96 protein-coding genes, 1 tRNA gene and 2 pseudogenes (1 of these 99 running past the window's edge) are annotated in these 115,343 nt (G+C 62.8%); 31 read left to right on the top strand and 68 right to left on the bottom strand.

Annotated features, from left to right (window positions below; genetic code table 11):
- Positions 1–10: 10 nt before the first annotated feature.
- On the bottom strand, positions 11–238 hold the full coding sequence (locus tag PspTeo4_RS16405; RefSeq protein ID WP_322364888.1) for a hypothetical protein: 228 nt from the start codon (positions 236–238) through the stop codon (positions 11–13).
- 376 nt (positions 239–614) lie between these two features.
- Here PspTeo4_RS16405 and PspTeo4_RS16410 point away from each other — a divergent pair, with 376 nt between their 5' ends.
- The 4 genes from PspTeo4_RS16410 to PspTeo4_RS16425 are packed head-to-tail and all read left to right on the top strand — an operon-like array spanning position 615 to position 4,057.
- Complete coding sequence (locus tag PspTeo4_RS16410) at positions 615–1,328, top strand: ABC transporter permease (protein WP_322364889.1); 714 nt, start codon at positions 615–617, stop codon at positions 1,326–1,328.
- Positions 1,329–1,341: 13 nt separating this feature from the next.
- Complete coding sequence (locus PspTeo4_RS16415) at positions 1,342–2,253, top strand: glycine betaine ABC transporter substrate-binding protein (RefSeq protein ID WP_322364890.1); 912 nt, start codon at positions 1,342–1,344, stop codon at positions 2,251–2,253.
- Entirely contained in the window at positions 2,250–2,903 is a 654-nt protein-coding gene (locus tag PspTeo4_RS16420) for an ABC transporter permease (RefSeq protein ID WP_322364891.1), read from the top strand. Before PspTeo4_RS16415 ends, PspTeo4_RS16420 begins: the two co-directional genes overlap by 4 nt.
- On the top strand, positions 2,900–4,057 hold the full coding sequence (locus tag PspTeo4_RS16425) for an ABC transporter ATP-binding protein (RefSeq protein WP_322364893.1): 1,158 nt from the start codon (positions 2,900–2,902) through the stop codon (positions 4,055–4,057). Before PspTeo4_RS16420 ends, PspTeo4_RS16425 begins: the two co-directional genes overlap by 4 nt.
- Before the next feature lie 122 nt (positions 4,058–4,179).
- Here PspTeo4_RS16425 and PspTeo4_RS16430 read toward each other — a convergent pair whose 3' ends face one another.
- The 3 genes from PspTeo4_RS16430 to PspTeo4_RS16440 all read right to left on the bottom strand — a co-directional run bounded on the left by PspTeo4_RS16430 (position 4,180) and on the right by PspTeo4_RS16440 (position 8,186).
- Positions 4,180–6,609 carry a TonB-dependent siderophore receptor gene (locus tag PspTeo4_RS16430; RefSeq protein WP_322364894.1) on the bottom strand — a complete coding sequence of 810 codons (2,430 nt, stop codon included), beginning with the start codon at positions 6,607–6,609 and terminating at the stop codon, positions 4,180–4,182.
- Positions 6,610–6,717: 108 nt separating this feature from the next.
- Positions 6,718–7,680, bottom strand: coding sequence for a FecR family protein (locus tag PspTeo4_RS16435; protein ID WP_322364895.1), 963 nt, complete (start codon positions 7,678–7,680; stop codon positions 6,718–6,720).
- A 17-nt stretch (positions 7,681–7,697) separates the two neighbouring features.
- Positions 7,698–8,186: an RNA polymerase sigma factor gene (locus tag PspTeo4_RS16440; protein WP_322364897.1), complete on the bottom strand. Its 489-nt coding sequence runs from the start codon at positions 8,184–8,186 to the stop codon at positions 7,698–7,700.
- Between the two features lie 586 nt (positions 8,187–8,772).
- Here PspTeo4_RS16440 and PspTeo4_RS16445 point away from each other — a divergent pair.
- Positions 8,773–9,936 carry a type III PLP-dependent enzyme gene (locus PspTeo4_RS16445; protein WP_322364898.1) on the top strand — a complete coding sequence of 388 codons (1,164 nt, stop codon included), beginning with the start codon at positions 8,773–8,775 and terminating at the stop codon, positions 9,934–9,936.
- 150 nt (positions 9,937–10,086) lie between these two features.
- Here PspTeo4_RS16445 and PspTeo4_RS16450 read toward each other — a convergent pair whose 3' ends face one another.
- Together PspTeo4_RS16450 and PspTeo4_RS16455 are read right to left on the bottom strand one after the other, a co-directional pair.
- Complete coding sequence (locus PspTeo4_RS16450) at positions 10,087–10,836, bottom strand: tetratricopeptide repeat protein (protein ID WP_322364899.1); 750 nt, start codon at positions 10,834–10,836, stop codon at positions 10,087–10,089.
- A gap of 3 nt (positions 10,837–10,839) precedes the next feature.
- On the bottom strand, positions 10,840–11,520 hold the full coding sequence (locus PspTeo4_RS16455) for a Fe2+-dependent dioxygenase (protein WP_322364901.1): 681 nt from the start codon (positions 11,518–11,520) through the stop codon (positions 10,840–10,842).
- A 220-nt stretch (positions 11,521–11,740) separates the two neighbouring features.
- Here PspTeo4_RS16455 and PspTeo4_RS16460 point away from each other — a divergent pair, with 220 nt between their 5' ends.
- Both PspTeo4_RS16460 and PspTeo4_RS16465 read left to right on the top strand, forming a co-directional pair.
- A complete protein-coding gene (locus PspTeo4_RS16460; protein WP_322364902.1) occupies positions 11,741–14,011 on the top strand; it encodes a TonB-dependent siderophore receptor in 2,271 nt (756 codons plus the stop codon).
- Positions 14,012–14,113: 102 nt separating this feature from the next.
- Positions 14,114–16,672, top strand: coding sequence for a sulfite reductase flavoprotein subunit alpha (locus tag PspTeo4_RS16465; protein WP_322366876.1), 2,559 nt, complete (start codon positions 14,114–14,116; stop codon positions 16,670–16,672).
- A gap of 244 nt (positions 16,673–16,916) precedes the next feature.
- Here PspTeo4_RS16465 and PspTeo4_RS16470 read toward each other — a convergent pair whose 3' ends face one another.
- From PspTeo4_RS16470 to trmJ, 21 genes are all read right to left on the bottom strand, one after another.
- Positions 16,917–17,708, bottom strand: coding sequence for an amidohydrolase (locus PspTeo4_RS16470; RefSeq protein WP_322364903.1), 792 nt, complete (start codon positions 17,706–17,708; stop codon positions 16,917–16,919).
- A complete protein-coding gene (locus tag PspTeo4_RS16475; protein ID WP_322364904.1) occupies positions 17,696–18,844 on the bottom strand; it encodes a pyridoxal phosphate-dependent aminotransferase in 1,149 nt (382 codons plus the stop codon). The genes PspTeo4_RS16470 and PspTeo4_RS16475 overlap by 13 nt, the downstream gene beginning before the upstream one ends.
- A 211-nt stretch (positions 18,845–19,055) precedes the next feature.
- Entirely contained in the window at positions 19,056–20,519 is a 1,464-nt protein-coding gene (gene der, locus PspTeo4_RS16480; RefSeq protein WP_322364905.1) for a ribosome biogenesis GTPase Der, read from the bottom strand.
- Positions 20,520–20,636: 117 nt separating this feature from the next.
- On the bottom strand, positions 20,637–21,779 hold the full coding sequence (bamB, locus tag PspTeo4_RS16485) for an outer membrane protein assembly factor BamB (protein ID WP_322364906.1): 1,143 nt from the start codon (positions 21,777–21,779) through the stop codon (positions 20,637–20,639).
- 1 nt (position 21,780) lies between these two features.
- Complete coding sequence (locus PspTeo4_RS16490) at positions 21,781–22,422, bottom strand: tetratricopeptide repeat protein (protein WP_322364907.1); 642 nt, start codon at positions 22,420–22,422, stop codon at positions 21,781–21,783.
- A gap of 39 nt (positions 22,423–22,461) precedes the next feature.
- Positions 22,462–23,751, bottom strand: coding sequence for a histidine--tRNA ligase (gene hisS, locus PspTeo4_RS16495; protein WP_322364908.1), 1,290 nt, complete (start codon positions 23,749–23,751; stop codon positions 22,462–22,464).
- 24 nt (positions 23,752–23,775) lie between these two features.
- On the bottom strand, positions 23,776–24,885 hold the full coding sequence (gene ispG, locus PspTeo4_RS16500; protein ID WP_322364909.1) for a flavodoxin-dependent (E)-4-hydroxy-3-methylbut-2-enyl-diphosphate synthase: 1,110 nt from the start codon (positions 24,883–24,885) through the stop codon (positions 23,776–23,778).
- A gap of 3 nt (positions 24,886–24,888) precedes the next feature.
- Positions 24,889–25,932, bottom strand: a complete 1,044-nt coding sequence (locus PspTeo4_RS16505) for a RodZ family helix-turn-helix domain-containing protein (protein ID WP_322364910.1) — start codon at positions 25,930–25,932, stop codon at positions 24,889–24,891.
- Complete coding sequence (pilW, locus tag PspTeo4_RS16510; protein WP_322364911.1) at positions 25,929–26,690, bottom strand: type IV pilus biogenesis/stability protein PilW; 762 nt, start codon at positions 26,688–26,690, stop codon at positions 25,929–25,931. The genes PspTeo4_RS16505 and pilW overlap by 4 nt, the downstream gene beginning before the upstream one ends.
- A 14-nt stretch (positions 26,691–26,704) precedes the next feature.
- Positions 26,705–27,850 (bottom strand): 23S rRNA (adenine(2503)-C(2))-methyltransferase RlmN, encoded by a 1,146-nt coding sequence (gene rlmN / locus PspTeo4_RS16515; RefSeq protein ID WP_322364912.1) that lies wholly within the window; start codon positions 27,848–27,850, stop codon positions 26,705–26,707.
- Positions 27,851–27,878: 28 nt separating this feature from the next.
- Positions 27,879–28,304 (bottom strand): nucleoside-diphosphate kinase, encoded by a 426-nt coding sequence (gene ndk / locus PspTeo4_RS16520; protein ID WP_011532343.1) that lies wholly within the window; start codon positions 28,302–28,304, stop codon positions 27,879–27,881.
- A gap of 90 nt (positions 28,305–28,394) precedes the next feature.
- On the bottom strand, positions 28,395–28,595 hold the full coding sequence (gene iscX, locus PspTeo4_RS16525; protein ID WP_023382209.1) for a Fe-S cluster assembly protein IscX: 201 nt from the start codon (positions 28,593–28,595) through the stop codon (positions 28,395–28,397).
- A 10-nt stretch (positions 28,596–28,605) separates the two neighbouring features.
- The gene (gene fdx / locus PspTeo4_RS16530) at positions 28,606–28,947 is read right to left on the bottom strand and encodes an ISC system 2Fe-2S type ferredoxin (protein ID WP_043208095.1); all 342 of its coding nucleotides are present in this window, start codon (positions 28,945–28,947) and stop codon (positions 28,606–28,608) included.
- A 3-nt stretch (positions 28,948–28,950) separates the two neighbouring features.
- A complete protein-coding gene (gene hscA, locus PspTeo4_RS16535; RefSeq protein WP_322364914.1) occupies positions 28,951–30,813 on the bottom strand; it encodes a Fe-S protein assembly chaperone HscA in 1,863 nt (620 codons plus the stop codon).
- 42 nt (positions 30,814–30,855) lie between these two features.
- Positions 30,856–31,377, bottom strand: coding sequence for a co-chaperone HscB (gene hscB / locus PspTeo4_RS16540; RefSeq protein WP_322364915.1), 522 nt, complete (start codon positions 31,375–31,377; stop codon positions 30,856–30,858).
- Between the two features lie 8 nt (positions 31,378–31,385).
- Complete coding sequence (gene iscA / locus PspTeo4_RS16545) at positions 31,386–31,709, bottom strand: iron-sulfur cluster assembly protein IscA (RefSeq protein WP_003257854.1); 324 nt, start codon at positions 31,707–31,709, stop codon at positions 31,386–31,388.
- A gap of 32 nt (positions 31,710–31,741) precedes the next feature.
- Complete coding sequence (iscU, locus tag PspTeo4_RS16550; protein WP_007929523.1) at positions 31,742–32,128, bottom strand: Fe-S cluster assembly scaffold IscU; 387 nt, start codon at positions 32,126–32,128, stop codon at positions 31,742–31,744.
- A 46-nt stretch (positions 32,129–32,174) separates the two neighbouring features.
- Complete coding sequence (locus tag PspTeo4_RS16555) at positions 32,175–33,389, bottom strand: IscS subfamily cysteine desulfurase (RefSeq protein WP_322364916.1); 1,215 nt, start codon at positions 33,387–33,389, stop codon at positions 32,175–32,177.
- Positions 33,390–33,442: 53 nt separating this feature from the next.
- Entirely contained in the window at positions 33,443–33,934 is a 492-nt protein-coding gene (iscR, locus tag PspTeo4_RS16560) for a Fe-S cluster assembly transcriptional regulator IscR (RefSeq protein WP_042111731.1), read from the bottom strand.
- 180 nt (positions 33,935–34,114) lie between these two features.
- Complete coding sequence (gene cysE / locus PspTeo4_RS16565; RefSeq protein ID WP_322364917.1) at positions 34,115–34,900, bottom strand: serine O-acetyltransferase; 786 nt, start codon at positions 34,898–34,900, stop codon at positions 34,115–34,117.
- Between the two features lie 3 nt (positions 34,901–34,903).
- A complete protein-coding gene (trmJ, locus tag PspTeo4_RS16570) occupies positions 34,904–35,674 on the bottom strand; it encodes a tRNA (cytosine(32)/uridine(32)-2'-O)-methyltransferase TrmJ (RefSeq protein ID WP_322364918.1) in 771 nt (256 codons plus the stop codon).
- Positions 35,675–35,825: 151 nt separating this feature from the next.
- Between trmJ and suhB the strand changes: the two genes are divergently transcribed.
- Positions 35,826–36,644 carry an inositol-phosphate phosphatase gene (suhB, locus tag PspTeo4_RS16575; RefSeq protein ID WP_023382218.1) on the top strand — a complete coding sequence of 273 codons (819 nt, stop codon included), beginning with the start codon at positions 35,826–35,828 and terminating at the stop codon, positions 36,642–36,644.
- A gap of 72 nt (positions 36,645–36,716) precedes the next feature.
- Here the strand turns inward: suhB and PspTeo4_RS16580 are convergent, their stop codons facing one another.
- From PspTeo4_RS16580 to queA, 6 genes are all read right to left on the bottom strand, one after another.
- A complete protein-coding gene (locus PspTeo4_RS16580) occupies positions 36,717–37,259 on the bottom strand; it encodes a glycine zipper 2TM domain-containing protein (protein ID WP_322364919.1) in 543 nt (180 codons plus the stop codon).
- 120 nt (positions 37,260–37,379) lie between these two features.
- A complete protein-coding gene (gene secF, locus PspTeo4_RS16585; RefSeq protein ID WP_322364920.1) occupies positions 37,380–38,288 on the bottom strand; it encodes a protein translocase subunit SecF in 909 nt (302 codons plus the stop codon).
- Between the two features lie 9 nt (positions 38,289–38,297).
- On the bottom strand, positions 38,298–40,160 hold the full coding sequence (secD, locus tag PspTeo4_RS16590) for a protein translocase subunit SecD (RefSeq protein WP_322364921.1): 1,863 nt from the start codon (positions 40,158–40,160) through the stop codon (positions 38,298–38,300).
- Between the two features lie 63 nt (positions 40,161–40,223).
- The gene (yajC, locus tag PspTeo4_RS16595) at positions 40,224–40,559 is read right to left on the bottom strand and encodes a preprotein translocase subunit YajC (RefSeq protein ID WP_008092587.1); all 336 of its coding nucleotides are present in this window, start codon (positions 40,557–40,559) and stop codon (positions 40,224–40,226) included.
- A 42-nt stretch (positions 40,560–40,601) separates the two neighbouring features.
- Positions 40,602–41,717 (bottom strand): tRNA guanosine(34) transglycosylase Tgt, encoded by a 1,116-nt coding sequence (gene tgt / locus PspTeo4_RS16600; protein ID WP_162144435.1) that lies wholly within the window; start codon positions 41,715–41,717, stop codon positions 40,602–40,604.
- 14 nt (positions 41,718–41,731) lie between these two features.
- A complete protein-coding gene (gene queA / locus PspTeo4_RS16605) occupies positions 41,732–42,781 on the bottom strand; it encodes a tRNA preQ1(34) S-adenosylmethionine ribosyltransferase-isomerase QueA (RefSeq protein WP_322364922.1) in 1,050 nt (349 codons plus the stop codon).
- A gap of 107 nt (positions 42,782–42,888) precedes the next feature.
- Here queA and PspTeo4_RS16610 point away from each other — a divergent pair.
- A tRNA-Leu gene (locus PspTeo4_RS16610) sits at positions 42,889–42,973 on the top strand.
- 93 nt (positions 42,974–43,066) lie between these two features.
- Here the strand turns inward: PspTeo4_RS16610 and PspTeo4_RS16615 are convergent.
- The gene (locus PspTeo4_RS16615; protein WP_322364924.1) at positions 43,067–43,393 is read right to left on the bottom strand and encodes a helix-turn-helix transcriptional regulator; all 327 of its coding nucleotides are present in this window, start codon (positions 43,391–43,393) and stop codon (positions 43,067–43,069) included.
- Positions 43,377–43,625, bottom strand: coding sequence for a type II toxin-antitoxin system RelE/ParE family toxin (locus tag PspTeo4_RS16620; RefSeq protein ID WP_322364926.1), 249 nt, complete (start codon positions 43,623–43,625; stop codon positions 43,377–43,379). Before PspTeo4_RS16620 ends, PspTeo4_RS16615 begins: the two co-directional genes overlap by 17 nt.
- Before the next feature lie 339 nt (positions 43,626–43,964).
- Here PspTeo4_RS16620 and PspTeo4_RS16625 point away from each other — a divergent pair, with 339 nt between their 5' ends.
- Positions 43,965–44,444 carry a GNAT family N-acetyltransferase gene (locus tag PspTeo4_RS16625; protein ID WP_322364929.1) on the top strand — a complete coding sequence of 160 codons (480 nt, stop codon included), beginning with the start codon at positions 43,965–43,967 and terminating at the stop codon, positions 44,442–44,444.
- A 10-nt stretch (positions 44,445–44,454) separates the two neighbouring features.
- On the opposite strand, the gene PspTeo4_RS16630 is transcribed toward PspTeo4_RS16625, so the two are convergent.
- Positions 44,455–44,751 carry an addiction module antidote protein gene (locus PspTeo4_RS16630; RefSeq protein ID WP_322364930.1) on the bottom strand — a complete coding sequence of 99 codons (297 nt, stop codon included), beginning with the start codon at positions 44,749–44,751 and terminating at the stop codon, positions 44,455–44,457.
- Positions 44,748–45,044 carry a type II toxin-antitoxin system RelE/ParE family toxin gene (locus tag PspTeo4_RS16635; protein WP_322364932.1) on the bottom strand — a complete coding sequence of 99 codons (297 nt, stop codon included), beginning with the start codon at positions 45,042–45,044 and terminating at the stop codon, positions 44,748–44,750. Before PspTeo4_RS16635 ends, PspTeo4_RS16630 begins: the two co-directional genes overlap by 4 nt.
- A gap of 217 nt (positions 45,045–45,261) precedes the next feature.
- Here PspTeo4_RS16635 and PspTeo4_RS16640 point away from each other — a divergent pair, with 217 nt between their 5' ends.
- A complete protein-coding gene (locus PspTeo4_RS16640) occupies positions 45,262–46,173 on the top strand; it encodes a bestrophin family protein (protein WP_322364933.1) in 912 nt (303 codons plus the stop codon).
- Between the two features lie 164 nt (positions 46,174–46,337).
- Here PspTeo4_RS16640 and phnE read toward each other — a convergent pair whose 3' ends face one another.
- Genes phnE through PspTeo4_RS16660 form a run of 4 tightly spaced genes read right to left on the bottom strand, consistent with a single transcriptional unit; the run spans position 46,338 to position 49,568 of the window.
- Complete coding sequence (gene phnE / locus PspTeo4_RS16645) at positions 46,338–47,105, bottom strand: phosphonate ABC transporter, permease protein PhnE (RefSeq protein WP_322364934.1); 768 nt, start codon at positions 47,103–47,105, stop codon at positions 46,338–46,340.
- Entirely contained in the window at positions 47,102–47,929 is an 828-nt protein-coding gene (locus PspTeo4_RS16650; RefSeq protein WP_322364936.1) for an ABC transporter permease, read from the bottom strand. Before PspTeo4_RS16650 ends, phnE begins: the two co-directional genes overlap by 4 nt.
- Positions 47,923–48,717 (bottom strand): phosphonate ABC transporter ATP-binding protein, encoded by a 795-nt coding sequence (locus PspTeo4_RS16655; protein WP_322364937.1) that lies wholly within the window; start codon positions 48,715–48,717, stop codon positions 47,923–47,925. The genes PspTeo4_RS16650 and PspTeo4_RS16655 overlap by 7 nt, the downstream gene beginning before the upstream one ends.
- Complete coding sequence (locus PspTeo4_RS16660) at positions 48,714–49,568, bottom strand: putative selenate ABC transporter substrate-binding protein (protein WP_322364939.1); 855 nt, start codon at positions 49,566–49,568, stop codon at positions 48,714–48,716. The genes PspTeo4_RS16655 and PspTeo4_RS16660 overlap by 4 nt, the downstream gene beginning before the upstream one ends.
- Positions 49,569–49,695: 127 nt before the next feature.
- Between PspTeo4_RS16660 and selD the strand changes: the two genes are divergently transcribed.
- Positions 49,696–50,730, top strand: a complete 1,035-nt coding sequence (gene selD, locus PspTeo4_RS16665; protein ID WP_322364940.1) for a selenide, water dikinase SelD — start codon at positions 49,696–49,698, stop codon at positions 50,728–50,730.
- Positions 50,730–51,827, top strand: a complete 1,098-nt coding sequence (mnmH, locus tag PspTeo4_RS16670; protein ID WP_322364941.1) for a tRNA 2-selenouridine(34) synthase MnmH — start codon at positions 50,730–50,732, stop codon at positions 51,825–51,827. Before selD ends, mnmH begins: the two co-directional genes overlap by 1 nt.
- Before the next feature lie 119 nt (positions 51,828–51,946).
- Here the strand turns inward: mnmH and PspTeo4_RS16675 are convergent, their stop codons facing one another.
- The 13 genes from PspTeo4_RS16675 to hmpA form a co-directional block, all read right to left on the bottom strand.
- Positions 51,947–52,333, bottom strand: a complete 387-nt coding sequence (locus PspTeo4_RS16675; RefSeq protein WP_322366878.1) for a lysozyme inhibitor LprI family protein — start codon at positions 52,331–52,333, stop codon at positions 51,947–51,949.
- A 21-nt stretch (positions 52,334–52,354) separates the two neighbouring features.
- Positions 52,355–52,894, bottom strand: a complete 540-nt coding sequence (locus PspTeo4_RS16680) for a hypothetical protein (protein ID WP_322364943.1) — start codon at positions 52,892–52,894, stop codon at positions 52,355–52,357.
- Positions 52,895–52,946: 52 nt separating this feature from the next.
- Positions 52,947–53,510, bottom strand: a complete 564-nt coding sequence (locus PspTeo4_RS16685; protein ID WP_322364945.1) for a GNAT family N-acetyltransferase — start codon at positions 53,508–53,510, stop codon at positions 52,947–52,949.
- A gap of 356 nt (positions 53,511–53,866) precedes the next feature.
- Complete coding sequence (locus PspTeo4_RS16690) at positions 53,867–67,879, bottom strand: autotransporter-associated beta strand repeat-containing protein (protein WP_322364947.1); 14,013 nt, start codon at positions 67,877–67,879, stop codon at positions 53,867–53,869.
- Positions 67,880–68,271: 392 nt separating this feature from the next.
- Positions 68,272–68,655: a YkgJ family cysteine cluster protein gene (locus PspTeo4_RS16695; protein ID WP_322364949.1), complete on the bottom strand. Its 384-nt coding sequence runs from the start codon at positions 68,653–68,655 to the stop codon at positions 68,272–68,274.
- Between the two features lie 151 nt (positions 68,656–68,806).
- Positions 68,807–70,018: an alanine transaminase gene (gene alaC / locus PspTeo4_RS16700; RefSeq protein ID WP_322364951.1), complete on the bottom strand. Its 1,212-nt coding sequence runs from the start codon at positions 70,016–70,018 to the stop codon at positions 68,807–68,809.
- A gap of 430 nt (positions 70,019–70,448) precedes the next feature.
- Positions 70,449–71,336, bottom strand: a complete 888-nt coding sequence (gene cyoE / locus PspTeo4_RS16705) for a heme o synthase (protein WP_322364953.1) — start codon at positions 71,334–71,336, stop codon at positions 70,449–70,451.
- Positions 71,337–71,347: 11 nt separating this feature from the next.
- The gene (gene cyoD, locus PspTeo4_RS16710) at positions 71,348–71,680 is read right to left on the bottom strand and encodes a cytochrome o ubiquinol oxidase subunit IV (protein ID WP_322364955.1); all 333 of its coding nucleotides are present in this window, start codon (positions 71,678–71,680) and stop codon (positions 71,348–71,350) included.
- Positions 71,680–72,303 (bottom strand): cytochrome o ubiquinol oxidase subunit III, encoded by a 624-nt coding sequence (gene cyoC / locus PspTeo4_RS16715; protein WP_322364956.1) that lies wholly within the window; start codon positions 72,301–72,303, stop codon positions 71,680–71,682. The genes cyoD and cyoC overlap by 1 nt, the downstream gene beginning before the upstream one ends.
- A 3-nt stretch (positions 72,304–72,306) precedes the next feature.
- The gene (gene cyoB, locus PspTeo4_RS16720) at positions 72,307–74,325 is read right to left on the bottom strand and encodes a cytochrome o ubiquinol oxidase subunit I (RefSeq protein WP_322364958.1); all 2,019 of its coding nucleotides are present in this window, start codon (positions 74,323–74,325) and stop codon (positions 72,307–72,309) included.
- A 3-nt stretch (positions 74,326–74,328) separates the two neighbouring features.
- Entirely contained in the window at positions 74,329–75,273 is a 945-nt protein-coding gene (cyoA, locus tag PspTeo4_RS16725) for a ubiquinol oxidase subunit II (RefSeq protein ID WP_322364960.1), read from the bottom strand.
- 561 nt (positions 75,274–75,834) lie between these two features.
- On the bottom strand, positions 75,835–76,341 hold the full coding sequence (locus PspTeo4_RS16730) for a disulfide bond formation protein B (protein ID WP_322364962.1): 507 nt from the start codon (positions 76,339–76,341) through the stop codon (positions 75,835–75,837).
- A gap of 385 nt (positions 76,342–76,726) precedes the next feature.
- Positions 76,727–77,905, bottom strand: a complete 1,179-nt coding sequence (gene hmpA / locus PspTeo4_RS16735) for an NO-inducible flavohemoprotein (RefSeq protein ID WP_322364964.1) — start codon at positions 77,903–77,905, stop codon at positions 76,727–76,729.
- A 154-nt stretch (positions 77,906–78,059) separates the two neighbouring features.
- Here hmpA and norR point away from each other — a divergent pair, with 154 nt between their 5' ends.
- From norR to PspTeo4_RS16755, 4 genes are all read left to right on the top strand, one after another.
- A complete protein-coding gene (gene norR, locus PspTeo4_RS16740) occupies positions 78,060–79,610 on the top strand; it encodes a nitric oxide reductase transcriptional regulator NorR (RefSeq protein WP_322364966.1) in 1,551 nt (516 codons plus the stop codon).
- Positions 79,611–79,702: 92 nt separating this feature from the next.
- Entirely contained in the window at positions 79,703–80,602 is a 900-nt protein-coding gene (locus PspTeo4_RS16745; RefSeq protein ID WP_322364968.1) for a chemotaxis protein, read from the top strand.
- A gap of 87 nt (positions 80,603–80,689) precedes the next feature.
- The gene (locus PspTeo4_RS16750; protein WP_322364970.1) at positions 80,690–81,001 is read left to right on the top strand and encodes a hypothetical protein; all 312 of its coding nucleotides are present in this window, start codon (positions 80,690–80,692) and stop codon (positions 80,999–81,001) included.
- Complete coding sequence (locus PspTeo4_RS16755; RefSeq protein WP_322364972.1) at positions 80,998–81,732, top strand: YkgJ family cysteine cluster protein; 735 nt, start codon at positions 80,998–81,000, stop codon at positions 81,730–81,732. The genes PspTeo4_RS16750 and PspTeo4_RS16755 overlap by 4 nt, the downstream gene beginning before the upstream one ends.
- 194 nt (positions 81,733–81,926) lie before the next feature.
- Here PspTeo4_RS16755 and PspTeo4_RS16760 read toward each other — a convergent pair whose 3' ends face one another.
- Together PspTeo4_RS16760 and PspTeo4_RS29980 are read right to left on the bottom strand one after the other, a co-directional pair.
- A complete protein-coding gene (locus PspTeo4_RS16760; RefSeq protein ID WP_416196980.1) occupies positions 81,927–83,024 on the bottom strand; it encodes a methyl-accepting chemotaxis protein in 1,098 nt (365 codons plus the stop codon).
- Between the two features lie 204 nt (positions 83,025–83,228).
- A pseudogene (locus tag PspTeo4_RS29980) lies at positions 83,229–83,552 on the bottom strand (PAS domain-containing protein); the annotation flags it as partial.
- 182 nt (positions 83,553–83,734) lie between these two features.
- Between PspTeo4_RS29980 and PspTeo4_RS16765 the strand changes: the two are divergent.
- The 7 genes from PspTeo4_RS16765 to PspTeo4_RS16795 all read left to right on the top strand — a co-directional run bounded on the left by PspTeo4_RS16765 (position 83,735) and on the right by PspTeo4_RS16795 (position 93,642).
- Entirely contained in the window at positions 83,735–84,898 is a 1,164-nt protein-coding gene (locus PspTeo4_RS16765; protein ID WP_322364976.1) for an efflux RND transporter periplasmic adaptor subunit, read from the top strand.
- On the top strand, positions 84,895–87,987 hold the full coding sequence (locus PspTeo4_RS16770) for a multidrug efflux RND transporter permease subunit (protein WP_322364978.1): 3,093 nt from the start codon (positions 84,895–84,897) through the stop codon (positions 87,985–87,987). Before PspTeo4_RS16765 ends, PspTeo4_RS16770 begins: the two co-directional genes overlap by 4 nt.
- Positions 87,988–87,996: 9 nt before the next feature.
- Complete coding sequence (locus PspTeo4_RS16775; RefSeq protein WP_322364980.1) at positions 87,997–88,671, top strand: heavy metal response regulator transcription factor; 675 nt, start codon at positions 87,997–87,999, stop codon at positions 88,669–88,671.
- Positions 88,646–90,058 (top strand): heavy metal sensor histidine kinase, encoded by a 1,413-nt coding sequence (locus PspTeo4_RS16780; protein ID WP_322364982.1) that lies wholly within the window; start codon positions 88,646–88,648, stop codon positions 90,056–90,058. Before PspTeo4_RS16775 ends, PspTeo4_RS16780 begins: the two co-directional genes overlap by 26 nt.
- Positions 90,059–90,190: 132 nt before the next feature.
- Positions 90,191–90,412, top strand: coding sequence for a hypothetical protein (locus tag PspTeo4_RS16785; RefSeq protein WP_322366879.1), 222 nt, complete (start codon positions 90,191–90,193; stop codon positions 90,410–90,412).
- A gap of 205 nt (positions 90,413–90,617) precedes the next feature.
- Positions 90,618–91,949: an OprD family porin gene (locus PspTeo4_RS16790; protein ID WP_322364985.1), complete on the top strand. Its 1,332-nt coding sequence runs from the start codon at positions 90,618–90,620 to the stop codon at positions 91,947–91,949.
- 196 nt (positions 91,950–92,145) lie between these two features.
- On the top strand, positions 92,146–93,642 hold the full coding sequence (locus tag PspTeo4_RS16795) for a GGDEF domain-containing protein (RefSeq protein ID WP_322364986.1): 1,497 nt from the start codon (positions 92,146–92,148) through the stop codon (positions 93,640–93,642).
- Here PspTeo4_RS16795 and PspTeo4_RS16800 read toward each other — a convergent pair.
- Positions 93,639–94,115: a PA2169 family four-helix-bundle protein gene (locus tag PspTeo4_RS16800; RefSeq protein WP_322364988.1), complete on the bottom strand. Its 477-nt coding sequence runs from the start codon at positions 94,113–94,115 to the stop codon at positions 93,639–93,641. The genes PspTeo4_RS16795 and PspTeo4_RS16800 overlap by 4 nt on opposite strands.
- Before the next feature lie 200 nt (positions 94,116–94,315).
- Here PspTeo4_RS16800 and PspTeo4_RS16805 point away from each other — a divergent pair, with 200 nt between their 5' ends.
- A complete protein-coding gene (locus PspTeo4_RS16805) occupies positions 94,316–94,537 on the top strand; it encodes a DUF3820 family protein (RefSeq protein ID WP_322364990.1) in 222 nt (73 codons plus the stop codon).
- A gap of 134 nt (positions 94,538–94,671) precedes the next feature.
- On the opposite strand, the gene PspTeo4_RS16810 is transcribed toward PspTeo4_RS16805, so the two are convergent.
- From PspTeo4_RS16810 to ptsP, 3 genes are read right to left on the bottom strand one after another with little or no spacing between them, the layout of a single operon-like run.
- Positions 94,672–96,411, bottom strand: a complete 1,740-nt coding sequence (locus PspTeo4_RS16810; RefSeq protein WP_322364992.1) for a PTS fructose-like transporter subunit IIB — start codon at positions 96,409–96,411, stop codon at positions 94,672–94,674.
- Positions 96,408–97,355, bottom strand: coding sequence for a 1-phosphofructokinase (pfkB, locus tag PspTeo4_RS16815; RefSeq protein ID WP_322364994.1), 948 nt, complete (start codon positions 97,353–97,355; stop codon positions 96,408–96,410). The genes PspTeo4_RS16810 and pfkB overlap by 4 nt, the downstream gene beginning before the upstream one ends.
- Positions 97,356–100,208, bottom strand: coding sequence for a phosphoenolpyruvate--protein phosphotransferase (ptsP, locus tag PspTeo4_RS16820; RefSeq protein ID WP_322364996.1), 2,853 nt, complete (start codon positions 100,206–100,208; stop codon positions 97,356–97,358).
- Between the two features lie 284 nt (positions 100,209–100,492).
- Between ptsP and cra the strand changes: the two genes are divergently transcribed.
- Together cra and PspTeo4_RS16830 are read left to right on the top strand one after the other, a co-directional pair.
- Positions 100,493–101,488 carry a catabolite repressor/activator gene (cra, locus tag PspTeo4_RS16825; protein ID WP_322364998.1) on the top strand — a complete coding sequence of 332 codons (996 nt, stop codon included), beginning with the start codon at positions 100,493–100,495 and terminating at the stop codon, positions 101,486–101,488.
- A 2-nt stretch (positions 101,489–101,490) separates the two neighbouring features.
- A complete protein-coding gene (locus PspTeo4_RS16830; RefSeq protein ID WP_322365000.1) occupies positions 101,491–102,267 on the top strand; it encodes a TatD family hydrolase in 777 nt (258 codons plus the stop codon).
- Between the two features lie 117 nt (positions 102,268–102,384).
- Here PspTeo4_RS16830 and PspTeo4_RS29985 read toward each other — a convergent pair whose 3' ends face one another.
- The 5 genes and pseudogenes from PspTeo4_RS29985 to PspTeo4_RS16850 all read right to left on the bottom strand — a co-directional run bounded on the left by PspTeo4_RS29985 (position 102,385) and on the right by PspTeo4_RS16850 (position 108,262).
- On the bottom strand, positions 102,385–103,098 hold the full coding sequence (locus PspTeo4_RS29985) for a methyl-accepting chemotaxis protein (RefSeq protein WP_416196981.1): 714 nt from the start codon (positions 103,096–103,098) through the stop codon (positions 102,385–102,387).
- A 144-nt stretch (positions 103,099–103,242) separates the two neighbouring features.
- Positions 103,243–104,364: pseudogene (locus PspTeo4_RS29990) on the bottom strand (HAMP domain-containing protein); the annotation flags it as partial.
- A 241-nt stretch (positions 104,365–104,605) separates the two neighbouring features.
- A complete protein-coding gene (gene ampE / locus PspTeo4_RS16840) occupies positions 104,606–105,436 on the bottom strand; it encodes a regulatory signaling modulator protein AmpE (RefSeq protein WP_322365003.1) in 831 nt (276 codons plus the stop codon).
- A complete protein-coding gene (gene ampD, locus PspTeo4_RS16845; RefSeq protein WP_322365005.1) occupies positions 105,433–105,999 on the bottom strand; it encodes a 1,6-anhydro-N-acetylmuramyl-L-alanine amidase AmpD in 567 nt (188 codons plus the stop codon). The genes ampE and ampD overlap by 4 nt, the downstream gene beginning before the upstream one ends.
- A 97-nt stretch (positions 106,000–106,096) precedes the next feature.
- Positions 106,097–108,262, bottom strand: a complete 2,166-nt coding sequence (locus tag PspTeo4_RS16850; protein ID WP_322365006.1) for a DUF1631 domain-containing protein — start codon at positions 108,260–108,262, stop codon at positions 106,097–106,099.
- Positions 108,263–108,506: 244 nt separating this feature from the next.
- Between PspTeo4_RS16850 and nadC the strand changes: the two genes are divergently transcribed.
- Complete coding sequence (nadC, locus tag PspTeo4_RS16855; protein ID WP_322365008.1) at positions 108,507–109,355, top strand: carboxylating nicotinate-nucleotide diphosphorylase; 849 nt, start codon at positions 108,507–108,509, stop codon at positions 109,353–109,355.
- Positions 109,356–109,467: 112 nt separating this feature from the next.
- Here nadC and trxB read toward each other — a convergent pair whose 3' ends face one another.
- The gene (gene trxB, locus PspTeo4_RS16860; RefSeq protein WP_322365009.1) at positions 109,468–110,430 is read right to left on the bottom strand and encodes a thioredoxin-disulfide reductase; all 963 of its coding nucleotides are present in this window, start codon (positions 110,428–110,430) and stop codon (positions 109,468–109,470) included.
- Positions 110,431–110,760: 330 nt separating this feature from the next.
- Between trxB and cysZ the strand changes: the two genes are divergently transcribed.
- Positions 110,761–111,492, top strand: coding sequence for a sulfate transporter CysZ (cysZ, locus tag PspTeo4_RS16865; protein WP_322365011.1), 732 nt, complete (start codon positions 110,761–110,763; stop codon positions 111,490–111,492).
- Between the two features lie 83 nt (positions 111,493–111,575).
- Complete coding sequence (locus tag PspTeo4_RS16870; RefSeq protein ID WP_322365013.1) at positions 111,576–111,950, top strand: hypothetical protein; 375 nt, start codon at positions 111,576–111,578, stop codon at positions 111,948–111,950.
- Between the two features lie 62 nt (positions 111,951–112,012).
- On the opposite strand, the gene PspTeo4_RS16875 is transcribed toward PspTeo4_RS16870, so the two are convergent.
- Entirely contained in the window at positions 112,013–113,329 is a 1,317-nt protein-coding gene (locus PspTeo4_RS16875) for a PAS domain-containing methyl-accepting chemotaxis protein (RefSeq protein ID WP_322365015.1), read from the bottom strand.
- 178 nt (positions 113,330–113,507) lie between these two features.
- On the opposite strand from PspTeo4_RS16875, the gene PspTeo4_RS16880 reads away from it, so the two are divergent.
- Positions 113,508–114,710: a glycosyltransferase family 1 protein gene (locus PspTeo4_RS16880; RefSeq protein ID WP_322365017.1), complete on the top strand. Its 1,203-nt coding sequence runs from the start codon at positions 113,508–113,510 to the stop codon at positions 114,708–114,710.
- Here PspTeo4_RS16880 and PspTeo4_RS16885 read toward each other — a convergent pair.
- A protein-coding gene (locus PspTeo4_RS16885; protein ID WP_322365019.1) for an NADH:flavin oxidoreductase crosses the window boundary here: on the bottom strand, positions 114,679–115,343 show its 3' portion. The gene runs 439 nt beyond the window's last position; 665 of the gene's 1,104 nt are visible here — the last part of the coding sequence; its start codon lies off the right edge, out of view; the stop codon is at positions 114,679–114,681. The two genes, PspTeo4_RS16880 and PspTeo4_RS16885, sit on opposite strands and share 32 nt — an antisense overlap.

Raw genomic sequence — 115,343 nt, forward strand, 5'->3', positions numbered from 1 at the left:
CGCCCTGCACTTAGATGCCATCACAAGACTCATCCAAGTCCCGCAATGTGATCTTCATTTCCCCAGGGAAACGCACTACCAGTTCAAGACTGGCGCCCAGTATCTCAAGGTGCCTGCGCAACATCGATATAGGCATGTCTTCGATTCTGCCCTCACCAAATGAATCGCCATCAATGCCCAGTTGCCTTCGAAGCGCACCGAGAGTCGCTTCGTCCATTGGATTCTCTTCATAACCCATGCCTGTCTCCGTCATGTGAAAAATTTCCGTCCGAATCCTGGCCTTACGACCAACGTTGCGATAGCAGGTAGTTCAACGCCTGGAAGTAAGAATCGCACTACTTTTTCGTGCGAAATTTCCATGCTGGTAGTGATTAACACTGGCCAAATGCCGCCTCAGATGGGAACCTTTACACCCACGGAGACGTCCACTCCCCTGCCACCCGCTTCGGCCGGGACTGGTTTCATCAGCATTTTCGGGCCCGACGGGGTTCGGCTCATGGCGTGACTGCTGCCTTCGGCAAGCACCACGCTGCTACTCGCGACCACACTGCCTGCCGCCAGGAATGGCCGGCCGCCACGGGAGTGTGTTCGCCGACTACACAAGGAGTCCGCCTGTGGCTGCACGCTACGGAAAAGGGCTGTTGGGATGGGCCGCCGTGCTCGTCATCCTGGCCCTGCTGGTCCACTGGATCGGCATCGACACGATCGCGCGATATCGCGACGATCTTGGGTTTTATCTGCAAGCGCACCTGGTACTGGTGCTGGCTTCGATGGCGGCGGCGTTGGCCGTGGGCATCCCCGCTGGCATTGCCCTGAGTCGACCGCACCGGGTCGACAAAGCCGAGCGCTTCATGCAGTTCTTCAACGTTGGCAACACCATTCCCCCTCTGGCCGTTCTGGCCATCGCGCTCAGTATCCTGGGCATCGGCGCTGGTCCCGCGATCTTCGCGCTGTTTCTCGCCTCCCTCCTGCCTATCGTGCGCAACACCTACGAAGGCCTGAAGAACGTCCCCGCCTCACTCAAGGAAGCCGCCACCGGCATTGGAATGACCCCGCGCCAGCAGCTCTGGCAGGTGGAGCTGCCCAATGCCATGCCGATCATCGTCGGTGGTGTGCGCGTGGCCCTGGCACTGAACGTGGGCACCGCGCCGCTGGCATTCCTGATCGGCGCCAACAGCCTGGGCAGCCTGATCTTCCCTGGCATCGCCCTGAACAACCAGCCTCAGCTGCTACTGGGCGCCGCCTGCACGGCGCTTCTGGCGTTGGCACTGGATACCGCGGTGAGTTTCTCCAGCAAGCGCTGGCTGGAACGTGGCCTGGCCCGATAACGAGAGGGACCCCATGAAGAAGACAATCGCCTTGCTGCTGGGCGCGGCCTTGCTGTTCGCAGGATTTGCCCAGGCAGCGGACAAACCGCTGATCCGCATCGGTGCGCGCGTGTTCACCGAACAGACCGTGCTGGCCGAGATCACCGCCCAGTATCTGCGCGCCAACGGCTTCGATGTACGCGTGACCACCGGCCTTGGCAGCAGCATTGCGCGCCAGGCCCAGGAAACCGGCCAGCTCGACCTGATGTGGGAGTACACCGGGGTCTCGCTGGTGTCCTACAACCACATCGACCAACGCATGCCCAGCGCCGAGGCCACCTACGCCAAGGTCAAAGAGCTGGACGCGAAGAAGGGCCTGGTCTGGTTGACGCCATCGAAGTTCAGCAACACCTACGCATTGGCCTTGCCACGCAAGGTGGCGCAAGCGTACCCGCAGGTCACCAATATCTCCGACCTCAACAAGGTTCTGCGCGCTGAAAGCGAACGCAGCCACCTGGTGGCCCTGGATACCGAGTTCGCCAACCGTCCAGACGGCCTGGTCGGCCTCAAGCAGATGTACGACCTGCAAGTCGGCCGCTCGAACATTCGCCAGATGGACGCAGGGCTGGTCTACACCGCCTTGCGCAACAACCAGGTGTTCACAGGCCTGGTCTACACCACCGACGGCCGCCTGAGCGCCTTCGACCTGAAGCTGCTGGAAGACGACAAGCACTACTTCCCCGACTACACCGCCGCCCCCGTGGTGCGCAAGGCCGTGCTCGACGCCAACCCAAGGTTGGCCACGCTGCTCAAACCTCTGGCCGAGCAACTGGATGATGAAACCATGCGCCAGCTCAACGCCAAGGTGGATGTGGAACACCAGAACCCCAACTCCGTGGCCGCTGCGTTCCTGCGCGAACACCCACTCAAGGAGGTGCAGCCATGAACCTGCTCGATACCTTCGCCCACCTCGACTGGGCCCAGGTGCTGCAACTGACCTGGCAGCACATCATGCTGGTCGGCGTCGCGGTGGGGTTGGCGATCATCGTCGGCGTGCCGCTGGGCATCCTGATGACCCGCTTCCCCGCCGTTGCCGGCCCTTTGCAAGCCAGCGCCACGGTGCTGCTGACCATTCCATCGATCGCCCTGTTCGGCCTGTTGCTGCCGTTCTATTCCAAGTTCGGCCAGGGGCTCGGCCCTTTGCCGGCGATCACGGCCGTGTTCCTTTATTCGCTGCTGCCGATTCTGCGCAACACCTACCTGGCCCTGACCAACGTCGAGCCGGGCATCCGTGAAGCCGCCAGAGGCATCGGCATGACCTTCGGCCAGCGCCTGCGCATGGTCGAACTGCCCATCGCGGTGCCGGTGATTCTCGCCGGTGTACGCACCGCCGTGGTCATGAACATCGGCGTCATGACCATCGCCGCCACCATCGGTGCTGGCGGCCTCGGCGTGCTCATCCTCACCTCCATCAGCCGCAGCGACATGTCGATGCTGCTGGTCGGCGCTGTGCTGGTCAGCCTGCTGGCGATCATCGCCGACCTGCTCCTGCAAATCCTGCAACGTGCCCTGACTCCAGAAGGACTGCGCTCATGATCGAACTCAAGAACCTCAGCAAGACCTTCAACGTGAACGGCAAGGACGTCAAAGCCGTCGACTCGGTAAGCCTCACCGTCAACGAAGGCGAGATCTGCGTGTTCCTTGGCCCTTCTGGTTGCGGCAAGAGCACCACGCTGAAGATGATCAACCGCCTGATCACCCCAACTTCCGGCCAGGTGTTCATCAACGGCGAAGACACCAGCGCACTGGACGAAGTGACCCTGCGCCGCCACATCGGTTACGTGATCCAGCAGATCGGCTTGTTCCCCAACATGACCATCGAGGAAAACATCACCGTGGTCCCGCGCCTGCTCGGCTGGGACAAGCAAAAGTGCCACGAGCGCGCCCGCGAGCTGATGCACATGATCAAGCTCGAACCCAAACAGTACCTGCAGCGCTATCCCCGGGAGCTGTCCGGTGGACAGCAGCAGCGCATCGGCGTGATTCGCGCCCTGGCTGCCGAGGCGCCGGTGCTGTTGATGGATGAGCCGTTCGGCGCGGTCGACCCGATCAACCGCGAGATGATCCAGAACGAGTTCTTCGAGATGCAACGGGCGCTGAACAAGACCGTGATCATGGTCAGCCATGACATCGACGAAGCCATCAAGCTGGGCGACAAGATCGCCATCTTCCGCGCTGGCAAGCTGTTGCAGCTGGACCATCCGGATACCCTGCTGGCCCATCCGGTCGACGATTTCGTCAGCAACTTCGTCGGCCAGGACAGCACCTTGAAACGCCTGTTGCTGGTGCGCGCCGAAGATGCGGCGGACAACGCGCCTTCGGTGAGCCCCGAGACGCCGGTGGGCGACGCGCTGGAATTGCTGGACGAGCACGACCGTCGCTATGTGGTGGTAACCGATGCGGCGAACAAGGCGCTGGGGTATGTGCGTCGGCGTGACATGCATCGCCAGCAAGGCACGTGTGGCGAATTCCTGCGCCCTTTCAATGCCACGGCTTCCCATGACGAGCACCTGCGCATCCTGTTATCGCGGATGTACGAGTTCAACCGGGCGTGGTTGCCGGTGCTGGATGCCGAGCAGGTGTTCCTGGGTGAGGTGACTCAGGAATCGATTGCGGCTTATCTGAGTTCGGGGAGGTCGCGGGGGGCGAAGACCAGCATCGTTTCGCCGGCTGAGGCAGTGGCCTCTTAAGCGCCGGGGGCGCTTTGCGCCCCAATCGCCGGCAAGCCGGCTCCCACAGGTTCGGCGCCGACCTCAAGGCATGCGCTGTACCTGTGGGAGCCGGCTTGCCGGCGATTGGGATGCAACAAATGTCAGAACCCTACACTGGCCTGCACATAGAAGGTGCGCGGCTCACCCACATAAATGCCGGCATTGTTGTCGCTGGAGCGGGTGAAGTACTGCTTGTCGAAGAGGTTCTTCACCCCCGCCGCCAGCTTCAGGTTCGACATCTGCGGCCCGAAGTCATAACCACCGCGGGCATGCCAGGTCACGTAACCCGGAATGTCGCCGTACTGCCCGTCAGCACTCGGCTCGGTGATGTAGTCACCGTTGAAACTACCATCGGCGTTGATCCCGGTGCCTGGCGCGCGCTGCTTGGACTGGGCGTAGGCATCCAGATTCCAGGTCCAGCGGTTGATTTCATAGCGCAGGCCGGCAGTGGCCACTTGGCGGGAGTAGAACGGCAAGTCGCGGCCCTTGAAGCCTGGAATTTCCCCTTCATAGGTAGCGCGGGTGTAGGTGAAACCTGCATTGGCCGACAACCCCTGCAGACGCGGGTCGAGGCCGGCCAGGTCATAACGCATCGATGCTTCGATACCTTGGTGCTTGGTCGCGCCCAGGTTGGTCCAGCCCACATCGTTGCTGATGTACTGCAGCTCATCATCGAAGTCGATGTAGAACGCCGTCAGTTCGCCTGCAAAGCCGCCGTTGTCATAACGTGTACCGATCTCGTAGGTCTTGGCCTTTTCCGGCTCCAGGCCATTGGCGGTGCTGTTGCCGGTGCCGCCCTGACCCAGCTGGAAGTACTGCAGGCTGCCGAACGATGTTTCGTAGTTGGCGAACACCTTCCAGGCGTCGGAGATGTGGTACATCACGCTGAGCGATGGCAGTGGCTCGTTGCTGGTGATGCTGCGGTTCTTCTCAGCCACCGGCTTGCCGTTGGCACCGATCACCGGGCGATCACGCCAGTCGGTGTTGATGTGCTCGAAGCGGATGCCGGGGGTAATGGTCCAGTTGCCGACGTCGATCTTGTCGTCGATGTAGTAGGCGCTGGCCTCGGTGCCACCGCTGCGGTCCTGGAACACATGGCCGTCGGAACCCGGAATCGGCGTGGGCACGTTGTCGACCAGGCCCAGACGCGTGGACTGCTCGCGCATGGCCTCTTTCAGGTAGCGGTAACCCACGCTGACTTCCTGGGTGGTGGGGCCGGCGAAGAAGATCCGGGACACACGCGGCTCGATGGCGAAGGTGTGGTAGTTGCGCGGGTAGGAAGACAAGGTCTTCATGTCGCGCGAGGCAATCGCACTGCCACGGAAACTGTCGGTGTAGTACGTCAGCACTTCGAACTGGGTGGCATCGTCGATCTGGCGCAGCCACTTGAACGACACGTCCTTGCGCCGGCCAGAGAAGTAGTCGTAGTCACGTACCGACTGGAACGGGTTCTGGTCGTACTGCGCCTGGGTCAGGCCACCGGGCATGTCGGCACGGCCATCGTAGTAGTGGAAGTTCAGCCAGAACTCGTCACTGTCGGTCGGCGCCCAGTGGGTCTTGAGGATGACATCGTCGATGTCATTGCCGTTGTTGCTTTCGCGGTAGCCGTTGCCGTTCACCCCGGTGTACAGCAACGCAACGCCCATGCCGTTGTCTGCTGTACCGCCGACGAACGCCGACTCGGTGTGCTTCCAACCGCCATGCTGCGAGGTTTCCAGGGTAGTGGACAACTCGGCCGAGGCCTTCTCGGGAATCGCCCGGGTCACGAAGTTGATCACCCCACCGACGTTCTGCGGGCCATAACGCACCGAGCCTGCGCCACGGACCACGTCGATGCTGTCGAGGTTGCCCGAGGAAATCGGCGCCATGGACAGCTGCGGCTGACCATATGGGGCGAAGGCCGCCGGAATGCCGTCGATAAGCACAGTCGAACGGGGCGACAGGCGCGAGGTCAGGCCGCGTACACCAACGTTCAGCGACAGGTCGCTGCCGCCAGTGCCGTTGGAGTCCTGAACCTGCACGCCAGGGATGCCACGCAGTGCGTCACGCACGTTCATCGTGCCCTTTTCCACCATCGCCTCGCGGCGCACCACCGTGCGCGCGCCGGGGTGGTTCTGCACCACGCTCTGCTGGGCATCACCCAGCCAGTCACCCACCACCTTCACATCGGTAGGGGCCAGTTCCAGGCTGCCGGTGGTCAGGGTGCCAGCGGTCTCGGCCGGTTTCACCACCACGGTGTCCTGGGACATCTCATAGGTCAGCCCGCTGCCTTGCAGCAACTGCTGCAACGCTTGCTCCGGTGCCAGGTTGCCGGACACCGCCGGGGCCTGCTTGCCGGCCACCAGCTCAGGGCTGAAGAACAGCTGCAGGCTGGTCTGCTGGCCCAATTGGCTCAGCGCCGACGCCAACGGCTGGGCCTGGATCTGGATTGCGGCGGTGGCCTGTTCGGCATGGCTGTTGACGGCCACGGCGCTGACCGCCAGGGCCAGCGCCAGAGCGCGGAAGCGAGGGAATGGCTTGTTGTTGTTCACGTCTTCGAAGCATCCTGAAAGTCGGGATAAACGCCAACCGCATGCAAATGAAAATGCTTGGCAGTTGCAGCTGGCGGGGAAGACGAACGAGCGAAAAAAAACCTGAATTTATTTTGCGATTATTTCTCGGGAACCGTCTTCGTGGGTCTTGATGGCCACTGGCAGGATGCTCGGCAAGGCCCGCAGCAACGCGTCGGTGTCGTCGGTGCTGAAGGTACTGGACAAGCGCAGGCCGGCGACCTTGCCAGGGGCGACACGCAGTGGTTGGACACGGTAACGGGACACTTCTGCCACCACTTCGGCCAAGGTTGCGTTGTCGAACACCAGCTTGCCCTGGCGCCAGGCCGTCAGCGCAGCCGCATTGACCGCGTAAGGCCCGGCCACCTTGCCCTGCGCATCGATGGACGAGCCTTGCCCTGCAGTCAATTGCGCCAGTGACGCATCACGGCCCTGCACACGCACCGAGCCTTGCTCGACAGCCACGCGGGTAAGCGCCGGGTCCAGGCGCACGTCGAAACGGGTACCAGTGACGGTCACGCTGCCTTGGGCGGTGTCGACCACGAATGGCCGGCTGGTGTCGTGAGCCACCGTGAACATCGCCTCGCCGGCTTCCAGCACGATGTGCCTGCGGCCAGCGCTGAAGGCCACCTGCAGGCGCGTGCCGCCATTGAGCTCAAGGTGCGAACCGTCGGGAAGGTCGACCTGACGGCGCTCGCCGAAGGCGGTCTGCAAGGAGTCCTGATGATTCAGGTGCTGATACTGCCAAGCACTCCAGCCCAGGCCCAGGGCCGCCACCGCCACACCGGCAGCCAATGCCTGGCGCAGGAATCCACGCCGTGGCAGCTGGCGTACCGGCTCCGGTTCGCACAAGGTCTGCAGCCGCTGTTGTGGGATGAAATCGGCAGCGCACCAGAGCCGCGCCAGCACCTCATACTCCTCGCGATGGCTAGGATGGGCCTCCAGCCAGGCCCGCAACTGGGCCATCAGCCCGGCATCTTGCGGCGCATCCTGCACGCGAGCGAACCATTCGGCCGCCTGGTCGCGGACGGTATCGGTGCCGTGCTGGTTCATCGAAAAGGTCTCCTGACTCATCTTGCGGACACATCCAGGTGCTCACGCAAATGTCGGAGCGTGCGGATCATATACTTTTCGACCATGTTCTTGGTCAAACCCATGCGCTCGGCGATCTCGGCCTGGGTCAGGCCTTCGAGTTTCTGCCAGATGAAAACCCGACGGCAGTTGAGAGGAAGCTCGGCCAAGGCCCGCTCGACACTGTCGGCCAGTTCCAGGGCGTGCACATAGGCTTCGGGGTCGTCGCTGGACGCGACGCCCTCATCGAAGCTTTCCTGCTCCAGTTGCTGGCGTCGATCTTCGCGACGAAAACCGTCCACTGCGATGTTGCGGGCGGTCTGGTGAAGATAGGCGCGTGGCTGATCGACCTGTTCACGCGTGTTCTCCAGAACCCGCACGAAGGCATCATGGGTAAGGTCCTCGGCCTGCTGACGACTGCGCAACTTGCGCGTCCAGGTGCCGATCAGCTCATGGTAGTGGTCGAGGAAGCCTTTATGTCCAGACACGGTCAGGGTCGTCAGGGAGGCAGATGAGGGTGCGAATAGTAATGTTTCTCATCAAACACAGCAAATCCGCCAGTCGGTAACAAAAAATTTATGGCTGATTTCATGCACGCGAGTGCCAGGAACATGTGGCCATAAATATGAACACCACCACGCCCTTCGCGGGTAAACCCGCGCCCACCTGAATAGCGCAATCCCTGTGGGAGCGGGTTTACCCGCGAAGGGGTCAACAACACCTATTCCACAATTTTTAACGCTTGCGCCCTCGCAGGGAACATCTGCCGGTCACACGAGTCGGTTATTCAGGTAACTGCTCGTCGATCCACGACGATCACGTCGGGATTGGCTGTTGATCTTGCTTTCTTCACGCCCTAAAGTGCGCGCCGAACGTCCATGCTGGAAACGATCCATCCGGCTCAAGTACTGACGACGAGACAGCAAGGTCACCCGCCGCTCCGCTTCACGGGCACGGTTGACCTTTTTGCTTTCGGCGACATGCCTTGGGAAGTAGGCGAACCAAAGTGGGGATACGGAGGACGTTCAGTTTGCAGCCACTTATCTATTCAGTTTGCCCATGGAGTCCCTGAGCATGTCGATCCAGGTCGAAGACTATTTCGCGCGTGAAACCTTCCAGAAGATGAAGGCGTTCGCCGACAAGCAAGAAACCCCGTTCGTACTCATCGACACCCAGATGATCAGCCAGGCCTATGACGACCTGCGCGCCGGTTTCGAATTCGCCAAGGTCTACTACGCAGTCAAGGCCAACCCGGCGGTCGAGATCATCGATCTGCTGAAAGAGAAAGGTTCGAGCTTCGACATCGCCTCGATCTACGAACTGGACAAGGTGATGGGCCGCGGTGTCAGCGCTGATCGCATCAGCTACGGCAACACCATCAAGAAGTCCAAGGACATCCGCTACTTCTACGAGAAGGGTGTGCGCCTGTACGCCACCGACTCGGAAGCCGACCTGCGCAACATCGCCAAGGCCGCCCCGGGCTCGAAAGTGTACGTGCGTATCCTCACCGAAGGCTCCACCACTGCCGACTGGCCGCTGTCCCGTAAATTCGGCTGCCAGACCGACATGGCCATGGACCTGCTGATTCTCGCCCGTGACCTGGGCCTGGTGCCCTACGGCATTTCCTTCCACGTGGGTTCGCAGCAGCGCGACATCAGCGTCTGGGACGCCGCCATCGCCAAGGTCAAGGTGATCTTCGAGCGCCTGAAGGAAGAAGACGGCATCGAGCTGAAGCTGATCAACATGGGTGGCGGCTTCCCGGCCAACTACATCACCCGTACCAACAGCCTCGAGACCTACGCCGAAGAGATCATCCGCTTCCTGAAGGAAGACTTCGGTGACGACCTGCCGGAAATCATCCTGGAGCCAGGCCGTTCGCTGATCGCCAACGCCGGTATCCTGGTCAGTGAAGTGGTGCTGGTTGCGCGCAAGTCGCGTACCGCCGTCGAGCGTTGGATCTACACCGACGTGGGCAAGTTCTCCGGCCTGATCGAAACCATGGACGAGTCCATCAAGTTCCCGATCTGGACCGAGAAGAAAGGCGAAGCGGAAGAAGTCGTGATTGCCGGCCCGACCTGCGACAGCGCCGACATCATGTACGAGCACTACAAGTACGGCCTGCCGCTGAACCTGGCGATCGGTGACCGCCTGTACTGGCTGTCGACCGGTGCCTACACCACCAGCTACAGCGCAGTGGAATTCAACGGCTTCCCGCCGCTGAAGGCTTACTACCTGTAATGCAGAACGGGGCCGCAAGGCCCCGTTTTGTTTCACCTGTACTGCCCCTATCGCCGGCAAGCCGGCTCCCACATGGACCGCACCGACCTTGAGGCCATCGCAGTACCTGTGGGAGCCGGCTTGCCGGCGATAGGGCCAGTCAAGGCGACCTCAACTCTCGCGCTGTTCGATTTCCTCGGCATACCGCGCCGCAAATGTCATCAGCACCGGCCCTGCCCCCTGCAAGGTCAGCAATGCACTGCGCAGAAAATTCAAGTTCCCCTCAACCCGCGCCCGCTCCAGCCACGGCATGGCCTCCGCCACCTGCCCACGCTCGACCAGCACCATCGCCAGGCTGAACATCCCACGAAAATCCCCTGCCTCGGCCGACCGCCGATACCAGCGCACTGCCCGCACCGGGCTCGCGGCGGTGGCGATGCCTTGCTCCAGATAACGGCCGTACAGGTTCATCGACTTGGCATGGCCCATCTGCGCGGCCTTCTCGTAACAAGCCAAGGCCTGCGCCTGGTTGACCGGCACCCCTCGCCCGGTAGCCAACAGATTACCCAGGTTGTAAAGGCCCCAGTCCAGGCCCGCGTCGGCCGCACGCGCATAGTGAATGGCCGCCTGGGCAAGGTTCACCTCGCCGCCCCAGCCATGTTCCAGGCAACGTCCAAGCATGTTGAACGCCATGGCATTGCCCCCTTGCGCGGCAATGCCGAACCAGCGTCGCGCAATACCGGCATCCGCTTCGATGCCGCGCCCGTCGAGCAAGATCTGCCCGAGCAGCAACTGCGCGTCGACCACGCCCTGCCCCGCTGCCGCCAGAATCGCCTGGGCAGCCTTGCCGGGGCTGTCTTCGAGCATGGCCTGCAGGTCGGCGCCATCCACCACTTCTTCACGACGCAATTGGTAAGACACGGCTCAGACCTCGGCCCAGCGGCGCAACAGGTTGTGGTAGGTGCCGGTCAGTTGCAGCAAGGAAGGATGCTCAGGCACATCGGCGGTCAGCTGCTGGATGGCATTGTCCATCTCGTACAGCAACGTACGCTGCCCATCGTCGCGCACCAGGCTCTGGGTCCAGAAGAACACCGCATAGCGTTCGCCACGGGTCACCGGGTTGACCTTGTGCAGGCTGGTGCCGGGGTACAGCACCAGGTCACCGGCCGCCAGCTTCACCTGCTGCACGCCGTAGGTGTCCTGGATCACCAGCTCGCCCCCGTCGTAGCTGTCCGGGTCGCTGAGGAACAGCGTCGATGAGAGATCGGTGCGCACCCGCTCCGGGCTGCCCTTGGGCTGGCGCAGGGCGTTATCGATATGGAAACCAAAGTTGCCGCCTTCGCGGTAGCAATTGATCAGCGGCGGAAACACCTTGTGCGGCAGCGCCGCCGACATGAAACGCGGGGTTTTCCACAGGCGGTCGATCAATGCGCTGCCAATTTCCTTGGCCAGCGGGTGACCTTCGGGCAACTGCAGGTTGTGCTTGGCCTTGGCCGACTGGTAACCCGCAGTGACCTTGCCATCGGCCCAGTCAGCCTGCTCCAGGGCCTCGCGGATGCGGGAGAGCTCGTCAGCGTCGAACAGGCCGGGAATGTGAAGCAGCATGGCGAGGCACCATCAAGATATGTAAAGGCGCAATGATATTGATTCCCTTTTACGCCGCACAAGCCCCGTTCGCCGCTTAAGACGTTTCAGCTCATGAAAACCGTAAAGGCAAATTGTAAAGATTGTAAATTTCTAACGAATGGTAACGACTCTCAATTGTGAGTCACAATTACTTACATTAACATCCGCGGCCTTCATACCTTGGGGAAGGTCCACAAAAATGCGTTACGTGCCATCTGCTGTGAGTTCACCACGTCTTCTCGTCTCCGCCATCGGTATGGCGCTCAGCGCCACCTCGGCCTACGCCGCCGATCCGGCCGCCAGCAGCGCCGTCACGCTCGACGCAACCAGCGTCAACGGCAAGGCTGAGCAAGCCAGCACCGACTACAAAGTCGAGAAGGCCTCCTCGCAGAAGTACACCGCACCGCTGGTGGACACGCCACGCTCGGTCACCGTGATTCCGCAGCAAGTGATCAAGGACACCAATGCCCTGAGCCTGCAGGATGCCCTGCGCACCGTGCCAGGCATTACCATGGGTGCCGGTGAAGGCGGCAACCCGTCGGGCGACCGTCCGTTCATTCGCGGCTTCGACAGCCAAAGCTCGATGTACCTGGACGGCGTACGGGATACCGGTTCGCAGACCCGTGAAATCTTCGCGGTCGAATCGGTGGAAGTGGCCAAGGGCCCGAACTCCACCATTGGCGGTCGCGGCGCAGCTGGCGGCTCCATCAACATGGTGAGCAAGCGTGCGCATCTGGGTAACTCGCTTGATGCGGCCTGGACCTGGGGCAGCGACCAGACCCAGCGCTACACCCTGGATGGCAACTACCAGTTCAGCGACAGCGTTGCCGGCCGTCTCAACCTGATGACCCACGAAAGCAACGTGGCCGGGCGTGATGAGGTCAACTACGACCGCTGGGGCGTGGCACCTTCGCTGGTCTTCGGTCTGGGCACCGACACCCGCGTGAGCCTGGACTACTACCACATGGAAAGTGACGACCTGCCAGACTCGGGCATTCCCTATAGCCTGCGCTCCGGCAGCTCGGCCAACCGCACCTCGGCCAACCCGGACAAGCCGACCCACGGTGGCGGCAGCAGCAGCAACTACTATGGCCTGGTCGACCGCGACTTCTACAAGACCCGTGCCGATATCTCGACCATCAGCATCGAGCATGACCTGAGCGACTCGCTGACGATCAAGAACACCCTGCGCCACGGCAACACCCTGCAGGACTACATCTATAGCCAGCCGGATGACAGCAAGGGCAACATCCTCAATGGTGAAGTCTGGCGTCGCCCGAACAACCGCGTGGCCAACACCCGTACCACCACCAACCAGACCGATCTGTACGGCGAGTTCTACCTGGGCGGCATGAAGAACACCTTCTCCACCGGTATCGAACTGAGCCGCGAAGCTTCGACGAAGTCAGGCTACGACGTCACCGGCTTCAAATCCGACAAATGCACGACGGCAACCGGCCAGATCTCGGGCGTCTGCACCTCGTTCCAGAACCCGAACCCGAACGAAGCGTGGGACGGCGACATCAGCCGCACCCAGGCAGGCGCCGACACTACGGGTAACACACGGGCCATCTACTTCACCGACACCCTGGAGCTGGATCCGGCGTGGTTGCTGACCATGGGTCTGCGCTACGACCACTTCGACACCAAGGCCAAGACCAAGCTCGCCGACGGCTCCACCAGCTTCAAAACCGAAGATACCAGCGAGTTCGTCACTGGTCAGTTGGGCCTGACGTGGAAGCCTGCCGAGAACGGCAGCATCTATGTTTCGTATGCCACCTCGGCCACCCCACCAGGCGCCTCGCTGGGTGAGGGCTCCGATGGCAACGCACTGGTAACGGCAACCACCACCAGCGAGCTCAAACCGGAAGAAACCACCAACTACGAAATCGGTACCAAGTGGGACCTGCTCGACGAGCGTCTGGCATTGACCGCTGCGATCTTCCGCACCGAGAAGGAAAACGCCCGTGTTCTGGTGGACAACAACACCTACCAGAACGTCGGCAAGACCCGCGTCGACGGCTTCGAGCTGAGCGCCAGCGGCAAACTGACCGATGCCTGGCAGGTATTTGCCGGCTACACCTACATGGACGCCAAGCTGGTTGATGGTGGCTCGCAGAAAGTGGGTACCGTCTTCATCGATGGGTACAACGATGGCAACCAGTTGCCCAATACCCCCAACAACAGCCTGACCCTGTGGACCACCTACAATGTCACGCCGAAGTTGACCATCGGCGGTGGCGCCTTCTACGTCGACGACGTATTCGGCAACACCACCAACAGCGTGATGGTCGATTCGTACTGGCGCTACGACGCCATGGCCAGCTACAAGCTGACCAAGAACGTCGACCTGCAGTTGAACGTGCAGAACCTCACCGATGAGGTCTACTACGACAAGGCCTACAGCGCTCACTACGCCAACCAGGCAGCAGGCCGCACTGCATTGCTGACCACCAGCGTCCACTTCTAAAGCTGTAACCCGAAGCCCCGTTCATTTCAGTGAGCGGGGCTTTTGCGTATCAAGGCATAATTCACGCCGCCCGGCCCTGCGCGGCATTACATGGTGATCGATGTGTTGAAGAAGTCGCTGTTCCAATTGCACTGGTTCTTTGGCATCACCGCCGGCCTGGTGCTGGCTTTGATGGGCATCACCGGTGCGGTGTACTCGTTCCAGGAAGAGCTGCTGCGCCTGTTCAACGCCGACGTGCTCAAGGTCGAGGTGCGCCAGGAAGGCGTGCTGCCGCCTGCAGAGCTGGTCAAGCGAGTCGAGGCGGCACAAGGCGACAAGGTCTCGATGCTGTGGGTCGACACCCGCGAAGGCAATGCCGCACGCATCTTCTTCACCCCTGCCCCGGGCGAGCGCCGTGGTGAACTGCGCTATGCCGACCCCTACACCGGTGAACTCAAAGGTGAAGTGGCCGGGCAAGACTTCTTCAACCTGATGCTGCAACTGCACCGTTTTCTGGCCATGGGCGAGACCGGCGGGCAGATCACCGGTGCCTGCACCCTGATGCTGGTGTTCTTCTGCCTGTCCGGGCTGTACCTGCGCTGGCCGCGCAAGGCACTGAACTGGCGGGTCTGGCTGACCTTCGACTGGGCCAAGAAGGGCCGTGCGTTCAACTGGGACCTGCACGCGGTGGCCGGTACCTGGTGCCTGTTGTTCTATCTTCTGTTCGCCCTCACCGGCCTGTTCTGGTCTTACGACTGGTACCGCGAGGGGCTGAACAAGTTGCTGGCTGACACTCCGGCGGCTGGCGAACAGCACAAACGTGGCGAAGGCCGCGGCGGGCGCCATGGCCCGCAGAAAGTCGACAAGAACGCACCGCCGCTGGTGGTCGACTACGACGCCATCTGGAGCAACCTCAAGGACGCTGCAGGCCCAAGCCTGACCACCTACAACCTGCGCCTGCCCCCGGCCGGCAACCAACCCGCCACGCTGTTCTACCTGCTCGACAATGCCCCACATGAGCGAGCCTTCAACACCGTCACCCTGGACCCGGCCAGCGGCCAGTTCAAGCGTGTGGAACGCTACGATGACAAGTCGTTCAAGGCGCAGCTGCTGCAAAGCGTCTACGCGCTGCACGTAGGCAGTTACTTCGGTCTGACCGGGCGAATCATCGTCACGATCGCCAGTCTGACCATGCCACTGTTCTTCGTCACCGGCTGGCTGCTTTACCTTGACCGTCGCCGCAAGAAGCGCCAGGTCCGTGCTGCACGTGGCACTGTCGCCAACACGACCAGCAATGGCGATAACTGGCTGATCGGTTTCGCCAGCCAGAGCGGCTTTGCCGAGCAGCTGGCCTGGCAGAGCGCCGGGCAATTGCAGGCTGCCGGCCTGCCTGTGCAAGTGCGTCCACTGGCCGACCTGAAGGAAAACGACCTGCGCGAGGCGCGCCGTGCGCTGTTCGTGGTCAGTACCTTCGGTGATGGCGAAGCGCCTGACAGCGCCCGCGTCTTCGAGCGCAAGGTGCTCGGCCAACCCTGGGCATTGAACAACCTCAACTATGCCGTGCTGGCACTGGGAGATCGCCAGTATCCGCATTTCTGTGGTTTTGCCCGGCGCTTGCAGGCCTGGCTCAGCGAGCGCGGCGCCAGCAGTGCCTTCAGCCCTGTTGAAGTGGACAATGCCGACCAGGTGGCGCTGCAGCACTGGCAACAGGAACTGGCGACCCTCACCGGGGCCAAGCCCGTCGCCACCTGGCAGGCACCCAGCTTCGACAACTGGAGCTTGACCCGCCGCGACCTGCTCAACCCAGGCAGCCAGGGGCAGCCGGTCTACCTGCTTGGGTTGCGACCAGAACACCCGGCAGACTGGCAGGCAGGCGATCTGGTCGAGGTGCTGCCCCTTAATGGTCAGCCGCAGATCAACGCATTCCTGAACGGTCTGGGCCTGGATGCCAGCACCATGGTCCGTTTGGGAGGCCTCGACGAGACCCTGGCCCAGGCCTTGGCCAACCGCCAGTTGCCGACCCACCGCAGCCACCTGCTTGGCCTTCACGCCCAGGCCGTGGTGGATGCCTTGGCACCGATTGGCAGCCGCGAGTATTCCATCGCCTCGATTGCCAGCGACGGCGAACTGGAGCTGATCGTACGCCAGGAACGTCACCCCGATGGCAACCTGGGGCTGGGTTCCGGCTGGCTGACCGAGTACCTGCCGCTGGGCGGCACCCTGAATCTGCGCCTGCGTCGCAACAGCGGGTTCCACCTGCCTGAGGCGCCGGCACCGATGATTCTGATTGGCAACGGCACTGGCCTGGCGGGCCTGCGCAGTCTGCTCAAGGCACGCATCAATACCGGCGAGCAGCGCAACTGGTTGCTGTTCGGCGAACGCAACCGTGCCCACGACATGCTGTGTGGCGATGAGCTGCAAGGCTGGCTCGACAACGGCGACCTGGCGCGACTGGACCTGGCGTTCTCGCGGGATCAGGCCGAGAAGGTGTACGTGCAGGATGTGTTGCTGCAACAGGCCGACGAGTTCAAACGCTGGGTTGCCGAAGGTGCCTGTGTGTATGTCTGCGGCAGCCTGCTGGGGATGGCTGCGGGGGTTGATGCCGCGCTCAATGGCATCCTCGGGGAAGAGGCCGTGCAGCAACTGATCGAGGATGGGCGGTATCGGCGGGATGTGTACTGATCAGGGGTTGAGATAGTCGCCACCGGCCCCATCGCCGGGAAGCCGGCTCCTGCAATTGAAACCTGTAGGAGCAACTGCCTTGCTCAATTTCTAAAAGCTGGCGCGATCCCTGTGGGAGCCGGCTTGCCGGCGATCACCGGCGAAGCCGGTGCCATGCACCTCGTAGCCTTCATCGCCGGCAAGTCGGCTCCCACAGGTACAGCGTCGCACCTGAGGCCAGCGCAACACAGATAGTTACTGCTGATCAGTGCAATTCGAAGGTGTCGGCATCCAGGTTCGCCGGGAACCGGGTGCGGTAGGCCGCCAGGTCCGCCGCACTCAGTACTGCCGTAAACACGCCATCCGCCTCGCCCGCACTGAGCAGGCTCTCGCCCTGGAAGTCCAGCACCTGGCTGTCACCTGAATAGGCGAAACCTTTACCGTCAGTACCCACCCGGTTCACCGCAGCCACATAGCACAGGTTCTCGATGCCCCGCGCAGGCAACAGGCGGTTCCAGTGCAGACGACGGGCCGCCGGCCAATTGGCGGTGTACAGCAACAGGTCGGTGTCCTGGGCATCACGGCTCCACACCGGGAAGCGCAGGTCGTAGCAGATCAGCGGGCGCACCCGCCAACCTTTGAGCTCGAACTGCACCTGACGCTCACCCGGGGTGAAATGCTTGTGTTCGCCTGCCATGCGGAACAGGTGGCGTTTGTCGTAATGCATGATTTCGCCATCCGGGCGCGCCCACAGCAGACGGTTGCGGTGGCTGCCGTCGGCGGCTTGGATGATCAGGCTGCCGGTGATCACCGCATTGTGCTTTTTCGCCTGGGCCTTGAGCCACTTGTAGGTCGGGCCGTTCTCGGGCTCGGCCAAGGTTTCGGACTCCATCGAAAAGCCGGTAGTGAACATCTCTGGCAGGATCACCAGGTCCACTTCACCGACCTGGCTCAACAATTCCTCGAAGTGCGCATAGTTGGCTTCGCGGTCGTGCCAGGCCAGCGTGGTCTGCACCAAGGCGACTTTAAGGTTTGGCAGTGCACTCAGATCGCGCATAGTTTTTCCGCTGCCTGACGCAGCGTCTCCTCTCGTTTGGCAAAGCACAGGCGAACCAGGCGTTGCTCGGGGATGGGTTGCTGGTAGAACACCGACACCGGAATGGTCGCCACGCCATGCTCGCGGGTCAGCCACAAGGCCATGTCGACGTCATTCAGGTCCGGGCGGATCTGCGAGTAGTCCACCAGTTGGAAATACGTGCCCGCCGTGCGGGTAAAGGTGAAGCGCGAGCCTTGCAGCAGGTCGCAGAACAGGTCGCGCTTGGCCTGATAGAAGCCAGGTAGTTCATCGACATGCTCAGGGTGTGCGGCCATGAAATCGGCCAGGGCACACTGCAAGGGCGTCACACCACAGAAGTTGACGTACTGATGCACCTTGCGCAGCTCGGCGCTCAAGGCCGGCGGGGCAATTACATAACCGGTCTTCCAGCCAGTGACGTGGTAGGTCTTGCCGAACGAGCTGACCACGAATGCGCGGCTGTAGAGTTCGGCATGGGCCAGCACACTGGCGTGCTGTACGCCGTCGTACACCAGGTGTTCGTAGACTTCATCGCTGATCAGGTAGATATCACGCCCGGCGATCAGCCTGGCCAGTTGGTCGAGATCCTCACGGCTGATCAGCGCACCGCTGGGGTTGTGTGGCGAGTTGAGGATGACCATCCGCGTGCGCGGGCTCAGGGCGTCGCTGAACTTCTGCCAGTCGATGCGAAAATCACCGTTACCGAGCTGAACGTGTACGCAACGGCCGCCGGCCAGGGCGACTGATGGCTCATAGCTGTCGTAGCACGGGTCGAAGACGATGACCTCGTCGCCTGCCTGGATCACGGCCTGGATGGCGCAGAAGATGGCCTCTGTGGCACCCGGGGTGATGGTCACTTCCTGGTCGACATCGACCTTGGCACCGTACAGGCGCTCGATCTTGGCGGCCACCTGCTGACGCAGGGCCGGCAGACCGGTCATTGGAGAATACTGATTGTGCCCTGCCGTCACATGCTGGCCTACCGCATCCAACAGCGCCTGAGGGCCATTGAAATCTGGAAAACCCTGCGAAAGGTTCAGCGCGCCGGTCTGCGACGCCAGCTGGGACATGGTGGTGAAGATGGTCGTGCCGACATTCGGCAGTTTGCTGCGGATCATGAAGCCCTCTTTCCTGGGGTGTATCCGGCACGGGGGTGGAGTCCGAGCATAGCGGATCGAGCGGTCAGGAAAAAGGATGAAACAATGGGGGTATTGCGCTGGGTCAAAGGGCCCTATCGCCGGCAAGCCGGCTCCCACAGATACCGCACAGCCTCAAGGCGTGTGCATGACCTGTGGGAGCCGGCTTGCCGGCGATAGGGGCAGCACGGAATCAGCGCTTGTCGCGACGCTTCTTCTCGGCCTTCTTGTGGTGCGACATCAAGCGGCGCTTCTTGTTGACCTGGCGGTCGGTGAGGGTATTCTTCTTGCCCTCGTACGGGTTCTCACCGCCCTTGTACTCGATGCGGATCGGCGTACCGACCAGCTTGAGCACGCGGCGGTAGGTGTTTTCCAGATAACGCGAGTACGACTTCGGAATCTTCTCGGTCTGGTTGCCGTGGATCACGATCAGCGGCGGGTTGGCACCACCAAGGTGGGCATAGCGCAGCTTGATGCGGCGACCGTTGACCAGAGGCGGTTGGTGCTCGCTGACGGCATCTTCGAGGATCTGGGTCAGACGGCTGGTCGGCCAGCGGGTAACTGCCGATTTGAACGCAGCCTGCACCGACTTGTACAGGTGGCCCACGCCGGTGCCGTGCAATGCGGAGATGAAGTGGATGTCGGCGAAGTCGACGAAGAACAGCCGGCGCTCCAGCTCGGTCTTCACGTAGTCGCGCTCACCCGGCTCCATGCCATCCCACTTGTTCAGGGCGATGACGATGGCGCGGCCGGCTTCCAGGGCGAAGCCCAGCAGGTTCAGGTCGTGGTCCACCACGCCTTCGCGTGCGTCCATGACGAAGATCACCACGTTGGCGTCCTTGATCGCCTGCAGCGTCTTCACCACCGAGAACTTCTCGACTTCCTCGTGGATCTTGCCGCGCTTGCGCACGCCGGCGGTGTCGATGAAGGTGTACTTCTCGTAATCGCGCTCGAACGGGATGTAGATACTGTCGCGGGTAGTGCCCGGCTGGTCGTACACCACCACGCGCTCTTCACCGAGCATGCGGTTGACCAGGGTCGATTTGCCGACGTTAGGGCGACCGATGATGGCGATCTTGATGCCATCTTTCTCGCTCGGGCCAGGGATGCGTACCGCTTCCTCGCCTTCGGCAACTTCCTGGTCGAGGGCTTCTTCCTCAGCGTCACGAGGAATATGACCCAGCACTGCTTCCATCAGCGCGTTGATACCGCGGCCCTGGGAGCCGGCCACCGGAATGGCGTTGCCCATGCCCAGCGGCGAGAACTCGGCGCGAGCGACGTCGGCGTCGATGTTGTCGATCTTGTTGGCGACCAGGATGGCCGACTTGTTCCGCTTGCGCAGGTGCTCGGCGATCATCTGGTCGGCGGCGGTCATGCCCGCGCGGGCATCGACCAGGAACAGGACGTAGTCGGCTTCCTCGATGGCCATCAGCGACTGCTCGGCCATCTTCTCGTCCATGCCCACTTCGTCACCGGTGATACCGCCGGTGTCGATCAGGATGTAGGAACGACCCTGCCAGCTGGCATCACCATACTGGCGGTCACGGGTCAGGCCCGACAGGTCACCGACGATGGCATCGCGGGTCTTGGTCAGGCGGTTGAACATGGTGGATTTGCCGACGTTCGGCCGTCCCACCAGGGCGATTACGGGAACCATGCGGCTCTCCACTCTTGAATTCTTGAAAATGCAAAGGCCGCTGCAAGGCAGCGGCCGGAGTTCGGGCGGCGTGTCCTACGCCGCAACTCAAGACCTGTAGCGGTCTTGAGCATAGCTTCAGCGGATGGTCAGTGCCTCGAGCTTGCCGCTGTTGCCGAAGACGTAGATGGTGTCGCCGACCACCAGGGGACGGGCGCGCAGGCCATCGCTGTCGATTCGCTCGCGGCCGACGAAACGGCCGTCAACCTGGCTGAGCAGGTGCAGGTAACCTTCGAAGTCACCTACCGCTACATAGCTGGAGAACACTTCCGGTGCCGTCAGTTGACGGCGGGCCATGGAGTCGTTGGTCCACAGTGCGCTGGAAGAGCGCTCGTCGACGCTTTCGACGGTACCCGAAGCTTCGCTGACGTAGACGTTACCGAAGCCCTGGGAGACACCCACGTAGCTGGAGGCATCGCGCTGCCACAGCACGCGGCCGCTTTCCAGGTCCAGGCCCGCTACGCGGCCCTGGTAGGTGCTGACGTACAGGGTACCACCGGACAGCAGCAGGCCGCCGTCGATGTCTACCACGCGGTCCAGCTCGGAACGACCTTGCGGGATCGCCACACGGCTCTCCCACACTGGTACGCCGTTGCTGATGTCTACCGCGATGACCTTGCCGGTGGACAGGCCGGCAACGGCCAGACGGTTGGTCACGATCGGCGCACCGGTGCCACGCAGGGTCAGTACGGCCGGGGTGTTTTCGTAGATCCAGCGGCGGTCGCCAGTCGCGGCATCCAGGCCGATCAGACGGTCGTCCTGGGTCTGCACTACTACCACGTCGCCGTTGTTGGCTGGCGGCGCCAGCACTTCACTGGTGACGCGGGAGCGCCAGCGCTCCTCACCGGTGCTGGAGTCCAGGGCGATGACTTCGCCTTTGAGCGTGCCCAGCATGACCAGGCCATAGCCTACGCCGACCGCACCGGAAACCGGCAGCTCCAGGTCCTTCTTCCACACCACGTCGCCGGTGATGCGGTCGAGGGCGAACACTTCGCCGTTGACGTCGGAGGCGTAGATGCGATCGTTCTCGATGGCCGGTACCAGGGTGTTGTATGACTCGCCCTGGCCGTCACCGATCGAACGGCTCCACTGCTTCTTCAGCACCACTTCCTCGGTGAACTTGGTCAGCTCGGCCGGAGGCAGTTCCTTCTTGCTGTTGCTGCTGCAACCCGCGGCCAGCACGGCCAGGGTCAGCACTGCTGCTTGTTTCCAACCGATCACGTCAGGCGTCCCCTTTGGCCAGGTCATCCAGCTTCAATTGCAGGCCACCGACCGCGGCGTCATCGGACAGCGCGGCCTTGGCTTTTTCGTAGGCGCCATGAGCATCGTCGGCACGACCCAACTGCACCAGCAGGTCGCCTTTCAACTCTTCGCGGCTGGCCAGAAACGCCTTGTCGGCGTCACCGTCGAGCAGCTTGAGGGCTTCCTCGGCCTTATCCTGGGCGGCGAGCACGCGTGCCAGACGCTGGCGAGCGATTTCACCCAGGGTGGCGTCAGCCGGCTTGTCCATCACGCCTTTGAGTTCAGCAGCAGCGTCGTCGAGCTTGCCGCTCTCGACCGCGACCTTGGCCACGAACAGGCTGCCGTACTGGGCATAGGCGGTACCGCCAAACTCGTTCTTGAGCTTCCCGGACAGTTCCGCAACCTTGGTTGCATCTGGCTGGCCGCTTGGCGTCAGGCTGGTTTCCAGCAGAGCCTGGTAAAGCGCCGAGGCACCTTGCGACTGGTTGTTCTGGTACTTGTGCCAGGTATTCCAGCCCAACACCACCACACCGGCCAGCAGGGCACCGGTCAGCAGCGGCTTGCCGTTACGGTTCCACCAGTCCTTGACCCCTGCCAGGTCATCATCATCGGTACTCGACACCCCAATACTCCTTTTCGCCTATTCGCTTATTGAACCGCGTTACGCCTGTGCGATCGCGGTTTCCAGGTGCTCAGCCAGAGCATCCCAGGCAATGTTCTGTTGATCGCCCTGACCACGCAGGGGCTTAACGCCGATCTCTTGCTTGGCCAGCTCGTCGTCGCCAAGAATCAGGGCGAACAGCGCGCCGCTCTTGTCGGCTTTCTTGAACTGGCTCTTGAAGCTGCCGCCTCCGGCGTTGACCGCCAGACGCAGACCCGGCAAGCGATCGCGCAGGCCTTCGGACAGTTTCAGGCCGGCCAATTCGGCCTGCTCGCCAAAGGCGCACAGGTAGACGTCGACCTGGCGGCTGATGGACTCAGGCACCTTGCCGAGGGTTTCCAGCAGCAGGATAAGACGCTCGATACCCATGGCGAAACCAACGCCTGGGGTCGGCTTGCCACCCATCTGCTCGACCAGGCCATCGTAGCGGCCACCGGCGCAGACGGTGCCCTGGGCGCCGAGCTTGTCGGTGACCCACTCGAACACGGTCTTGCTGTAGTAGTCCAGGCCACGCACCAGCTTGGTGTTGATCACGAACGGAATGCCGGCGGCGTCCAGGCGGGCCTTCAGGCCCTCGAAGTGCACGCGGGACTCCTCGTCCAGGTAGTCTTCCAGCTTCGGCGCGTCGACCAGCACCGCCTGGGTGTTCTGGTCCTTGCTGTCGAGGATGCGCAGCGGGTTGCTCTTCAGGCGACGCTGGCTGTCTTCGTCGAGCTGGTCCAGGCGCGCGCTGAGGAACTCGACCAGGGCATCGCGGTAACGCGCACGGGCTTCGCTGGTACCCAGGCTGTTGAGCTCCAGCTTGACCGCGTCCTGGATGCCCAGCTGGCTCCACAGGCGCCAGGTGAGCATGATCAGCTCGGCGTCGATGTCCGGGCCATTGAGGTTGAACACCTCAACGCCGATCTGGTGGAACTGGCGGTAGCGGCCTTTCTGCGGGCGCTCGTGGCGGAACATCTGGCCGATGTACCACAGTTTCTGTACCTGGCCGTTGCCGGTGATGCCGTGCTCCAGCACGGCACGCACGCAGGCGGCTGTGCCTTCGGGACGCAGGGTGAGCGAATCGCCGTTGCGGTCCTCGAAGGTGTACATCTCTTTTTCGACGATGTCGGTGACTTCACCGATGGAGCGCTTGAACAGCTCGGTGAACTCGACGATCGGCGTGCGGATCTGGCTGTACCCGTAGGTGTCCAGCAGACCGGCCACGGTGCCTTCGAAGTAGCGCCACAGCGGCGACTGCTCTGGCAGGATGTCGTTCATGCCACGGATGGCTTGCAGCGATTTGCTCACGAAAAGTCCTTACGAATCTGTGTGTCAGCCGCGGGCGATCAGCGCCGCGTCGGCCTCGACCTTTTCGGCCGCTTTCTGGCGGATGAGCTTTTCCAGCTCATCGACCAGGTTGTCATTGGTCAGTTTCTGCGCCGGCTTGCCGTCGATGTAGATCAGGTTCGGCGTGCCGCCGGTCAGCCCGACGTGGGCTTCCTTGGCTTCGCCGGGGCCGTTGACCACGCAGCCGATCACCGCGACGTCCAGCGGTACCAGCAGGTCTTCCAGGCGCCCTTCCAGCTCGTTCATGGTCTTGACCACATCGAAGTTCTGCCGCGAGCAGCTCGGGCAGGCGATGAAGTTGATGCCACGGGAACGCAGGTGCAGCGACTTGAGAATGTCGTAACCGACCTTCACTTCCTCGACCGGGTCGGCAGCCAGGGAAATGCGAATGGTATCGCCAATGCCTTCGGCCAGCAGCATACCGATGCCGACGGCGGATTTCACCGTTCCCGAACGCAGGCCACCGGCTTCGGTGATGCCCAGGTGCAGCGGCTGGATGATCTGCTTGGCCAGCAAGCGGTAGGCTTCGACGGCCATGAACACGTCGGAAGCCTTGACGCTGACCTTGAAGTCCTGGAAGTCCAGGCGATCGAGGTGCTCGACATGGCGCAGGGCCGACTCGACCAGCGCCGCTGGGGTCGGTTCGCCGTACTTCTTCTGCAGGTCCTTTTCCAGGGAGCCGGCGTTGACGCCGATCCGGATCGGGATGCCACGGTCGCGTGCAGCATCGACCACCGCGCGCACGCGGTCTTCGCGGCCGATGTTGCCTGGGTTGATACGCAGGCAATCGACACCCAGTTCGGCCACGCGCAGGGCGATCTTGTAGTCGAAGTGGATATCAGCGACCAGCGGCACGCTGACCAGCTGCTTGATGCGGCCGAACGCTTCGGCGGCGTCCATGTCCGGGACCGAGACGCGCACGATGTCGACGCCAGCATCGACCAGGCGCTGGATTTGCGCCACGGTGGCGGCCACATCGTTGGTATCGGTGTTGGTCATGCTCTGCACCGCGATGGGGGCATCACCACCCACCGGCACATTGCCGACCCAGATTTTGCGGGATTCGCGACGTTTGATCGGGGATTCGCCGTGCATGACTTACTGTCCCAACTTCAGGCGAGCGGTCTCGCCACTGGTGAACGGGGCAACATCGACGGCCTGGCCGTTGTAGCTGACCTGGGCGCCACGGGCAAAGCCCAGTCGCACCGCGAACGGCGGCTTGCCGGTCAGCTCCAGGCTGTCACCCTTGCGCTTGATGGCGCTGAACAGCACCTTGCCGTTGCCGTCAGTGACTTGAGTCCAGCAATCGGCGATGAATTGTATGGCTACCTTGGCGCTACCGGCCGGTACTTCTGCAGGCGCGGGCGCGGTGACAGCCGGTGCGCTGGCAACAGGCGCCGCGGGTGTGGCAGGTACGGCAGGAGCGACCGGAGCGGCAGCCACGGTTGGGACCGGAGCCTGCTGTACTGGGGCAGGGGCAGGTACAACAACCGGGGCTGGGGCCGGCACGGCAGGTGCCGCCACAGCAGGGGTAGCTGGCTCGCTGACCGCTTGGGCGGACTCCTCGACGGCTGCCTGTTCCAGTGGCAGAGGCGCGCTTTCAGGTTGCTCGCCAGCCGTTACCGCCTGGTCTTCCGGTTCGTCCAGCGGGTGAATCTGCGTGGTGCCGTCAGCGCTCTCGACCTCAACGTGCTCCAGCGCGATCTTGGCCAGGTCCTTGCCACGCAGGCTGCCTTGGTCCTGCCACCACAGGAAGCTGCCGCCAACCACGGCCAGCAACAACAGCAGGCTGACACCACGCAGGATGTTGTGCGAAAGGCGTACCGGCTCTTCAATGCGCCCGAGCGAATGCACTTCACTGCCCTTCGCGTGGGTACCGGTGAACTGGTCGAAGGCTTCCACCAGTGGCGCCTGGTCCATGCCCATCAACTTGGCGTACGCACGGATGTAGCCACGGGCGAAGGTATGCCCCGGCAACTTGTCGAAGGCACCGGTTTCCACATGGTTCAGCGACGTGACCGTGAGGTTGAGCTTGCGGGCGACCTCGGCTTGCGACCATTCCCGGTTCTCGCGGGCCTGGCGCAAGAGTTCACCGGGGTTCTGGCGAGACGCTGCTGCTACTTCGGGATGCGCGGCTTTCATCGTTGCTCCGACAGGTATTGCTGATATTCCGGCGTACCGGGATAAAGTCGTTGTAATTGCTCGCCCAACTCAGCCAGCGTGTTCCGTTCGTCGAACACGCGGGCAAGGCGGCTGCCCAGCAGCAGGCTGCGGGCGTCGTGGCCACTCAACTGGCTGAAACGATCGTAGTAGTCCCGGGCCGGCACATAATGCCTGTTTTCGTAAGACAACTCAGCCATTTCCAGCAACGCTCTGGGTTGCCGTGGGTTGAGTTGCAGGGCCTTGCCCAGATACTCATGCGCCTGGTCGCGACGGTCGAGCCTGAGCGCCGTCAGGCCGAGGTTCTCGTACACGCGCGAACGCTCAGGATACAAGGTATCGGCACCGGCCAGGCGAAACATCTGCTCAGCCTCGGCGAACCGCTGCTGAGCATATAGGAAACTGCCGTAATTGTTGCGAATTCGCGTGTCGCCGTCACCCGCATTCAAGGCTTTGCGAAAATGCGCCTCAGCCAAGGCTGGCTCGCCCTGAGCTTCAAACACCAGTGCCAGCGCGGCGTGGGCGTCGGCGTCATCGGCGTTCAGGGCCAGGGCTTTGCTCAAAGGGGCCTTCGCCTGCTCGGCAAAGCCTTGTTGCAAATACCCGAGCCCGAGCTGTACGTATGCCTGCCCAGCCTCCGCTCGCCCTTGGCGATTGGACAAGGGGTCACCCGCACCGCCCGACACACAGCCGGCGAGCAGCACAAGCGTCAGCATCGATAGCGCGGCGCGCAGGTTCATGACCGGCCCCAGGATCAGTGGCGCACTGCGCTGTCTTGCAGCTCGTTGTCGGCAGACAACTGGCGTACGGCGATATAACGCTCGCTACGACGGGTGCGGTCGTTGACCTGGCCGACCAACTGGCCGCAAGCAGCGTCGATATCGTCACCACGGGTGGTGCGGGTGGTGACATTGAAGCCGCCGTGGTGCAGCAGGTCCTGGAAGCGACGAATGGCGTTGTTGCTAGGTCGCTCGTAACCCGAATGCGGGAACGGGTTGAACGGAATCAGGTTGATCTTGCAAGGCACATCGCGCAGCAGTTCGATCATCTGCGCGGCATGCTCAGGCTGGTCGTTGACGTCCTTGAGCAAGGTGTACTCGATGGTCAGCACGCGCTTGCCACCCAAGGTGGCCATGTAGCCCATGCACGATTCGAGCAGCATCTTCAGCGGGTACTTCTTGTTGATCGGCACCAGCTGGTTGCGCAGTTCGTCGTTCGGCGCGTGCAGCGACAGTGCCAGCGACACGTCGATGTGCTTGGCCAATTCGTCGATCATTGGCACCACGCCCGAGGTGGACAGGGTGACGCGACGCTTGGAAATGCCATAGCCAAGATCTTCCATCATGATCTTCATGGCGGCGATGACATTGTCGAAATTCAGCAGGGGTTCGCCCATGCCCATCATCACCACGTTGGTAATCGCGCGGTCGATCTTGGCAGGGACAGTCCCGAAGGATTTGTTCGCAAGCCACACCTGGCCGATCACTTCGGCGGCAGTGAGGTTGCTGTTGAAGCCTTGCTTGCCAGTGGAGCAGAAACTGCAATCCAGGGCGCAGCCGGCTTGCGACGATACGCAGAGCGTGCCGCGGTCGTCGGTAGGGATGTAGACGGTCTCGACACAGCTGCCAGAGGCAACGCGGACCACCCACTTGCGGGTACCGTCGGCGGAAATGTCTTCACTGACCACTTCCGGGCCCCGAATCTCGGCAACGGCCTCGAGCTTTTCGCGCAGGACCTTGCCGACATTGGTCATGGCGGCGAAATCGTCGACACCAAAATGGTGAATCCACTTCATCACCTGGCCGGCGCGAAAGCGCTTCTCCCCGATCGAGTCGAAGAACTGTTCCATTTCCTGCAGGGTCAGCCCCAACAGGTTGATTTTGCCGGTAGATGTCGTCATGGATTCACCTTCACCCTTAAGCTTTCGCTTAGCGAGTGGTTACCTCGGTAGCAGCGAAGAAGTAAGCGATTTCGCGAGCAGCAGCAGCTTCGGAGTCCGAACCGTGAACGGCGTTGGCGTCGATCGACTCGGCGAAGTCAGCACGGATGGTGCCTGGAGCAGCTTCTTTAGGGTTGGTAGCGCCCATCAGCTCACGGTTCAGAGCGATGGCGTTTTCGCCTTCCAGAACCTGAACGACGACCGGACCGGAAGTCATGAAGGCAACCAGGTCACCGAAGAAGCCACGAGCGCTGTGCTCGGCGTAGAAGCCTTCGGCTTCGGCTTTGGACAGTTGCTTGATTTTCGAGGCAACGATTTTCAGGCCAGCTTCTTCGAAGCGGGTGGTGATCTTGCCGATAACGTTCTTGGCAACGGCGTCAGGCTTGATGATCGAGAAAGTACGTTGAACAGCCATGGAAAACTCCAGAATATTGAGTGTTACGAAAAATTAAACCCGCGAATTATACGCGGGTTCCAGGGGATTGCCTAACCTGCAGCGTCACGCTTAGTCGGCTTCTTCGATCCAGGCCGCCTGGATGGCCTCGAGCACTTTCTCACCGCCGCGTGACGGATCGTCGCTGAACTCTGGCAATGCCAGCACCCAACGGTGCAGATCGACGAAATTCACATAACGAGGATCGACGTCCGGCTTGCTTTCCGCAAGCTGGATGGCGATCTCAAGTACATCAATCCATTTCAGACTCATGCGCAAAACCTCAGTGCGGTGCTTCGGCGGCGTGGTTGAGCGAGTATTTTGGGATCTCGATGGTGAGGTCTTCCTCACCGACGATCACCTGGCAGGCCAGGCGCGACTGCGCCTCCAGGCCCCAGGCCTTGTCCAGCATATCCTCTTCCAGCTCGTCGGCCTCTTCAAGCGAGTCGAAGCCTTCTCGCACGATGCAGTGACAGGTGGTGCAGGCACACACGCCGCCGCACGCGCTCTCCATCTCGATGTGGTGCTCGTGGGCCAGTTCCAGGATGTTGGTTCCTGGCTCCACCTCCACCACCAGCCCATCCGGGCAGAACTTCTCGTGCGGCAGGAAAATCACCTGGGGCATCGGTTACTCCTCGATCTCATTCAGGTTGCGCCCGGCCAGTGCGGCTTTGACCGTCGAATCAAGGCGACGGGCGGCAAAGGCATCGGTCACCTGCGACAGACGCTTGGTCTGTTGCTCGATGGCCGCGCCATCGGTGCCGCTGAGCAAATCACGCAATTCTTGCATCTGATATTCGATGGCCACGCGCTCGTCGCTGCTGAGCAGGCGATCGCCATCGGCGTCCAGGGCGCCCTGCACCGCTTCAAGCAGACGTTCGCCGTCGACCTGGTGCTCGCGCAACTGACGGGCCTGCTTGTCGGAACCTGCGTGTTCGAAGGAATCCTTCAACATGCGGGCAATCTCGCCATCGGTCAGGCCGTAGGACGGCTTGACCTGGATGCTGGCTTCCACGCCCGAACCCAGCTCGCGTGCAGCGACACTGAGCAGGCCATCGGCGTCGACCTGGAAGGTGACGCGAATTTTCGCCGCACCAGCAACCATGGCCGGAATGCCACGCAGCTCGAAGCGCGCAAGGGAGCGGCAATCGCTGATCAGCTCGCGCTCGCCCTGCAGGACGTGGATCATCATCGCCGACTGGCCGTCTTTATAGGTGGTGAATTCCTGGGCGCGCGCCACCGGAATGGTGGTGTTGCGCGGAATCACCTTCTCCATCAGCCCGCCCATGGTCTCAAGGCCCAGGGACAGCGGGATGACGTCAAGCAGCAGCAGTTCGCCACCTTCACGGCGGTTGCCAGCCAGGGTATCGGCCTGGATGGCGGCGCCGATGGCCACCACCTGGTCTGGGTCGATAGAGGTCAGCGGCGTGCGGCCAAACAGCGCGCCTACGGCATCGCGTACACGCGGGACACGGGTCGAACCGCCGACCATGACCACGGCACCGACTTCTTCCAGCTCGACACCACTGTCACGCACGGCACGACGGCAAGCCTTGAGGCTGCGGGCGACCATCGGTTCGATCATCGCCTCGAAAGCGGCGCGGCTAAGCTCGCCTTGCCAGGCGCCGTGGCTGACACTGACTACATCGGCGTCGGTCAGGGCTTCCTTGGCGGCGCAGGCGCTTTGCAGCAACTGACGCTGGGTGGCCGGGTCGAGGTCGGCGGACAGACCGGCCTGTTCGATGATCCAGCCGGCGATGGCGTGATCGAAGTCATCGCCGCCCAGGGCAGTGTCGCCGCCGGTGGCAAGCACTTCGAAAACACCCGCGGTAAGGCGCAGGATGGAAATGTCGAAGGTGCCGCCACCCAGGTCATAGATAGCTACCAGGCCTTCGGCATTCTGATCGAGACCATAAGCCACGGCTGCGGCAGTCGGCTCGTTGAGCAAGCGCAGCACGTTCAGGCCGGCCAGCTTGGCGGCATCCTTGGTGGCCTGGCGCTGGGCGTCATCGAAGTACGCCGGCACGGTGATCACCGCACCGACCAGTTCGCCACCCAAGGTGGCTTCTGCGCGCTCACGCAGCACCTTGAGGATGTCGGCAGACACTTCCACCGGGCTTTTCGGCCCCTGTACCGTGTCGATGAACGGCATGTGCGACTCACCGCCAACAAAGCGGTAAGGCAGTTGCTCGCCCAACTGTTTCACGTCCGCCAGGCCGCGCCCCATCAGGCGCTTGACCGACAGCACGGTGTTCAGCGGGTCACTGGAGGCCGCCTCGCGCGCCGCCAGGCCGACTTCACTGCGGCCATCGAGGTAGCGCACAGCGGAAGGCAGAATGACATTACCCTGCGCGTCGGGCAGGGGCTCGCTGCGACCGCTGCGCACGGCAGCGACCAGAGAATTGGTGGTACCCAGGTCGATCCCCACCGCCAGGCGACGCTGGTGCGGTTGCGGGCTTTGACCGGGTTCGGCGATCTGCAGTAGGGCCATGCTTATCTGAATACCTTAGGCGTCATCACGGGCGACACCGGGTTAATCGTCGAGGCGCTCTTCCAGTTGGCGCACTTCTTGGGCGAGCTTGTCGAGGAATTGCATGCGGCGCATCAGGCGTTCGGCCTTGTCGCGCTCGGCAGGCACATCCCAGCAGGCGGCGAAATCTTCGTTCAACGCGTCCTGGGCGCCCTTCAGGCGCTTCTTGAACACGGCGACACCGTCGAGGTCGGCTTCGTCCTGCAGCTCTTCAAGCTCTTCGCGCCACTGCATCTGCTGCAGCAGGAAGTCCGGGTCGTGGACCGTGACTTCCTGTGGCACTTCGTGGCCGCTGATGGCCAGCAGGTAGCGTGCTCGGCGCGGCGCGCTGCGCAAGGTCTGGTAGGCGTCGTTGAGGGCCGCGGACTTTTCCAGCGCCACCCGCTGCTCACGCTCGGAAGCATCGGCAAAACGGTCCGGATGCACCTCGCGGGCCAGCTCGCGATAGCGAGTGGCCAGCTTATCGAGGTCCAAGCGGAAGCAGGGCTGGAGTTCAAACAGAGCGAAATGACAAGGAGTACCCACAGCCAGCCTCAGACGTTGAAGCTTTCGCCGCAGCCACACTCACCGCGCACGTTGGGGTTGTTGAACTTGAAGCCTTCGTTCAACCCTTCCTTGACGAAGTCCAGCTCGGTGCCGTCGAGGTAGACCAGGCTCTTGGGATCGATGATCACCTTGACGCCGTGGTTCTCGAACACCTGGTCCTCGTCAGCCAGTTCGTCGACGAACTCCAGCACGTAGGCCAGGCCCGAGCAACCGGTGGTGCGCACGCCCAGGCGGATGCCCTCGCCCTTGCCGCGCCCTTCGAGGGAACGCCGCACGTGGTTGGCGGCGGCTTCTGTCATGCTGATAGCCATCGGAACTCCTTACTTACCTTGCAACAGGCGGCTTAGATCAAGCCTTTCTTCTGCTTGTAATCGCGAACGGCGGCCTTGATGGCGTCTTCGGCGAGAACCGAGCAGTGGATCTTGACCGGCGGCAGTGCCAGTTCTTCCGCCAGCTGGGTGTTCTTGATGGTTTCGGCTTCGTCCAGGGTCTTGCCCTTCATCCACTCGGTGGCGAGGGAGCTGGAAGCGATAGCCGAACCGCAGCCGTAAGTCTTGAACTTGGCGTCTTCGATGATGCCTTGCTCGTTGACCTTGATCTGCAGACGCATCACGTCACCGCACGCTGGGGCGCCGACCATGCCGGTACCGACATCCGGGTCTTCGGCATTCATCTTGCCGACGTTGCGTGGGTTTTCGTAGTGGTCGATGACCTTTTCACTGTATGCCATGGTGCAATTCCTTCCTCATCAGGGAGCCGCTCTTGCCGGCGACTGCTTAGTGGGCGGCCCACTCGATCTTGGAGATGTCAACGCCGTCTTTGTACATGTCCCACAGCGGCGACAGCTCACGCAGTTTGTTTACCGCTTCGCAGACTTTCTGCGCGGCGTAGTCGACTTCTTCTTCAGTGGTGAAACGACCGAAGGAGAAGCGGATCGAGCTGTGCGCCAGCTCGTCGTTGCGGCCCAGGGCGCGCAGCACGTAGGACGGTTCGAGCGAAGCGGAGGTGCAGGCCGAACCGGACGATACGGCGATGTCTTTGAGGGACATCAGCAGCGACTCGCCTTCGACGTAGTTGAAGCTCAGGTTCAGGTTGTGCGGCACGCGAGCGGTGCGGCTGCCGTTGACGTACAGCTCTTCAAGGTCGGAGACCTGGCTGAAGAAGCGGTCGCTCAGGGCCTTGATACGCGCGTTTTCAGCAACCATTTCCTGCTTGGCAATGGCGAACGCTTCGCCCATGCCGACAATCTGGTGGGTCGGCAGCGTGCCCGAACGCATGCCGCGCTCATGGCCACCACCGTGGATGATCGCTTCCAGACGCACACGCGGCTTGCGGCTGACGTACAGCGCGCCGATACCTTTAGGGCCGTAGACCTTGTGGGCGGAGAAGGACATCAGGTCGACTTTCAGCTTCTGCAGGTCGATTTCGACCTTGCCTGCCGACTGAGCCGCGTCAACGTGGAACAGTACGCCGCGGGAGCGGGTCAGTTCACCGATGGCGGCGATGTCGTTGATCGAGCCAACTTCGTTGTTGACGTGCATCAGCGAGACCAGAATGGTGTCGTCGCGCAGCGCCGCTTCGACCATGGCCGGGGTGACGATGCCGTCTTCGCCCGGTTCCAGGTAGGTGACTTCGAAGCCTTCACGCTCGAGCTGGCGAGCGGTATCCAGGACCGCCTTGTGCTCGATCTTGGAGGTGATGATGTGCTTGCCCTTGGTCTGATAGAAGTGCGCAACACCCTTCAGCGCCAGGTTGTCGGACTCGGTGGCACCGCTGGTCCAGACGATTTCGCGCGGGTCGGCGTTGATCAGCTCGGCAACCTGGCGACGGCCGTTCTCAACCGCTTCCTCGGCTTTCCAGCCGAAGACGTGGGAGCGCGACGCCGGGTTACCGAAGTTCCCGTCGACCAGCAGGCAATCAGCCATCTTCTGGGCAACGCGTGGATCGACCGGCGTGGTCGCGGAGTAATCGAGGTAGATCGGCAACTTCATTGGGTATCTCCTATCAGGCGGTTGGCGTCGCTCGTCGCTATCGGTCTATCAGGTCAGTCGACGGCGGACGTCTCAATCTTGTCCAGCTGGGCGGAACGGCCTGCGACACGGCGCAGGTCCTGGCGCTGGGCGACTTCCTGCACCTCTCGGCGCATGACGAGGTCGGCCAGGCTGATGCCACTGAGGAATTCGTGGATCTGCTGGCTGAGGTCGCACCACAAGTGGTGGGTCAGGCAGGTGTCGCCGGCATGGCAATCCCCCAGGCCCTGGCAACGGGTGGCATCGACCGATTCATTGACCGCATCGATGACCTGGGCCACCTGGATGGTTTCCATGCCCCGCGACAGCTGGTAGCCGCCGCCCGGACCGCGCACGCTGGAAACCAGGCTGCTGCGGCGCAGCTTGGCGAACAGCTGTTCCAGATAAGAGAGGGAAATGCCCTGGCGCTCGGAAATGTCGGCCAAAGACACCGGCCCATGCTGCGCGTGCAACGCCAGGTCAAGCATGGCGGTCACGGCGTATCGGCCTTTGGTAGTCAGTCGCATGGCTAATGGGTACCACGGGAGTTACAGGATGTGAGCGAGTATGCGATTCCCGAGCATTTAAGTCAACTATTAGACCTACTGCTTTAGTCGGGTTTGGCATGCGGGAGGCGGGCGCGAGTGTAGCAGCAATGGGGCGTGAGCACACGCCCCATATGTCAGTATGACTTCAGCCTGACGCAATCAATGCGACTGAGTGTCGCGCTGAGCCGGCTGCACGACCTCGGCGAAATCGTCATCCGGCAGAGCCGGCAGCTTCGAGGCACAATAGTCACTGCCCATCTTGGTCAGCGCGCCGCACATGCCCTCCAGACGTTCATCGACTGCCTGCAAGTGATCGAGCATCTGGCCAATGGCACGAGCCACCGGGTCCGGCATGTCGCCACTGACGCCGTAGGCATCGAAGCCAATCTTTTCAGCCATGGCCTTGCGCTTGGCCTCGACCTCGCTGTCCTCGGCTTTGACGATGATTCGGCCCGGAATGCCCACTGCGGTAGCGCCCGCTGGCACCGCCTTGGTCACCACGGCATTGGAACCAATCTTGGCCCCTGCCCCAACGGTGAACGGGCCCAGCACCTTGGCGCCGGCCCCCACCACCACACCGTTTTCCAGGGTCGGGTGGCGCTTGCCTTTGTTCCAGCTGGTGCCGCCCAGGGTCACGCCCTGGTACAGGGTGACATCGTCACCGATCTCGGCGGTTTCGCCGATGACGATACCCATGCCGTGGTCGATGAAAAAGCGTCGACCGATGGTCGCCCCTGGGTGGATCTCGATCCCGGTCATCCAGCGACCGAAGTTCGACACCAGGCGTGCCAGCCACTTGAAATCGCGCTTCCACAGGGCATGCCCCAGGCGATGCAGCCAGATGGCATGCATGCCCGGGTAGCAGGTGAGCACCTCGAAGGCGTTGCGCGCCGCAGGGTCACGATGGAAAACGCTCTGAATATCTTCACGCAGACGCTCGAACATCTGTCAGTCCTTCCGCTTATGCGGCTCGCCCCGTGCGACCTTCTGGGTCTCGGTGAGGATGCCGCGCAAAATGCTCATTTCCGAACGATTGACCGCGCTGCGACCATACAGCCGACGCAAGCGCGGCATCAGGTGTTTGGGCTTTTCCGGGTCAAGGAAGCCGATGTCCACCAGGGTTTTCTCCAGGTGTTCATAAAACAGCTCCATCTCGTCCATGGTCGCCAGTTCGTTGCTGCGCAGCGAATTGGCATCGAACTTCTCGACTTTCGAGGGCGCACCTTCTGCCGCCAGCCAGGCCATGCGCACCTCATAGGAGAGCACCTGTACGGCGGCAGCAAGGTTCAGCGAACTGAAGTCGGGGTTCGAGGGAATGTGCACGTGGAAGTGACATCGCTGCAGTTCTTCGTTGGTCAGGCCGGCGTGCTCGCGCCCGAACACCAGGGCGATCTCTTCGCCGCCGCTGGCGTGCTCGACGGCCTTGGCCCCGCATTCACGCGGGTCGATCAATGGCCAGGGGATGCTGCGCTCACGGGCACTGGTACCCATGACCAGGTTGCAGCCGACCAGCGCCTGCTCGAGGCTATCGACCACCTGGGCATTGGCCAGCACATCGTCGGCGCCGGAAGCGCGGGCGGTGGCATCGACGGCCGGGAACTCTTTGGGCTGCACCAGCACCAGACGCGACAAGCCCATGTTTTTCATGGCACGCGCAGCGCCGCCGATGTTGCCGGGGTGGCTGGTATTGACCAGAACAACACGAATATTTTGCAGCAAGGTGTTGTGCTCACAGATGCAGGTTTGGGGGTAATCGATCTTACAGAACCGACCAGCGTAACGCTATGAAAGCAAATGTGACACTTCTGCCGCCAAAGTTTTCTGCTAGAATGATCGGCTTTCTTCTTTAACATCTCCAGGTGACCCCCCCATGCAGCCTATGCTGAATATCGCCCTGCGCGCCGCTCGCAGCGCCAGTGAACTGATTTTCCGCTCCATCGAACGCCTGGACAGCATCAAAGTCGATGAGAAAGAGGCCAAGGATTACGTCTCCGAGGTCGATCGCGCCGCCGAGCAGACCATCGTCAACGCTCTGCGCAAGGCCTACCCGAACCACTCCATCCAGGGCGAAGAGACCGGCCTGCACGCCGGCACCGGCGAAGAAGGCAAGGACTACCTGTGGATCATCGATCCGCTGGACGGCACCACCAACTTCCTGCGCGGCATCCCTCACTTCGCCGTGAGCATCGCCTGCAAATACCGTGGTCGCCTGGAACACGCCGTGATCGTCGACCCGGTGCGCCAGGAAGAATTCACCGCCAGCCGTGGCCGCGGCGCCCAGCTCAACGGTCGCCGTCTGCGCGTCAGTTCGCGCACCAGCCTGGAAGGCGCCCTGCTGGGCACCGGCTTCCCGTTCCGTGACAACCAGATGGCCGACATGGACAACTACCTGGGCATGTTCCGTGCGCTGACCGGCCAGACCGCCGGCATCCGCCGCGCCGGCTCCGCCAGCCTGGACCTGGCCTATGTGGCCGCCGGCCGCTTCGACGCCTTCTGGGAGTCGGGCCTGTCCGAGTGGGACATGGCGGCAGGCGTGCTGCTGATCCAGGAAGCAGGCGGCCTGGTGAGCGACTTCAATGGCGGCCACGACTTCCTCGACAAGGGCCACATCGTTGCCGGCAACATCAAGTGCTTCAAGGCTGTGCTGACCGCCATCCAGCCGCACCTGCCAGAGCACATGAAGCGCTAAGCGCGGATTGCAGGCATAAAAAAAGCACCCCTCGGGGTGCTTTTTTGTGCCTGCAATCAAGGACACATCAACTCACTGCCCAGCTTCACTCAGGATCAGCTTGCCATTCTTATCCACAGGAATGGTCGAACCCGGCTCGTGATCCATCTTCACTTTGCCCACCTGGTCACCGATGGAATAGGTCACGTTGTACCCGACCACCTTCTCGCTGATGTCATGGACCGTGTTGCAGCGGGTTTGCGTGGCGGTGTAAGTGTCACGCTCCTGCATGCCCTCCTGCACCTTGTTGCCGGCATAACCACCACCGACCGCACCGGCCACGGTGGCGATCTTCTTGCCGGTACCACCACCGATCTGGTTACCCAGCAAACCACCGGCAATGGCACCCACCACGGTACCTGCGATCTGATGCTGATCCTTGACCGGCGCCTGCCGAGTGACGGCAACGTCCTTGCACACTTCGCGTGGCGTCTTGACCTGTTGTTTGATCGGTTGCACGTCGGTGACCTGCGCATACTCAGGCCCCTTGTTCACCAAGCTGTAGGTCGCGACAGCACCTCCGGCAGTCACACCGACAGCACCCAGCACAGCACCCACCAGCATTGATTTATTCACATGAACCTCCTGATCATACCCGCGGGCGCTTGCCCGCCTTCTCCCAGCCTTGGAGCGAAAAAAAAGGCGTGAGTTCAACACTCACGCCTTTCAGGTCGCCAAACGGCGTAGGACTAATCCTTAAGGACGATCATCCACACCATCGGTCTTGGCCGGCGGAATCAGGTCTTCACTGCTCAGATTCAGCCAGATCAGCACCACGTTAGCGATGTAGATCGACGAATAGGTACCCGCCATCACACCGATGAACAGCGCCAGGGAGAAGCCGAACAGGTTGTCGCCACCGAAGAACAGCAGCGCGGCGATCGCCAGCAAGGTCGAAACCGACGTGGCGATGGTACGCAGCAGGGTCTGAGTGGTCGAGACGTTGATGTTCTCGATCAGCGAGGCCTTGCGCATAACGCGGAAGTTCTCACGCACCCGGTCGAACACGACGATGGTGTCGTTCAGCGAGTAACCGATGATCGCCAACACCGCCGCCAACACGGTCAGGTCGAAGGTGATCTGGAAGAACGACAGGATACCCAGGGTCACCACAACGTCGTGGATCAGCGAGACGATCGCACCGACCGCAAACTTCCACTGGAAGCGGAAAGCCAGGTAGATCAGGATGCCGCCCAGGGCCAACAGCATGCCCAAGCCACCCTGGTCACGCAGCTCTTCACCCACCTGCGGGCCGACGAACTCCACACGCTTGATGGTTGCCGGGTTGTCACCACCGGCCTTCTGCAAGGCTGCAGCCACCTTGTTGCCCAGCTGCGGGTCATCACCCGGCATACGCACCAGCAGGTCGGTAGTAGCGCCAAAGCTCTGCACCACGGCCTCATGGAAGCCGGAGTCGACCAGCTCGGCACGTACGGCCTTCAGGTCAGCCGGGCGCTCGTAGGTCAGTTCGATCAGCGTACCGCCAGTGAAGTCGAGGCCGAAGTTCAGGCCCTTCTGCCACCAGCTGAACAGCGCCAGCAGAGTGAGGAGCACGGTAACGCCGAACGCGACGTTACGTACACCCATGAAGTTGATGGTTTTCATGTCAGCTCCTCAAACCCACAGCTTCTTGATGTCACGCCCGCCGCAGGTCAGGTTGACCATTGCACGGGTCACCATGACGGCGGTGAACATCGAGGTGAAAATCCCGAGGGACATGGTAACCGCGAAGCCTTTGACCGGGCCGGTACCCATGGCGAACAGGATGCCACCCACCAGCAGGCTGGTCAGGTTGGCGTCGATGATCGCGGTGTAGGCGCGGTTGAAACCTTCGTGAATGGCACGCTGCACCGACATGCCGGCATTCAGCTCCTCACGGATACGCGAGAAGATCAGCACGTTGGCGTCCACCGCCATACCCATGGTCAACACGATACCGGCGATACCCGGCAGGGTCAGCGTGGCGCCCAGCAGCGACATCAGCGCCAGCAGCAGCACCATGTTGCCCGCCAGGGCTACGGTAGCGATCACACCAAAGGCGCGGTAGATGGCGATGATGAACAGCGAGACGAACAGCATGCCCCACAGCGATGCATCGATACCCTTGGTGATGTTGTCAGCACCCAGGCTTGGACCGATCGTGCGTTCTTCAGCGAAGTACATCGGTGCGGCCAGACCACCAGCACGCAGCAGCAGCGCAAGTTCCGACGATTCGCCCTGGCCGTTCAGGCCAGTAATACGGAACTGGCTACCCAGCGGCGACTGAATGGTCGCCAGGCTGATGATCTTCTTTTCTTCCTGGAAGCTCTGTACAGCCACTTCCTTCTCGACACCGTCGACAGTCTGCTTGACGTAGCGGGTGACCGGCTTCTGCTCGATGAAGATCACCGCCATGCTGCGACCGACGTTGCTGCGGGTGGCGCGGCTCATCAGCTCGCCACCATGGCCGTCGAGGCGAATGTTCACCTGTGGGCGACCGTGCTCATCGAAGCTGGCTTGGGCGTCGGTGACCTGGTCACCGGTGATGATCAGACCACGCTCGACCGCAGCGGAACGACCGCCTTCACGGAACTCGAAGACCTCGGTAGTCGCCTTGGATGCACCGGGTTCAGCACCGAAGCGGAACTCCAGGTTGGCGGTTTTACCCAGAATACGCTTGGCCTCGGCAGTGTCCTGCACGCCTGGCAGCTCGACCACGATACGGTTGGCGCCCTGACGCTGTACCAGCGGCTCGGCCACGCCCAACTCGTTCACGCGGTTGCGCACGGTGGTGAGGTTCTGCTTGATCGAGTATTCGCGGATCTCGGCGACTTTCGCCTGAGTCAGCGCCAGACGCAGCACGGCAACATCGTTGCGCTCGGTGGTGGTCAGGTCGAAATCATTGAAATTCTTGCGGATCAGGACGCGTGCCTGTTCGCGGGTTGCATCATCAGCGAAGCCCAGCATGATGCCGCCATCCTGCTGAGGCAGGCTGCGGTAGCGGATGCGCTCTTTGCGCAGCAAGGTTTTCACCTCGCCTTCGTAGACTTTCATGCGGGCAGTCATGGCCTTGTCCATGTCCACTTCCAGCAGGAAGTGCACACCACCGGACAGGTCCAGGCCCAGCTTCATCGGGCTTGCGCCCAGGTTACGCAGCCATTGCGGAGTAGTCTGGGCCAGGTTCAGGGCCACGACATAATCATCGCCCAGTGCCTTGCGCACTACATCCTTGGCTGGCAGTTGGTCTTCCTGGTTGGTCAGACGCAACAGCCCGCTGCCCTTCTCACCCAGGCTTGCGCCCTTGACCGCGATACCGGCATCGGTCAGCGCCTTGCTGACGCGATCGAGGTCGGCCTGCTTGACCTGCAGCGCCGAGCTGGCACCGCTGATCTGCACCGCCGGATCATCCGGGTAGAGGTTGGGAGCGGAATAAATAAAGCCGATCGCCAGTACCAGCACGATCAGTGCGTATTTCCACAGAGGGTATTTGTTCAGCATCACGCCGCCCGTTCAAGACGCGGGGCGCGTTGCGCGCCCCGACTGGAAAGAAAAACCGGTAACTCAGATAGCCTTGAGCGTACCTTTTGGCAGGGTCGCGGCGATGGCGCCCTTCTGGAACTTCAGCTCGACGGTGTCGGAAACTTCCAGAACCACGAAATCATCGGAAACCTTGACGATCTTGCCGGCAATACCGCCGTTGGTGACAACTTCGTCACCTTTCTGCAAGTTGCTCAGCAGGTTCTTCTGCTCCTTGGCACGCTTGGCCTGAGGACGCCAGATCATCAAGTAGAAGATGACCAGGAAGCCGACCAGGAAGATCCACTCGAAGCCAGTACCGGCAGGGCCGGCGGCAGGTGCAGCAGCGTCCGCGTAAGCGGCGGGAATCAAGAAGCTCATTGGGCACTCCAGTTGCTAAATTTTAATAATAAGAGCGAACAGTCAGTCCAGAGGCGGCACAGGCAGCCCGCGTTTGGCATAGAAGGCGTCGACAAAGGCGGCCAATTTACCTTGTTGAATAGCCTCGCGTAAACCGGCCATCAAGCGCTGGTAATGGCGCAAGTTGTGGATGGTATTCAGCATGCTGCTCAACATTTCGCCGCACTTGTCCAGGTGATGGAGATAGGCACGGGAGAAGTTGGTGCAGGTATAGCAATCACAGGTCGGATCCAGCGGCGAATCATCATGGCGATGGAACGCGTTGCGGATCTTGATCACCCCTGTATCGACGAACAGATGGCCGTTGCGCGCGTTACGCGTCGGCATCACGCAGTCGAACATATCGACGCCGCGGCGCACACCCTCAACGAGATCTTCCGGTTTGCCTACCCCCATAAGGTAACGAGGTTTGTCAGCAGGCATCTGCGCGGGCAGGTAATCCAGCACCTTGATCATTTCGTGCTTGGGTTCACCCACCGACAGGCCGCCAATGGCCAGGCCGTCGAAGTCGATATTGACCAAGGCCTCCAGCGAGCGCATGCGCAGGTCCTGGTACATGCCACCCTGGACAATGCCGAACAGCGCAGCGGTGTTGTCGCCGTGGGCATTCTTCGAACGCTGGGCCCAGCGCAGCGACAACTCCATGGAGGTGCGCGCCACGTCGTGCTCGGCCGGGTACGGCGTGCACTCGTCGAAGATCATGACGATGTCCGAACCCAGGTCGCGCTGCACCTGCATGGACTCTTCAGGGCCCATGAACACCTTGGAACCGTCCACCGGCGAGGCGAAAGTCACACCCTCTTCCTTGATCTTGCGCATGGCGCCCAGGCTGAACACCTGGAAACCACCGGAGTCAGTGAGGATTGGGCCTTTCCACTGCATGAAGTCGTGCAGGCCGTTGTGCTTCTTGATCACCTCGGTACCCGGGCGCAGCCACAGGTGGAAGGTGTTGCCGAGGATGATCTCGGCGCCGATGGCCTCGATGTCACGCGGCAGCATGCCCTTGACCGTGCCATAGGTACCCACCGGCATGAACGCCGGGGTTTCCACCGTGCCACGGGGGAAGGTCAGGCGGCCACGACGGGCCTTGCCGTCGGTGGCCAGCAGTTCGAAGGACATTCGACAGGTGCGACTCATGCTTGATCCTCTGGGCCGCGTGGCGCCGGATTGCGGGTGATGAACATGGCATCACCGTAACTGAAGAAGCGGTAACCCTGCTCGACCGCCGCCGCATAGGCAGCCATGGTTTCGGGGTAACCGGCGAAGGCCGAGACCAGCATCAGCAGCGTGGACTCCGGCAGGTGGAAGTTGGTGACCAGGGCGTCGACCACATGGAAGGGCCGGCCTGGGTAGATGAAGATATCGGTATCGCCGCTGAAGGCCTTGAGCACGCCATCACGGGCCGCGCTTTCCAGCGAGCGCACGCTGGTGGTGCCCACGGCCACCACACGGCCACCACGGGCGCGGCAGGCCTCGATGGCATCGACCACATCCTGGCTCACTTCGAGCCACTCTTTATGCATGTGGTGGTCTTCGATCTTGTCGACCCGCACTGGCTGGAAGGTGCCCGCGCCCACATGCAGGGTCACGAACGCCCGTTCGACGCCTTTGGCGGCGATTTTTTCCAGCAGTGCCTCGTCGAAGTGCAGCCCGGCAGTGGGGGCCGCCACCGCACCTGCGCGCTCGGCATAGACGGTCTGGTAACGCTCACGGTCGGCGCCTTCGTCCGGGCGGTCGATGTAGGGCGGCAATGGCATGTGCCCTACCCGCTCCAGCAGCGGCAACACCTCTTCGGTGAAACGCAGCTCGAACAACGTCTCGTGGCGCGCGACCATCTCGGCCTCGCCACCGCCGTCGATGAGAATCATGCTCCCGGCCTTGGGCGCCTTGCTCGAGCGCACATGGGCCAGTACCCGGTGGCTGTCGAGCACCCGCTCGACCAGCACTTCCAGCTTGCCGCCGGAGGCTTTCTGGCCAAACAGCCGCGCCGGGATCACCCGGGTGTTGTTGAATACCATCAGGTCGCCGGGACGCAGGTAGTCGAGCAGATCGGGGAACTGCTTGTGCGTCAGCGCCCCGCTAGGTCCATCGAGGACCAGCAGACGGCTGCCATGGCGCTCGGCCAAAGGGTGGCGAGCGATCAGGGAATCGGGGAGTTCGAAAGAAAAATCGGCGACGCGCATGATGGTGTTCGGTTCGACAGGGCCGCAAAGTTTAGCCCAATGTGTGAAAATTGACTATGAAACCCGATTGACCGCCTCAAGACACCTCTCTATACTGCGCGCCACACGCCCTGATGGCGGAATTGGTAGACGCGGCGGATTCAAAATCCGTTTTCGAAAGGAGTGGGAGTTCGAGTCTCCCTCGGGGCACCAAATCCGAAAGAAACCGACCTTATGGTCGGTTTTTTTGTGCCTGGGATTTGGCGTATAGCGCTTTATCTCAGGACCGCGTTGCCTGAATCGGTACTACAAGTCCAGCAACGACGCCGAAATCCCCAGAGCCGCAGCGATCTTCAGGCGTGTGCTCTTGCGAGGTCTCTCAGCGGCCTCCTGCTGTGCATAAGCTGACTGTGAAATCCCCAAACGCTGGGCCACTTCAGCCTGAGTCAAGTCCAAGTGCCTGCGCCACGCGGCTACCGCAGTCATCCCCTCCTTCACCATGTACCCTACAACCTCATTGGGCACCAGATCGTGTTCAGGATGGCTGGCAATGTAATCTGCATAAGGCAGCACCACGAAGGCCGGGCGACCATCCGCTCCGTTGATGATCTGTATATTAGTAGGTGTGTTCATCGCGCTTTTTGACTTCCTCGATGTTGACAATCTTCACCCCTCCATCCCAGTCGAAAAGGATGCGGTAGTTCCCGACTCGGAGCCTGTAACCGTACGAGTGATTGACCAGCACCTTCAGGTTTTGCACATCCGGCATGTGGGCCAGTGCTTGAGCGGCGTCGTAGATTCTCGGCTGATCGGCCTTGCTGAGCTTCCTTGCAAGAAAGGCGCGGCCAACATTGCCAACGCACACATCATTGCAATGCGCTTCGGACTCTATCCAGAAGCCAAGTCCTCAGACTTCCGACATTCCCTGTAGTCCGTTTCCCAAATACGCTTCCCGCCTCTTCCAAGCTATAGCGACGGTTTAGATAGTCCCCTGGTCCCAGGTGGTCGTTACCAACCCTTGCGAGCGGGCTGCATGAAGTCGCCGACAGCCTCATTCAGTTTTAAGCGGAGCAACGGAACACTGTGCAAAAAACCGAGCGTCCTATGACGCTCGGCACGACGGCGTTGGGAGCCGCTTGCTCAGTCGACCCAATCAATGGAGGATGACCGGCCATGAGCAATCATCAGTAAGGAACGCTGCCCCATGCTCCTGACCCACCGCCCCGTGCAAGCCGCCGACATACCAGCCATCTGCTGCTTCCCCCAAGGCCCGGACGAACTGTTCTATATGTTCCCCAAGGCCACCTACCCACTCACCCCTGCTCAACTGAGCGATGCCATTGCCCAGCGCAGTGGCTCCACGGTGGTGATGGGCGACGGTGCGGTGCTGGGTTTCGCCAATTTCTACAAGGCCGAACGGGGCGGCGTGTGTGCGCTGGGCAACGTCGTCGTGGCGCCAGCGGCGCGTGGCCATGGGGTGGCGCGTTATCTGGTGCAGCACATGATCGATCTGGCCCGCGAACAGTTCGCGGCGCGGGAGGTGTGGGTGTCGTGCTTCAACCACAACACGGCGGGGCTACTGCTCTATCCACAGCTGGGCTTCACGCCGTTCGGGATCGAGGAGCGGCAAATGCCGGATGGCAAGCGGGTGGCGTTGGTGCAGATGAAGCAGGTGCTCCCATAATCGAACCGACTCAATGAGACGCAGCATGGGGATGAGCGAACAGATCGATGCCCAACGCACGGATCACCTTCAATACAGTGTCAAAACGAGGTTTTGCTCCTGGGCTCAGCGCCTTGTAGAGACTCTCCCTTCCCAGCCCGCTGGCTGCGGCAATCTGTGTCATCCCTCGAGCTCTTGCGATGTGACCAAGCGCGCGAATGATCTCATCCGAGTCCCCATCAGACAGCACCTGACTAAGGTACTCACTGATAGCCTCATCACCGTCCAGCAGGGAAGCCATATCAAATGGGATCAGTTTCTCGCTCATTTCAACTCCTTGACGAGTTTTCTGGCTTTGAGGATATCGGCAACCTGGGATGACTTGTCTCCGCCGACCAGCAGAAGAATTAATCTGCCCTCTTTGCGGGTGAAGTAGATTCGATAGCCTGCAGCAAAATCGATCCTCAGTTCACTAACACCCTCCCCTAGGGATTTGTAATCTCCAAGATTACCCGCCGCAGCACGCTCCAGGCGACGACCCACTGCCAGCTTGGCTCTCAAATCTCTCAAGCCGGTCAACCAAAGTGCAAAACTTTCCGTCTGCTCGACGATATAGGTCAATGGGGTCTCCATCGTATCCTTTTGGATACATCGCATCAAGATTTGAATGCGATGACTGTGTCGCCCTTCTTCTCTATGTGAAATCCAGCAGCATCCGATATCGTGGTCAGACTTATCTCCACCTCAGTAGCCAAAAACTTCTTGCAACATCTCCCTCAGAACCTTCCCCTATCCGCGACGTCCGACCCTGCATCGCCCACGTTTCGAGGTACCTCGTGTGAAAAACCTCATCGCCCGCCAGTACCGCCTGGTGGTGAAGACCTTCGGTTACATCGGCTGGTCGCTGTTCTGGTTGCTGATCTGGGATGTCCTGGTCACCATCGATTTCATGCTGTTCTTCAACAGCAAGTTCACCCTGCCGCTGATTCCCCTGACCCTGCTAGGTTCGGCGCTGGTGGTGCTGGTGAGTTTTCGCAACAGCAGTGCCTACAACCGCTGGTGGGAAGCCAGGACACTCTGGGGGGCGCTGGTGAACGGCTCTCGCAGCTTTGCCCGGCAGGCGCTGACGCTGATCGACGACCCTGAAGATGGCCTGAACCCGGTCAAGGCTACTCTGCTACGCCGGCACATCGCCTATGTGAATTGCCTGGCGGCGCACCTCAAAGGCCAGAGCTGCCCGGATGAACTGATGGCCTTCATCCCGCCGGGCGAGTTCGAGCGGCGCAACCGTTCGAACAATTTCGCCAACGATATCCTCGGTGGCTCGGCGGCCTTGCTCGCAAGGGAATATCAGGCCGGGCGCCTGGACAGCATTCGCCTGGCGCGGCTGGAATCCACCCTGGTGGACTTGTCGAACGCCCAGGGCGGCATGGAACGCATTGCCAACACGCCCCTGCCCTACCCCTATGTGTATTTTCCGCGGCTGTTCATCACCTTGTTCTGCCTGATCGTGCCAATCGGGCTGGTGGAGTCGCTGGGCTGGTTCACGCCGCTGGCGTCGACGGTGGTTGGCTTCATGCTGCTGGCCATCGAGCGCATCGGCACGGATTTGCAGAGCCCGTTCAAGTTCAGCGAGCATCAGATCCAGATGGACAGCATCTGCGAGACGATCGAGCGGAATCTTGAGTCGATGCAGCGGGAAGCACAGCACACAGAGCGAGCTCAGCAGTCACACTGCGAACATTCGTGATGCCACCGGCAACTCGTGGGAGCTGGCGCAGCCTGCGATGGGCCGCGCAGCGGCCCCATAATGCGAGGGCTGTGCCCTCGTTCGCAGGCTTCGCCAGCTCCCACGCAGACCCGGTAAATCAATGAGACCGTAATGTCGATGCGCGCCGGCTCGCCATCGCACAATCAAGCACGCACAAAGCGCTGGCGCAACAAATCACTCAACGCATCCACCAGCAGCACCAACACCAGCATGGCCATGATCACCGTACTCGCCTGCGCCTCCTGGAACAGGCTCAAGGTGGTGTACAGCATTTGCCCCAAACCACCCGCCCCGACAAAACCCAGCACACTGGCCATGCGGATATTGTTCTCCCAACGGTACAGGCTGTAGGCCAGCAGCTGCGGCCAGAGGTTGGGCAAGGTCCCGAAACAGAACGCCTCCAGCTGGCGCCCGCCCTGCAGACGAATGGCCGTCGCAGGTTCCGGTGACGCATTCTCCAACGCTTCGGCAAACAAACGACCCAGTACCCCTGCGGTATGCAGCGCCAGCGCCAGGGTGCCGGCATTCGGCCCAAGCCCGGCAGCCAGCACCGTCAACGCAGCCCATACCAGTTCCGGGATGGCCCGCAAGGCGTTGAGCAACAGGCGCGCTGCAGCCTGCAGCAGCGCGCCGAAGCGCCCCGCCGCCGGCAATGCCAGCAACATCCCCAAGACCATGGCGAGCAGCGTGCCCATCCCGGACATGGCCAGGGTTTCCATGGCGCCGCGCCCCACGGCACGCAGGTGCTCAGCAGACAAGTCAGGGTGCAGGAAACGCCCGGCATACTCGCCCATCTGCCCCAGGCCGCCATCGCCGACCACGGCGTGAAGGTCCAACTCCAAGTACCCGAACGAAGCCACAACCGCCGCGACGATGGCCGCGATCACCAGCAAATTGATTGCCCGATTCATGCCAGCCTCCCACGCAGGAAGCGGCTGAGTTGGTCGGCCAGGAACACCAGCACCAGAAACGCCAGCAGCATGCTTGCCACCTCGGCACCTGCGAACATGCGCATCGACAGGTCTATCTGCTGCCCAAGCCCACCGGCACCGACGAACCCCATCACCACCGAAGCCCGCACTGCGCACTCCCAGCGGTAGACGGTATAAGACACGACCTCAGCCCCGGCCGTGGGCAGAATGCCGTAGAAGAACGCGCTGAGACGCCCACTGCCAGCCTGCAGCAACGCGTGGGCGGGTCGCTGGTCAACCGACTCGAAGATCTCCGCATAGACCTTGCCAAGCATGCCGCTGTAGGTAATGGCGATCGCCAGCACCCCGGCTGTCGGCCCCAGGCCCACGGCGCGCACGAACAACAGCGCCCAGACGATCTCCGGCACGCTACGCAGGAAAATCAGCAGACCGCGTACCGGCATGCGCAGTAAACGCGACCACAGCCCTGCGCGCCCGCCCCTGGAGGCTGCGCGCAACGACAGGGCACGGCTGGCCATCAGGCTGGCCGGCACCGCCAGCAGCAGCGCCAGGGCCATACCGGCCGTGGCCACGGCCAGAGTCTGCAACGTGGACTGATACAACAGCGCGAGGAAATCGGTGTCATGGGCCGGCGGCCAGAAGGCGCTGGTGAAGCTGGCGATCTGCTGACGGTTTTCCGCCTGAAACAACACGCCAGGGTTGAGCTCGCTCAACTGCAAACCGGGCCACAACAGGGCAACGGCAAGCACGCTCAGCAATAGACGCGGCAACAGTGCCGGGTCGCGGGCATCGGCCTTCAGCATCGTGGAATCTGTACCGTCAGCGTCGGGCTCGTCGCGGGGGGCGAAACCAGTTGTTCATTGGCATACAACGCATCCAGCCGCTCTTTGCTGACGGCTGCGGCCGGGCAGTCGAACGCCACCTGGCCATCGCGGATACCCACCATCCGAGGGAAATGCGCCAGGGCCAGATCAACCGCGTGCAAGCTGGCAACCAGGGTCACGCCATGGGCCTGGGCATGCCGGTTGAGCAGCGCCAGGCTGTGGTCTGCGAGCACCGGGTCCATCGCCGATACCGGCTCGTCGGTCAGCAACAGTTCAGGGCGCTGGTACAGTGCCCGGGCGATGCCGACCCGCTGCAACTGGCCACCGGACAATTGCCCGCATTGCACGAACAGTTTGTCGGCCAGCCCCAGTTCGGCCAGGACCTGACGAGCACCCGGCACGTCGGTCGGGTAAAGCAGGTTGAGCAAGCCACGCAAGGTACTCCATTGCCCGAGCCGGCCGGCCAGCACTGCGGTGACCACCCGCTGGCGTGGCGGCAAGGGCGGCGCCTGATGCACCAGGCCAACCCTCGCCCGCAAACGCTGGCGAGCACCGGCGGACAGTGACCAAGGCTGTTCGCCAAACACTTCCAACTGGCCGGCGCTAGGCTCGATGGCCGTCGCCATCAGGTGCAACAAGCTGGACTTGCCCGCCCCCGAAGGGCCGATGATTGCGACCCGCTCACCCTGCTCGATACGCAGGTTGATTGCATCGAGGGCACGAACCTGCCCGTGCTGCAGGCCTGCGTTGTGTAGATGAATAGTCACTTGAGCAGGCCGGCCTCGCGTGCGGCTTGCTCGGTGCCTGCGTAGTTCTCAGGCTTGGTCTCGATGAAACGGCTGGCAGCCTGTAGGTCGAGAATGGCCTTGTGCTCTGGGTTGGACGGGTCCAGGTCGAGGAAGGCTTTTTTGATCTTCTCCTTCAACGCCGGGTCCATGTTGCCGCGCACGGTCCAGTTGTAGTCGAAGTACTCCGGGGTGGTGGCGAAGACTTTGACCTTGCTGGTGTCGACCTTGCCGGCATCGACCAGTTTCTGCCACACGCTGGCGTTGAGCACGCCACCATCGACCTTGCCGGCCTGAACCCAGGCAACCGTGGCGTCATGGGCCCCGGAGTAGGCCACACGACCGAAGTAGCTTTCCGGCTTGATGTTGTCTTCCTTGAGCATGAAGTAGCGCGGCATCAGGCTGCCGGAAGTGGACGAGATCGAACCGAAGGCGAACGACTTGCCCTTGAGGTCGGCCAGGCTCTTCACGTCCGGGTTGGCGGTGATGAACTTGGAGGTGAACTTGGCGTCCTGCTCACGCTGTACCAGCGGCGTGGCCTTGGGGTCTTTCAGGTGTACCTGGACGAAGGTAAAACCGCCCAACCAGGCCAGGTCCAGACGGTCGGAAGCCAGCGACTCGACCACCGCCGGGTAATCGGCCACGGGCACAAACTTCACTTCCATGCCCAGCTGCTTGGACAGGTACTCCCCCAACGGCTTGAACTTGCGCAGCAGTTCGGTCGGCGCTTCGTCGGGGATGGCACTGACCCGCAGGGTGTCGGCAGCCTGGGCGATGACGGCGCAGCAGGACAGCACGAGGCCGGCGGCAAGGGCCAGAGGGCGTTTGAGCATGGGGGTTCTCCGGTTCAATAGCGGGGAAAGGGCCGGCATCCGCGCCGACCGTGGCAAGTATAAGAGTCCATGGCGCAAAGACCAGCTTTGCTACAATCGCGCAACCTATTGAGCGTTCGAGGTACATATGAGCGAGCCGATTCGCCTGACCCAATACAGCCACGGTGCCGGCTGTGGCTGCAAGATCTCCCCCAAGGTGTTGGATGTGATCCTCGCTGAAAGCGGTACCCAGGCCCTGGACCCGAAGCTTTGGGTCGGCAACGCCTCACGCGACGACGCCGCCGTCTACGCGCTGGACGATGAACGCGGCGTGGTCTCGACCACCGACTTCTTCATGCCGATCGTCGATGACCCGTACGACTTCGGCCGCATCGCCGCCACCAACGCCATCAGCGACATCTACGCCATGGGCGGCGACCCGTTGATGGCCATCGCCATTCTCGGCTGGCCCGTCAACGTGCTGCCACCGGAAGTGGCCCGTGAAGTGATCCGTGGCGGCCGCGCCGTATGCGCCGAAGCCGGCATCCCTCTGGCCGGTGGCCACTCCATCGACGCCCCGGAACCGATCTTCGGCCTGGCCGTCACCGGCGTGGTCAGCAAGCGCCACCTCAAGCGCAATGACACCGCCACCGCCGGCTGCCGCCTGTACCTGACCAAGCCGCTGGGCATCGGCATCCTCACCACCGCCGAGAAGAAGGCCAAGCTGCGCGAGCAGGACCAGGGCCTGGCCCGCGACTGGATGTGCACGCTCAACACCCCCGGCAGCCGCTTCGGCAAGCTTGACGGCGTCAAGGCAATGACCGACGTGACCGGTTTCGGCCTGCTCGGGCACTTGGTGGAGCTGGCCGAAGGCAGTGGCCTGACCGCGCACCTGAATTACGCTGCCGTGCCACGCCTGCCCAGCGTCGACCACTACCTGGCCGAAGGCTGCATTCCAGGTGGCACCCTGCGCAATTTCGACAGCTATGGCCACAAGATCGGCGCCCTGAGCGACGACCAGAAGCACCTGCTGTGCGACCCACAAACCAGCGGTGGTTTGCTGGTGGCTGTTACCCCTGAGGGTGAAGCAGAGTTTCTGGCTGTTGCTGCCGAATTGGGCCTGAATCTGGCTCCGATCGGCGCACTGGTCGAGCGACAGAGTCACGCGGTCGAGGTGATCTGATGCGCCCCGACTGCACCGATTTTCGACAGCTGTTTCTCGACGACGCGCCGATGATGGACATGCGCGCGCCCATCGAATTCGCCAAAGGCGCCTTTCCCGGCACCGTCAACCTGCCGCTGATGACCGATCAGGAACGGCAGAAGGTCGGCACCTGCTACAAGCAGCAAGGCCAGGCCGCCGCCATCACCTTGGGCCACCAACTGGTCAGCGGCACCATCAAACGCGAGCGCCTGCATGCCTGGGCCAGCTTTGCCAAGGCCAACCCCAACGGCTACCTGTACTGCTTCCGCGGCGGCCTGCGCTCTCTGATCGTTCAGCAGTGGCTGCGGGACGAAGCCGGAATCGACTACCCACGCATCAAGGGTGGCTACAAAGCCTTGCGTACTTTCTTGCTGGAAACTACCCAGCAGGCGGTGGAGCAATGCGATTTCGTGCTGGTTGGCGGCCTTACCGGCACCGGCAAGACCGATGTCTTGCACCAACTGAGCAACGTGCTGGACCTGGAAGGCCACGCCAACCATCGTGGCTCCAGTTTCGGCAAGCGCGCCACCGCGCAACCCTCGCAGATCGACTTCGAGAACCGCCTGGCCATCGACGTACTGAAAAAGCGCGCACGCGGCATCGAGCAATTCGTGCTCGAGGATGAAGGCCGCATCGTTGGCAGTTGCTCAGTGCCGCTGGAGCTGTACCAGGGCATGCAGCAGTACCCGATGGTTTGGCTGGAGGACAGTTTCGAGAACCGCGTGGAACGCATCCTTCGCGACTACGTGGTCAACCTGAGCGCCGAATTCATCTCGCTGCACGGTGAGGAACTTGGCCAACGGCTGTTTGCCGAGCGCATGCTCAAGAGCATGACCAACATCCACAAACGCCTGGGCGGTGAGCGTTTCCAGCGTTTGTCCGAAATCATGCAGCAGGCCCTGGACGAGCAACAGCGCTGCGGTGCAGTGGACTTGCACCGAGGTTGGATCGAAGGCTTGCTGAAGGAGTATTACGACCCGATGTACGCCTACCAGCGCGACGCCAAGGCAGAGCGCATCGAATTTGCCGGGGATGCGGTGGAGGTGCGCGAGTACCTCAAGGCACGTAGACATTAGGGGCCGCTGAGCGGCCCAATCGCCGGCAAGCCGGCTCCCACAGGTAATGCGGTGATCTCAAGGTCGTCGCGGTCCATGTGGGAGCCGGCTTGCCGGCGATAGGGCCGGTGCACCCGACCTCACTGCCCAGGGCTCAGCACCCGCTCCAGCTCCGCCGCTCTCTCTCGGGTCATATCCAGCACACACATCCCGCCTTCCAGTTGAGCCATGGTCCCGCCACTGGCCTGAACATGGAACTGGCAGTTGCCATCGCGATAGGCCATCCACTGGCGCTGCACCTCTCGCAGGCTCTTCTGCTGCCCAGCATCAAGCTTGGCCAGCAGTTGCTTGTATACCCGATTCAGCCGCTGGTCCTGCAACGAACGCTCCTGCTGAATGCAGGCACTCATCGCCGCCGTGCTGGCAGCCTTGTCCATGCACTGGCTGTAACCCGGCGAGTTATCCTCGGCCAAGGCGTGCGGCAAAAAGCCGAGCAACCCAAGACCTATCAGGTAATGCTTGATCATCATCGTCCCTCCTGGTGAACATCAAAGCGCCTGCGACTGCTCCGGCGGCATCAGCACCTTGCCAGGCTCGAAGCGCAACGATGGCATCTGTGTCGCCGCGTACAAGGTCACGCCCAAGGCTGCAATCAACGCCACATCGAGCCAGCGCCAGCCAGGCATGTCTTCAGCACTGCGCGCCTTCCAACAATGCCAGGCCTGGCCTGCACAGAACGTCAGCATCGTCATCAGCCACAGATAGAAACCCATACCAAACCCGATGCGGTTCTGGAATTCGTAGCTCTGATTGTCGGGAAGGCGCTCGATGCCAAAGCTGCTGGCGGCCAGGTACAAGGCCCCCAGCCCGCACACCAACGCCAGCCGGCGATAACGACGATGGGCCAGGATTGCCAGCGCCAGCAGCGGGTTGGCGAACCACTGGAACAACCCGAATGGCACGCCCCACGGTCCGTACAGCAACATTTGCAAAGCAGGCATGCTCCGCCCGCCACTCAACAGAGCACCGTCAAATGCCAGGCTGAGCAGGTACAAGGCGAGGCTGAGGGTCAGGTAGAAAGCTGGCAAACGGCGGCTCCGCGTACAGTCATCAAAACGCCGACCATACAGCACCCAGGTGTCACGCGACAGGCGGCTCCAGTAGCAGGCCGTAAATCCCCGAGTCGGTCAGTTCGCCCGCCACGCACCAGCGAGCCCGCAGCGTGCCCTCCAGAACAAACCCCTGGCGTTCCAGCGTACGGGCCGAGCCATTGTTGCGCGGGTCGATTTCCGCCTCCAGGCGGCGCATGTGCAAGGTGTGTGCGAGGTAATCGATGAAGCAGGTCAGCGCTTCATCCATGTATCCCCTGCCCTGCACCGCGCTGGCCAGGCAATAGCCGACTTCGCCGCGACGGGAGACATCATCGATATTGAACAACTGGACCATGCCGATCAGCTCGCCGTTGTCCCGGCGGTACATGCCCAGCTTCAACTGGTCGCCGTTGGCGTAGGCTTCGCGGTCGGCTGCAAGGGCGCTCTGGGCTTCGGCAAGGTCTTGCCAGGGAGCGTGGTGCCAGTAACGCATGACCTCGGGGTCGGCCATGATCGCCAGCCATTGCGCGGCATCGCCATGGCGCATCGGGCGCAAGTGTAGGCGTGGGCTGTCGAGGCAGAGGTCACTGGGGAAACTGCGGGGTGGGGTCACGCCGGATCTCCTGTCCATTGCTGGGGAGATGACAGTTTAACGTCAGATGGCGTGCTTCGGGGGGGCTGACGTGAGGTGGGTGGTTGTGCCAAGAACGAGCGCCGCCCGCGCGGCGCATCGCGAGCAAGGCTCGCTCCTACGTTTGTTTCTGGCCAGTTATGCCTGCGCGATTTGCGCGCGACCGCTTTGGTGCACGACGCGATATTGAGTCGTACAAGCAAGGCGGTCGCGCGCGCTTGGCACAGGCGTTATTGGCCGTAAACAAACGTAGGAGCGAGCCTTGCTCGCGATGCGCCGCGCGGGCGGCGCTCGATCTCATGGGCGCTAAACATCCCATGCCAATAACCCACCCCACCTCAGAACGGCATGCTGAAGCCCACCACTACCCCATGGTCGCGATTCTCATTGGACAATTGCCCTGAATACCCGACGCCCAGCTTGCCACTGGCGCCCACGCTCACGTCCAGCCCCACCTCGACCACCGCCGCATCCTTGGCAATCGGCACACCCTCGGTGCTGAACCCGGAGCCGCCATCGATGAAGCGCAGGCTGGCATCTGGTTTGTCGTCCCCAAAGGCATGGCGCCAGCCAAGCGATACCCGTGGCGTGATCGTGCCACCGTTGTCGAGTTTGATAAGCTTGCCGGCCCGCACACCCAATGTGGAGTAGGTCACGTCCTGATCGACCTTGCCCTCCAGTCGCCCTGCCCCACCCTTCTCATGGGCGGTATCGCTGTCGTAGTTGACGTAGGCCAGCCCGGCGAACGGTTCCAGGGCAACGCCACCAGCATCGATGGCATAGCCCACTTCGCCGAACACCTGTGCACTGCGCGCCTTGTACTTGGCCTTGAGGCGATCGTCGTAGCTGCCCACCGAGACATCGCGCTTGGTGTCGATATCATGCCAGGCGTAGGCCACGCCCAGGCGTGCGGCGAGGGCGTCCAGCTGGTAGCCCAGGTAGGTGGTCAGGTGGTAGCTGTCGACACTGGCGTCCGAACGGCGACGCTGGGCGTCGATGCTGGAGCGGGTATAGCCCGCGGCGATACCGACTTTCCATTGCTCATCCAACGCGCGGTCCACACCCAGCATGAAGCCCGACAGGTCGCGGTCGACGCTGGCATGGTTGCTGTTGCCGTCATAGTCACCCCAACCACCAATGGCGCGGACCCAGCCGACAGCCTGGCCCTGGCAACCTTCGCTGGTCAGCTGCTGGTTGGCGGTGGGTGCCAGGGTTCGCCGTGGGTCGTCCTCGCGGCTGCAGTCGGCCTGGCGCAAGCGGTCGTTGACCGCATCGCGGATGTAGCGCGAATCCTCGATCAGCACGGTGGCGGTGCTGGCGTGGATCTCGCCGGACAGGCTGTCGAAGGCACTGCGAGCCGAGTCGCCGTCCATGGTCACGATAGTGTTGCGCAATGCCGCCGGGGCACCTGCGCTTTCCAGGGCGGTGGCGACGCCGCGCTGATTATCGCTGGCGGCGACGTCGGCGAACGAAGTGTCGTTGCGGCTCACCGTCAGGGTGACTTGGTTGGTGCCGTAGTCCAGTGCGCTGTCGATGAATGCCGAGTTGCTCAGGTTGGTGCTGGCGAACGTACCAACGACGCCACCGGCCGCGTCGACCACCGTGTACTGGCCGTCGTCATCGTCCAGGTTGGCCACCTGCAGGCTGCCGCCAAGGTTGGCGGTGCCGCCCACGTTCAGGTAGTTCGCAGGCTCGACGCCGAGGTCGATCACCAGGGTGCCGCTGGAGCCATTGGTGAAGTTGCCTGTCACGTTCAGGTTACCGGCCGGCCCTGGCAACACGGTGCCATTGTTGGTCAGCCCGGCCACGGTGCCGTTGCCGGTCAGGGCGGCGCCATTGGCTACGTTCACCTGGGCGTCGAGGGTGGTGCCCGGATGGGCCGCGTCGCCCACCTGCAGCACACCCTGGTTGACGTTGAAGGTGCCCGTGGTGGCCAGGATGCGCGCGCTAAACAGCGCGCTTGCGGTGGGCTGGCTGCCGATCAACAACAGGGTGCCGGCACCTTGCTTGGTGGTGGTACCGGTGCCACTCAGGGTGCCGTTGAAGGTGCCGTCGGCAGCTTGCTGGAACACCAGGCTGGCATTGTTGACGATGTTGCCCTGCAGGCTGGTGGTGTTGCCGACCAGAGTGCCACCGCTGACGGTGGTACCGCCGCTGTAGGTGTTGGCACCGCTGAGCACCAGGGTGCCGGCGTCGAGCTTCTCGATGCCGCCCGTGCCCACCAGCGGCGCGCTGATCACGGCGGTGGCACCGGCATTGACCCGCAGCGAAGCCAGGCTGCCATCTGCAGCGTTGACAGGCGTCAGGCTACCGCCAGCGCCCGGAACCAGCTGATAGCCGCTGCTGAGGAACTGCAGGCCGCTGAAGGACTGGTTGCCGACCACGGTGACGGTGCCCGGCGCACCACTGAACACACCATACTGGCTGCTCCAACCGTCGACCGTGGTACCGGATGCATTGGTCCATTTGGTGTCTGGGCCCCAGGTACCGTCGCCACCGCCAATAGTGCCGTCGGGGTTGGTCTTGCCAGCGTTCCAGAACTGCAGCTCGTCACCGTCGTTCTGCACCACCAGGTTGAGTTGGTTGGCGATGGCGGTCTGCAGGCTGAGGTCGGCCAGGGCCACGCTGCCAGGGATGCCACCGAACACCAGGCCGTTGTCGGTGAGGCTGCCTCCGTAGCTGAACAACTGGTAGACACCGGTGCCGAAACCACCGGCATCGGTGATGTTCAACGTACCGTCAAGCACCAGGTTGCCGTTGACCTTGACCACCGTGGTGGACGCGGCCGGTGCACCGAGGGTGAAGTCCAGGGCACTGCCCGAACTCAGGTTGAGGTTGCCCACGGTCAACGGCGTGGCACTCTGGCCGGCAGCCAGGGTGGCACCATTGGCGATCTGCACGGTACCGCTGTAAGTGCCGCTGCCACCCAGACGGGCGCCAGTGGCAACTTGCACGTTGGCACTGTCGAGGCGGCCATTGACCAGCAGGCTGCCAGCGTTGACGGTGGTGGCACCGGTCAGGCCGTTGACCCCGGTCAGCAACAGCTCGCCGCTGCCATTCTTGGCCAAGGTGCCGCTACCGGTGAGGTTGCCGGTGTAGCTGCCATTGGCGCTCTGCTCGAAGGCCAACGCAGCGTTGTTGAGGATGGCGCCCTGCAGGCTGCTGGTGTTGCCCACAACGCTGCCAGCATTGATCTGGGTGCCGCCGGTGTAGGTGTTGGCACCGCCCAGGGTTAACTGGCCGTTACCGTTTTTCAACAGTCCTCCAGTGCCGCTGATGGCGCCGTTGAGGGTCAGGGCGTTGCTGCCACCGATAGCCAGGGCGCCGTTGAGTACAGCGTTGTTGGCCAGGGTGACGGCAGTGTTGCTGTCCAGTGTGGTGCCAGCGGCGGCGGTCAGGGTACCGCTGCCCAGCGCGCTGTTGTTGCCCAGCACCAGGGTGCCGCCGTTGAGCAAGGTGCCGCCGCTGTAGCCGTTGGCGGCGTTGAGCACCAGGGTGCCGGCGTCCTGCTTGGCGAGAGCACCGGTGCCATTGAGGGCGACGTTGAGGGTGGCGGTGACGCCGGTATCGACCCGCAGGTTGCTGATGCCGTTGCCAAGCAGTTCACCCGCGTTGCCTGCGTTGAGCACATAGCCATCGGCGCTGAACTGCAGACCACTGATGCTATGGCTGCCGTCGACGGTGACGGTGCCGGCAGTGCCCTGGAATACGGCGAAGGTGTCGTTCCAGGTCTGGTTGAGCACGCCGTTGGCGTCGGTCCAGTTGCTGTTGACGGCATTCCAGGTGCCACTGCCGCCATCGATCAGGCCGTTGGCGACACTTTGGCTGCCATCCCAGAACAAGACGTTGCTGGCCCCACCGACCACCAGGTTGACCTGGTTGGCAACGGCGGTCTGCACTGTCAGGTCGGTGACCGGTACAGGCGCGCTGCCGATGGCCAGGCCATTGTCGACCAGGCTGCCGCCATAGTCGAACAGGCGGTACACCCCAGCGCCAAAGCCACCAATATCGGTAACGTTGAGGGTGCCGCCCAAGGTCAGGTTGTTGGCCACGTCGACCAGCGCAGCGGCGCTGCTGGACGGTGCGCCAAGCGCTGCGTTGAAGCTGGCGCCGCTGGCGAGGGTCAGGTTGCCTACACTCAAGGTGGCACCACTGGCGGCCGCCAGCGTACCGCCGCTGGCCACGGTCACCGCACCTCCTAGGCTGCCGGCGCCGGACAGGGTGGCACTGCTGGCGACATTGACCGCGCTGCTGGCCAATGCCCCATTCACGCTCAGTACGCCACCTTGTACGTTGGTAGTACCGGAGTGGTTGCTGCTGCCGTTGAGCGTCAAGGTGCCAAGGCCGAGTTTGTTCAAGGTGCCGCTACCGCCGATGTTGCCATCGAACACCCCGCCTTCGACGTTCAAGCTATTGCCGGTGGCAATCTGGATCGCGCCATTGCCGCCGATGTCGCCGAGGGTGGTATTGCCGTCGAGGTTGAGGTTGGCGCCGGTGCTGATGTTCAACGCGCTCTGGGTACCCAGTGCCGTGGTACCAATGGTGCTCAGGCTGCCAGAGAGGATGTTGAGGATGCCGCTGAAGGTGTTGTTGCCCGACAGCGTCAGGTCGGCCAGGCCGCTCTTGTTGAGCGTGCCGCCACCGCTGAGTATGCCGCCCAGTTGCAGGTCGTTGCTGCCCAGTACGTTGAGGATACCGCTGACATTCACCGGGCCGGCAAGGCTGACGGCGCTGGCGCTATCGAGGCTGCCATTGCCGGTGACGTCCAGGCCGCCGGTACCGAGGGCGGCGTTGTTGCCGACCACCAAGGTGCCGGATTGCAGGTCGGTGCCGCCGCTGTAGGTGTTTGCGCCCATCAGCGCGAAGCGTGCGGCGCCAGCCTTGAGCAGGCGCCCCGCACCCGCAACGGTGCCGCCGAGAGTCAGGTCGTTGCTGCCCAGCACCGTGAGCGGGCCGGCCAGGTTGACGTTGTTGGCCAGGGTGACGGCCTGGCTGCTGTCGAGGCTGGTGCCGCTGGCGGCGTTCAGGCTGCCGGTGCCCAACGCGGTGTTGGAACCCAGCACCAGGGTACCGCCGTTGAGCGCAGTGTTGCCGGCGAAGGTGTTGTTGCCGCCCAGTGCCAGGCGTGCGGTGCCAGCCTTGAGCAGGCCACCGGCGCCGCTGATGTTGCCATTGAGCGCCAGGTCGTTGCTGCCAGCAATGTTCAGCGGGCCGCCTAGAACGACAGCGTTGCCCAAGGCCACCGCCGCGTTGCTGTCGAGGGTGGTGCCTGCAGCGGTATCGAGCGTGCCGCTGCCCAGGGCACTGTTGTTGCCCAGCACCAGGGTGCCGCCACTGAGGGTGGTGCCGCCGCTGTAGCTGTTGCTGCCGTTGAGCACCAGGGTGCCGCTGTCGAGCTTGTTCAGCTTGCCGACGCCGGTCAGGCCGACATCGAGGGTAGCGGTCACGCCCGGGTCGACCCGCACGCTGGTGTCGCCACCGGTGCCGTTGATCAGGTTGAGTGCCCCTCCCGTGCCAGCCAGCAGGCGATAGCCATTGGTAACGAACTGCATGCCGTTGACGGTCTGGCTGCCATCGACGGTGACGTCACCCGCCGTGCCTTGGAACACCGCGAAGGTGCTGCCCCAAGTGGAGTTGAACGTGCCGTTTAGATCGGTCCAGTTGGTGTTGGTGGCGTTCCACACGCCCGAGCCACCCTCGACCTGGCCGTTGGCCACGCTCTGGCTACCGTCCCAGAACTGGATATTCAGGCCGGCGGCGCTGACCAGCAGGTTGACCTGGTTGGCCAGGACGGTCTGCAGGCTCACATCGCCCAGGCCTACGCCCCCCGGCAGGCTGCCGAAGTCCAGGCCGTTGTCGGTGAGCGAGCCGGTGTAGTCGAAGATCCGGTACACGCCGTTGCCGAAGCCACCGATGCTGCTGACATTGAGGGTGCCGTCGAGGGTCAGGTTGCCGCCGACGTTGAACAGCGCGGTGCCGCCCGTGGACGGCGCGCCCAGGCCGGCATCGACGATCGAGCCGCTGTTGAGCACCAGGCTGCCGAGGCCCAGGGTGCTGCCGCTCTGCCCCACCAGATGGCCGCCGTTGCTGATGACCACTGTGGCATTGGCGGTACCGCTACCGGTCAGGGTAGCGCCATTGCCGACGGTCAGCAGGTTGCTGCCCAGGGTGCCGTCGACTTTCAGGGTGCCAGCGTTGACATGGGTGTTGTCGGCCAGGTTGCCGGTGCCCGTCAGGGTCAGGGTGCCGGTACCGACTTTGGTCAAGCCGCCCAAGCCGTTGAGGCCACCGGCGAAGGTGCTGCTGAGGTTGTTGCTGCCCAGGCTCAGGACGCTGCCAATGCCAACATCGACCTGGCCACTGCCGGTCAGGCTGCCGAAGCTGGCATTGCCGTTGAGGTTCAGCTGGCCGCTGGCGCCGACGTTGAGCGTGTCGACGTTGGCTAGCACGCCGCTGCCCAAGGTGGTGACGGAACCGGCCTGGATATCGACGTCGCCGGTGAAGGTCTTGACGCCGACCAGGGTGAGGTCGTCGACGCCGGTCTTGATCAGGTTGCCGCTGCCGCCCAGGTCGCCGCTGAAGATCAGCGCGTTGGCAGCTTCGACGGTCAGGTTGGCGCCGTTGCTCAGGGCGATGGTGTTGCCCAGAGCCATGGGCGCGCTGTTGGCCAGGGTGGCATCAGCGGTGACCGCCAGGGTGCCGGTGCCCAGGGCGCCGCTGCTGCCCAAGGTCAGGCGCCCTGCGTTAAGCTGGGTACCGCCTTGGTAGCCGTTGTTGCCGTTGATGGTCAGGTTGCCGCTGCCGTTCTTGACCAGGCCGGCGGTGCCGTTGATCACGCCATTGAGGGTCAGGTCGTTGCCGCCAGCGACCGTCAGGCCAGCGTTGAGGGTGACGTTGTTGGCCAGGGTGACGTTGCTGCCTGCGCTCAGGGTCGAGGCTCCGGCGACGGTCAGCGCGCCCTGCCCCAGCGCGTTGTCGTTGCCGACCACGAGCTGGCCGGCGCCGAGGGTGGTGCCGCCAAGGTAGTTGTTGGCGCCGTTGAGGGTCAGGGTGGCGGCGCCCGATTTGTTCAGGCCTCCGACGCCATCGAGCACGCCATTGAGGGTGAGGTTGGCGCTGCCAGGCACGTTGAGCGTGCCGCCCAGGTGCACGGCGTTGGCCAGGGTGACACCCGCGCCGTTGGCATCGAGGCTGGTGTTGGCGCCGCTACTCAGGGCGCCAGTGCCCAGGGCGGAGTTGCTGCCGACCACCAGGGTGCCGCCGTTGAGCGTGGTGCCGCCGCTGTAGGTGTTGCTGCCGTTGAGGGTCAGGCTGGCCGTGCCATTCTTGATCAGGCCGTTGTTGCCACTGACCACGCCATTGAGGGTCAGTGCCTGGCTGCCGCCGAGAGTGAGGTTGCCACCGCTCAGGTTGACGGCGTTGGCCAGCGCCAGCGCTTGGCTGGCATCGAGGGTAGCGGCGCCGTTGACTGTCAGCGCGCCGCTGCCCAGGGCGCCGGCATTGCCCAGCAGCAGGCTGCCGGCCTGCAGCGAGGTGCCACCGCCGTAGGTGTTGTTGCCGTTGAGGATCAGCTGGCCGCTGCCCAGTTTGCTCAAACCGCCACCACCACTGATGACCCCATCGAGGGTCAGCGTCTGAGTGTTGTTGACGCCAAGGGTGGTACCGGTGCCAAGGCCGATGGCGTTGGCCAGCTGCAGTACTCCGGTGGTACCCAGGGTGCTGTTGCCGGTCACCGACAGGTTGCCCGAACCCAGGGCGGTGTTGTTGCCCAAGGTCAGGGTACCGCCCCCAAGGGTGGTGGTGCCCTGGTAGGTATTGGCGGCGCCCAGGGTCAGGTTGCCGCTACCAGCCTTGGTCAGGCCACCCGTGCCGCTGATCACACCGTTCAACACCAGGTTGTTGTTGCCCAGCAGGCTCAAGGTGCCGTTCAGCACCATCTGGTTGGCCAGAGTCAGGGCGCCGGTGGTGGCCAGGTTGCTGGCGGCACCGACGGTCAGGGTGCCGGTGCCCAGCGCCTGGTTGTTGCCCAGGGTGAGGGTGCCAGCATTGAGGGTCACGCCACCGGTCAGGGTATTGGCGCCACTTAGGGTGAGGTTGCTGGCGCCGTTCTTGGTCAGGCTGCCAGCGCCGGTGACCAGGCCGCCCAGGCCCAGGTCGTTGCTACCGGTGATCGTGAGATTGCCCCCCAAGTTGACGGTGTTGCCGATGTTCAACGCGGTGTTGTTGTCCAGCGTGGTACCGGCGGCCGCGTTGAGTTGGCCGAGGCCGAGGGCACTGGCGCTGCCGAGCACCAGGGTGCCGGCATTGAGGTTGGTATTGCCCAGGTTGCCGTTGGTGCCGTTCAGGGTCAGGGTGCCGCTGCCGGTCTTGGTCAGGCCACCGACGCCAGCGATGTTACCGCCCAGGGTCAGGTTCTGCGCCCCGGCGATGGTCAGGTTGCCAGCCAGGTTGAGCAGGTTGGCCAGGGTGACGTTGGCGTTGCTGCTCAGGGTCGTGCCGCCTACGGCGTTCAGAGCACCTGTGCCCAAGGCTGTATTGCTGCCAACCACCAGGGTGCCACCGTTGAGGCTGGTGGTGCCTTGCTGGCTATTGCTGCCATTGAGGGTCAGCGTGCCGGCGCCGGTCTTGACCAAGCCGCCAGTGCCGCTGAGCGCACCGTTGAGGGTGAGGTTGTTGCTGCCCGGTAGGGTGAGGTTGGCGTTCAAGGCAACGGTATTGGCCAATGCCAGGTTAGCGCTGGTGTCCAGGCTGGCGGCGCCCGTCACCGTCAGGCCGCCCGTACCCAGCGCCTGGGCATTGCCCAAGGTCAGGGTACCGGCGCCGAGGCTGGTGCCGCCGCTGTAGGTGTTGGCGTTGCCGAGTGTGAGGTTGGCGCCACCGGCCTTGATCAGGCTGCCACTGCCCGACACGACGCCGGTCAGGCCCAGGTCAGCACTACCGCCGACGGTCAAGGCGCCGCCCAGGGCAAAGGCGTTGCCCAGGGTGACGGCAGTGTTGCTGTCCAGGCTGGTGCCGGCTGCGGCGCTGACTGCCCCCGTGCCGAACGCGGTGTTGTTGCCAACGACGATGCTGCCGCCATTGAACACGGTACCGCCGGTGTAGCTGTTGGCACCGTTGAGCACCAGGGTGCCGCTGTCGAGCTTGGCCAATTGGCCGCTGCCCGAGAGACCGACGTTCACCGTCGCGGTGACACCCGGGTCGACGCGCACGCTGAAGGCACCGTTGCTGGCGTTGACCAGGTCCAGGCCACCCGCGCCGATCAGGCGATAGCCGTTGGTGACGAACTGCAGGCCGGTGGCGGCCTGGGTGCCGACCACGGTGACATCGCCCGCGGTGCCCTGGAACACCGCGAAGTCGCTGGCCCAGGTGGTGTTGAGCACACCGTTGACATCGGTCCAGTTGGTGTTGGCGCCGTTCCAGGTCCCCGTGCCGCCGTCGATCACGCCGTTGGGGACGTTCTGGCCACCGTCCCAGAACTGCACGGTGCCAGTGGCACCGCCCACCAGCAGGTTGATCTGGCTGCCGATGGAGGTCTGCACCTGCAGGTCGCCCGGCAGTACGCTGCCTGGGTAAGTGCCGACCACCACACCGTTGTCCACCAGGGCGCCGGTGTAGTCGAACAAGCGGTAGATACCGGTGCCGAAGCCGCCGATATCGGTGACGTTGAGGGTACCGTCGAGGGTCAGGTTGCCGTTGACGTTGACCAGCGCGGTGCCGCCGGTGGATGGCGAGCCCAGGCCGAAATCGAGGATCGAGCCGCTGTGCAAGGTCAGGGCGCCGGTGGCCAGGGTCGCGCCGCTGTTGGCCAGCAGGTGCGCGCCGTTGGCGATATCGACGGCGCCGAGCAGGCTGCCGGTGCCGCCCAGGCTGGCACCACTGTTGACCTGCACGTTGGCGCTGGCCAGGGAGCCGGAGACGTTGAGCAGGCCGGCGTTGACCGTGGAGTTGCCCGCCAGCACGCTCACGCCCGACAGCTCCAGGCTGCCGGTGCCGGTCTTCACCAGCCCGCCCGCGCCGGCCAGGGCGCCGCTGAAGACGTTGTTCGAGTTGTTGCCACCCACGGTCAGGTTGCCGCCACCAGCCACGTTCACCGTGCCTGCACCGCTGAGGCTGCCGATTGCGGCACTGTTACCGAGGTTGAGGCTGGCACCCGCGCCGACATTGAGCGCCGAGGCGTTGCCCAGCGCGCCAGTGCCCACGGTGGTGAGACTGCCGCCGAGCAGGTCGATGGCGCCGCTGAAGGTATTGTTGCCGCTGAGCGTCAGGTCGGCCAAGCCGTTCTTGATCAAGCCGCCCGTGCCGCTGAGGGCGCCGCTCAAGGTGAGGTCGTTGCTGCCCCCCACAGTGAGGTTGGCGCCCAGGCCGATGTCGTTGGCCAGGGTCAGCACGGCGCTGTTGTCGAGGCTGGCGGCACCGGTCACGTTCAGGGCGCCACTGCCGAGGGCGCTACCGTTGCCGATGACCACACCACCGTCACTCAGGGTGGTGCCACCGGCGTAGGTGTTGACGCCGTTCAAGGTCAGGGTGGCGGTACCGTTCTTGACCAGCTGCCCTGCCCCGCTGAGCACCCCGCCGAGGGCCAACGCATTGCTGCCGCCCACGGTGAGGTTGGCGTTGAGCGCGACGTTGTTGCCCAGGCTGACGGCGCTGCTGTTGTCCAGGCTCGCGGCGCCGCCCACGGTCAGGGTCCCCGTGCCGAGCGCGCTGCCGTTGCCAAGCACCAGGCCGCCAGCGTTGAGCAACGTGCCGCCGGCATAGCTGTTGAGGCCACCGAGGGTAAGCGTTGTGGCACCGTTCTTGATCAGCCGGCCAGTGCCGTCGATCACACCATTGAGGCTCAGGTTGTTGCTGCCGGCCAGGGTGAGGTCGGCATCAAGGGTAACGGCGTTGCCGACGCTGAGCGCCGCCGTGCTGTCCAGGCTGCCCGCGCCTGCCACGGTGAGCTTGCCCACGCCGAGCGCCGCAGCGTTGCCCAGCACCAGGCCGCCGGCATTGAGGGTGGTGCCGCCCAGGTAGGCGTTAGGGCCGGATAGGGTCAGGGTTGCGCTGCCGTTCTTGACCAGGCTACCCGCGCCGCTGACCAGGCCGCCGAGGCCGAGGTTGGCGCTGCCGCCAATGGTCAGTGCGCCGACCAGGTTGACAGCGTTGCCGAGGTTGACCGCGCTGCTGGCGTCCAGGCTGGTGCCTGCGGCGGCATTGAGCGCGCCACTGCCCAGCGCGGTGTTGCTGCCGACCACGATGGTGCCGGCATTGAGATTGGTGGCACCGACCTGGGTGTTGGCGCCAGTGAGGGTCAGCGTGGTGTTGCCGTTCTTGGTCAGGCCGCCGACACCCGCGATCACGCCGCCGAGGGTGAGGTCGTTGCTGCCGGCGAGAGTGAGGTTGCCGGCCAGGTTCAGCGCGTTGCCGATGTTCAGCCCGGCGATGCTGGTGTCGAGGGTGGTGCCCGCTGCGGCGTTGAGTGCCCCGGTACCCAGCGCGGTGGCGCTGCCCACTACCAGGGTGCCGGCGTTGAGAGTGGTGGTACCGCTCTGGGTGTTGCTGCCCGACAGGGTCAGGCTGGCGCTGCCGTTCTTGGTCAGCCCACCGGTGCCGCTGAGGTTGCCGGCCAGGACCAGGTTGTTGCCTCCGGCCAAGGTCAGGTTGGCGCCGAGGTTGACGCCGTTGTTCAGGGTGAATGCCGTGGCGTTGGCCAGGGTCGACGCGCCGCCGACAGACAATGCACCGGTCCCCAGGGCGGCCGCGCTGGCCAGGGTCAGGGTGCCGGCATTGAGGGTGAGTCCGCCGCTGAAGGTGTTGCTGCCGGTCAGGGTCAGGTTGCTGCCACCGTTCTTGACCAAAGCGCCGGTACCGCTGATCACACCGCTCAGGGTAGCGGCATTGCTGCCGGGCAGGGTCAGGGTGTTACCGCCCAGGTTGATGGCGTTGCCCAGGTTGACCGTCGCGCCCGCATCGAGGCTGGCGTTGCCGCCCAGGCTGAGCGCCCCGGTACCCAGGGCATTGTTGTCGCCCACGGTCAGCACGCCCGCGTTGAGGGTAGTGCCTCCGCTGAAGGTGTTGCTGCCGTTGAGGGTCAGGCCGGCGCTGCCGCTTTTCACCAATGCGCCGGTGCCGCTGATCACGCCGCCCAGGGTGGTAGCGCTGGTGCCCAGCAGGTTCAGGGTGTTGGCACCCAGGTTGATGGCATTCCCCAGGTTGACCCCAGTGCTGGCATCGAGGCTGGCGTTGCCGCCCAGGGTCAGCGCGCCGCCGCCCAGGGCGTTGCTGTGGCCGACGGTGAGCTTGCCGGTGTTGAGCGTCAGGCCGCCGCTGAAGGTGTTGTTGCCATTCAGGGCCAGGTCGCCAGCGCCGTTCTTGATAAGTGCGCCGGTCCCGCTGATCACGCCGCCCAAAGTGGTGGCGCTGGTGCCCAGAAGGTTGAGGGTGTTGGCGCCGAGGTTGATTGCGTTGGCCAGGCTGACTCCTGTGCTGGCGTCGAGGCTGGCATTGCCGGTCAGTGCCAGGGCACCGCTGCCCAGCGCGGCGCTGTCGCCGACCGTGAGCTTGCCTGCGCCCAGGCTGGTACCGCCGCTGAAGGTGTTCACGCCGTTGAGGGTGAGGTCGGCGGCGCCGTTCTTGACCAGGCTGCCGGTGCCGCCAATCACGCCGTTGAGCGTCAGGGCGTTGTTGCCCGGCAAGGTCAGGGTGCTGCTGCCCAGGTTGATGGCGTTGCCGAGGGACATGGTCGCCGTGTTGTCCAGGGTACCGCTGCCGGTCAGGCCCAACGCGCCGCTACCCAGGGCGCTGGCATTGCCAAGTGTAAGGGTGCCGCTGGCCAGGGTGGTGCCGCCGCTGTAGGTGTTGACGCCGTTCAGGGTCAGGCCACCGCTGCCGCTCTTGACCAGCGAGCCCGTGCCGCTAAGCACGCCACCCAAGGTCAGGGCGTTGCTGCCGGGCAAGGTCAGCGCCGCGTTCAACGTCACGTTGTTGTTCAGCACCAGTGGCACGCTGCCTTGCAGGCTACCGGCACCGCTGACGGTGAGCGCACCGCTGCCGAGCGCCGCGGCGTTGGTCAGGTTGAGGCCGCCGGCGGCCAGGGTGGTGCCGCCGCTGTAGGTGTTGGTGCCGCCGAGGGTGAGCAGGCCGGCACCGGTCTTGGTCAGGCTGCCGACACCTGAGATCACGCCATTGAGGGCCATGTCGGTGGCCCCGCCGACGTTCAGGCCAGCATTGAGGGTGAAGTTGTTGGCCAGACTCAGGCCGCCGACAGTGCCCGCCAGCCCGCCGCCATTGACGGTGATGGCGCCGCTGCCGAAGGCACTGGCGTTGTCGAAGTTGACCAGGCCATCGTTGAGCGTGGTCTGGGTAGTGCCGCTGAGCACCGGGCCGATCAGGCTCCAGGTGCCGCTGTCGACGATCAGGCGGTTGAAGTTGATGTAGTTGGTGGCATTGATGGTGCCGCTGCCGCTGGTGCCACTGCCGCCACCGATGGCGTTGCGCAGCGCCAGGGTATTGGTGCCGCCGGCACCGCCGTCGATCTTGCCGGCTGCCGCGTAGGCAAGGTTGGGGTTGCTGGTGACCAGCAAAGACACGCCGACGCCGAGCCCGGCACTGACACTGGAGCCGGTGATGGCGTTGAAGCGGTTGGTACTGTTGGCCCCCATCGACAGGCTACCGGTCAGGCTCCCGGCGTTGGTGAAGGTGTTCCCCGCCGCCGAGGCCTCGAACGCCGTCCGACCGAGAATGGTCCCGGTGTTGGTGAAGTTCACCGTGCTGCCGCCGGTCACGGCGATGACCGGGGTGTCCTCGCTCACCAGGGTGAGGCTGGCCAGGGCCGAGGAACCGATACTGCCGGCATTGGTGATGGTCGTGGTTCCCGCCGCACCGTTGCGCGCGTCCAGCGCCATGCCGGAGAGGTTCAGCAAATTCGCACCCAGCAAGGCACCCGTGCCCTTGATCACGCCCGTGGCATTGTTGTTGATGTTGAGCGTGCTGCCGGTGCCGGTGTTGCCGATCAGCACGGCGGAGGACTGGATGCTCAGCAGCCCCAGCAAGGTCGGGTCGATGGTGCCGGAGTTGTTCAGCGTGTTGTTGTTGCCGGCCAGCGACAGGGACGTGCCGCCCACGCCTAGCAGCGTGCCCAGCGAGGCGCCAGGGTTGACGTTGACCGTGAGGCCACTGCCGCCGTTGGTATAGCTGGGTGCCAGCGGGTTGGCCGCGCCGTTGCAGGTGATTATGGACCCCGCCGCGCTGCAGACTGCCAGCGCCGGCTCGCTCGACAGGCCAAAGGCCATGGCACCGACTGCCAGGCTGACGGCCAGGGAGAGTTGCGAAAAACCGGCAGGCGAACGAAAAGCGGCACGTCTGTCCACGGAGAGCTCCTTCGTGGATCAGGCCATTCAGTCCTTGAATGCGTGTATAGCGGGAAAGCAAAAGAGCAACGAAACACGCGACGGCCCAAACGCCTAATCACTGGCTACGAATATCCTTTGGGGGAATGTGTAGCCGCTGTAGGGCGGGCAGGCAGGCGTAAAGATAAGTTAAATAGTGTTAATGCTATGTAAAGGTGCCAGGTATTTCGCGGGTTTCGAGCGATGCCTGGTTGGATCCAACCGACGAGCGGTAGTGGCACTTCGCCAATGCGTGAACGGGTTAACCGTTTCAGTCACTTCCTTGGCGAAACAGACACTGTGGAAGCCGGTTTACCCGCGAAAACGTCAGTGAATTCATGGACGCCTATGTGGATAAACCGACTGCTGCAAGGTCAGGCCACCTTGGCCCCGCCATCCGGCCAATTCGGCTCGTTGGCCCCCGGCGGCGTCAACGGTGGCAGGCCGTAGAACGCGCGTGCATCGTCGCAGCTGGGGTTATGCACACCATTTTCCCAGGACGCATCGAATTCACGGCAGGGGCTGGAGCGGTTCTCGTAGATGGTGCAGGCCACCTGAGTGCCGATCTCGCCGCCCAGGCTGATGCAGCGACAGGGCTTGGCGTCGGTGCCGATCATGGCTACGCGGGTGGGGTTGATCTGTACCACCAGGTCATCGGGCACAAGCCCCCCGGCAGACTGGCATTCACCCCAAAAGAAGGACACACGGAAGTACCCGCAGCAGGCGCCGCAGTCAAGGCAAGGGTTGTTTTCGGACATGATGGCACGGAGGGAAGGTTGTTGTTATCGGGACTGGCCCGCGGCGCCATTTTTAATCGAAGCCAGGTCGGCTGAGAAGAGGGGTAATGCAAAAAAACATTGCCGCCGATCCGGCAGCATCAGGGGCCGGTTCACGGCCCCTGATTCACGACTACTTATTACGGGCCAGGCCGTCAGCCCGGAACATCTGGCGGATGCCGCGAATCGCCTGGCGAATGCGGTCCTGGTTCTCGATCAGGGCAAAGCGCACATGGTCATCGCCGTAGTCGCCGAAGCCGATGCCCGGAGAAACACAGACCTTGGCCTCGGCCAGCAGCTTCTTGGAAAACTCCAGCGAGCCAAGATGGGCGTACTGCTCTGGAATCTTCGCCCAGACGTACATCGATGCCTTGGGATTCTCGACCATCCAGCCCAACTCGTGCAGCCCTTTGACCAGCAAGTTGCGACGCTGGCGGTACTGCTCGGCAATGTCGCGCACGCATTGCTGGTCGCCTTCCAGTGCCGCGATGGCCGCCACTTGCAGCGGTGTGAAGGTACCGTAGTCGTGGTAGCTCTTGATCCGCGCCAGGGCACTCACCAGCTCGGGGTTGCCGACCATGAAGCCGATGCGCCAACCGGCCATGTTGTAGCTCTTGGACAGGGTGAAGAACTCCACCGCAATGTCCTTGGCACCCGGAACCTGCATGATCGACGGAGCCTTCCAGCCGTCGTAGACGATGTCGGCGTAGGCCAGGTCATGCACCACCAGTACGTCATATTGCTTGGCCAAGGCCACCACGCGCTCGAAGAAGTCCAGCTCGACACACTGAGCGGTGGGGTTGGAGGGGAAGCCGAGGATCATCATCTTAGGCTTGGGGATGGACTCGCGAATCGCCCGCTCAAGCTCGTTGAAGAAGTCCACGCCCGGCACCAGCGGCACGGAGCGAACCTGCGCTCCGGCGATGACCGCGCCGTAGATGTGAATCGGGTAGCTCGGGTTGGGCACCAGCACGGTGTCGCCATGGTCGAGGGTGCCAAGCATCAGGTGCGCCAGGCCCTCTTTCGAACCAATGGTGACGATGGCTTCGCTTTCCGGGTCGATGTCGACCTCGTAGCGGTCCTTGTACCAGTTGGAGATGGCACGGCGCAGACGCGGAATACCACGAGAGGTGGAGTAGCCATGGGTGTCTTCACGCTGGGCGACCTGCACCAGCTTCTCGACGATGTGCGGCGGTGTGGCACCGTCGGGGTTGCCCATGCTCAGGTCGATGATGTCCTCGCCACGGCGGCGGGCTGCCATCTTGAGCTCGGCGGTGATGTTGAAGACGTAGGGCGGGAGACGATCGATACGCGCAAAGCGGCGCGGCGAACCTGGATTGGCCATGGTTTCCTCTGGAGACGTAAGCGCCCGGAACCGTCCGAGCGACGTTGGCCGATGTGGCGGCCTGATTCAGAAGATAGTGCCGAAACAGGATACCTGTAAAGGACAATTTCCTGTTTTGTTAGAATTTTTCAGATGTATTTTTTGAAAATTCAAATTTTATGTTTTTAGGGACTGCCCTATCGCCGGCAAGCCGGCTCCCACAGGTACAGCGACGACCTCAAGATCACCGCAATACCTGTAGGAGCCGGCTTGCCGGCGATAAGGCCGGTACAGGCAACACAAGACAGTTGCTCCCACAGGAATTACACAGGCCCTGAGTTCTGTGCAATACCTGTGGGAGCGGGTTTACCCGCGAAGGGGCCAGCACAGAAAAAACCCATAAAAAAACCCCGGCGCATTGGCCGGGGTTTTCGTGTAACAGGCAGCTGTATCAGCGCGCGTAGGTCATCAGCACGTCCGCAGCGGTCTGGCTGTCCACCGACATCATCACGCTCAGGGCGGTGACGGTGAGGATGGAGAAACCGAATACCTTGCGGGCCCACTTGCTGTCGTCCTCGGCCTTGTAGCCACCCCACGCCATGTACAGCCAGTACAGGCCCATGGCTGCTGCCACGGCCAGGTAGCCGAGACCGGCGTAACCGCCGAGGGTAAGCATCAGGGTTGCGAGCACGAAGGCCAGCACGTACAGCACGATCTGCTTCTTCGCCGCCAGAATACCGCGCGCCACCGGCAGGACCGGAATGTTGGCAGCGCTGTAATCCTTGAAGCGGAAGATGGCGATCGCGAAGCTGTGCGGCATCTGCCACAGGCTGAACATCACCAGCAGGGTCACAGCAGCCAGGTCGAAGCTGTTGCTCACGGCGCAGTAGCCGATCACCGGAGGCATGGCACCCGAAAGGCTGCCGACCAAGGTGCCGTGCACCGATTTGCGCTTCAGCCACAGGCTGTAGAAACCGACGTAGACGATGAAGCCAATCAGCGCACAGAACGCCGACAGCGGGTTGGCCTGAACATACAGCAGGCTGAAGCCCGCCACCCCGAGAAGGGTGGCGTAGGCCAGCGCGAGGGGCAGCGGCATGCCGCCCTGAACCATGACGCGGTTCTTGGTACGTTCCATCTTGATGTCGATGTCGCGGTCGATGCAGTTGTTGAACACGCAACCGGACGCCACCACCAGGGAAGTACCCACTACCACCGCCAGGAACAGGGCGAAATCCACATGGCCCTTCGCGGCAAGGAAGAAACCGCCTGCCACGGAAAGCACGTTACCGAAAATGATCCCCGGTTTGGTGATTTGGATAAAGTGCTTAACGGACATGCAGTCTTACCTCACTTGGCCATCATTTCGAAGTGGATGCTGAACATGATCCACAGCGACAGGCCGACCAGCAGAGCGATTACCAGGGCGGTGAACAGGAACGTCGACACGTTGGAACGCTGCTCTTTCGAGCGGTCCATGTGCAGGAAGTACACGAGGTGTACGACTACCTGGATGACGGCCATGGCCACCACGACCAGAACGGTCAGGTTCTTCGGCAGGCTTGGGAACATCACCAGGCCGAACGGGATCGCGGTCAGGATGATCGACAGTACGAAGCCGACCATGTACGACTTGACGCTACCGTGATTGCCTTCGTGATGAGTGTCGTGTGCGCTAGCCATTACAGAACTCCCAGCAGGTAGACGACGGTGAATACGCAGATCCAGACCACGTCCAGGAAGTGCCAGAACAGGCTCAGGCAGCTCATGCGGGTCTTGGCGGTCGGCGTGATGCCGTGCTTGTTGATCTGGAACATCATGATTGCCATCCAGATCAGGCCGGCAGTCACGTGCAGACCGTGGGTACCTACCAGGGCGAAGAAGCCCGACAGGAAGCCACTGCGCTGCGGGCCGAAGCCCTCACCGATCAGGTGATGGAATTCATAGATTTCCATCGCGATGAAGCCAGCACCGAACAGGAAGGTCACAGCCAACCAGCCCAGTACACCTGCTTTGCTACCGGCGAACATCTTCAGCATGGCGAAGCCGAAGGTGATCGAGGACAGCAGCAGGAACGCGGTTTCAACCAGCACGAAGTCGAGCTGGAAGATGTCGTGACCCGACGGGCCGCCGGCAAAACTGCCGGACAGCACCGCGTAGGTGGCGAAGAGCGACGCAAACAGAATGCAGTCGGTCATCAGGTACAGCCAGAAACCGAGTACGGTCATCTGGCCCGAGTCGTGGTGGTGGTCGTCATGCCCATGGTCGTGACCATGAGCAGCACCGTGCATTACTTGACTGGACATTGATTACACCCGCTCAAACGATTCGACACGTGCGCCGGCAGGCAGAGCACCTGCTTTGGCCAGCGCTTTCATGCGCTCGCCTTCGATGCGCGCCACTTCTTCGGCCGGAACCATGTAGCCCTGGTCGTCACGCGCAGCGTGGCGAACGAAGACAGCGATGGTTGCAACCAGGCTTGCGCCAACCAGCCACCAGATGTGCCAGATGAAAGCGAAGCCGAAGACGGTCAGGAACAGGCCCATGAACAAACCGGTGGAGGTGTTGCTCGGCATGTGGATCGCGTCGAACTTGGTCGCCGGCTTGTAAGCCTTACCGGTTTCCTTGGTTTCGTGCCAGGCATCCAGACCAACCTGCTCAGGCATGTGAGCGAAGTTGTAGAACGGAGGTGGCGACGAAGTCGACCATTCCAGGGTACGGCCGCCCCATGGGTCGCCGGTCACGTCCAGGTTCTGGTTGCGGTCGCGGATCGAGACAACGATCTGGATCAGCTGGCAAGCGATACCGAACAGGATCAGCACGGCGCCGGCAACGGCTACGTACAGGTAGGGTTCCCACAGTGGGTTGTCGGAGTGGTTCAGACGACGGGTCATGCCCATGAAGCCCAGAGCGTACAGCGGCATGAACGCTACGTAGAAGCCAGAGATCCAGAACCAGAAGGCAGCTTTGCCCCACTTCTCGTTCAGCTTGAAGCCGAACGCTTTTGGCCACCAGTAAGCGAAGCCGGCGATGTAGCCGAATACCGCACCACCGATGATCACGTTGTGGAAGTGAGCGATTACGAACAGGCTGTTGTGCAGAACGAAGTCAGCACCTGGAACAGCCAGCAGAACGCCAGTCATACCACCGATCGAGAAGGTGATCATGAAGCCCAGGGTCCACAGCATTGGCGCGGTGAAGCGCACACGGCCCTGGTACATGGTGAACAGCCAGTTGAACAGCTTCACACCAGTCGGAATGGAGATCAGCATCGTCGCCAGGCCGAAGAAGGTGTTGACGCTGGCGCCGGCACCCATGGTGAAGAAGTGGTGCAGCCATACAGCGAAGCCCAGAACGGCGATGGCGCCCGATGCGTAGATCATCGAGTGGTGGCCGAACAGACGCTTGCCGGAGAAGGTCGAAGTCACTTCCGAGAACACGCCGAAGGCCGGCAGGATCAGGATGTAAACCTCAGGGTGACCCCACGCCCAGAACAGGTTGACGTACATCATCGGGTTCCCACCAAGCTCGTTGGTGAAAATGTGGAAGTCCAGATAACGGTCAACAGTCAGCAGAGCGAGTGCAGCGGTCAGGATCGGGAACGAAGCCACGATCAGCACGTTGGCCCAGGTGCAGGTCCAGGTGAAGATCGGCATGTCCATCAGCTTCATGCCAGGGGCGCGCATCTTCATCACGGTGACGAGGAAGTTCACGCCTGTCAGTGTCGTACCCAAGCCTGAGAGCTGTAGCGCCCAGATGTAGTAGTCGACACCCACCCCAGGGCTGTACTGAATGCCCGCGAGCGGCGGATAGGCAACCCAGCCGGTCTTGGCGAATTCACCAACGCCCAGCGAGATGTTGACCAGCAGCACGCCTGCCAGCAGCAGGTAGAAGCTCAGGGAGTTCAGGAACGGGAAGGCAACGTCACGTGCACCGATCTGCAGAGGAACCGCCAGGTTCATCAGACCAGTGAAGAACGGCATCGCCATGAAGATGATCATGATCACACCGTGAGCGGTGAAGATCTGGTCATAGTGTTCAGGCGGCAGGTAGCCTTCGGAGCCGCCGGTAGCAGCAGCCAGCTGGGTACGCATCATGATGGCGTCGGCGAAGCCGCGCAGCAGCATGACCATCGCGACGATGATGTACATCACCCCGATTTTCTTGTGGTCGACCGTGGTCAGCCACTCAGTCCACAAGTAGGTCCACTTGCGGAAGTAGGTGATAGCACCAACGACAGCGATACCACCGAGCGCGATCATGGCAAGCGTCACCATGACTATCGGCTCGTGATAGGGTATCGCCTCCAGGCTTAATTTACCGAACATCTCTTACTCCTCTGCACCGGCAGCTGGTTGCATACTCGATTCCACACCCTTGGTAGTGGCCAGGTCTTTGCTGCCTGCTTCTTCGTGGCTCGGACGACCGCGATTCATACCTTCGTACTTGTCGACGATGATCTGGAACTGGTCAGGCGAGGCCTCGCTGTACAGCGCGACTGGGTTGTTTTCGCTTGGTTTGGCCAAGGCGTCGTATTCGGCCTTGTCCAGCTTCTTCGGCGACTGCTTGACCTCGGCGACCCACTTGTCGAAGTCTTCCTGAGAGGTTGCAGTGGCCTTGAATTTCATGCCGGTGAAGCCAGCGCCGCTGTAGTTGGCGCTGATACCGTCGAACTCGCCGTTCTCGTTGGCGATCAGGTGCAGCTTGGTGGTCATGCCCGCCATCGCGTAGATCTGGCCGCCCAGACCTGGGATGAAGAACGAGTTCATCACGGCGTCGGAGGTCACACGGAAGTTGACCGGGGTGTTAGCCGGGAAGACGATCTTGTTGACCGTGGCAATGCCTTGTTCCGGGTAGATGAACAGCCATTTCCAGTCCAGCGCGACCACGTCGATCTGCACCGGTTTCACGTCGGAATCCAGTGGACGGTACGGGTCCAGCTTGTGGGTGGAGTGGTAGGTGACGTAACCCAGGGCGATGATGATGATGATCGGGATGATCCACACCGCTGCCTCGATCTTGGTCGAGTGCGACCAGTCAGGCGTGTAGGTGGCAGCCTTGTTGGAAGCACGGTACTTCCAGGCGAACGCCACGGTCATGATGATGACCGGAATCACCACCAGCAGCATCAGGCCGGTAGCGATAAGGATGAGGTTCTTTTGCTCAATGCCGACCTGACCTTTCGGGTCGAGCAGGGTCCAGTTGCACCCACTGAGTAAAAGCATGCCTAAAAAGGGCAATATGCCAAACAGTCTGGGGTAACGCTTTTTACTCATCTCACGACCTCTAGATCAGCTTGCTTCAATGCAATTTGTGTTTTGGTAGCCAACACTTCGTCCTGCCAAGTGCGGCATTTCGCGCCCGTACTCGCTCCTGCCCGGGGTCCGACTGCAGGAACCTTGGCGTCAAGCGGGTTAGCGGTGCTTATGGTTTCGTAGGCAACAGGCCTGTACTTCAGACCAAGTCCATTTGGTGCGGGAAAACGCGGAGGGGGGTCCGCCCGGTATCGCCGTTGGGCGAAACTTGACGAAGTCAGCAATAAGGGAGCGCTGCGGCTTCCTTCAATCCTGCGACTCGCAAGCAGTGCCGAACGGAAATTGGGGGCGATTGTAGATAGGTCGCTTACCCTTGACTATGACTTATTGAGCAACAGTCTTTTACAGAATCTGCAACAATAGCACTCGAAAAATCAACTTCGCGACAGTTTGTCGCACCCCGCTTGATAGCTCTCAAACCCGCATTCTGCAAGGCTTCGTGATTGATCTGGATCAAGCGGGAGGTGACTTTTCGCTCTTCTCACGCGGCGTAAAAGACCACGTGGAAATCGGGACTTTTGTCTAAGACCCACGTCGGTTGCGGTAGATCCCCAGCGGTACCAGGATGGCCGTGAGAACGAATGCAACCAGCGCCCATTGCGCCAGCGACAAGCCGAGGATCGGCGGGTACGGCGTGCTGCAGAAGCCGTCGACCTGGAACGCCAGCGGCCACAGTTTGGCCAACGGCAGGTCGTCGACGATCGGTTGCAGGGTGTCAATGCCACAACTGACCATCGGGTTGGCGAGTATATACACATGGTTGCCCGCCGCAACGATTCCGCCAATCGCACTGAGCACCACCAGAGCCTCGAAGAAGGTCAGGCTGCGGCGCCCGGGCATGGCGGCGGCGATGAACGCGAACACGGCAATGAACAGCAAGGCGTAGCGCTGCAGAATGCACAGTGGGCAAGGGGCCTCGCCGAGCACCACTTGCATGTAGAGCGCGCCACCGATCAGGGAGAGGCAGATCACCCCCAGCAGCACCAGAAAGCGCCGTTCCCGATTCAGGCGCGATGTTTGTTCGTTCATTGCCGATTCCTTCGATGGAGAGTGGCAGCGTGCAATTCGCCTGCCTTGCGCAAGTCTACACGCCGGCTTGACCTTTGAGCATGTCGAGGAAGCGGCATGGCAGCGCTGCGCTGCGCTATCCAGAGATGGCTGAGACCTGTTGACGCGACGTGGGTTCAACGTCGGCCCGCAAAAAACGGCTGCCCGGATGTCGCGCAGGGGCAAGCCCCTCGACACCCGGGAGTGAAGGATACAGTGATTAAAGGAGGATTAAAGGTGAAAGATGGTCAGTGCAGATTCATCTTCTCTTTATATATAGCTGTACCGGCCTGATCGCCGGAAAGCCGGCTCCCACGGGTTCTGTGAGAGCCGGCTTGCCGGCGATCAGGCCAGTACCGTCAGCGCATCACTCCAGCGCAGCCGCCGGCCCGAAGAACTCGTAGCGGCTCTGCTGCTCGGGTACGCCCAACCCTTTCAGATGGCGCTTCACCGCTGCCATGAAGCCCTTCGGCCCCAGGAAGTAGGCATCCACGTCTCGCTCGACGGGCATCCACTCGGCCAGCAGGTCCTCGCTCAACAGGCCAACCGCATGGGCATCGCCGCTTGCGTCCGCTTCGGCGTAGCAATAGAAGTGCTGCAGTTGCGGGTGGCGCTCGGCCAACTCGCCGACCCAATCGCGGAAGGCATGCACCGCGCTATTGCGCGCACAGTGAATGAAATGCACGGGACGCTGGGTCTTGAGCGCCGCCTCCAGCATCGCCAGGGTTGGGGTGATGCCCACACCACCGCTGATCAGCACCAACGGTTTGTCGCTGGCGGCCAGGGTAAAGTCGCCAGACGGCGGGAACAGCTGCAGGGTATCGCCGACGTTCAGCTTGTCGTGCAGGTAGTTGGAAACCTTGCCACCGGCCTCGCGCTTGACGCTGATGCGGTACTCCTTGCCGTCGCACAGTGCCGACAGCGAGTAATTGCGGCGTTGCTCGGCCCCGTCGATGAACAGCTGCAAGCCAATGTACTGGCCCGGTTCAGCCTTGAGCACCGGCTTGCCATCCACCGGGGCAAAGTAGAACGAGACGATCTCGCTGCTCTCCTGCTCACGGCGTACCAGGCGGAACTCACGGGTGCCACGCCAGCCACCAGCGGCTTCTTCCTTCTGCTTGTAGAGGCTTTCTTCCGCGCCGATGAGGATATCGGCCAGTTGGCCATAGGCCGCGCCCCAAGCCGCGATCACCTCGGGAGTGGCGATGTCCTTGCCCAGGACTTCTTCGATAGCCCGCAGCAGGCAGCTGCCGACGATCGGGTAGTGCTCCGGGAGAATCTGCAGGGCGACATGCTTGTTGATGATCTGGCCGACCAGGCCACCCAGTTGTTCGAGCTGGTCGATGTGGCGGGCGTACATCAGCACGCCGTTGGCCAGGGCACGTGGCTGGTCACCACTGGCCTGGTGGGCCTGGTTGAACAGAGGACGCACCTCGGGGTATTCGCTGAGCATCATCTTGTAGAAGTGAGTGGTCAGCGCTTCGCCACCGCTTTCGAGCAGGGGGACAGTGGCCTTGATGATTGCACGTTGTTCGGCATTGAGCATTGCAGCGACTCCTGAGCCTGTGGCTTCGAATGGTTGTCATGGCTATTTCAGCAATCGTGCCAACTCTAAAACCCAATGAAATCAGGGCATTGACGCAGGTCATGTCAAAACGACCCACCCCGGCGTATAGTCATTAGGACCAACTGGAGTCTTTATGACCACAAAGCCCCTGCTCACTGCCCTCCTCCCCCTGGTCAGCGACTTGTCCCGCGACCTGCCCGACCAGGAACGTTACCGCCGCCTGCTGCAGGCGATGCGTGGCCTGCTGCCGTGCGATGCCGCCGCGCTGCTGCGCCTGGACGGTGAATGGCTGGTGCCGCTGGCCGTGGACGGGCTGTCGCCAGATACGCTGGGCCGGCGCTTTCGGGTCAGTGAGCACCCGCGCTTTCAGATTCTGCTCAGCCGCCCTGAGCCGACACGCTTCGCCAGCGACTCCGAATTGCCCGACCCTTACGACGGCCTGGTACATGCCCCAGACGCCAACCTCGAGGTGCATGACTGCATGGGCTGCCCGTTGATGGTCGATGAACGCCCTTGGGGCCTTGTCACCCTCGACGCCCTGACCCCCGGCCAGTTCCAGAGCCTTGAGCTGGAGGCACTTCAAGCCTTTGCCAGTCTGGCCGCCGCCACCGTGACCGTGGCCGAACGCATCGAACACCTGGCCCTGCGTGCTGAGGACGAACACCACCGAGCCGAAATCTACCGCCAGGCCAGCGGCCAGAACAAAGAGCTGATTGGCCAGAGCAAAGCGCACAAACGTCTGGTCGAGGAGATCCGCCTGGTGGGTGGCAGTGACCTGACCGTGCTGATCACCGGCGAGACCGGCGTGGGCAAGGAGCTGGTCGCCCAGGCCATCCACCAGGCGAGCAAACGCGCCGACCAGCCACTGATCAGCCTCAACTGCGCGGCGTTGCCCGACACCCTGGTGGAAAGCGAACTGTTTGGCCATGTGCGCGGTGCCTTCACCGGCGCCCACGGTGAGCGGCGCGGCAAGTTCGAGCTGGCCAACGGCGGCACGCTGTTCCTCGATGAAGTCGGTGAGCTGCCACTGGCCGTGCAAGCCAAACTGTTGCGGGTGCTACAGAGCGGCCAGTTGCAACGACTGGGCTCGGACCGCGAGCACCAGGTGGATGTGCGCCTGATCGCCGCCACCAACCGCGACTTGGCCGCCGAGGTGCGCAACGGTAACTTCCGCGCCGACTTCTATCACCGCCTGAGCGTCTATCCCTTGCAGGTACCCCCCCTGCGCGAACGCGGCCGTGACGTACTGATGCTGGCGGGCTACTTCCTCGAGCAAAACCGCTCGCGGCTTGGCCTGAACAGCCTGCGCCTGTCCAGCGAAGCGCAAGCCGCACTGCTGGCCTACGATTGGCCGGGCAATGTACGAGAACTGGAGCACTTGATCGGCCGTTCGGCGCTCAAGGCATTGGGCCAACACACCGATCGCCCACGCATTCTGACCCTGGAAGCCCACGACCTGGACCTGCGCGCCGTTGCAACGCCGGGCGATATTCCCTCCTTCACGCCGCTGCCGGAAACCCCGCTACCAGACGGTGGCCTGCGCGAAGCCGTCGACGCCTACCAACGCCAGGTAATCGAGGCCTGCCTACAGCGCCATCAGGAAAACTGGGCCGCGGCCTCCCGCGAGCTGGGGCTGGACCGTGCCAACCTCAGCCGGCTAGCCCGCCGGCTCGGGCTACGTTGACAGCGCGGGCCAAGGGGAAATCCTGCGCCGGGCCTAAAGCCCGGTCGCCGCGCGCCGATAACCCGGCATTCCCTCTTTGAACGAAGGTCACCATGGCCACGCAAAATGCCCGCGCGGACGCGTTGTCCCTGCTGCTGTTCACCCTGCGCAGCGGCAAGCTGATGGCAATCAACCTGCTCAAGGTCAGCGAAATCATCCCCTGCCCGCCCCTGACCCGACTGCCTGAATCGCACCCCCACGTCAAAGGCGTGGCCACCCTGCGCGGTAATTCGCTGTCGGTGATCGACCTGTCCCGCGCCATCGGCGAGCGTCCCCTGGCCGACCCGGACGGCGGCTGCCTGATCGTCACCGAGATCAGCCGCTCGCGCCAAGGCCTGCATGTGCAGGCCGTCAGCCGCATCGTTCACTGCCTGACCACCGACATCAAGCCGCCGCCCTATGGTTCGGGCAACCGCTCGTTCATCACCGGCGTGACCCGGGTCGACAACACGCTGGTACAGGTGCTGGACATCGAAAAAGTCATCCACGGCATCGCCCCGCCCGAGCCCGAGGCGCACCCCGGTGAAGTGAGCGAGGAAGACGCCAGCCTGCTGGCCGCGGCCAACATCCTGGTGGTGGACGACAGCCAGGTCGCACTGCAACAGTCGGTGCATACCCTGCGCAACCTGGGCATCGAGTGCCACACCGCCCGCAGCGCCAAGGACGCCATCAACGTGCTGCTGGAGCTGCAAGGTACCGATCAGGAGATCAATATCATCGTCTCCGACATCGAGATGTCCGAGATGGACGGCTACGCCTTCACCCGAACCCTGCGCGAAACCCCGGACTTCCAGCACCTGTACATCCTCCTGCACACCTCGCTGGACAGCGCCATGAGCAGCGAGAAGGCCAAGGTGGCCGGAGCCAATGCCATCCTCACCAAGTTCTCCTCGCCAGAGCTGACCGATTGTCTGGTGGTGGCGGCACGGGCGGTGGTGTTCGCCGAGCACTGATATATTCAGCGACAAACTCCCCGGCTTGCGGCCGGGGTGCAGTGGGGCATAATCGCCCCCTCGGATGATTTTGTACCGGTAATGCGTATGAAGTTTCTCAGCACCCTCCTCATCACCTGCGCCCTGCTCAGCGGCGCGGCCCAGGCCTCCAACAGCCAGGCCTGGAACGAACAACGCCAGCAAATGCTCAAGGCCTGCCTCGCGGCCAGCCAGTTCAAGGATGCCCATGCCCGCGGCAAACCCGCGGAGTTCGATGACCAGGTCGGTTTCAGCGCCCTGCTGATCGAAGGTGTTTATCCACAGAAGCACATGCAGCAACGCACCGGCACCGAACTGTGCCTGTACGACCGCCAGCACCAGCGTGCCTTTGTCAGCGAATGGAACCCGGACGCCAAGTGAACGACAGTCTGCGTTTTGCCTGCACCGGCTGTGGCAAGTGCTGCACCGGCCACCATGTGCCCCTGACACTGGATGAAACGCGCCAATGGGCTACGTCTGGCGGCCAGGTGGTGGTGTTGATCGAAGGTTTCGTGGCCGATGGCCCCGGCATGCCTGTCGAGCAGCGCGAGCACGTGCTGCGCCGCTCCCTCACGGTGCCCTGCGGCAGCGCCGAGGCACGCGTCTCGGTCACCTTTGCCGCGTTCAACCCGGGGCGTTGCCGGAACCTGGACGATGACGACCTGTGCACGATTTATGAGTCACGGCCGCTGGTGTGCCGCATTTACCCGGTGGAGATCAACCCGCACATTCCCCTGCGGCCGGAAAACAAGGACTGCCCACCCGAAGCATGGGAACAGGGCCCCGAGCTGATCCATGGCACGCTGCCGGTCGACCCGCATCTGGCGGCGCTGGTGGAAGCTTCGCGCCAGGCCGACCGCGATGACATCACCGCCAAGGTTGCGCTGTGTCAGGCGTTGGGCATGACCACCAGTGCCCTGAAGGGCCGCGGCTTCACGGCCTACCTGCCGGAAATGGGTATATTTGCCGACGCACTGCAGCAACCACCCCACCCCCAGCAAACAGACTGGACACTGCATGTGCCTGATGCCGAACTAGGCGCAAGCCTGATTGAGCTTGGCCTGCAGACCACTGCTGAAACACCGGTGTATTACGCCTATATAGGCTTTTGAGCTGACAAGTTCCCTGCAAGCGCAAATTTTTTGCGTTGCCTGTACCGGCCTCATCGCCGGCAAGCCGGCTCCTACAGGTAATGCAATGATATTGAGAACGTCGCGGTCCATGTGGGAGCCGGCTTGCCGGCGATGAGGCCAGTAGGCCGTTAACCGCAGGGCCAGCAGCGAATGCCCCACGTTCCGGCCGACACCTACTGACAACGCCGCCAAAACTCATCCGCCAAGCGCCGCAAGTCCTGCGCCAGATACGCCACATCACTGGCACGGCTATGGCTGTGCTGCCCTACCTCGACGGTGGCCTCGCTGGCCTGACGGATGCTGACGATGTTGCGGTTGATGCTCTCGCTGACCTGGCTCTGCTGCTCCACCGCCGCAGCAATCTGCAGGCTCATCTCGTTGATCTGGTTGACCCGAACGCTGATGCCATCCAGGGCACTGCTGGCTTGCTGCGCCTGCTCGACGCTGTGCCCGGCATGCTCGCTGCTCTGCTGCATCACCTGCACGGCGGCACGGGCGCCGTCCTGCAAGGCGCCGATCATGCGCTGGATTTCATGAGTCGATTGCGCCGTGCGCTTGGCCAGGCCACGCACTTCGTCAGCCACCACGGCAAAACCGCGCCCCTGATCACCCGCCCGCGCCGCCTCTATCGCCGCATTGAGGGCCAGCAGGTTGGTTTGCTCGGCAATGCCCCGAATCACATCCAGCACCCCGGAGATTTCGCTACTGTGGTTTTCCAGCCGGTGAATCACCTGACTGGCTTCGGCCAAAGAGCCTGCCAACCCCTGAATGGCATTACGGTTGCGGTCGACCAGCCTGTGCCCGGCCTGGGTCTCGCCCTCGGCTTCGTCCGCCGCCACCGCCGCCAGCTGCGCGCTGCTCGCAACCTGGGCCACGCTGGCACTCATCTGATGAATCGCCGTGGCTACCTGGTCGGCTTCGCTTTGCTGCTCCAGGCTGTTGGCATGGCTGGTGTGCAGCGCATCCACCAGCGCCCCCGAATGGCCAGCCAGGCGGGTCGAGGTGTCGCCAATACGCCCTACCACCGCGCCCAGTTGCGCCTTGAGCATGCGCATGGCAAAGGTCACCTGACCGATGTCGTCACGTCGGCCTGTGTATAACTGCTGGCTCAATGGGTTGTCGGCAATGGTCAAGGCCTGTGCGCGCAAGCGTTCGAACGGACGCAGCAAGGCAACGATCACCAGGCTGCTCAAACCCGCAGCCAACAGCAACTCCAGCAGCGCGGGCACGCCGTCGACTCCCAGCAGCCAATGGCCCACTGCTGCCGCCAGCGCCAGCACGGCCCCGACACTCAGCATCAGCCGGCTGCGCAACCGCAATACCGGCAGGCGCTGACGCCAGCTGCCGCGCCCCTCGCGCAACTGTGCATAACAACGCTCCGCCGCCGTGACCAGTTCGGGACTGGGCTTGGTCCGCACCGACTGGTACTCGATGGTTTTACCGGCGCTGCTGATCGGCGAAACGAACGCACTGACCCAATAATGGTCGCCATTCTTGCAACGGTTCTTCACCAGCCCCATCCACGAACGCCCGGCCTTGAGCGTCTGCCACATCTGCTCGAAAGCCTGGGGCGGCATGTCCGGGTGGCGGACGATATGGTGGGCATTGCCCAGCAGTTCTTCGTGGGAGAACCCACTGACCGTCACGAAGTCCTGGTTGGCGTAGGTGATGCGGCTGTCCAGGTCAGTGGTGGAGAGAATGTTGGCATCGCCGGGGTAATCCACTTGGCGACCGGTAACAGGCAAATTGCACTTCATCGGAGGCACTCGTTGTTGTAGTTGGGAAGATCGGCAGGGCATTCGACTCTAGGGGCAAAAATCGGCGTTGCATTGATCCAGCGCAGGATATTGGCAATTGGCCACCAAGCAGCCGAAACTGTCAGCGCTGTCAGCCAGGCGTCACGCTGCCGACCCGGTCAGGGGGCTATAAGCTTGAATACAGACCTGCGTTTTCCACCTCTTTGGCCAAGGTGCTTGACCCCATGCGACGCCCGTCCCGCTCCCTCCTTCTTGCCGCTCTGGCGCTCCTGGCGCTGGTAGCGCTGGGCCTGTGGTTCGGCCAACAACAGCAAGCGCCCAGCCCCCGTGCGCAAGCAGCGGTTCCGGTGCGGGTGGTCAGCGTCGTCCAGCAAGACGTGCCGCGTTATGCCAGTGCCATTGGTTCGGTGCTGTCGCTGCACAGTGTCGAGGTCCGGCCCCAGGTGGAGGGTGTGCTGACCCAGGTGTTGGTCAAGGAAGGGCAATGGGTGAAGGAAGGCGACCTGCTGGCCACCCTCGATGACCGGGCGATCCGCGCCAGCCTCGACCAGGCCCGCGCCCAGCTTGGCCAGAGCCAGGCGCAGATCCAGGTGGCCGGCGTCGACCTCAAGCGTTACCGCCTGTTGAGCACCGATGACGGCGTGTCGAAACAGACGCTCGACCAGCAACAGGCGCTGGTCAATCAGTTGCAGGCCACGGTCAGGGGCAACCAGGCGGCCATCGCCAATGCCGAAGTGCAGCTGTCGTACACCCAGATCCGCTCCCCCGTCACCGGCCGTGTGGGTATTCGCAACGTCGACCCTGGCAACCTGGTGCGCACCAGCGACACCCAAGGCTTGTTCAGCGTCACCCAGATCGACCCGATTGCCGTCGAATTCTCCCTGCCACAGCAAATGTTGCCGACCCTGCATGGCTTGCTCAAGGCGCCCACCCCGGCTCTGGTCCAGGCCTACATGGACGCTGACGGTGAACGCAGCCTGCTGGGCGAAGGCCACCTGGCCTTGATCGACAACCAGATTTCCGCCACCACCGGCACAGTGCGGGTCAAAGCCGAGTTCGACAACAAGGATGGCCGCTTGTGGCCCGGCCAATTGGTCACCATTCGCCTGCGCACCGCCGTGGACGAGAACGCCCTGGTGGTGCCGCCAACGGTGGTGCAGCGCGGCGTCGACGGGCATTTCGTTTACCGGCTGGATGGCGACAAGGTCACCAGCGTGCCGGTCAAACTGTTGTACCAGGACAGCGAGTTGAACGTCGTCGCCGGGGTCAAGGCCGGTGAACGCCTGGTGCTCGATGGCCAGTCACGGCTCAAGCCGGGCTCGCGAGTCGAAGTCACCCCTGACGCCCCTGCCCCATCGGAAATGGCCGACCGCAGGAGCCAGCCATGAACACGCGCAATGGCGTCTCGGCCTGGTGCATCGATCACCCCATCGCCACCTTGCTGCTGACCTTCGCCCTGGTGCTGCTGGGCGCCATCGCCTTCCCGCGCTTGCCGGTGGCCCCGCTGCCGGAAGCCGACTTCCCGACCATTCAGGTCACCGCGCAGTTGCCAGGCGCCAGCCCGGAAACCATGGCGTCTTCAGTGGCCACGCCGCTTGAAGTGCAGTTCAGCGCCATTCCCGGCATGACCCAGATGACCAGCAGCAGCGCCCTGGGCTCGACCAACCTGATCCTGCAGTTCACCCTCGACAAGAACATCGACACCGCCGCCCAGGAAGTGCAGGCGGCGATCAATACCGCCACCGCGCGCCTGCCCCAGGACCTGCCCAACCCGCCAACCTGGCGCAAGGTCAACCCGGCCGACAGCCCGGTTCTGGTACTCACCGTCAGCTCCACGCAGATGCCGGGCAACGACCTGAGCGACTATGCCGAAACCCTACTGGCTCGCCAGTTGAGCCAGATCGAGGGCGTGGGCCTGATCAACATCACCGGGCAACTGCGCCCGGCGATTCGGGTCCAGGCGCAGCCGGAAAAACTGGCGGCCATCGGCCTGACCCTCGCCGACCTGCGCCAGGCCATCCAGCAGACCAGCCTTAACCTGGCCAAGGGCGCGCTGTATGGCGAGCACAGCGTGTCGACCATCGCCGCCAATGACCAGCTGTTCCACCCCGAGGACTATGCCAGGCTGATCGTCTCCTACCGCGACGGCGCGCCCGTGCACCTGCAGGATGTGGCGAAGGTGATCTACGGCGCCGAAAACGCCTACGTCAAAGCCTGGTCCGGCGAACAGCCGGGGCTGAACCTGGTGGTATTCCGCCAGCCCGGCGCCAACATCGTCGACACCGTCGACCGGGTGCTCGATGCCCTGCCCAAGCTGCAGGAGATGTTGCCCGCGTCGGTCGAGGTCTCGGTACTGCAGGACCGCACCCAGACCATCCGCGCCTCGCTGCACGAGGTGGAACTGACCCTGATGATTGCCGTGGCCCTGGTGATCGGGGTGATGGCGCTGTTCCTGCGCCAGTGGTCGGCGACCCTGGTGGTGTCGAGCGTGTTGGGGGTATCGCTGATCGCCAGCTGTGCGCTGATGTACGTGTTCGGCTTCAGCCTGAACAACCTGACGCTTGTGGCCATCGTCATTGCCGTCGGTTTCGTGGTGGACGATGCCATCGTCGTGGTGGAGAACATCCACCGGCATCTGGAAGCCGGTGATGACAGCCGCACCGCCGCGCTCAAGGGTGCCGGAGAGATCGGTTTCACCGTGGTCTCGATCAGTTTCTCGTTGATCGCCGCGTTCATTCCGTTGCTGTTCATGGGCGGCGTGGTGGGCCGGCTGTTCAAGGAATTCGCCCTCACCGCCACGGCCACCATCCTGATCTCGGTAGTGGTGTCGCTGACCCTGGCACCGACCCTGTGCGCGCTGTTCATGCGCCGTCCGCCCCGTGAACAGCACGGCGGCTTCGGCGAGCGCCTGGTGCGCTGGTACGAGCGTGGCCTGAACCGTGCCCTGGCCCACCAGCGCCTGACCCTGGGCGTGTTCGGCATCACTCTGGCCCTGGCGGTGGTCGGCTATGTGGCAATCCCCAAAGGCTTCTTCCCATTGCAGGACACCGGTTTCATTCTCGGCACCACCGAGGCGGCGGCGGATGTCTCGTATCCGGCGATGATCGAAAAACACCAGGCCCTGGCCAAGATCATCGAAGCCGACCCGGCTGTGCGCGCCTTCTCCCACGCCGTGGGTGTGACCGGCAGCAACCAGACCATCGCCAACGGCCGCTTCTGGATCGCCCTCAAACCCCGTGGCGAGCGTGACGTTTCCGCCAGCGAGCTGATCGACCGCCTACGCCCCAAGCTGGCCCAGGTGCCGGGCATCGTCCTGTACATGCGTGCAGGGCAGGACATCAACCTCAGCTCCGGCCCTTCCCGCACCCAGTACCAGTACGTGCTCAAGAGCAACGACGGCGTAGCCCTGAACCTGTGGACCCAGCGCCTGACCGAGCGCCTGCGGGAAAACCCGGCATTCCGCGACCTGTCCAACGACCTGCAACTGGGCGCCAGCGTCACCCGCATCGACATCGACCGCCAGGCCGCAGCGCGCTTCGGCCTGACCACCACCGACGTCGACCAGGCGCTGTACGATGCGTTCGGCCAGCGGCAGATCAGCGAGTTCCAGACCGAAACCAACCAGTACAAGGTGATTCTCGAACTGGACGCCCGCCAGCGGGGCAAGGCCGAAAGCCTGAACTACTTCTACCTGCGCTCACCGCTGACCAATGAAATGGTCCCCCTATCGGCACTGACCCACGTCGCCCCGCCCAGCACCGGGCCGCTGTCGATCAGCCACGATGGCCTGTTCCCGGCCGCCAACCTGTCGTTCAACCTGGCGCCTGGCGTGGCCCTGGGCGATGCCGTGCAGATTCTCGACCGCACCCAACGCGAGCTGGGCATGCCCGACTCGATCAGCGGCAACTTCCAGGGTGCGGCCCAGGCCTTCCAGAGCTCTCTGTCGAGCCAACCGTGGCTGATCCTGGCGGCGCTGGTGGCGGTGTACATCATTCTGGGCGTGCTCTACGAGAGCTTCGTCCACCCCTTGACCATCATCTCCACCCTGCCCTCGGCGGGCCTGGGCGCACTGATCCTGCTGTGGGCCATGGGCCAGGACTTCAGCATCATGGGCCTGATCGGCGTGGTCCTGCTGATCGGCATCGTCAAGAAGAACGGCATCCTGCTCATCGACTTCGCCCTGGAAGCCCAACGCCACCACGGCATGACGCCCGAGCAGGCGATACACCAGGCCTGCCTGACGCGCTTCCGGCCAATCATCATGACCACCCTCGCCGCCCTGCTCGGCGCAGTACCGCTGATGTTCGGCTTCGGCACCGGTGCCGAACTGCGCCAGCCGTTGGGTATCGCGGTGGTTGGCGGCCTGCTGGTGAGCCAGGCCCTGACGCTGTTCACCACCCCGGTCATATACTTGGCCCTGGAACGCCTGTTCCATCGCCGCCGGGCCGCTCCGGCGGCCGCGCCAAGTGCCAGTTGAGACAAGACCATGCGTGTGCTGATCATCGAAGACGAAGAAAAAACCGCCGACTACCTGCATCGCGGGCTTAGCGAACAGGGCTTTACCGTGGACCTCGCCCGCGACGGCATCGACGGCCTGCACCTGGCCCTGGAAGGCGATTACGCGGTGATCGTGCTCGATGTGATGCTGCCCGGCCTGGATGGCTACGGCGTGCTGCGCGCGCTGCGTGCGCGCAAGCAGACACCGGTGATCATGCTCACCGCCCGCGAACGGGTCGAAGACCGTATCCACGGCTTGCGCGAAGGGGCCGACGACTACCTGGGCAAGCCATTCTCGTTCCTCGAACTGGTCGCCCGCCTGCAGGCCCTGACCCGCCGCAGCAGCAGCCACGAGCCGCTGCAGATCCAGGTGGCCGACCTGTGGATCGACCTGATGGCGCGCAAGGCCAGCCGCGCCGGGCAACGCCTGGAGCTCACCGCCAAAGAGTTCTCGCTGCTGAGCGTGCTGGCCCGGCGCCAGGGCGAAATCCTGTCCAAGACCGCCATCGCCGAACTGGTCTGGGACATCAATTTCGACAGTGACGCCAACGTGGTCGAAGTGGCTATCAAGCGCCTACGCGCCAAACTGGACGGGCCGTTCGACAACAAGCTGCTGCACACCATTCGAGGCATGGGTTATGTCCTGGAAAACCGTGCGGGCTAACTCCCTGGCGCTGCGGCTGTCGGCGCTGTTCATCCTGGTGGCGCTAGGCGTGTTCCTGCTGATCGGCTCGGCGCTGTACCGCCAGGTGGACCACAGCCTCGACTTGCTACCCGCCGCTGAACTGGACGCGCGCTTCAGCGTGCTCGAGTCCGCCCTCAACCGCTTTGGCACGCCCGAGCACTGGGCGAAGATCACCAACAAGCTCAACTTGCTGAGCGAGGAAGACCGGCGCATTCGCTTCTGGGCAGTGAGCAGCGACCCGGCCTTCGAGTACGGCCAGCCAAGCGAGCTGGTTCGGGCATTTGCAGAGGGCCCGCAAGGCATGCGCGACCTGCGCCTGCCCGACCATGCCTACCCCTACAAAGTGCTGGTCAGCGAACTCCCCGCGCTGGGCGAGCGTCCGCCCCTGCGTTTTCTGATCGGCATCGACACCGAGACATTCTGGCAGGCCCAGCACAGCCTGCTGGTGGCCATCGTCGGCCTGGCGGTGCTCGGCGTGCTGCTGGCCTCGTTGCTGGGTTACTGGGTGGCGCGAGTGGGCTTGCGCCCGCTGCTGGCGTTGTCCAGCGAAGCCCAGGCGCTGGCACCGCCACGGCTGGACGGACGCCTGCAAACCGACAACCTGGCACCTGAGCTGGCGCAGTTCGCCGGCGCCTTCAACGCCGCACTCGACCGGGTCAGCCAGGCCTATTCGAGACTGGAGGCGTTCAACGCCGACGTCGCCCACGAACTGCGCTCGCCACTGACCAATCTGATCGGCCAGACCCAGGTCGCCCTGACCCGCGGCCGTAGCGCCGAGCACTACTTCGAGGTGCTGCAATCGAACCTGGAAGAGCTGGAACGACTGCGCAGCATCATCAACGACATGCTGTTCCTGGCCAGTGCCGACCAGGGCAGCAAGGCCACGGCCCTGACCCAGGCCTCCCTGGCCGAGGAAGTGGCGACCACGCTCGACTACCTGGACTACATCCTCGAAGACGCGCAAGTCAGCGTCACCGTCAGCGGCGACGCCCAGGCCCCCATCGAAAAGGCCCAGCTGCGCCGCGCCTTGATCAACCTGTTGAACAATGCGGTGCAGCACACCGCGCCCAACCAGGTGATTCAGGTTCACATCGATGCCAGCGCCGAACAGGTCAGCATCGCCGTGAGCAACCCCGGCCCGGCCATCGACGACGCACACCTGCCGCTGCTGTTCGAGCGGTTCTACCGGGTGGACGCGGCGCGCAGCAACAGTGGCGGCGGCAACCATGGCCTGGGCCTGGCGATCGTCAAAGCCATTGCCCTGATGCACGGTGGTGAAGTTTTCGTGCACAGCGAAGCCGGCGCCAACACCTTCGGCATTCGCCTTCCAAGCGCTCAACTACGCGGCTTTCAGGCAAAAATCTAAGCCACTTCAGCGGCGATCATTACTTTTTGCGCAACAGTGCTTATCGCACTTGATGCTGTTTCCGGGGCGCTTAAGCGACTAACTTTAGCCCTGTCCAAATCAGCACTTGCCAAGCAAGAAGGTAGTTTCAAAATGTCCAACAGTATGGGTATTGCCAGCGTCTTCGTCCTGTCTTCCCTGTTGTTGTCGCCCCTGGCCATGGCCGAAGAATCCCAGGCTTTTGTCACCCGTAACGCAGAACTTGCCGCCGTTCACCAAGACGCCCGCGAAATCGTCGCGCAAAAGGCAGACTCTGTGAAAGACGCCAAACAGACAGCTTCCAAAGCTGCTGCAGACGTCAATGCCGACAGCTGATCACTCGCTGTTGCTGCTCCAGTTTTCCCTTGGCTACGCCATGGGCACTTCCCGTGCCGGTATGTTAGCCTTTTAAAGCCGCTGCTTGTTCAGCGGCTTTTTTTATGTGCGTTAACAATCAGCGCGGCCGAAGCGTCACTAATAAGAAAGTTGCACATTCAAAAATAAAAACTGCCCCACCGATAGACCAAAGGAGCTCATACCGGTGCTTACCGCGTATCGTTTTACCCCACTGTTCGTTGCATTGGCCGCAACGATGCCCTTCGCCGCCCAGGCAGATGAAAAACAGGCTGAAGGTTTCATCGAAGGTTCTTCCCTGAACCTGCATTTTCGAAATGCCTACTTCAACCGCGACAATCACCTGCCCGGCGTGCGTGACACGCGCGAATGGGGCCAGGGCGCCGTCGCCCGCTTCGAGTCCGGCTACACGCCGGGCGTAGTCGGTTTCGGCCTCGATGCCCACGCCATGCTGGGCCTGAAGCTCGACGGTGGTGGCGGCCATGCCGGCACCAGCATTCTGCCCACGCACTTCAAGAACGAAGACGAACTGGGCGCCGCCCCGCATTCGTTCTCGACCGCTGGCGCGACCGTCAAGCTCAAAGCCTTCGACACCGAGCTCAAGGCCGGTGACCTGTTCCTCACCAACCCGGTGATCGCTGGCGGCGAAACCCGCATGCTGCCGCAAACCTTCCGCGGCGTGCACCTGACCAACAACAGCATCGATGGTCTGATGCTCGAAGGCGGCCAGGCGAGCTTCACCAAGCCGTACAACCAGAGCGGCCACCGCCGCATCGACACCTACTACGGCAAACTGGGTGACGAAGACAGCAAGCACCTGAACTGGGCAGGCGCGTCCTGGACTGGCACCGAGAACATCACAGCCAACCTTTATGCCGCCGAGTTGAAGGACATCTGGAACCAGTACTACGCCGACTTCGACTACACCTATGTGGTCAACGACCTGGTCAGCCTGAACCCGGGCGTGCACTTCTACCACACCCAGGACACCGGCGAGGCACTGCTGGGCAAGATCGACAACAACACCTACAGCGTGCACTTCACCGTCAACGCCGGGTTCCACAGCGTCACCGCCGCCTACCAGCGGGTCAACGGCAACACGCCGTTCGACTACATCAACCTGGGTGACAGCATCTACCTGGACAACTCGCGGATGTATTCGGACTTCAACGCCCCCAACGAGAAGTCCTGGAAGCTGCAGTACAACTACGACTTCGCAGGCATGGGTGTTCCGGGCCTGACCTCGTCCCTGTCGTACTCGCGCGGTGAGGCGGACCTGACCAAGGCGGACAAGGACGTGACCCACTACGACTACTACCGTGCCGAAGGCAAGAACGCCATGCACTGGGAACGCGACCTGGACGTGAAGTACGTGTTCCAGGAAGGCAACCTGAAGGACTTGTCGGTGCTGCTGCGCTACGCCACCCACCGCGGTAGCCAGGGCTATGCATCCATCGACGGCAACAGTGACAACGATGAAGTGCGGGTGATCGTCGATTACCCGGTGAACATTTTCTAATTCACTGCTTGGGGCCGCTGTGCGGCCCATTCGCAGGCTTCGCCAGCTCCCACCGCACCCAGTGCGGCTGTTGAAGCCTGCGGCTGTGCAAAGCAGCCCCCATACGTATTTCCGTCGGACAAATCTTGTCCGACAATCCGCGCTTCCCTAGAATGTCGCCCGCCGCGTAATGGCCCCTGCCTCAGCAGTAGCGAGCATGCTCACTCGATCCCCGCGTATCGCACTCTACAGGTCGCACCCCGAACTGATCCTCAACCTGGGCAGTTGCCTTGCCGTGCTCGCTATCGTGGCCATCGTCAGCTACCTGCTCGCACGTGAACGAGACAGCGTCGAACTGTCAGCGATACGCTCGTCCAACAACATCGTCCAGCTCATCGAAAGCGACATCCTGCGCAACGCCGAGCTTTACGACCAGTCCTTGCAAGGCCTGATCTGGGCGGTAGGCCGCCAAGAGTTACCGGAAATACCCGGCACGCTGCGCCAGCGTCTGCTGTTCAATGAAGCCTTCGTCGACCGCAAGCGCGGCGATGTGCTTTGGCTCGACAAGCAAGGCGATGTGGTTGGCGATTCCACCAGTATCGTGCCGCGCAAGGCCAACTTCGGCGAAACCGGCGTGTTCCAGGCGCATCTGCACAACCCCAATCTGGGGCTGATGGTCGGCCCGCCCTTCAAAGCCAAACTTGGCGACCTGGACTGGTGCATCAGCTTCAGCAGGCGCATTCCAGGCCCTGACGGCGAGTTCGCCGGGGTAGCGGCTGGCGCACTGCGTCTGTCGTACTTCAGCGAACTGTTCGAGCGTCTGGATATCGGCGATGACAGCAGCATCAACCTGCTCAACACCAATGGGCAGCTATTGGCCCGCCAACCGACACGCCCGCAGGACCCGATGATCGGGACCAACTTCAGCGACCGCCCCAACTTCAAGCGCATTCTCAGCGAGCGCAGCGGCAGCTTCACCGCCCGCTCCAGCCTCACCGGCGACCCGCGCATGTACACCTTCGCCCGGGTCGCCGAACTGCCACTCATCGTACTGGTGGTGCACTCGGCCGGCGAAGTGTTCCAGTCATGGCAGCGCACGGCGATTCTGGTCAGTGGTGCCACTGGCGTGCTGTGCGTTGGCATTCTTTGGCTGACCTTGCTGCTAGGCCGTGAGCTGCGTCGACGTCATGAAGCCGAACAAGGCCTGGCGACACTGGCCGCCACCGACAGCCTGACAGGGCTGGCCAACCGTCGCCGGCTGGACCAGGTATTGCGACTGGAATGGGCACGCGCCCAGCGTAACCGCCAGCCATTGGCGGTACTGATGGTGGATGTGGACCATTTCAAAGCCTTCAACCAGCGCCACGGCCACGCTGGCGGCGACCATGCCTTGCGGGAAGTGGCCAGGACCCTCGAACAGTGCATCAGGCGCCCGGCGGACCTTGCGGCGCGCTATGGTGGGGAGGAGTTTCAGGTGGTGCTGCCGGAGACCGACCTGGCCGGTGCCAGGCTTCTGGCCGAGCGCATTCGCTCGGCCGTGCAAGCGCTGGCGCCCTTCGCCGACGACGCCCACTCCGTGACGGTGAGCATCGGCATTGGCCTGTTTCTGCCCGGCACCCAGCACGACCTGGCAAGGGTACTGGGTGCTGCGGACGAGGCGCTGTACCGGGCCAAGGCCAATGGCCGCAACCGGGTCGAAGCGCCTGCAGATTAGGAGCGTGCGCGGGCGGCGTCGCGTAGCGCCTTCACCTGATCATGGTTGCGCTGCACCCCTTGCAGCTGTTTTTCCACGATCATGTAGGACGGGTCGGTAATCCCGCGGCCCAGCCTCACCAATTTTTCGCGGGCTTCCTTGTAGGCTTTCAGGGCGTGGTCTTCACCCCGTTCCACTTCATTGAGCACCGCTTCTTCGTCCTTGCCAGTGACCATCGACTTGAGGTTGACCCAGCCACGGTGCAGGTCGCCACTGATACTGGTGGAGGTTTCCGGGTCGCCACCCAGGCGGCGCACATCGTTCTGCAATTCGGCAGCGGCAGAGGCGCACTCGCCGGCCCGCTGAACGAAGAAGGCTTTGAGCTGAGTATTCTTCACATCCTCGGCCGACGCCTTGAAACCCTTCTCGCCGTCCTTGCTGTACTCGATGAGGTCGTTGAGTACGTTGATCACGTCTTTATTGGGGTTGCTCATGGCATGAACTCCTTGGCAGGTGGTAGTCCTGTGGACAGGAGCAGCCTTCATGCCAAGCTCTCACGAACAATTAACACGTTTAAAATCAATAATTTACGATAAACGCCATTCTGCCTTGCAGCGGCGTTCTGCATGATTGCCGCTTGGGCACTCGTGCAGATTGCAGTATGGTCGACGCCTTTACTCAGCCAGGTGCGCCAATGAAACCGGAAACCCTTGAACTACTGGTCACCCGCACCATGCCCTTCGGCAAATACCAAGGTCGGATCATCGCTGACCTGCCGGGGGACTACCTGGCCTGGTTCGCTCGCAAGGGCTTTCCGGCCGGGGAGTTGGGCGGTTTGCTGGCGTTGATGCACGAGATCGATCACAACGGGTTGATGGACTTGCTGGTGCCCTTGCGGCAGAAACATCGGCGGTGAAACTCCCACATGAGAGTTGATAGTACCGGCCTAATCGCCGGCAAGCCGGCTCCCACAGGACCGCGTCGACCTCAAGATCACCGTAGTACCTGTGGGAGCCGGCTTGCCGGCGATTAGGCCCTGCAGACCACTGCCTACCCTTTGACAGGCGCCACCGCCAACTCCACCCGCTCACTCTTCTTGATCACGGCATACACCACCGCCGTCAGCAGGCTACCCGCCACGATCGCAAGCAAATACAGCAACGCATGGTTGATCGCATTAGGGATCAGCAGCACGAACAGCCCACCATGCGGCGCCATCAACTTGCAGCCAAAATACATCGACAACGCCCCAGTCAGCGCGCCGCCGGCAACACTCGCCGGAATCACCCGCAGCGGGTCCTTGGCCGCGAATGGAATCGCCCCTTCGGAGATGAAGCAAAGCCCCAGCGCCAGTGCGGCCTTGCCCGCTTCACGCTCGCTCTGGGCAAACTTGCGCCGCGCCAGAAAGCTGGCGATCCCCAGGCCAATCGGTGGCACCATGCCGGCCGCCATGGTCGCGGCCATCGGTGCGTAACTGGACGATGCCAGCAGCCCGACCGAGAAGGCATAGGCCGCTTTGTTGATCGGGCCGCCGAGGTCCACGCACATCATGCCGCCTAGCAACAGGCCGAGCAGAATGGCGTTGGTGGTGCCCATGCTGTCGAGGAAGTGGGTCAGCCCTTCGAGCATGGCCGCCACCGGCTGGCCGACCACGTAGATCATCACCAGCCCGGTGAACAGGCTGGCCAGCAGCGGAATGATCAGAATCGGCTTGAGCGCTTCCAGGCTGCTCGGTAGGCGCGCCCAACGGGCAATGGCCTTGGCACTGTAACCGGCGAGAAACCCGGCGACGATGCCGCCGATGAACCCGGCACCCAGGGTACTCGCCAGCAGCCCACCGATCATGCCGGGGGCCAACCCCGGGCGGTCGGCAATCGACCAGGCGATGTAACCCGCCAGCAACGGCACCATCAGCTTGAACGCAGCTTCACCACCGATCTGCATCAATGCCGCAGGCAGAGTGCCTGGTTCTTTGTAGGCCTCGATACCGAAGACGAACGACAGGGCAATCAACAAACCGCCGGCCACCACCATCGGCAGCATGAACGACACCCCGGTCAGCAGGTGCTTGTAGACCCCCGTCTTCTCAGACTTGCCGGCACTCGGTGCGCCAGCAGTATCCCCGGCGGCTTCCACCTTGCCTTCGGCCAGGGCCTTGTCCAGCGTGGCCCGGGCCTGCTTCAGGGCGATACCGGTGCCACAGCGGTAGATGCGCTTGCCAGCGAAGCGTGCCGTTGGCACTTCAATGTCAGCGGCCAGCAACACCACATCGGCCTCGGCAATGGCCTCGGCGGGCAGCGGATTGCGCGCACCCACCGAGCCCTGGGTCTCTACGGTCAGCCGGTACCCCAGTTGCTGGGCCGCCTGCTGCAAGGCTTCGGCGGCCATGAAGGTATGCGCCACCCCTGTCGGGCAGGCAGTGACCGCCACGATACGAAGGGCGGCACTGGTAGCCGGTGCAGGGCTGGGGGCTGATTCTGCCAGCAGCTGCGCGTTGGCCGCCGCCTCATCGAGGAACCCCTCACGGTCGGCCAATGCCTGGGACGGGGTGCTCTGGTACAGGCGCTTGCCGACAAAACGCGACAGATCCACAGGGCCGGTGCTGACCACCAGCACCCAGTCGGCTTCGGCGATCTGCGCGGGTGTCAGTCGTCGCTCGGGGTGTTCGCTGTCCTGCACTTCGACACTGGTGCTCCAGCCCCGGCGCTGGGCCGCCGCGGCCAGCAGGCGTGCACTCAGCACGCTGGACACCTGCCCGTTGGGGCAAGCGGTGACAATGGCAATGTTCATCGGCAACCCTCTTGTTGTTCTGTCAGTTGCACACCGGCTTCCAGGCGAGCCAGTTGCTCGCGGTCACGGATGCCGAAGCCGACCTGGGTGACTGCCTGGGCGGCGATGGCGGTGGCCCGACGCAAGGTATCGCTGGGCGCCTCGTCCAGCAGCAGGCCATGAACCATGCCGGCCACCAGCGAATCGCCCGCGCCGACCGTGCTGGCGACCCGCACTTTGGGCGGGCGGGCATGCACCGTGAGGTTATCGGCGAACCAAGTGACCCCTTGCGCCCCGTCGGACACCACCACATGCTTGACCCCATCGGCCAGCAGGCGCTGGGCCGCGGTGTGTTGTTCCGCCGCGCTGCCCACGCTCAGGCCAAGCACCTCGCCAAGTTCCTCAGTGTTGGGTTTGACCAGCCAAGGCGCGCTTTGCAGGCCGGCGCGCAGGGCTTCGCCACTGCTGTCCAGAGCGACCTTCAGGCCAAGGCCCTTCAAGCACACGAGTAACTCGCGCAACCACTCGGGGCTGACCCCTCGTGGCAGGCTCCCTGCCACCACCACTGCGTCGTGCCCGGGCGCTACCTGTTCCAGGCGCCGCAACAGCGCCAGCTGAGCGGCGGCGTCGACTTCCGGCCCCTGGCCGTTTATATCGGTGACCCGGCCATCGGCTTCGACCAGCTTGATGTTGCTACGGGTTTCACCGGGCACGCGCACGAAGCAATCGGCAAAGCCACGCCACTCGATCAGGGCTTCGAACGGCTGCAGGTTGTCGCGGCCCAGGAAGCCGCCGACCGTGACGCTGTGGCCAAGGTCGGCCAGTACCTGGGCAACGTTCAGGCCTTTGCCGGCAGCATGGCTCTGCTGGGCCTGGCTACGGTTGACGTGGCCTGGGCGCAGGGCGTCGAGGCTGACCGTGATGTCCAGTGCCGGGTTCAGGGTCAGGGTGAGGATCTTGGCCATTCAGTAACGCTCCACCAGCGCGCGAACCGCCGCGGCGCTGTCTTGTTGCAGGGCCTCGCGCGCCAGGGCGCGGGCCGTCTGGTAATCAGCCTGGCGAACCAGGGCTTTGACTTCGGCAATGCTGCGGGCGGCGACGCTCAGCTCATCGACGTCCAGGCCGAGCAGCACGGCTACCGCCTGCGGGTCGGCGGCCAGTTCGCCGCACACGCCCACCCACTTGCCTTCGGCATGGGCGGCGCGCACGGTCATGTCGATCAGGCTCAGCACCGCCGGGTGCAGGCCGTCGGCCTGGGCCGAAAGGCTTGGGTGACCACGGTCGATGGCCAGGGTGTACTGGGTCAGGTCGTTGGTGCCGATGCTGAAGAAATCCACTTCGCGGGCCAGCTGTGCTGCCAGCAACGCCGCCGAGGGTACCTCGACCATGATCCCGACCTGCAGGTCTGCCACCGGAATCTCTTCGCGCAGTCGCTCGACCATGGCCCGGGCTTCTCGCCATTCGTGAATCTGGCCGACCATCGGGAACATGATGCGCAATGGCCGCTGATCAGCCGCGCGCAACAGGGCGCGCAACTGCTCTTCCATGATCTGCGGTCGTTGCAGGGTCAGGCGTACGCCGCGCACGCCGAGGAAGGGGTTCTCCTCGGCTGCGATTGGCCAGTAAGACAATGGCTTGTCGCCGCCCACATCAAGGGTGCGCACCACCAGTGGCCGGCCCTGCAGGCCGTCGAGCACGCGGCGGTACTCGGCTTCCTGGGTAGCCACATCCGGTGCTTGCGGGTGGGCCATGAAGATCAGTTCGGTGCGCAGCAGGCCGACACCTTCGGCGCCCTGCTCCACCACTTTGGCGATGCCGGTGCTTTCACCGATGTTGGCGAACACCTCGACGGCATGGCCGTCGCGGGTAACGGCCGGCTCATGCCGATTGGCCCACGCCGCCTGCAAACGCTGCTCGCGCAGGTCGCGCTCGGCCAAGGCCCGTTGCAGCTCGTCGGCGGGCGGTGCGACGCTGACCTGGCCGCGCTGGCCATCGAGCAGCAACGCCGTGCCGGGTTCAATCAACAGGACCGCCTCCCCCGCACCCACCACTGCCGGGATGCCTAGGGCACGGGCGACAATGGCGCTGTGAGCGGTGGCGCCGCCGTGGGCGGTGACAATGCCGGCGACACGGGCCGGATCCAGACGGGCGACGTCGGACGGGCCAACTTCGGCCATCACCAGCACATAAGGTTGCGCAGGCGCCACCTGGGCCTGCACGCCGCACAACTGCGCCAGCACCCGACGACCAATATCGCGAAGGTCAGCGGCGCGCTCGGCAAGCAGAGCGTCGTGCAGTGCTTCCTGCTGGCGAGCGGCAGCGTCGATCACCGCCATCCACGCCGCAGCAGCGCTCTCGCCCTGGGCCAGACGCAGCTCGACTTCATCGGTCAGCGCCGGGTCGGCAAGCATCTCCTGATGGGTGACGAAAATCTCGCCAATGGCCTTTTCGCTTCGCTGCACCAACGCCTGAAGTTCACCATTCACCGCCTCCAGCGCTTGGCGCAGCTTTAGCCGCTCCTGGGCGGGTGACTCACCGCGCAAGGGGTAGTCGATGTCACGCTCGACGCACACATGGGCAGGCCCAGAGGCGATACCCGGCGCGGCACCTACGCCCTGGATGCGGCTGCCGGCCACCGGTGCACGCAGCGCTTCGCCTGCCGGGGCGAGCTCTGGCACGACGCTCTTGGGCAGAGGTTCCACCTCCTCGCCAAGGCCTTGCTCGATGGCGGCCAGCAGCACCGGCAGCGCATCGCCGGCAATGCCAGGCTCGGCGATCAGCTCAAGCGTCTGACCGCGCCGGGCGCCGAGGCTGAGCAGCTTGCTCAAGCTCTTGACCGACACCGCCGGCTGCGCGCTGTCCAGCACACGTAACTTGATCTCGCCGTCGAAGCCCTTCGCCAACTGCGCCAGCTCTTTGGCCGGGCGAGCATGCAGGCCATGGGGGTTGGCCAGCACAACCCGCACGCTGGGCCAGTCGGCCGGCGCTTCGCCGCCCAGCACCTCAAGCACTGCGCGGCTGCTGGTGGCCTGATAAAGCATCTGCCCACGGCCTTCGATCAGCACCTCGCACAGGCGTTCGAGTAACGCCTGATGGGCGGCACCAAGGCTGGCCAGGCAGAACAGGCCGTTGAGTGGTTGCTCACGGTAACGCAGCGGCTGCTGCGGGGTGATGAAGGCCAAGCCAGGCTGAAGCACCTGACGCTCGCTGTGCAGCCACCACAGCCCCTCGCCCAATGGCAGCGGCTCGGCCTGTTGCAGCACGGCGGCAAAGCCGCTATCGACACAACCGGCACGCTGCAGCAGACGCGCCCCGCGCCAGGCCAGCTCGTCGAAGTCTTCGGCCGGAAGGTTCAGACCGACCAGTTGCGCGTCCAACGCCAGGGCCTGCGGAGCACCCTGCAGCAATTTGAGCAGCGCTTCGGCAGAGCTGGCGCGGCGCAGCGCCTCGGCCAGGTCGGTTTCGCCCAAGGCACGGGTCAGCAGTTGCAGCAGGCGCAAGTGTTCGTCGGAACGGGCAGCGATACCGATGGCCAGGTAGACCATTTGCCCATCCCCCCAGTCCACACCCTCGGGAAACTGCAGCAGGCGCACGCCCGTCGCAAACACCAGGTCGCGGGTCTGCGGCGTGCCGTGGGGAATGGCGATGCCCTGGCCAAGGAAGGTTGAACCCTGCGCCTCGCGGGCCTGGAGGCCATCCAGATACCCTTCGGCGACCAAGCCGTCAGCGACCAACCGATCTGCCAGCAGGCGCAAGGCCTGGGCCTTGTCGGCGGCCGTCTGGCCCATGGCTATCTGCTCCTTGGCGAGCTCGAGCATGACCTTCTCCTTTTGCAGTTCCCAGGTGGGTACTGAGGTATTGTTGTGAAATTCACGAAAACGACCAGTGTTACAGTCGAACGCAGGCAGTGACCACGGCAGAAAATTTGCCTGCTGAAACGATTAATCTGACCAGACGGCCACGTTACTCGATAATCTGCCGAGGAAAAAGCCCCATCCTGTCGGACAATTGCGACAATGGTCGTCTGCGCACGATGCCTGCCCTGGGTCAAACTACCCGGTCTGGCTTCGCAGCCAGCCCCGGTAATAACAAGGAAAATTCGGTGAAACTCAGCGATATCGCCCGTCTGGCCGGTGTGTCCGTGACCACTGCCAGTTACGTCATCAACGGCAAGGCCGAACAGCAGCGCATCAGTAACGCCACTGTCGAGCGGGTACGTGCGGTGGTCGAGGCTCACGGCTTCACCCCCAACCCCCAGGCTGCCGGCTTGCGCAGCCGCCATACCCGTACGCTTGGCTTCATTCTCCCGGATCTGGAAAACCCCAGCTATGCCCGGATCGCCAAGCAACTGGAACAAGGCGCGCGTGCCCGTGGCTACCAGCTGCTGATCGCCAGCAGCGACGACCAACCCGACAGCGAACGCCAATTGCAGCAACTGTTCCGTGCCCGCCGCTGTGATGCCTTGTTCGTCGCCAGCTGCCTGGAGCCACAAGATGACAGCTACCGCGAACTGATGGACAAAGGCCTGCCGGTGATCGCCATCGACCGGCGCCTTGACCCGGCCCACTTCTGCTCGGTCATCAGCGACGACCGCGACGCCAGCCGCCAGTTGGCCGAAAGCCTGCTGGCAACCCAGCCACGCAGCATTGCCCTGATCGGTGCGCGCCCCGAACTGTCGGTCAGCCAGGCCCGCGCTGGCGGTTTCGACGAAGCCCTGCAAGGTTTTGCCGGTGACATCCGCCGTTACCAGGGTGAAGGCTTCAGCCGTGAATGCGGCCAGCGCCTGATGCAACAACTGATCGACGAATTGGGCGGCCTGCCCGATGCGCTGGTGACCACTTCCTATGTGTTGCTGCAAGGCGTGTTCGACACCCTGCAAGCGCGCCCTGCCGATTCGCGCCAGCTTCAGCTGGGCACCTTCGGTGACAACCAGTTGCTCGACTTCCTGCCGCTGCCGGTCAACGCCATGGCCCAGCAGCACGGTTTGATTGCCGCCACCGCGCTGGAGCTGGCCTTGGCCGCCATCGAGGACAAGCGCTACGAGCCGGGTGTGCACGCCATCGGCCGCACCTTCAAGCAACGCATCACGGCCGCCTGAGCATGCGCCTGATCGACACTCACACCCACCTGGATTTCCCCGACTTCGACGCCGACCGCCCGCGCCTGCTGGCCGATGCGGCGGCACGCGGTGTGGAGCGGATGGTGGTACTGGGGGTGTATCAGGCCAATTTCCAGCGGGTGTGGGACCTGGTCTGCGGCGATCAGCGTTTGTACGCGGCCCTCGGCCTGCACCCGATCTACCTGGACCAGCATCGTCCGGAACATCTGACGCAGTTGCGCGACTGGCTGGAGCGCCTGCGCGGTGACCCTCGGTTGTGCGCGGTTGGCGAGTTCGGCCTGGATTACTACCTGGAGGCACTGGACAAGGACCGCCAGCAGACACTGTTCGAGGCCCAGTTGCAGCTGGCCTGCGACTTTGAACTGCCGGCCCTGCTGCACGTGCGCCGCAGCCATGCCCAGGTGATTGCCACGCTCAAGCGCTACAAGCCGGCGCGGGCCGGCATCATTCATGCGTTCGCGGGTAGCTACGAGGAAGCCCGCGAATACATCAAGCTGGGCTTCAAGTTGGGATTGGGCGGCGCGGGTACCTGGCCTCAGGCTTTGAGGCTGCGCAAGACGCTGCCGCGCTTGCCGCTGGAGAGCATCGTGCTGGAGACCGACTCACCCGACATGGCGCCGGTGATGTTCGCCGGGGAGCGCAACAGCCCCGAGCATTTGCCGGAAATCGCTGGGGCACTGGCTGAGTTGATGGGTATCGATATGCAACTGCTGGCAGAGACCAGCACCCGCAATGCGTGTGAGTTGTTTGGTTGGTAGTAACGGCCTTATCGCCGGCAAGCTGGCTCCCACAGACTTCGCACCGTACTTGAGGACAGCGGGGAACCTGTGGGAGCGGCCTTGCCCGCGAAAGGGCCGGTGCTGACCAACACCGACCTACACCCGAAACGCCCCGATCAGACGCTTCAACTCGACCACCTGCGCCGACAACGCCCGGCTGGCATCTTCGGTCTGGCAGGCGCCCTGGGTGGTGTCCTGCGCGGCCCGGTTGATCGCCACGATGTTCTGGTCGATGTCATGGGCCACCGCCGTCTGCTGCTCGACGGCGGCAGCGATTTGCTGGTTCTGTTCGACGATCCCACTAACCGCCCCCAGAATATTGCCCAGCGCCTGCTGCACCTGACGCGCCTCATCCACCGTACCTGACGCCATCTGGTGGCTGCTGCCCATCGCCTGAACTGCCGCCGCCACCCCGGCCTGCAAGCGCTGGATCATCAGTGCGATCTCTTCGGTGGAGTCCTGGGTACGCCGGGCCAATGTGCGCACTTCGTCGGCGACCACGGCAAAGCCCCGGCCCTGCTCGCCCGCCCGGGCCGCCTCGATGGCAGCATTGAGCGCCAGCAGGTTGGTCTGCTCGGCAATACTGCGAATCACCTCCAGTACCCGGCCAATCGCCTGGCTGTCACCGGCCAGCTGGTTGATTGCCGTCACCGTCTCGTCGATTTCCGCCGCCAGGCGGCCGATGCTGCCTTGCTGGTGCTCTACCAGGCCACGGCCATTGGCACTCTCGCGATTGACCTGCTGCGCGCCCTCGGCGGCCAGCGCCGCACTGCGTGCCACTTCCAAGGCGGTGGCGCTCATCTGGTTCATGGCCGTGGCCACCTGCTCGATTTGTTCACGCTGGCCGCTGACCGCCTGATTGCTGCGTGCCGACACTGCCAGTACCTGGCCCGCCTGTTCCTCGACCGTCGCCACGGTACGGCCCACCTGGTCGATCAACCCCCGAATGCGCCTGACGGTTTCACTGAAGCCCTGGCCTAGTTCACCCAGTTCGTCGCGGCTATGGGCCTGGAAGCTGACCGTCATGTCGCCGCCTGCGACCTTGTCCATGGCACTGCCCAGCTTGCGCAAGGTGGCCCGGGTCGACACGTAGAAACCGCCGTAGAGGTAGAGAATCAGCGCAAAGACACCCGCCAACACACTGATCAAACCGACCATGCGCAAGCGCTGTTCGCTCAAGCGCTCCTGCAACTGCCCTTGCAGTTGGGCAAGAATGGCGTCGTTGAGCCGGTAGGTCTGGCCAATCAGTTCGGTAACCTGCTGATAGAACGCTGCCCAAGGCGCATCCAGGGTTTCAGCCACCACCACCCGTTCCTCGAACAACGCAGCCGCCTGCCTGACCGTGGCCTGGCTGGCTTCGGCCACCCCCGCCAAACCTGCCTTTGCCGCTGGGTCGCTGGCCATGGCATCGTCCAGGCGAATGGCATAGTCGGCCGCCAGGCGCTCCAGGCGCTGCAGCAGGTCTTCGAACCGGGCGCTACCGGCAGAGTCGATGAAGCCACGCCCCAGCGCCACCGCCCCCATCGCCCGGCCTTCGCCCAGGGTCTGGGTGACCTGGGCCGTGGCCGTGCCCACCAGTTCACTCAACTGACGTACCGCAGCCTGGTCGTCCTGGCCAAGCCCGGACTGGTTGACCTGCAGTTTGCTCAGCACCTGGGCTTGGGTCAGCAGCTTGTCGAACAGCGCGGCCTTGTTCTGCAACGAAGACTCAACGCGGGCCTGGGCGAACGCCTCCGCCAGGTCTGCGCGCTTGGCTTCCAGTAGCGGGTCCTGGCCCTGCAAGGCGAGCAACTGCGCCTGGACCTTGTCTTGCAACGCAGCGATGCGCGATTCGATATCACCGGCCTGCCCCGACTGGCCAAGCACGGCGTTGATCTGCAGCAGGTTGCCCAGGGTTTCCAGGTCGCCACGCAGCGTCAAGCTGCCGGCCAGCGGAGCAATGCCCTCAAGCTCGGCGCGAGTGGCTTGGAACTGCTGGTAGGCGTCACGGACCAGATAGAAACTGGTCACCAGCATGGGCAGGAAGAACAGGACACTGATGAGGCTGAACTTCTGGCCGAAGCTCAGGCGATTCATCAATGCGATGGCCGGATAGAGCAGACGCTTCACAGGTCACCTCCATGGATTCTTATTGTTCTGCGAGATAGCACTAGGCCAGTTGTATAGCGCAGATCGAATCGGAGGTTTGTAAAGTAAGGTTAACCGGTGTTTTGGGGCCGCTCTGCGGCCCATCGCCGGCAAGCCAGCCCCTACGGGCTTTCGCTACCCTGTGGGAGCCGGCTTGCCGGCGATGGGCTGCAAGGCAGCCCCAGTAACCTCAGACCAACACCGTCCACAACGCAAAACACGCGTACCACAGCACGGCGGTGCGCAGCAGCAGCTCCCACAGGCTGTCCAACCGGCCAAGCCCACGCTGACCGTCTTCCTCCTCGGGAATGTCATCGGCGATGCGACCAACCCGGGTCACCAGGTGCGCGGCACTGATGTGCCAGTTGAGCAACTCGTGCAGCATCACGCGCATCACCGCAACGAAATTGCCGACCAAGGCGAAACTCAGGGTAATGACCCGCACCGGCAGCCAATCCATGACATGCCGCAACTGCTCGGCACGGGCCTTCAGCGCTGGCTGACCACTGTTCGCGATGCAAAGCGATAGCAGACGGTAGGCCAAGGCCGCAGCAGGACCCAGCACGAAGTACCAGAAGATCACCGCGAAAAAGCTCTGATACGCCTGCCACAGCAGATAACCCTGCACCTGCACCAGCAAGCTGCGTGGTTCTTCGGCTACCAGGCCCAGGTCTCGCTCGGCCACGTGAAGCGCCGCCTGCTCGTCACCACGTCGCCATGCATCCCGGAACGGCCCCAGCGCGGCCTTGGCATCTCCCCGGCCCAAACTGTAGATCAGCACCAACAGGTGTACCGGCAAGGCCAACAGGCCGTACGCCACCGGCTCAAGCACGTGCAACAGCAGCGTCAGCAAGGCGACAGGCGCCAGTACCAGAATGGCCAGCGTCCACCACGGATGCACCTTTGCGTTGCGCTCCAGGCGCACCAGCTCAGCCAAGAAGAAACCATCACGCTGCAGTCGATGACGCAAGGCCGAGAACTTCTCGACCCAGAGCACCAACACCAACACCAGAAAACTCATGCGTTGTCCTCGTTTTCCTTCACAGCCTTACGATAGCGAGGCCAGTCGAATGCCGGCCCTGGGTCGGTCTTGCGTACCGGGGCGATGTCACTGTGCCCCTGGATCCGTGTCAGGTCGATCGCTGGCCAAGCATTGCGTATTTGCCGTGTCAGCTTTTCGAGTGCAGTGTACTGGGCATCGGTGTAAGGCAAGTCGTCGGTGCCTTCCAGCTCGATACCGATGGAGAAGTCGTTGCAACCTTCACGCCCTTCGAACGACGAAACACCCGCATGCCAGGCACGATCGAGCAGTGATACGAACTGTGTGACGGCGCCATCGCGTTCGACGAACAGGTGCGCCGATACCGTAAGGTGGCAGATGCCTTCGAAGTAAGGGTGCGCCTTCGGGTCGAGCTGGTTCTGGAAGAACGTCTGGACATTGCCCGTGCCAAAACAGGCAGGCGGCAAGCTGATGTTGTGGATAACCAGCAGGGAGATCGACTCGCCTTCAGGGCGGGCGTTGAAGTTCGGCGAGGGGCAGTGGGTGACGCCGTCGAACCAGCCTGTCGCACGGTTCAGTTGCATGGGTAGTTCCTGAATGGCACGGGTTATTCACGCAGTATGCCCTGCCACTGACATCGGGTGCATGTAAATCATTGTGACGATGCAGTAGCGGCCTGGTTCAGTAGGCGGGTTGCTGGCGCAAGCGCTCAACAACTGTTTCCAGCGCCCGCTCGAACAGTTGCCCGTCATCCAGCAAGCGCACTTCCCCATGACGCAGGGCCTGTGCCAAGCCGGCAGTGCTCCACTCACGCGCTTTCATCCCGGTGCGACTGGCGAACACCAGGCGATCACTGCTGTCGATACGTGCGACCAGCTTGCAGCGCAGCGGCTCCTCGTCTTCGAACACCTCTACCCAGTTACCGATACGCAGAAGCTGCACCTGCCGCAGTTGCACGGCCAGGCCGTCAGGCTTGTGCAGCGGCACACATCCAAGCTCTTCGGCAATCACCAGTACGATGTCTTCAGCGACCAGCACCTCGGCCAGGGCCTGGTCAACTTCGTGCGCTGGCAGTTCAGCTTCGGTGCAAGCGCGCAGATGCAAACGCTCGAGGGCAAGAAAGAACTCTCGGGTTGCGGCCGAATCCTGCACCACACCCGCCAGGCCATCGCGCAACGCCTTGAGCAGGCCCGGCACCTGCTGCAGCAGGCGCTGACAAGCCTGTGGCTCCCGGTGGGGTTCGATACTGGCCAACAGCTGGTCCAGGGTTGCCAACGCGTTGCGCCACGCCGGGGATTGTTCACCTTGCTTGAGCCAGGCCAGCAACATCACCTGGCTCCATGACTGCACCAGCATCTGCACCACCACCTGCGGTAGCACTCGGCCCCGCAAGCGCTGGTTGAGCGCCTGCTGGACCTGCTGGCGGGCCTGCATGGTACGTGCACGCCCCTCTTCGGCATCGCGGGTGCGCTGCTCAAGCAGTTCGTTGCGCCGCCGTTCATCCTGGTTGAACGCAACAAACTCCTCCAGCAGCTCGGTAAACAGGCGCGGATCGTCGGTGAAATCATTCAGCAGCCGCTGGACGGTGCGCTCCACACGCAGATGAAGGCTATCGCGCACGCCTTCGGTGTTGGCGTCCCAACCGATAGAAGCGGCGGCCATTTCGTTGAGCAAACGTCGCACGGGGTGGTTGGCACGGCTGAACAGGCCCTTGTCGAGCAAAGCGACCTTCAGCAGTGGAATATGCAGGCGCCCGAGCAATGCGCGGAGCGAAAACGGCAGGTTGTCGTCTGTTTGAATGAAGTCGAACAGCAGGCCGACGAGGTTGATCAAGTCTTCATCGGCAGTTGCAATACGCCTGCGGGTACCGCTGCGCACACTGACCCGCAACAGGAGCTGCTCCAGCTGCTGGCCAAGGACGAAATCCTCCGGCTCATGGGTGGCCGGGACATATTGCTGAAGGTGCGAGAGCAGGCGCAGCAGGTCGGCGGTGCTGATCGGATGGGCAGCCGCCACCGCTTGCAGACGCGGCGCGAATCGCCCGCGCACAGGGGCCAGCAGGCCTTGCAGCGAATCGAAGAATGCCTGGCCGGCAGCGTTCTGGCCGGCGACCTCTTCGAGTATCACGGTTGCCGAAACACGCCGGTGCTCCCTCTGCCGGTCTTGCGCCCGACGGCGTGGCGCAGGCTGCAGCTCGGGCAGCACACCTGCAGCGGCGAGCAACTGGTTGGCCTCGCCATACAGCACGTCGATGTCACGCAGAACGTAGCGCTCGAACAGCTTCAACAGAATCAGCTTCACCCGGAAGCCAACCCCCAGGCTGCGCCCGGCGTCGAGGAAGTAGCCACACAGCGCGCCAGGTGCCAACGGGTTATGCACATCGTCCAGCGCATGATCGAGCAACGCCTGAAAACGAGAACTCAGCTGCCCCAAGGCAATGCCATCACGCGATAGTACCCGTGCGACCATGCCGTCGACGGCTGCGGCACGCTCCGGTTGCGCCTTGCTACGCGCGCTGTCGAGTTGGCCGATGGGGTCGACCCGCCCGATGCGCACAAAGGCTTCATGGTAGATATCGAGAAAACCTCGCTCGATGCTTTTACGCTTGAGCCGCAGGTCGCGCATCGCTTCGAAATACAGGTTCTGGTCGAAACGCTCAACGGCTTTGTCAGCCATCTCGAAGAGGGTGTCGTCGGCATTGTCGAACAGGTCCTGCAGGCCCTTGCGCAACTGCAAGGCAGCCTTGTCGCGCACTTGCAGAAGCAGCATCGGAAGGCAAGGCACAGGCGTTCGCACACCACGGTCGATGGCTGCCGCCAAGGGCACCACCTTGCCTTCTTTATGCATCCCTGACTCCTTGCTGGGTGTCTTCAAATCGTAGCGCGAAGATTCGTCAAAGCTATGACGCCAAATAATGGTCGTTATTATCGGTAAAAAGTCCGACCTCTGCCAGCGTCTCTTGCGCTGCGGGGTTAAAGACCACGCTTTGAGCCGAATGCTCATGGCGCCTGACCAAAGGTCACCCGCAAGGCGGCTGTACACACCGCCCCCCTGCCCTATAATCGCCGGCATCTAGCTTGTGGAGCCGAACATGCCGAACCTACGCCTCGCCGACCTGACTGCCGAAATCGAAGCCAATGTGCGCCGTGCACTGCTGGAGGACATCGGCAGCGGCGACATCACCGCACAGCTGATCCCGGCCGAGCGCCTGGCCAAGGCCACCATCATCACCCGCGAAGACTGTGTAATCGCCGGCACCGCCTGGGTCGATGCGGTATTCCGCCAGCTCGACCCGCGGGTGGCCGTGCACTGGCAAGTTGCCGATGGCGAGCGGGCCAAGGCCAACCAAGCCTTGTTCCACCTGGAAGGCCCAGCGCGCTCGCTGCTCAGTGGCGAGCGCTCGGCGCTGAACTTCCTGCAGATGCTGTCGGGGGTCGCCACCCGTGCGCAGGCACTGGCCGACATGGTGGTCGGCACCCAGGTGCGCCTGCTGGACACCCGCAAGACCCTCCCCGGCCTGCGCCTGGCGCAGAAGTACGCGGTGACCTGCGGTGGCTGCCACAACCACCGAATTGGTCTGTACGATGCCTTCCTGATCAAGGAAAACCACATTGCCGCCAGCGGAGGTGTTGCTGAGGCCGTGGCTGCGGCGCATCGCATCGCACCGGGCAAGCCAGTGGAGATCGAGGTGGAAAGCCTGGACGAATTGCGTCAGGCGCTGAACGCCGGGGCCGATATCATCATGCTCGACGAGCTGACCCTGGATGAAATGCGCGAAGCGGTGCGTATCACCGCGGGCAAGGCCAAGCTGGAGGCCAGCGGTGGGGTGAACGAGAGCACCCTGCGAGTGATTGCCGAGACTGGCGTGGACTACATCTCGATTGGTGCGATGACCAAGGATGTGAAGGCGGTGGACCTGTCGATGCGGTTGAGCCTGTAAGCCATGTCCCGCCAGTTCACGGGCTGCCCCGTGAACTGGCATGCTTCATCGCAAAGCATAAAAAAACCGGCCACTGGACTAACGCCAGTGGCCGGTTTTTTCATTTCATGGATCAGTGCGAGGCGTTGGCCAGGCCGTCCAGGTAACGCTCCACGTCCAGTGCCGCCATGCAGCCTGCGCCGGCCGAAGTGATGGCCTGACGGTAAACGTGGTCAGCCACGTCGCCGGCCGCGAACACGCCCTCGACGTTGGTGGCGGTGGCGTTGCCATCACGGCCGCCGTTGACGACCAGGTAGCCGTCTTTCAGGGTCAGCTGGCCTTCGAACAGCGAAGTATTCGGGGTGTGGCCGATGGCGATGAACACGCCGTCAACCTTGATTTCGTCGCTGCTGCCGTCGTTGTTCTTCAAACGCGCACCGGTGACACCCATGTTGTCGCCCAGCACTTCGTCCAGAGTGGCGTTGAGCTTGAGCTCGATCTTGCCTTCGGCAACACGGGCGTTGAGCTTGTCGATCAGGATCTTCTCGGCGCGGAAGGTATCGCGGCGGTGCACCAGGGTGACCTTGCTGGCGATGTTGGCCAGGTACAGTGCCTCTTCCACGGCAGTGTTACCGCCGCCAACCACCGCAACCGGCTTGTTGCGATAGAAGAAGCCGTCGCAGGTGGCGCAGGCCGAAACGCCTTTGCCCATGAAGGCTTCTTCCGACGGCAGGCCCAGGTAGCGAGCGCTGGCACCGGTGGCAATGATCAGTGCGTCGCAGGTGTACTTGCCGCTGTCACCTTGCAGGGTGTAAGGCTTGTTGGCCAGGTCGACGGCGTTGATGTGGTCGAAGACGATTTCGGTCTCGAAACGCTCGGCGTGCTCTTGCATACGCTGCATCAGGGCCGGGCCGGTCAGGCCATGGGGGTCGCCCGGCCAGTTGTCGACTTCGGTGGTGGTGGTCAGCTGGCCACCGGCCTGCATGCCAGTGATCAGCAGCGGCTTGAGGTTGGCGCGGGCGGCATAGACCGCGGCGCTGTAACCGGCAGGGCCGGAACCGAGAATGATGACGCGCGAATGACGTACTTCAGACATGTCGAACTCCTGTCGAGCCGGCCGCACGGGGCCGGTATCGGTGTACCAGCTGCGCCAGCTGAAATTAAAAGGACCCACGCAACACTTGGGGAAGTGCTACGACGCGCAGGCCCAAAACCTTGAAAAGTTGAGCGCACTGTAGCGAGGTCGCAGAGATTAAGGAAATATCCTTCGACAATCCACCTCATAGGCATCCTCTATCCGCCGATTTCATCGGCAGAAAACGTCTGGCGCTTTTGTTACAGCCGGTTTCCCCACAACCGCCCGCCTTTCGTCGGCGCGCCAAACTCGGTAAGGTCAGCGCGTTTTCCCTCTGTGCGGAGTCTCCCGATGCAAGCCCCTGTCCTGTCCGGCCCCCAGTACCTGCGCGAAGGGCTGAAGCTGGTGCTGAGCCCGAACCTGCGGCTGTTCGTGCTGCTGCCCTTGGCGGTCAACCTGTTGCTGTTCGGCGGCCTGATCTACTTCGCCGGCCATCAGTTCAGCCTGTGGGTCGACGCCTTGATGCCGACCCTGCCCGAATGGCTGAGCTTTTTGACGTACATCCTCTGGCCACTGTTCGTTGCCCTGGTGGTGCTGATGGTGTTCTTCACCTTCACCATGCTGGCCAACGTGATCGCCGCACCGTTCAACGGTTTTCTCGCCGAAAAAGTCGAGGTGGTGGTGCGCGGGCAGGACACCTTCCCGCCTTTCAGTTGGGGCGAGTTGATAGCCATGGTGCCAAGGACCTTCGGCCGTGAAATGCGCAAACTGGGTTACTTCCTGCCGCGGGCCATCGGCCTGTTCATTTTGTCGCTGATTCCGGTGGTGAACGTGGTGGCTGCACCGCTATGGCTGATTTTTGGTGTGTGGATGATGGCCATTCAATACATCGACTACCCGGCGGACAACAACAAGATGAGCTGGCAGGACATGCTGGCGTGGTTGCGCAGCAAGCGTTGGCAGTCGCTGGGGTTTGGCGGCATTACCTACCTGGCGTTGATGATTCCGGGCGTAAACGTACTGATGATGCCGGCAGCAGTGGCGGGGGCAACATTGTTTTGGGTGAAAGAGCGCACGAACTAAATAGATACCACGTCACACGTTCCTGATCGGTTTCCAATGCATGCCGGGCCGTATTGTCGCGGCCTGCCATCAGGAGAGCATGTATGGAATTTTACGACGTAAAAATGAAGGACTTCATTGAACTGGCGGGTGTTCCGCCTCACGAGCAAGGCAAAGTCGTTGCCGAACAGCGTGTGAAGTGGCGGCTTCGTGAGATGCTGGAACGCCACGGTATCACCGTCCCCGTTGAGCAGCTGCTCTTCAACGACGGCAACTCGGCAGCAGGTTATCCGACCAGTACACCGCTGGTGAAGTTGTTGACGGACAACGTTATCAACAGCGAACACCCGTATCTCGCCAAATCTGATAGTGGTCTTTACACGACCGAAAATAAGAAACTTGATATCAAAATCGACGCCCTTCAAGAAGTTGTAACGGTCGTCTACGAGCACATCAAAAAAACCGAACAAGCCGGTTAATTCTTTACACTGTTGATGTGCAAAGGGGCGGTCTGACCGCCCCTTTTCTGCTAACTTGCCATTCAGTGCACCAGTTTGCTGGAAAACTGCCCCACTGCATCCACCACTTTCTTCGCCCCTTCCTGAATCTCGACGATCACCCCACCGGTATCGGCCGCCAGGGCCAACCCCTGCTCGGCCTGGCGCTTGCTGGTGTCGATGATTTCCACTGCGGCCTGGGCCAATTGCTCGTTCTGCTGCACGACCTTGGCAATTTCCTCGGTAGCGGTGCTGGTGCGAGACGCCAACTGGCGCACTTCGTCGGCCACCACGGCAAAGCCCCGGCCCTGCTCGCCAGCACGGGCAGCCTCGATGGCCGCGTTCAGCGCCAGCAGGTTGGTCTGCCCGGCGATGTCACTGATGGTCTTGATGATCGAGCCAATCACCCGCGACTGGGTATCGAGCGCCTTGATGCCTTCGGCGGCTTCCTGCATGGAACTCTCCAGCCCACGCATCACGCTGACCGACTGGGTGACCACATCGGTGGCCTTGCGCGCACTGCTGTCTGTCTCCAGCGACGTGCTATAGGCAATGTCCGCCGCCTGGGCCACCGCCTGCTCCTGGTTGACCTGGTCGGTGATCACGGTGGCGAACTTGACCACTTTGTACAGCACATCCTGGGCATCGAAGATCGGGTTGTAGGAGGCCTCGAGCCAGATCACCCGCCCGTGGGCATCGATACGCTTGAAGCGGTCAGCCACGTACTCACCCCGGCGCAGCTTGTCCCAGAATGCCTGGTACGCGGTCGAGGCTGCTTCTTCGGGTTCGCAGAACATACGGTGGTGCTTACCGCGCACTTGCTCGAGGTTGTAACCCACCGACTGTAGGAAACGGTCATTGGCGGTGAGCACGAAGCCTTCGAGGTTGAATTCGATGACGGCGGTGGAACGCATCAACGCATTGATCAGGCTCTCGTGCTCGCGCGAGGTTTCAATGGTGCGGGTCAGGTCGCTGGAGTGCATGGTGAAATGCCGGATCCGCCCATCGCTGCCCTTCACCGGCTGCAGAATCGAGCGCAGCCAGGCCTCCTGGCCGTTGCCGCGCAACAGGCGGAAAGCGCCGTTCAGGTGCTCACCCCGGGTAATCGCGCTCTTCATGCGCTCATAGAAATCGAGCTTCTTCACGTGTGCAGGCACGATTTCTTCGATGTTGCGACCGATCAACTGCTCGCCACGGTAGAGCATCTCTTTCTCGAAGTTGCTGTTGACCGACTCGATCCGCCCCTGGGGGTCGAGCTGGAGCACGAGCATTTCGCTGTCGAGGCTGCTTTTGACCTGCTCGATGGACAACAGGTCCTCGCGCAACTGCTGGATTTCTTTCTTGAGTTTGCTGTTGAACATCACCGCTCTCCCGGAGCGCGACACAAGGTGGGATGCATCTGCATCGGCTGCGGGTGCGGTGTTCTTGAGCAAGCTGAAAGGAAATATTCACACAGCCGACATCTCCAGAAATCGGGCGTCATCCGCACGTCACTTCGCTGTCACATGAGCGCAACGATGCAAGCGGAAACTTTTTGTCATGAATATGCCAGCCCTTCGCATCACCCTTGTCAGTGAAACCTTCCCACCCGAGATCAACGGTGTGGCCAATACCCTTGGCCGCCTGAGCGAAGGGCTGCGACAACGCGGCCATCAAGTGGAGGTCGTGCGGCCGCGTCAGGCCAGCGACGCCCGTGGCGAAGACGACCAGGACTTGCTGTTGTGCCGGGGCTGGGCCTTGCCAGGCTACCCGGGGCTGCAATGGGGCGAAGTGTCGATGCACACACTGTGGCGCCGCTGGCGCAAGCTGCGCCCTGATGTGTTGTACATCGCCACCGAAGGCCCGCTAGGACTCAGCGCGCTGCGGGCTGCGAGGCGCCTGGGCATCGCCGTGGTCAGTGGCTTTCACACCAACTTTCCGCAGTATTCCGGCCAGTACGGGTTGGGCTTGCTGGCGCGACTGTTGACCCATTACCTGCGCTGGTTTCACCGACGCACCGCCGCCACGCTGGTACCCAGTGCCAGCCAGCAGCTTGAGCTTGAGCGTCGGGGGTTTGAACGCCTGGCCCTGATGGCCCGCGGCGTCGATGCCTGCCTGTTCAACCCGGCTCGACGCAGCCAGACACTGCGCGACAGCTGGGGGCTTGGGCCGGACGATATCGCCGTCATGCATGTGGGTCGCCTGGCGGCGGAGAAGAACCTGGGCCTGCTGCGACCTTGCATGGAAGCCCTGCGCAGAACTTATCCACAGTTGCGCCTACGCCTGGTGGTGGTGGGTGACGGGCCACAGCGGGCAGCCCTTGAGAAGCAGCTGCCAGACGCCGTGTTTTGTGGCGCGCAGCGTGGGGAAACCCTGGCTGAACACTATGCCAGCGGCGACCTGTTCCTGTTTCCGAGCCTGACCGAAACCTTTGGCAACGTGGTGCTTGAGGCGCTGGCCTCAGGCCTCGCGGTGGTGGCCTACGACGAGGCCGCCGCGGCCCAGCACATCCGCCATGGCCACAACGGTGCTCTGGCCATGCCCGGTGACCAGGCCGCCTTCATCGATGCCGCCTGCTGGTTGCTGGAAGAGCAGGAAACCCTGCGCCGTGTACGCCTGAACGCTCGCCAGCACGCCAGCCGCCAGGGCTGGCCTGCCATCGTCGAGCAGTTCGAAATGCACCTGCACAGCGCCTGCAGCCAAGCGCAAGCAACCGCCAGCGCGCTGGCGATCAAGCCAGAATCGACAATGCCTCGCGGCTGAAGGGCAATACATCTGCCTCACGCCCCTCGCGGACCTTGAGCGCCCACTCGGCATCCACCAGCAGCGCCCTGCCGACAGCCACCAGGTCGAACTCCTCATCGTCGAGGCGACGCAGCAGCCCGTCGAGGCTGGCCGGCTTGGCCACTCTGTCGGTGTCCACCATGAACTGCAGAAACTCGCCATCGAGCCCAACACTACCCACGGTGATGGTGGGTTTGCCGGTCAACTTGCGGGTCCAACCTGCCAGGTTGAGTTCAGAGCCTTCGAACTCAGGTTCCCAGAAGCGTCGGGTGGAGCAGTGGAAGATATCCACACCCGCATCCGACAGCGGCTTCAGAAACGCCCCCAGGGCTTCTGGGGTGTCCACCAGGCGTGCGCTGTAGTCCTGCTGCTTCCATTGCGAGAAGCGGAAGATGATCGGGAAGTCCGGCCCGACCGCGGCGCGCACGGCCTGAATCAGCTCGATGGCGAATCGCGAACGGCCAGCCAGATCGCCGCCATACTCATCGTCGCGCTGGTTGCTGGCGGCCCAGAAGAACTGGTCGATCAGGTAGCCATGGGCGCCGTGAATCTCCACCCCGTCCATGCCGATGGCCTGAGCATCGCTGGCGGCTTGGGCAAATGCGCTGATTA

It is taken from the genome of Pseudomonas sp. Teo4, assembly GCF_034387475.1.
Lineage (GTDB): Bacteria > Pseudomonadota > Gammaproteobacteria > Pseudomonadales > Pseudomonadaceae > Aquipseudomonas.

What these genes read in the sequence shown, in the direction of transcription:
- yajC (WP_008092587.1), bottom strand. Translation starts at nt 40,559, where the DNA reads ATGAGCTTCTTGATTCCCGCCGCTTACGCGGACGCTGCTGCACCTGCC.
- iscR (WP_042111731.1), bottom strand. Translation starts at nt 33,934, where the DNA reads ATGCGACTGACTACCAAAGGCCGATACGCCGTGACCGCCATGCTTGAC.
- PspTeo4_RS16420 (WP_322364891.1), top strand. Translation starts at nt 2,250, where the DNA reads ATGAACCTGCTCGATACCTTCGCCCACCTCGACTGGGCCCAGGTGCTG.
- der (WP_322364905.1), bottom strand. Translation starts at nt 20,519, where the DNA reads ATGGTTCCCGTAATCGCCCTGGTGGGACGGCCGAACGTCGGCAAATCC.
- PspTeo4_RS16675 (WP_322366878.1), bottom strand. Translation starts at nt 52,333, where the DNA reads ATGATCAAGCATTACCTGATAGGTCTTGGGTTGCTCGGCTTTTTGCCG.
- ndk (WP_011532343.1), bottom strand. Translation starts at nt 28,304, where the DNA reads ATGGCTGTTCAACGTACTTTCTCGATCATCAAGCCTGACGCCGTTGCC.
- PspTeo4_RS16745 (WP_322364968.1), top strand. Translation starts at nt 79,703, where the DNA reads ATGGCCACGCAAAATGCCCGCGCGGACGCGTTGTCCCTGCTGCTGTTC.
- PspTeo4_RS16695 (WP_322364949.1), bottom strand. Translation starts at nt 68,655, where the DNA reads ATGTCCGAAAACAACCCTTGCCTTGACTGCGGCGCCTGCTGCGGGTAC.
- PspTeo4_RS16870 (WP_322365013.1), top strand. Translation starts at nt 111,576, where the DNA reads ATGGAATTTTACGACGTAAAAATGAAGGACTTCATTGAACTGGCGGGT.
- PspTeo4_RS16650 (WP_322364936.1), bottom strand. Translation starts at nt 47,929, where the DNA reads ATGCTGAAGGCCGATGCCCGCGACCCGGCACTGTTGCCGCGTCTATTG.
- secD (WP_322364921.1), bottom strand. Translation starts at nt 40,160, where the DNA reads ATGCTGAACAAATACCCTCTGTGGAAATACGCACTGATCGTGCTGGTA.
- PspTeo4_RS16415 (WP_322364890.1), top strand. Translation starts at nt 1,342, where the DNA reads ATGAAGAAGACAATCGCCTTGCTGCTGGGCGCGGCCTTGCTGTTCGCA.
- PspTeo4_RS16780 (WP_322364982.1), top strand. Translation starts at nt 88,646, where the DNA reads ATGTCCTGGAAAACCGTGCGGGCTAACTCCCTGGCGCTGCGGCTGTCG.
- PspTeo4_RS16830 (WP_322365000.1), top strand. Translation starts at nt 101,491, where the DNA reads ATGCGCCTGATCGACACTCACACCCACCTGGATTTCCCCGACTTCGAC.
- PspTeo4_RS16470 (WP_322364903.1), bottom strand. Translation starts at nt 17,708, where the DNA reads ATGCGCGATCTGAGTGCACTGCCAAACCTTAAAGTCGCCTTGGTGCAG.
- PspTeo4_RS16505 (WP_322364910.1), bottom strand. Translation starts at nt 25,932, where the DNA reads ATGAAAGCCGCGCATCCCGAAGTAGCAGCAGCGTCTCGCCAGAACCCC.
- PspTeo4_RS16660 (WP_322364939.1), bottom strand. Translation starts at nt 49,568, where the DNA reads ATGCTCAAACGCCCTCTGGCCCTTGCCGCCGGCCTCGTGCTGTCCTGC.
- PspTeo4_RS16425 (WP_322364893.1), top strand. Translation starts at nt 2,900, where the DNA reads ATGATCGAACTCAAGAACCTCAGCAAGACCTTCAACGTGAACGGCAAG.
- pfkB (WP_322364994.1), bottom strand. Translation starts at nt 97,355, where the DNA reads ATGGCCAAGATCCTCACCCTGACCCTGAACCCGGCACTGGACATCACG.
- nadC (WP_322365008.1), top strand. Translation starts at nt 108,507, where the DNA reads ATGCCGAACCTACGCCTCGCCGACCTGACTGCCGAAATCGAAGCCAAT.
- secF (WP_322364920.1), bottom strand. Translation starts at nt 38,288, where the DNA reads ATGAAAACCATCAACTTCATGGGTGTACGTAACGTCGCGTTCGGCGTT.
- ptsP (WP_322364996.1), bottom strand. Translation starts at nt 100,208, where the DNA reads ATGCTCGAGCTCGCCAAGGAGCAGATAGCCATGGGCCAGACGGCCGCC.
- cyoC (WP_322364956.1), bottom strand. Translation starts at nt 72,303, where the DNA reads ATGTCCAGTCAAGTAATGCACGGTGCTGCTCATGGTCACGACCATGGG.
- ampD (WP_322365005.1), bottom strand. Translation starts at nt 105,999, where the DNA reads ATGCAACTGAACCGTGCGACAGGCTGGTTCGACGGCGTCACCCACTGC.
- pilW (WP_322364911.1), bottom strand. Translation starts at nt 26,690, where the DNA reads ATGAACCTGCGCGCCGCGCTATCGATGCTGACGCTTGTGCTGCTCGCC.
- PspTeo4_RS16455 (WP_322364901.1), bottom strand. Translation starts at nt 11,520, where the DNA reads ATGCTGCTTCACATTCCCGGCCTGTTCGACGCTGACGAGCTCTCCCGC.
- cysZ (WP_322365011.1), top strand. Translation starts at nt 110,761, where the DNA reads ATGCAAGCCCCTGTCCTGTCCGGCCCCCAGTACCTGCGCGAAGGGCTG.
- queA (WP_322364922.1), bottom strand. Translation starts at nt 42,781, where the DNA reads ATGCGCGTCGCCGATTTTTCTTTCGAACTCCCCGATTCCCTGATCGCT.
- PspTeo4_RS16800 (WP_322364988.1), bottom strand. Translation starts at nt 94,115, where the DNA reads ATGAGCAACCCCAATAAAGACGTGATCAACGTACTCAACGACCTCATC.
- PspTeo4_RS16405 (WP_322364888.1), bottom strand. Translation starts at nt 238, where the DNA reads ATGGGTTATGAAGAGAATCCAATGGACGAAGCGACTCTCGGTGCGCTT.
- PspTeo4_RS16630 (WP_322364930.1), bottom strand. Translation starts at nt 44,751, where the DNA reads ATGAGCGAGAAACTGATCCCATTTGATATGGCTTCCCTGCTGGACGGT.
- PspTeo4_RS16475 (WP_322364904.1), bottom strand. Translation starts at nt 18,844, where the DNA reads ATGATCCGCAGCAAACTGCCGAATGTCGGCACGACCATCTTCACCACC.
- alaC (WP_322364951.1), bottom strand. Translation starts at nt 70,018, where the DNA reads ATGGCCAATCCAGGTTCGCCGCGCCGCTTTGCGCGTATCGATCGTCTC.
- PspTeo4_RS16460 (WP_322364902.1), top strand. Translation starts at nt 11,741, where the DNA reads ATGCGTTACGTGCCATCTGCTGTGAGTTCACCACGTCTTCTCGTCTCC.
- fdx (WP_043208095.1), bottom strand. Translation starts at nt 28,947, where the DNA reads ATGCCCCAGGTGATTTTCCTGCCGCACGAGAAGTTCTGCCCGGATGGG.
- suhB (WP_023382218.1), top strand. Translation starts at nt 35,826, where the DNA reads ATGCAGCCTATGCTGAATATCGCCCTGCGCGCCGCTCGCAGCGCCAGT.
- PspTeo4_RS16875 (WP_322365015.1), bottom strand. Translation starts at nt 113,329, where the DNA reads ATGTTCAACAGCAAACTCAAGAAAGAAATCCAGCAGTTGCGCGAGGAC.
- PspTeo4_RS16770 (WP_322364978.1), top strand. Translation starts at nt 84,895, where the DNA reads ATGAACACGCGCAATGGCGTCTCGGCCTGGTGCATCGATCACCCCATC.
- cyoB (WP_322364958.1), bottom strand. Translation starts at nt 74,325, where the DNA reads ATGTTCGGTAAATTAAGCCTGGAGGCGATACCCTATCACGAGCCGATA.
- ampE (WP_322365003.1), bottom strand. Translation starts at nt 105,436, where the DNA reads ATGAGTTTTCTGGTGTTGGTGTTGGTGCTCTGGGTCGAGAAGTTCTCG.
- norR (WP_322364966.1), top strand. Translation starts at nt 78,060, where the DNA reads ATGACCACAAAGCCCCTGCTCACTGCCCTCCTCCCCCTGGTCAGCGAC.
- iscU (WP_007929523.1), bottom strand. Translation starts at nt 32,128, where the DNA reads ATGGCATACAGTGAAAAGGTCATCGACCACTACGAAAACCCACGCAAC.
- ispG (WP_322364909.1), bottom strand. Translation starts at nt 24,885, where the DNA reads ATGCACGGCGAATCCCCGATCAAACGTCGCGAATCCCGCAAAATCTGG.
- phnE (WP_322364934.1), bottom strand. Translation starts at nt 47,105, where the DNA reads ATGAATCGGGCAATCAATTTGCTGGTGATCGCGGCCATCGTCGCGGCG.
- PspTeo4_RS16765 (WP_322364976.1), top strand. Translation starts at nt 83,735, where the DNA reads ATGCGACGCCCGTCCCGCTCCCTCCTTCTTGCCGCTCTGGCGCTCCTG.
- trxB (WP_322365009.1), bottom strand. Translation starts at nt 110,430, where the DNA reads ATGTCTGAAGTACGTCATTCGCGCGTCATCATTCTCGGTTCCGGCCCT.
- PspTeo4_RS16775 (WP_322364980.1), top strand. Translation starts at nt 87,997, where the DNA reads ATGCGTGTGCTGATCATCGAAGACGAAGAAAAAACCGCCGACTACCTG.
- iscX (WP_023382209.1), bottom strand. Translation starts at nt 28,595, where the DNA reads ATGAGTCTGAAATGGATTGATGTACTTGAGATCGCCATCCAGCTTGCG.
- PspTeo4_RS16435 (WP_322364895.1), bottom strand. Translation starts at nt 7,680, where the DNA reads ATGAACCAGCACGGCACCGATACCGTCCGCGACCAGGCGGCCGAATGG.
- PspTeo4_RS16750 (WP_322364970.1), top strand. Translation starts at nt 80,690, where the DNA reads ATGAAGTTTCTCAGCACCCTCCTCATCACCTGCGCCCTGCTCAGCGGC.
- tgt (WP_162144435.1), bottom strand. Translation starts at nt 41,717, where the DNA reads ATGTCCTTCGAACTGCTGGCCACCGACGGCAAGGCCCGTCGTGGCCGC.
- PspTeo4_RS16445 (WP_322364898.1), top strand. Translation starts at nt 8,773, where the DNA reads ATGTCGATCCAGGTCGAAGACTATTTCGCGCGTGAAACCTTCCAGAAG.
- cyoA (WP_322364960.1), bottom strand. Translation starts at nt 75,273, where the DNA reads ATGAGTAAAAAGCGTTACCCCAGACTGTTTGGCATATTGCCCTTTTTA.
- PspTeo4_RS16810 (WP_322364992.1), bottom strand. Translation starts at nt 96,411, where the DNA reads ATGAACATTGCCATTGTCACCGCTTGCCCCAACGGGCAGGTGTCCAGC.
- PspTeo4_RS16555 (WP_322364916.1), bottom strand. Translation starts at nt 33,389, where the DNA reads ATGAAGTTGCCGATCTACCTCGATTACTCCGCGACCACGCCGGTCGAT.
- PspTeo4_RS16880 (WP_322365017.1), top strand. Translation starts at nt 113,508, where the DNA reads ATGAATATGCCAGCCCTTCGCATCACCCTTGTCAGTGAAACCTTCCCA.
- PspTeo4_RS16805 (WP_322364990.1), top strand. Translation starts at nt 94,316, where the DNA reads ATGAAACCGGAAACCCTTGAACTACTGGTCACCCGCACCATGCCCTTC.
- cyoE (WP_322364953.1), bottom strand. Translation starts at nt 71,336, where the DNA reads ATGTCCGTTAAGCACTTTATCCAAATCACCAAACCGGGGATCATTTTC.
- PspTeo4_RS29985 (WP_416196981.1), bottom strand. Translation starts at nt 103,098, where the DNA reads ATGAACCAGATGAGCGCCACCGCCTTGGAAGTGGCACGCAGTGCGGCG.
- selD (WP_322364940.1), top strand. Translation starts at nt 49,696, where the DNA reads ATGAGCGAGCCGATTCGCCTGACCCAATACAGCCACGGTGCCGGCTGT.
- cyoD (WP_322364955.1), bottom strand. Translation starts at nt 71,680, where the DNA reads ATGGCTAGCGCACACGACACTCATCACGAAGGCAATCACGGTAGCGTC.
- PspTeo4_RS16795 (WP_322364986.1), top strand. Translation starts at nt 92,146, where the DNA reads ATGCTCACTCGATCCCCGCGTATCGCACTCTACAGGTCGCACCCCGAA.
- cysE (WP_322364917.1), bottom strand. Translation starts at nt 34,900, where the DNA reads ATGTTCGAGCGTCTGCGTGAAGATATTCAGAGCGTTTTCCATCGTGAC.
- rlmN (WP_322364912.1), bottom strand. Translation starts at nt 27,850, where the DNA reads ATGACGACATCTACCGGCAAAATCAACCTGTTGGGGCTGACCCTGCAG.
- PspTeo4_RS16625 (WP_322364929.1), top strand. Translation starts at nt 43,965, where the DNA reads ATGCTCCTGACCCACCGCCCCGTGCAAGCCGCCGACATACCAGCCATC.
- hmpA (WP_322364964.1), bottom strand. Translation starts at nt 77,905, where the DNA reads ATGCTCAATGCCGAACAACGTGCAATCATCAAGGCCACTGTCCCCCTG.
- mnmH (WP_322364941.1), top strand. Translation starts at nt 50,730, where the DNA reads ATGCGCCCCGACTGCACCGATTTTCGACAGCTGTTTCTCGACGACGCG.
- PspTeo4_RS16850 (WP_322365006.1), bottom strand. Translation starts at nt 108,262, where the DNA reads ATGCATAAAGAAGGCAAGGTGGTGCCCTTGGCGGCAGCCATCGACCGT.
- iscA (WP_003257854.1), bottom strand. Translation starts at nt 31,709, where the DNA reads ATGGCTATCAGCATGACAGAAGCCGCCGCCAACCACGTGCGGCGTTCC.
- hscA (WP_322364914.1), bottom strand. Translation starts at nt 30,813, where the DNA reads ATGGCCCTACTGCAGATCGCCGAACCCGGTCAAAGCCCGCAACCGCAC.
- PspTeo4_RS16615 (WP_322364924.1), bottom strand. Translation starts at nt 43,393, where the DNA reads ATGAACACACCTACTAATATACAGATCATCAACGGAGCGGATGGTCGC.
- PspTeo4_RS16730 (WP_322364962.1), bottom strand. Translation starts at nt 76,341, where the DNA reads ATGAACGAACAAACATCGCGCCTGAATCGGGAACGGCGCTTTCTGGTG.
- PspTeo4_RS16785 (WP_322366879.1), top strand. Translation starts at nt 90,191, where the DNA reads ATGTCCAACAGTATGGGTATTGCCAGCGTCTTCGTCCTGTCTTCCCTG.